Below are 114,257 nucleotides of genomic sequence, written 5' to 3' on the forward strand. Positions count from 1 at the left end.
GGCGCCCGAGTTGCGGACCAGGAAGCGTTCGCCGACCAGGCCGCGGACGAACATGGTGCCCTGCGTGGCGCCGTAGCCGAGCACGTTGCCGGCGATCACGTTGTGCTCGGCCGGGAAGGTGCTGTCCGGATGCGGCCGCAGCACGATCTCGCCGCCGGAGAGCCCCTTGCCGACGTAGTCGTTGCTGTCGCCGACGAGCGTGAGCGTGATGCCGGCGGGCAGGAACGCGCCGAGCGACTGGCCCGCCGACCCGGTGAGGCCGATGCTGATCGCACCGGAGGGCAGGCCGTGCTGGCCGTGCCGCATGGTCAGCTCGTGCCCGAGCATGGTGCCGACGGCGCGGTCGGTGTTGCGCACGGGCAGATCGATCCGGATCTCGCCGCCGTTCGCCAGCACCCCCGCGGCGCGGTGAATGAGCGCGTTGTCGAAGTGCTCGCCGAGCTTGTGGTCCTGCCCGACGCGGTTCACGCGCGGCTCGTCGTCGGCGAAGGTGGGTCCGACGAGGATCGGCGCCAGGTCGAGGCCGTCGGCCTTCCAGTGGTCGACCGCGGCGTCGACGTCGAGCAGCTCGCGTCGCCCGATGATCTCGTCCAGGCTGCGGTAGCCGAGGTCGGCCAGGTACTGGCGCACCTCCTGGGCGATGAACTCGAAGAAGTTGACGACGAACTCGGGCTTGCCGCTGAACCGGGCGCGCAGCTCGGGGTTCTGCGTCGCGACCCCGACCGGGCAGGTGTCCAGGTGGCAGACGCGCATCATGACGCAGCCGGAGACGACGAGCGGCGCGGTGGCGAAGCCGTACTCCTCCGCACCGAGCAGGGCCGCCACGATCACGTCGCGGCCGGTCTTCATCTGGCCGTCCACCTGCACGACCACCCGGTCGCGAAGCCCGTTCAGCATCAGCGTCTGCTGCGCCTCCGCCAGCCCCAGCTCCCACGGGGTGCCGGCGTGCTTCAGCGAATTGAGCGGGCTGGCGCCGGTGCCGCCGTCGTGGCCGGAGATGAGCACGACGTCGGCGTTCGCCTTGGTGACGCCCGCGGCGACCGCGCCGATACCCGACTGACTGACCAGCTTGACGTGGATGCGCGCCGACGGGTTGGCCCGCTTCAGGTCGTAGATCAGCTGCTTCAGGTCTTCGATGGAGTAGATGTCGTGGTGCGGCGGCGGGGAGATGAGGCCCACGCCGGCGGTGGAGTTGCGCGTGCGCGCGATCCACGGGTACATCTTCGCCGGCGGCAGTTGCCCGCCCTCGCCGGGCTTGGCGCCCTGCGCCATCTTGATCTGGATGTCCTCGGCGTGGCTCAGGTACATGCTGGTCACGCCGAAGCGGCCCGAGGCAACCTGCTTGATCTTGCTGCGTCGCTCGGGGTCGAGCAGGCGCTCCACATCCTCGCCGCCCTCGCCGGTGTTCGAGCGGCCGCCGAGGCGGTTCATCGCGATCGCCAGGGTCTCGTGCGCCTCCTTGGAGATGGAGCCGTACGACATCGCGCCCGTCTGGAACCGCTTGACGATGGTGGCGATGGGCTCCACCTCATCGAGTGGTACGGGCTGCCGGTGGTGAGCGCCGATGCTGAACAGGCCGCGCAGGGTCATCAGTGCACTGGACTGGTCGTCGACGAGCTTCGTGTACTCCCGGAAGATGTCGTACCGGCGGGCGCGGGTGGAGTGCTGCAGCCGGAAGATCGTGTCGGGGTTGAACAGGTGCGGCGGCCCGTCGCGGCGCCACTGGTACTCGCCGCCGGTCGCCAGGCGCTGGTGCGTGCCGGGCGCCTGCTCCTCGGGGAACGCCGCCAGGTGCCGGGCGGCGCTCTCGGCGGCGATGACGTCCATGCCGACGCCGCCGAGCTTGCTGACGGTACCCGTGAAGTAGTCGTCGACCAGCTCCTGCGACAGCCCGACCGCCTCGAACGTCTGCGCGGCAGCGTACGAGGACACCGTGGAGATGCCCATCTTGGACATGATCTTCAGCACGCCCTTGCCGAGGCCCTTGATCAGGTTGCGGACCGCCTGCTCGGGGGTGAGGCCGGTCAGCTGGCCGCTGCGGACCAGCTGCTCGGCGGACTCCATGGCCAGGTACGGGTTGACCGCGGAGGCGCCGTAGCCGATCAGCAGCGCGACGTGGTGCACCTCGCGCACGTCGCCGGCCTCGACGATCAGGCCCACCTTCATGCGGTTCTCATTGCGGATCAGGTGGTGATGGATCGCCGAGACCATCAGCAGGCTGGGCACCGGGGCGAGGTCGCGGTTGGAGTCGCGGTCGGAGAGCACGATGAACTCGGCGCCGTTGGCGATCGCCTCGTCGACCTCCTGCCGCATGGCGGTGATGCGGTCCTCGAGGGCCCGCTCGCCGTCGTCGACCCGGTACAGGCCGCGCACCGCGACGGTGGTCGCTCCAGCGCCGGAGTCGATGTGCTGCAGCTTGGCGAGCTCGTCGTTGTCGATCACCGGGAAGTCGAGCACCACCTGCCGCGCATGCTCGGGGGTCGCGGACAGCAGGTTGCGCTCTGGACCGACGCCCAGCTTCAGCGAGGTGACGACCTCCTCGCGGATGGAGTCGAGCGGCGGGTTGGTGACCTGCGCGAAGGCCTGCGTGAAGTAGTCGAAGAGCAGCCTGGGCCGCGTGGACAGCACTGCGATGGGGGTGTCTGACCCCATCGCACCGAGCGGCTCGGCGCCCTTGGCCGCCATCGGCGCGAGGATGATGCGCACCTCCTCCTCCGTGTACCCGAAGGTGCGCTGGCGGCGGACCACCGAGGCGGGGGTGTGGACGACGTGCTCGCGCTCGGGCAGGTCGGCCAGGCGGATGCGGGCGGTATCGATGTACTCCCCCCACGGCTGCGAGGCGGCGAGTTGGGACTTGACCTCGTCGTCCTCGATCACTCGGCCGGCCTCGGTGTCCACGAGGAACATGCGCCCGGGCCGCAGCCGGCCCTTGGCGCTGATGCGCTCGGGCGCCAGGTCGAGCACGCCGATCTCACTGGCGAGCACCACCAGGCCGTCGGTCGTGGTGGCCCAGCGGCCGGGCCGCAGGCCGTTGCGGTCCAGGGTGGCGCCGACCAGGGTGCCGTCGGTGAAGACGATGGCCGCCGGTCCGTCCCACGGCTCCATGAGCCCCGCGTGGTACTCGTAGAAGGTGCGGAGGTCGGGGTCGAGCCCCGGCTGGTTCTCCCACGCCTCGGGCACCATCATCATGATCGCGTGCGGCAGGCTGCGCCCAGCCAGCGTCAGCAGCTCGACGACCTCGTCGAAGGAGGCGGAGTCACTGGCCCCGTCGGTGACGATGGGCAGCAGCGGGCGGATGTCGCCGATCGCGTCATTCGCCAGTTGCGACTGCCGCGCCCGCATCCAGTTGCGGTTGCCCTGAATCGTGTTGATCTCGCCGTTGTGCGCGATCATGCGGAACGGCTGCGCGAGCGGCCACGACGGGAACGTGTTGGTGGAGTACCGCGAGTGCACGAGCGCCAGGGTGGAGGCGAACCGCTCGTCGGACAGGTCGGGGTAGAACGGCTCGAGCTGCAGGGTGGTGACCATGCCCTTGTAGACGAGCGTGCGGGCCGACAGCGAGGCGAAGTACGCCCCGTGCTCCCGCTCGGCGCGCTTGCGCAGCCGCATCGCAAGCCGGTCGACGGCGATCCCGGTCAGCGGCGCGCCGTCCGCGGCCCTGCCGGTGGGGGTGACGAAGAGCTGCTCGATCACGGGCATGGCGCCGCGGGCCAAGTTGCCGATGGCGGTCGGGTCGACGGGGACAGCGCGCCAGCCGAGCACCTGCAGATATTCCTCGTCGGCGATCCGAGCCAGATCGGCCTTCAACTGGTTGCGCTCGCGGGCGTCGGTGGGCAGGAATGCGAGCCCGACGGCGTACTCGCCGGGGCCGGGCAGGGCGAAGTCGGTGACCTCGGACAGGAAGGCGTGCGGGACCTGCGTGATGATGCCGGCACCGTCGCCGGTACCCGCGTCGGATCCGACGGCGCCGCGGTGCTCCAGGTGGCGCAGGGCGGTGAGGGCCAGGTCGATGATGTCGTGACCGGCGGTGCCGCGCATGGTGGCGACCATGGCGAGGCCGCATGCGTCGCGCTCGTCGGCCGGGTCGTACAGTCCGGTGGCCGCCGGAGCGGTGGTGAATGGCACGCGCGGTGTCGGTCGTACGGTCATCGCAGGCCCCTCGCGGTGTCGGTCGATCGATTCGATTCGATGGTGGTGTGCTCGTGCGAACGGTGCGCCGTCGGCGGCCGATACAGGAGCACGGACGATGCTCGTAGCGGGCGGCGCAGCCCGCGAGCGGAGCGGCCTCAGCGCCGCGCCGGGCTCCCGCTTGTGGCGGTGACGACCCGATCGGCCCCGTCGGCCGCTGCCTGCCCCGCGGTTTCGGGAGCGAAGTCGGCCGCGGTGTAGACGGATCCTACCGTCCGATCCTTCGGCACCCATTGCCGACCGAGCCGATAGACGCTGGCTTCCAGCCCGACGTGGCGACGCAGTGACCACCCGAGCAGGACCACGCCCAGCAGGATGGTGACGAACGCCGTCCACACATTGATGCGCAGGCCCAGCACGACGGTGGTGGGGTCGAGCCGGATGGACTCGAACCAGGCTCGGCCGAGTCCGTACCAGATGAAATAGAGGGCGATCGCCCGCCCCCAGCGCAGCGGGATGCGCGTCGTCACCTGCACCTGGGGGCGTCCCTCCGCCGTGCGGCTGACGCGGACCCGGTGCTCGATGGTCAGGATGATGGCGGCGCCGACCGCATCCCAGATCAACTCGTAGAGGAACGTCGGTGAGAACAGGGTGCCCGCCGGCAGCCCCTTGGGGTAGGCGGGATTGTCGGAGGGCACCTGCAGTCCCCACGGCAGGCTGGTGGGCATACCGTACAGCTCGGTGTTGAACCAGTTGCCGATGCGCCCGATGGCCTGCGCCAGCAGCAGGCCGGGTGCCAGGGCGTCGGCCAGCGACAGGAACTTGAGGCCCGTGAAGCGGCAGCCGAGCGCGACGCCCACCGCGCCGCCGATGAGCGAGCCGAAGATCGCGTTGCCACCCAGCCAGATCTCGAACACGTAGTACCAGGGATGAGCGCCCGTGAAGTAGTCGAGCGGGTGGGTGAGCACGTGGTACGCGCGGGCGCCGACCAGGCCCAGGATGATCGCCGGCACCGCGATGTCGAGCACGACGCCCGGTTCGGCGCCGCGCGCCGTGAGCCGGCGGGAGGTGACGATGACCGCCACGATGATGCCGAGCAGGATGCAGAGCGCGTAGGTGTGGATCGTGAAGATCCACACGGGGAACGCAGCCCACGAGGCGGGCGGGCTCGGGATGGAGGCGAGCACGCCGGTCAGGTTCGACACAGCAGGAGGCTAGTCGACCGGCCGGACGTCCTCCGCGCGGCAGAGCGTTCCGGCCGCGAGGGCGCCGGCGGTGTCGCGCAGCCGCTCCACGCCGCCGTCGAGTGCCGCCACCAGGGCCGACCCGACGATGGCCCCGTCGGCGTAGTCGAGGATCCCGGTCACCTGCTGCGGGGTGGAGACGCCGATGCCGACGCAGACCGGTTCGGTGGCGTGCTGCCGCAGCCGCCCGACCAGGGTGCGCGCGGCGGAGTCGACGTCGGCGCGGGCGCCGGTGATGCCCATCGTCGAGACGGCGTAGACGAAGCCGCGGCTGCTGCGCGCGGCGGTGCGCAGCCGCCCTTCGGAGGAGGTCGGCGCGGCCAGGAACACGCGCTCCAGCCCGGTCGCGTCGGAGGCGGCGAGCCACTCCCCGGCCTCGTCGGGGATCAGGTCGGGGGTGATCAGGCCGGCGCCGCCGGCCGCGGCGAGGTCCGCAGCGAAGCGGTCGGCGCCGTACTGCAGCACCGGATTCCAATACGTCATCAGCAGCACCGGCATGTCGGCCGCCGCGGTGACTTCCCTGACGGCCGTGAAGGCGTCCCGCAGCCGGAAGCCGCCCGCCAGCGCCCGCTGCGTGGCCGCCTGGATGACGGGGCCGTCCATCACCGGATCGGAGTACGGCAGTCCGAACTCCAGCACGTCCACCCCGGCCGCCGCGAGGGCGAGCGCCGCCTCGATGCTGCCGGCGAGGTCGGGGAAGCCGACGGGCAGGTAGCCGACCAGCGCGCCGCGGCGGTCGCGGCCGGCGGCGCGGATCCGCTCCGCCACGGCATGGGTGGCGGTCGGGGTCGTCGCTGTCGGGATGGCCGTCATCGCACTGTGTTCAGGAACGCTGTGTTCAGGAATGCCGTGTTCACGGACGCAGCATTCATGGGCGCTGTGATCATCGTTGCTCGGCGTCGCGGTCGATCAGGTCGAACCACTCCCCCGCGGTGGTCATGTCCTTGTCGCCGCGGCCGGACAAGTTGATCAGCACGGTGGAGCCGGCGGGCAGCTCGGGGCCGAGTTGCAGCACGCCCGCCAGCGCGTGCGCGGACTCGATGGCGGGGATGATGCCCTCGCTGCGGCTGAGCAGCCGCAGGGCGTCCATCGCGGCGGTGTCGGTGACGGGCCGGTACACGGCGCGGCCGGAGTCGGCGAGGAACGCATGCTCGGGACCGACCCCTGGGTAGTCGAGGCCCGCGGATATGGAGTGCGACTCGCGGGTCTGGCCGTCCTCGTCCTGCAGCAGGTAGCTGCGCGCCCCGTGCAGCACGCCGGGGCGGCCGCTCGTGATCGTCGCCGCGGTTCGGGGGGTGTCGGCGCCGTCGCCGCCGGCCTCGAAGCCGTAGAGGGCGACGTCCGGATCGTCGAGGAATGCGGTGAAGATGCCCATCGCGTTCGACCCGCCGCCCACGCACGCGGCGACGGCATCCGGCAGCGTTCCGACGCGCTCGAGCATCTGGACGCGCGCCTCGTCGCCGATGATGCGCTGCAGGTCACGGACCATGGCGGGGAACGGATGCGGGCCGGCGACGGTGCCGAACAGGTAGTTGGTGGTCGCGACGTTGGTCACCCAGTCGCGCATCGCCTCGTTGATCGCGTCCTTCAGGGTGCGGGAGCCGGAGGTGACCGGGATGACCTCGGCGCCGAGCAGCCGCATGCGGGCGACGTTCAGCGCCTGCCGCTCGGTGTCCACCTCGCCCATGTAGACGGTGCAGTCCAGGCCGAACAGCGCTGCCGCGGTGGCGGTGGCGACGCCGTGCTGGCCCGCACCCGTCTCGGCGATGACGCGCCGCTTGCCGATGCGGCGGGTCAGCAGCGCCTGGCCGAGCACGTTGTTGATCTTGTGCGAGCCGGTGTGATTCAGATCCTCGCGCTTCAGGAACACGCGGATGTCGCCGGCGTGCGCGGCGAAGCGCGGCACCTCGGTCAGCAGGGAGGGCCGACCGGTATAGGTGCGGTGCAGTTCGGTGAGCTCGGCGCCGAAGGAGGGATCTGCGCGGGCGGCGGTCCAGGCGGCATCGAGCTCGTCGAGGGCGGCGACGAGCGACTCGGGTACGAACCGGCCGCCATAGGCGCCGAAGTAGGGCCCGGGTGAGATCGCGGTGGTCGGCAGGCCCTCCAGGTCGCGCGCGGGCATCGCCTCGATCGTCATGCGCGGGCCTCCGAGCGTGCTGTCTCCACAGGTGCTGACTCCGAACGTGCCGATTCCGAACCTGCTGACCCCAAGAAGTGCTGCAGGGTGCGTTCGGGGTCGCCGGTGACCAGCGCCTCGCCGACGAGCACGGCGTCGGCGCCGTCGCGGCGGTAGCGGGCCACGTCGTCGGCGGTGCGCACGGCGGACTCGGCGACCCGGATCACGCTGTCGGTGATGCGGTCGGCGAGCCGGCCGAACAGTGCCGAATCGAGGGTGAAGGTGCGCAGGTCCCGGGCGTTGACGCCGACCACCCGCGCGCCGACGGCGAGGGCTCGGTCGACCTCGTCCGCGTCGTGCGCCTCGACCAGGGCGGTCATGCCCGTCTCGGTCACGAGGCGATGCAGTCGGGCGAGCGCTGCGTCGTCGAGTCCGGCGACGATCAGCAGCACCAGGTCGGCGCCGGCGGCGCGCGCCTCCAGAACCTGGTACTCGGTGGAGACGAAGTCCTTGCGCAGCACCGGCAGGTGGACCGCGGCGCGGACGGCGGTCAGGTCGGCGAGCGAGCCGCCGAACCGGCGGCCCTCGGTCAGGACGCTGATCACGGCGGCGCCGCCGCGCTCGTAGGCGGCGGCGAGGGCGGCGGGGTCGGGGATGGCGGCCAGGTCGCCGCGGGACGGACTGCGCCGCTTGACCTCGGCGATGATGCGGATACCGGCGTGCGACCGGCCGAGGGCGGTGAGTGCATCGCGGACGGGCGGCGCGGCCAGGGCGGCGCGCTCGACCGCGGCCAGGTCGACGGTGCGCCGCCGATCAGCGGCATCGGCGGCGGCTCCGGCCATCAACTCGTCGAGGAGGGAGCTTGCGGAGACCGTCGTCGCCGTCGCGGTCGTCGTGCCGGTCACGATCAGGACCGCGCGCCCTGGGACGGAGCGGTGCGGCCACGGTTGCCGTGGGCGCCGAAGCCGAGCCTGGCGAGCACCGCGCCGACGATCAGCCCGATGGGCACGATCGCGGCGCCGATGAAGACGGCGGGCAGCACGTCGAGGAACAGGGCGAGGGTGCCGATGAAGACGCCCACGAGCATGATGACCACCGCGATCCAGGCGGCGGGCGAGGATCCCTCGCCGAGTTCCTCCGACTCGTTCGACATGCCGCCATCCTATCCGGGGGGCGCGGCCGGGCCCGTGGGGTCGGCGCCGCGGGTGAGCAGGTCCCAGTCGTCCACGGGATCGCCGGTGGTGCGCACGGCCCGCGCCGGCCGGTAGCGGCGTCCTCCCACCGGCCAGCGCCGGGTACGGGCGAGCACCGCGACGCCCAGGGCCGCGAGCAGCGGGCCGCAGGCTGCGGCGACGAACGGCCAGATGGTCGACACGGCCGACCGGATCACCTGCCGGACGGTGTCGGCGCCGGTGAGCGCGGTCTTGGCGGTGATCGCGGTGGTCGCCGCCCGGGCGGGGTCGAGGCCCGCGGGCAGCGCGAGCGCAACGACCGCGACGCCGATCAGCAGCAGCAGCACACCGAGCACCACCCGGGCCGCGCGACCGGCGATCGACAGGGCGGCGGCGAGGGCCAGCAGCGCGAGGCTGAGGGCGCTGAGCGCCGGCGCGGCGGCGGGCCCGGTCACGACCACCGAGCCGGGCGGCACGTCGAGCGCGACGGTCGCCCAGGTGGCCGTACCGGCGATCAGCAGCAGTACGCCGAGCGCGGCCAGTAGGACGACCGCGACCAAGCGCTCATATCCCGCCCTTCGGGCGGCGAGGTCGCGGCCCGCCGTCCGGACGGCGGGTTGTTCGCGGCCCGCCACCGGACCATCGCTCATCGCCCGACGGGCCGCATCCGCTCGGCGATCGCGATCGCCGTCAGCGGTGCCGCGGCCTTGTTCTGCGACTCGACGTACTCCGCCTCGGCGACCGAGTCGGCCACGAGGCCGCCGCCCGCCTGCACGCGGGCGACCCCGTCGGCGATGAGGGCCGTGCGGATGGCGATGGCCAGGTCGGCGTCGCCGGCGAAGTCGAAGTAGCCGACCACGCCGCCGTAGACGCCGCGGCGGGCCGGCTCAAGCGCGTCGATGATCTCGAGCGCCCGCGGCTTAGGCGCGCCCGAGAGGGTGCCGGCGGGGAACGTGGCCCGCAGCACGTCGATCGGGCCGACTCCGTGCTCCAGGTCGCCCTCGACGCTGGAGGTGATGTGCATGATGTGGCTGAACCGCTCGACGCGCATGAACTCGGTCACCTCGACCGTGCCGGGCACGCACACCTTGGCCAGGTCGTTGCGGGCCAGGTCGACGAGCATCAGGTGCTCGGCCCGCTCCTTCGCGTCGACGGCCAGCTCGGCCGCGAACGCCTCGTCCGCCTCCGGAGTCGCCCCGCGCGGCCGGGAGCCGGCGATCGGATGGCTGAAGGCGCGCCCCTGCGCCACCTTCACGAGCGCCTCCGGGGAGGAGCCCACGACGGCGAAGGGCGAGCCGTCGGCACGCTCCAGGCCGAGCAGGTACATGTACGGCGAGGGATTCAGCTGCCGCAGCACGCGGTAGACGTCGAGCGGATCGACGTCGGTCGTCAGGTCGAAGCGCTGCGCCAGCACCACCTGGAACACGTCGCCGGCGCGGATGTGGCCCTTCGCCGTCTCGACGGCGGCGAGGTAGTCCGCCCGGGCGGTGCGCGCGACGGGACGGGGGACGGCGTCGAAGTCGACACTCGCAAGCTGCGCCTCGGTGGGGGCCGCGAGCCGCGTCTGCAGCAGATCGAGTCGGCGCTGCGCATCCGCCCACGATGCCTCGGCGCTCTGCGTGCCGTCGTTCAGCAGGGTCGCGATCAGCGAGACGGTGCCGGTGCGATGGTCGAGCGCCGCGAGCTCGGACGAGAAGACCATCGCGAGCTCGGGCACGTCGAAGTCGGCCGGGGGCGGATGGGGAAGCCGCTCGAGCAGGCGCACGGCGTCCCAGCCGATGTAGCCGACCAGCCCGCCGGTGAGCGGCGGTGTACCGGGGATCGGCGGCGACTGCCACCGGCGGTGCAGTTCCTCGAGCGCGACCAGGTAGTCGGCGGGGACGGCGGCGTCGAACGCACGGTCCGCCGAGACGCCCCAGTCGAGCCACGCGGCGCGCCCGTCACGCTCGACGACGGCGCCGAACGCGGCGACGCCGATGAAGGAGTACCGGCTCCAGAGGCCGCCCGGCTCGGCGGACTCGAGCAGAAACGAGCCCGGCCGCATGCTGCCGTCGCGGCGCAGCGCCAGCTTGCGGAAGATGCCGAGCGGCGTCTCGCTGTCCGCGAACAGCCGTCGGACGACCGGGACGACGAGGCGGCCGTCCAGCTGCTCGTCGAACGCCTCGCGGGTCGTCGTCCCCGCCATCCCGGCGTCGGTCGTGCCGGGCTCGGTCATGCGGGGCCTTCGGGCAGCACGACCGCTTGGAGCGGCTCCACGTCGAAGCACGCGTGCGCGCCGGTGTGGCAGGCCGGGCCGACCTGCTCCACGGTGACGAGCAGCGCATCCGCATCGCAGTCGAACGCCGCCGCGCGCACCAGCTGGATGTTGCCGGAGGTGTCGCCCTTGCGCCAGTACTCGGCGCGGGACCGGGACCAGAAGGTGACCCGGCCCTCTGTCAACGTGCGGCGCAGCGCCTCCGCGTCCATGTAGCCGAGCATCAGCACCGTCCCGGTGCCCTGCTGCTGGATGACGGCCGGCAGCAGACCGTCCGCGCCGAAGCGCGCCTTCTCGATCGCCTGCTGCGCGTTCGTCGTCACGGCGACCATTCGACCACGGCGGCTGCGGTCGGCGTGCCCGCCGGGGTGACCGAGCCGGCGGAGCGCGAGGCGGTCACCGGACGACGACGCCGGCCTCGGCGAGGACCGCCTTCACCTGCGCGATGGTGAACGTGCCGCGGTGGAAGACGGAGGCGGCGAGCACCGCGTCGGCACCGGCTTCGACCGCCGGCGCGAAGTGCGTCAGCGCGCCGGCTCCGCCGGACGCGATGACGGGAACGCTGCTGACGGCTCGCACGGCGGCGACCAGGCCGATGTCGTAGCCCTCGCGGGTGCCGTCGGCGTCGATGGAGTTGACCAGCAGCTCGCCCGCACCCGCGTCGATCGCGGTGCGGGTCCACTCCAGCGCATCCAGCTCGGTGACGGTGCGGCCGCCGTGGGTGGTGACCGCGAAGCCGGAGGGGCGGCGGTCGTCCCGCAGCACGTCGAGGCTGACGACGCACACCTGGGCGCCGAAGTGCTGCGCGATCTCGGTGATCAGCTGCGGTCGCGCGATCGCGGCGGAGTTGACACCGATCTTGTCGGCGCCCGCGGCGAGCAGCGCGTCGACGTCGGCGACGGAGCGCACGCCGCCACCGACGGTCAGCGGGATGAAGACCTGCTCCGCGGTGCGGCGGACGGTCTGCAGCATCGTGCCGCGGGCCTCGACCGTGGCGGTCACGTCGAGGAAGGTCAGCTCGTCGGCGCCCTGCTCGGCGTACCGGGCCGCGAGCTCGACCGGATCGCCGGCGTCGGCGAGGCCGGCGAAGCGCACCCCCTTCACCACGCGGCCGGCGGCGACGTCGAGGCACGGGATGACGCGGGTGGCGAGGCTCATCGGCTCCCCCTCCTTCGATTCAGAGGCGGGCGGCGTGGATCGCGGTGACCAGGATGGCGCGCGCGCCCAGGTCGTAGAGGCCGTCCATCACGACGTTCATGTCGTCGCGCGGCACCATGACGCGCACGGCCGCCCAGGCGGGATCGTGCAGCGGCGACACGGTCGGCGATTCGATCCCGGGCGCGAGCAGCGCCGCCGCGTCCAGCAGCTCGCGCCGGATGTCGTAGTCGACCAGGACGTACCGGCGCGCGACGAACACGCCGTGCAGGCGGCGCTGCAGCACCTCCAGGCCCGGGGGCCGAGCGGCGCCGGCGATCAGCACTGCGGTGGACTCCAGGATGGGCGGCCCGAAGATCGCAAGGCCCTGCGCGCGCAGGGTCGCGCCGGTCTCGACCACGTCGGCGACGGCGTCCGCGACCCCCAGCCGCACGGCGGTCTCCACGGCGCCGTCGAGGTGCACCAGGGTGGCGTCGACGCCCGCCCGCTGCAGGAAGCCGCCGACGAGGCCGGTGTAGCTGCTGGCGATGCGCCGGCCGGCGAGCTGCTGCACGTCGCTGAACACGCCGACCGGGCCGGCGAACCGGAACGTGGACCCCGCGAAGCCGAGCGCGGACACCTCCGTCGCGCTGGAGCCGGAGTCGATCAGCAGGTCGCGGCCGGTGATGCCCGCCTCCAGGGCACCCGAGCCGACGTAGGTGGCGATGTCCCGAGGGCGCAGGTAGAAGAACTCGACCGCGTTGCGGGCGTCGGTGAGGGTCAGCTCCTTCGGGTCGCGACGTGTGGCGTAGCCCGCCTCGCGCAGCATCTCGGCCGCCGTCTCGGCCAGCGACCCCTTGTTCGGCACGGCGACCCGGAGGATCGGCGACGGCTCAGCGGAGGGCTTGTCTGCGGGCATCAGAGATACCTGTAGAGGTCGGCGGGGGTGAGACCGCGGGCCAGCAGCAGCACCTGCAGGTGATAGAGCAGTTGCGAGGATTCCTCGGCGAGGCGCTCGTCGCTCTCCCACTCCGCGGCCGTCCAGACCTCGGCCGCCTCCTCGACGATCTTCTTGCCGATGGCGTGGATACCGGCGTCCAGCTCCGCGACCGTGCGGGAACCCGCCGGGCGATCCACGGCCTTGCCGGCGAGCTCGGCGAACAGGCCGTCGAAATCCTTCACCCGACCAGGGTACCGGGCGGCCATTCCATCCACGGATCAGGTGAAACGGCCCGAGTCCGACCCGACAACGGGAGAGCGCGACAGCAGGACAATGTCCCGACAGCAGGCTGCTGGTCGACGGTGAACCTGCTGTCAGGACCCTGTCCTGCTGAAGTGCTCTCGCGCGGGCGGGTGAGGAGGGTCTGCAGGAGGGGCGGAGGGGGCGGGGTCAGGAGGGGGCGGTGCCGGCGGCGAGGGCGCGGAGGGCCGTGATCGCGGCGTCCGGGTCGTCGGCGCCGAAGACCGCCGAGCCTGCGACGAAGACGTCGGCGCCTGCCTCGGCCGCGATCCGGATGGTGGATTCGCCGATGCCGCCGTCGACCTGGATCCACACGTCCCGGCCGGCGACGGCGCGGCGCACCTCCGCGACCTTCACCATCATCTCGCGCATGAACTGCTGACCGCCGAAGCCCGGCTCCACGGTCATCACGAGGATCTGGTCGAACTCCTCGATCGCAGCGAGGTAGGGCGCGGCGCCCGTACCCGGCTTCAGGGCGATACCGGCACGCGCGCCGGCCTGCCGGATCGAGCGCGCAGTCGCGATCGGCTCGCGCGCCGCCTCCGCGTGGAAGGTCACCGTCTGGGCGCCCGCCTCCGCGTACCCGGGCGCCCAACGGTCCGGATCGTCGATCATCAGGTGCACGTCGAGCGGCAGCGCGCTGACCTGCGCGAGCCGCTGCACCATCGGCAGCCCGAACGTGAGGTTCGGCACGAAGTGGTTGTCCATCACGTCGCAGTGCACGGCGTCAGCGGAGGGGATCCGCGCGATCGCCGCGGCGAAGGCGCTGAAATCGGCGGACAGGATGCTTGGCTCGATTCTGACCACCACGCCTCCGACCTTATTCGGCACCGCCCAGGGGTCGGTGGACGCCCTCCCCCTGGACCGGAGGGTGCGCTGGTTCTCCGCGGTCGCGGACGTGGGGCTCGCCGCTCGGGGTGGCGGGACGGATCAGGAGGCGTCGTGCTGCGCCAGGAACGCGCCGATGAGGTCGCGGAACGCCTCCGGCTGCTCGAGGTGGCTGCAGTGGCTGACGCCGGGGACGACGTGCGAGCAGACGTCGGGGATGCGCCGGGCGAACGGCGCCCACGTCTCGGGGGTGGCCTCGTCGAACTCGCCCGCGACGACGAGCGTGGGCGCGGTGATGGCGTCGAGGCGATCAACGAGCGGCAAGGCGCCCTCGATCGGGTCGCCGGCGTCGTGAGCTGCACCCACGTCTTCAGGTCGCGCAAGGGCACGGTTCGGGTCCGGGTGGACATGGATTTCAGCATGCTCCGGAGCGGTGTCGTGACGAGACCGTTCGAGCAGGATTTCGCATGGTCGAGAGGGCGCGGGTCAGTGCCGGGATCCGACCGGGAGGCCCCGCCGCCTGACCTCGGCGGTGAGCGGCACTCCCGGGCGGTAGGCGAGGTGCGCGGCGCTCGGCGCGTCGAGGACGTGGAGGTCCGCCGGGCCGCCGACGCGGATCGCGCCGACCGCATCGGGTCCGTCGTCGAGGCCGAGCACGCGGGCACCGCCGCGGGTCGCCGCCCACAGCGCCTCCGCCAGCGTGAGGCGCTGCTGCAGCACGGCCGTCGCGACGCAGAACGCCATCGACGTCGTGTAGCTCGAGCCGGGGTTGCAGTTGCTCGCGATCGCGATCGGCACCCCCGCGTCGGCGAGGCGCCGTGCGGGCGCAAGGGGCTCGCGGGTGCTGAGGTCGGCGGCGGGCAGGAGGACCGCGGTCACCGCCGCGTCGGCGAGGGCCGCGATGTCCGACGCGGAGACGTGGTTGACGTGGTCGACGCTCGCGGCGCCGAGCTCGGCTGCGAGCGCGACGCCTCCTGAGTCCCCGAGCTGGTTGCCGTGCACCCGGAGGCGGAGCCCGGCGGCGCGGCCGGCGAGCAGCACCTCCCGCGACTCCTCGACGTCGAAGGCGCCGGTCTCGCAGAAGACGTCGATCGCGTCGACGAACGGCAGGACCGCGTCGAGCATCGGACCGACGACGAGGTCGAGGTAGTCGCGGCGGTCGACTCCGGCGGGCAGGAGGTGGGCGCCGAGGTAGGTGACGGAGTCCGCGACCTCCCTCCCGATGCGAGCGAGGCGCGCCTCCGATGCGACATCGAGACCGTAGCCGGTCTTCGTCTCGAGCGTCGTGGTGCCGAGGCCGTACGCCTCGGCGCGGAGGCGGGTGGAGGAGGCACGCAGCGCGTCGTCGGTGGCGGCCCTGGTCGCGGCGACCGTGGTGGCGATGCCGCCCGCTTCGTATGCCCGTCCGGCCATCCGTGCCTCGAACTCGGCGGCGCGATCGCCGGCGAACACGAGGTGCGTGTGGCTGTCGACCCAGCCGGGCAGCACCGCGCGGCCGCCGAGGTCGGTGCGGATGTCCGCATCCGGGGCGGCGGCGGCGGGGCCGATCCAGGCGATCCGGCCGTCCTCGACGACGAGCGCCGCGTCGGTGAGCCGGGTCGACTCCGCAGGCGTCGGGGCGTCGTGGGTGGTCAGCTCCGCGATCCCGGTCAGCAGCTCACTGTTCACCGATCAGGCTCGTTTCCCGACACGCCGTTCGCCGGCGACGACCGTCGTGAGGACGTCGGAGCCGGTCGCGGTCAGGATCAGCTGCTCCGGGGCCGAGCCGCTGGTCCTCGGGGAGTCGAGCGCCAGCTCGACGAAGTCGGCCGGGTCGCCGGCCGCGAAGGCGTTCGGCGCGAGGCCGAGGCTCGCGGCTCCGCGCGTCGTTCCCGCCGCCAGCAGCTCCGCCGGGGTGAAGCGGCCCCGGCGGCCGGAAGAGAGCCGCTCCCCCGCCTCCAGGCCCCGGATCTCCAGCAGCGGGTCGATCACCGACTGGCCGTCTGAGCCGAGGGCGATCCGGGCGCCCGCGTCGGCGAGCGCCCGCGCAGGGCCGATGCCGTCGCCGAGGTCCGCCTCCGTCGTCGGGCAGAACGCGACCGTCGCGCCGGCAGCCCCGACCCGCGCCACATCGTCGGCCGACAGGTGCGTGCCGTGCACGAGCGTCGTCCGCGGCGAGAGCACGCCGAGCCGGTCGAGCGCCGCGACGGGGGTCTCGCGGTGGCGGGCGAAGAACGCGTCGGTCTCCCGGGGCTGCTCCGCCACGTGGAGGTGCAGGGGCACGTCTGCGGGCAGGCCCGCAACGATGCGCTCGATCGCCGGCAGCGGAACGGCGCGGACGGAGTGAATCGCGGCGCCGAGCGTGACGAGCGGGTCGTCGCCGAGCGCCTCCCGGAGCGCACGCCAGCGGGCGAGGTAGCCCTCCGCGTCGCCGTCGCCGAAGCGCCGCTGCTCGGGACCGAGCGGGCTGCCGTCGACATCGGCGCTGAGGTAGCAGGTGTCGAGGAGGACGAGCCGGATGCCGGCTTCGCGCGCGGCGTCGGCGAGGGCCAGCTCCATCGCGTGCGGCGGATCGTACGGGCGGCCGCCCCGGCGGTGGTGGACGTAGTGGAACTCGCCGACCGCGGTCCAGCCCGCCTGGACCATCTCCGTGAAGACATCGCGCGCCATCGCACCGTACGACTCCGGCGTCAGCGCGGCCGCGAGCCGGTACATCGCGTCCCGCCACCGCCAGAAGTCGCCGCCCTCGTCATGCGTGCGGCCGCGGAGGTCCCGGTGGAACGCGTGCGAGTGCGCGTTCACGAACCCCGGCACGACCAGCTGCAGGATGCGGTCGGCGTCCTCCGGCGCGGCGCAGTCATCGACGGCGGCGATCCGGCCGTGATCGACCGTGAAGCGCACGGCGGCACGCGTGCCGGCGGGGGTGACGACGACCTTCGCCCAGTACGGGGTCGGGGTGGTCTCGGGGCTCGCTTCGCTCGCACCTCGACCAGCGTGTTCGGCGGGGTGGGCGGGGGGTGCGGTCATGAGGCGAGGTCTCGGAGGATCTGCTCCAGGGCGTCGACGCCGGCGTTCAGGTCCGCCTCCGACGCGTCCTCCTCCGGGGCGTGGGAGACGCCGGTCGGGTTGCGGACGAAGAGCATCGCGGTCGGCAGGTGCGCCGCGAGGACGCCGGCGTCGTGGCCAGCACCCGTCGGCAGCGCGGGGACGCCCCCGAGCGCCGCATCGAGCTGCGACCGGAGGGTTGGGTCGAAGACGACCTCGTCGCTCCAGCTGCCCGCCTCGATCGCGAACCCGCAGCCGTTGCGGGCGGCGGCGAGCGCGGCGGACTCCGCGATCCGCGCGACGACGGCGCGGACCGTCCCGCCGTCCTCCGCGCGGACGTCGAGCGACAGTTCGACGCGGGAGGCGATGACGTTCGTGCCACCCGGTACGGCCTCGATCCGGCCGACCGTCGCGCGCGTGCCGGGGACCGCGAGCGCCGCCTCCTCGACCGCGAGGACGACGCGCGCCGCCGCCACCACCGGGTCGGTGCGGTCCGCCATGCGGGTCGAACCCGCGTGATCGCCCCTGCCCGTGATCGTGAGGCGCCAGCGGCCGTGCGCCAGGATGCCGGTGGCGAGGCCGACGGGCGCGTCCAGGTCGACGAGGCCGCGGCCCTGCTCGACGTGCAGCTCGACGAACCGGCCGATGCGGGACAGGGTCGCGTCATCGCGACCCGCGCGGTCCCGGTCGAGCCCGTCGAACCCCTCTGGGAGCACGGCGAGCGGATCGACCGCCCCGGTCAGCAGCCGCGAGCCGAGGCAGGCAATCCCGAACCGCGAGCCCTCCTCCTCCGCGAGCACGGCGACGGCGAGGGGCCGGATGGGAGCGAACCCGGAGGCACGAAGGCGCCCGACCGCGACGAGCGCCGACACGACGCCGAGCGGACCGTCGAGCCGGCCGCCCCCCGGCACGGAGTCGAGGTGGCTGCCGGTCACGACGGAGTCGGGACCGGGCGCTCCCCACCACGCCCAGAGGTTGCCGTTCCGGTCGGCGACGACGTCGAGGCCGATCCCGGTCGCGCACTCGACGAACCAGGCGCGCAACTGCAGGTCCGCCGGGCCGAACCCGGGGCGGGTCCAGCCGCCGCGCTCGTCGCGTCCGATGTCGTCGAGCTCACCCAGGAGACCGAGCACGGTCAGGTCCGCGACGACGCTCATGCGCGCGAGTTGAGCTCCGGCACCGACGGCACCCACAGCCCGCGCTCGGCCGCGACCTGGTGCGCCCGGTCGTAGCCGGCGTCGACGTGCCGCATCACCCCGGTGCCGGGATCGTTCGTCAGGACCCGCGCGATCTTCTCCGCCGCGAGGTCGGTGCCGTCCGCGACGATCACCTGCCCGGCATGGATCGAGCGGCCGATCCCGACGCCGCCGCCGTGGTGGATCGAGACCCAGGTGGCACCGGAGGCGGTGTTCAGCAGCGCGTTCAGCAGCGGCCAGTCGGCGATCGCGTCGGAGCCGTCGGCCATCGCCTCGGTCTCCCGATAGGGCGAGGCGACGGACCCGGAGTCGAGGTGGTCGCGGCCGATCACGATCGGCGCGGACAACTCGCCCGACGCGACCATCTCGTTGAACTTCAGCCCCGCCAGGTGCCGCTCCTTGTAGCCGAGCCAGCAGATCCGGGCGGGCAGGCCCTCGAACTCGATCTTCTCGCCGGCCGCCTCGATCCAGCGGCGCAGCCGGTCGTCGTCCGGGAACAGCTCGAGGATCGCGCGGTCGGTCGCCGCGATGTCCGCGGGGTCGCCGGACAACGCGACCCAGCGGAACGGGCCTTTGCCCTCCGCGAATAGCGGCCGGATGTAGGCGGGGACGAAGCCGGGGACCGCGAACGCGTGCTCGAAGCCGCCGAGCTGCGCCTCTGCGCGGAGGGAGTTGCCGTAGTCGAAGACCTCGGCGCCCGCCTCCTGGAAGCCGACCATCGCCGCTACGTGCGCGGCCATCGACGCACGAGCGGCGACGGTGAACCACGCGGGGTCCGCGTCGGCGCGCTCGTGCCACTCGGCGAACGGCACGCCGACCGGCAGGTAGTGCAGCGGGTCGTGGGCGCTCGTCTGGTCGGTGACGATGTCGACCGCCACGCCGCGGCGGAGCAGCTCGGGCAGCACCTCGGCCTGGTTGCCCTCGAGGCCGACCGAGAGCGCACGGCGTTCGGCCTTCGCAGCGAGGACGCGGGCGAGGGCGTCGTCGAGATCGTCCGCCACCTCGTCGAGGTACCGCTTGTCGCGGCGGCGCTCGAGCCGGCTGCGGTCGACGTCGACGACGAGCACCGCGCCGCCGTTCAGCGTGACCGCGAGCGGCTGCGCGCCGCCCATCCCTCCTGCGCCGGCCGTGACCGTCAGGGTGCCGGCGAGCGTGCCGTCGCCGCCCTTCGCCCGCAGCGTCTCGGCGACCGAGGCGAACGTCTCGTAGGTGCCCTGCAGGATGCCCTGCGTGCCGATGTAGATCCACGAACCGGCGGTCATCTGCCCGTACATGGTCAGCCCGAGCGCCTCCAGCCGCCGGAACTCCGGCCAGGTCGCCCAGTCCCCTACGAGGTTCGAGTTCGCGATCAGCACCCGCGGCGCCCACTCGTGGGTGCGGAAGACGCCGACCGGCTTGCCGGACTGCACGAGCAGGGTCTCGTCGAGCTCCAGCTCGCGCAGCGTGCGGACGATCGCGTCGAACGCCTCCCACGACCTGGCCGCCTTGCCGGTGCCGCCGTAGACGACGAGGTCCTCCGGGTGCTCGGCGACGTCGGGGTCGAGGTTGTTCATCAGCATCCGCAGCGGTGCCTCGGTCTGCCAGCTCTTCGCGGTCAGCTCGGTGCCGCGCGCGGCGCGGACTGCGGGAACGGTCGACTGCTCCATGGGGCTCCTTCGTTCTTTGGCTGCCAGTGCACACCACTGCCCGGCCGACGGGATCGGATACGGTCGTCTCCCGTCTCGGATCCGAGACGCGAAACATCGTGGTCACAGGACGAGGGCGGTGGAGGTGGCGGCGGTCGACGACGCGCAGGTGCCCGCGGCGGAGGCGACGCTGCGGATCCTCACGTTCCTCGCCGGGCAGCGCGGTCCCGTCGCGGCGGCGACGATCGCGGCCGCGATCGGCGCGCCCCGGTCGACCACCTACCACCTGCTCGCGGCGCTGGACCGGCACGGATTCGTGCTGCATCTGCGCGAGTCGAGACGGTACGGGCTCGGGATCGCCGCCTTCGAGCTGAGTTCCGGGTACTCCCGCCAGGAGCCGCTGACCCGGCTCGGCGTGCCCGTCATCGCGGCGCTCGCCGACCGGCTCGGCGAGAGCGCCCACCTCGCCGTGCTGCACGGCCGCGATGTGGTGTACCTGGTCGAGGAGCGCGCCCGTCATCGACGGGTGCTGGTGACCGATGTCGGTGTGCGCCTTCCCGCGCACCTCACGGCGAGCGGACGGGCGATGCTCGCGGCGCTGCCCGCCGCGCAGCTGCGCGCGCTGTACCCGGACGCGGCGGCGTTCGTGACCCGGAACGCGGCGGGACCGGCGGGCCCGGCCGACCTGCGCCGCCTGCTCGCGACCGCGGCGCAGGACGGGTTCGCGACGGAGGAGGGCAGCGTGACCGCGGGCCTGACCTCGATCGCCGCGGTCGTGCTCGGCCCGAACGACTGGCCGGTCGCCAGCGTCGCGGTGACGTTCGAGACACAGGGGACGGCCGACCGTGCCCGCATCCTCCAGCAGGTCCGGCGCGCCGCGGCCACCCTCTCCCGCCGCGTCGGAGGCTCGATCGGCGACCCGCCGAACCGTCCCGCGCCCACCCAGAAGCGTGCCACCCAGTAGCAAGGATTTGTCACCAGACGGAAACATTCGCTGCCATCCGCGGAAACGTGGCGTCGCTACGGTGACGGCATGACAGCGGAGCCGGCCACCGGCCAGGGCATGCGCACCATCGATCGGGCGCTCTCGCTGCTCAGCCTCGTGTGCACCGCGGGCGAGATCTCGCTCGCCGAGGTCGCCAGGGGCGCCGACCTCTCCCCGAGCACCGCGCTGCGCCTGCTTCGAGCGCTCGAGGCCCGCGAGTTCGTGCGGCGCGGCGCGGAAGGTCTGTTCACCGCCGGGCCATACCTGGTCCAGCTCGGTGCTGCGGCGCTGTCCAACGATTCGCTCATCACGCTGGCCCGCCCCGCGATGCAGCGGGTCGCCGCGATCACGACCGAGTCCTGCTACCTCAGCGTCTTCGGGGCGGGGCACACCGCGATGCACCTCGCGATCGTGGAGGGCACCCAGTCGGTGCGCCACGTCGGCTGGGCCGGCCGCAGCATCCCGCTGGACGGCACGGCGGTGGGTCGCGTGCTGCTCGGTGAGGCCGGTCCGGACGGGTACGTCGTCGTCGCGGAGGGCGCCGAGAAGGACGTCACCGCGGTCTCCGCGCCCATCCGGGTCGCGTCCCGCGTCGCCGGCGCCCTCTCCTGCCTCGTCCCCAGCTACCGCGTCGTCGATCCGCGGGACCTCGTCCGGATCGGCGACTGCCTGGTCGCGGAGGCCGAGACGGTGCTGGCCGGCCGCATCGCGGCGGCGGGAGCCACCCGATGATCACCTTCGAGCACGTCGAGAAGCGCTACCCGGACGGCACCGTCGCGATCGGCGATCTCAGCTTCACGGCCGCGACCGGTCAGCTGACGACGCTGGTCGGCCCCTCCGGATGCGGCAAGACCACCTCCCTCCGGATGATCAACCGCCTCATCCAGCCGACCGGCGGCCGGATCCTGCTCGACGGCGAGCCGACGCTCGACATGGATCTGATCACCCTGCGGCGGCGGATCGGCTACGTCATCCAGCACGTCGGCCTCTTCCCGCACCGCACGGTCGCCGACAACGTCGCGACCACCGCGCGGCTCGCCGGCATCGGCAAGCGGGCGGCGCGGACCCGGGCGACCGAGCTGCTGGAGCGCGTGGGGCTGGCTCCCGAACTCGCAGCCCGGTACCCGTGGCAGCTCTCCGGAGGCCAGCAGCAGCGCGTGGGCGTCGCGCGTGCGCTCGCCGCCGACCCCGACGTGCTGCTGATGGACGAACCGTTCAGCGCCGTCGATCCGGTCGTCCGCGCTCAGCTGCAGCAGCAGTTCCTGCAGCTGCAGCGCGAGCTCGGCAAGACCATCGTCATGGTCACCCACGACATCGACGAGGCCCTCACCATGGGTGACCGCATCGCCGTGTTCCGCACGGGCGGCGACCTGGTGCGCTTCGCCCCGCCGGAGGAGTTGCTGCGCGAGCCCGGCGACCGGTTCGTCGCGGACTTCGTCGGCGGGGACCGCGGCTACCGCGGGTTGGGCTTCGTGCACGCGCGCTCGCTCACGATCGACGACGAGGAGGCGCTGGTGGTCGGCGCCGAACGGGCAGCGGGCGAAGCCGGCTGGCGGCCGGTCGTCGACGCCGCGGGTATCCCGCTCGGCTGGTCCGGCCCCGGCGAGGCCGGCCCGGTGCTGGCCGAGCAGATCACCGTCACGAGCACGCCCGCCCGGCGGGACGACTCCCTCCGGCGCCTGCTGAACGCGGGGCTCAGCGCCCCGGACGGGCGCGGGATCGTCGTCGACGGCGACGGCCGGTACGCCGGCACGGTCGCGCTCGCGGAGATCACCGGTGCGCTCGTCCGCGAGCGCGGGGCGGCCGAGCCCGCATGATCGATTTCTCCTGGATCGCCGTGTCCGCACCCGCGATCGTGGGGCTGCTGGTGGCTCACCTGGTGCTGAGCGTCGTGCCGGTCCTGATCGGGTTGGCGCTCGCGATCCCGGTCGGCTGGTTCGCGTACGGCGTCCCGGTGCTGCGGACCCTGATCCTCGGCGTGTCCGGCGTGCTCTACACGGTTCCGTCGCTCGCACTGTTCGTGCTGCTGCCGAGGATCATCGGTACCAGGATCCTCGATCCGATGAACGTGGTGGTGGCGCTCGCGGTCTACGCGTTCGCGCTGCTCGTGAGGACGGTCGTCGACGGCCTCGGCTCGGTGTCGCCGGAAGCGCGGCAGGCCGCCGAGGCGATGGGCTACCGCCGCCTGGGCCGGTTCCTCACGATCGAGCTGCCGATCGCGACTCCGGTCGTGCTGGCCGGGCTGCGCGTCGCGACGGCGTCCGCCGTCAGCATCGTGTCGGTCGCGTCGCTCATCGGCATCGACCAGCTCGGCTCGCTCTTCACGCAGGGCATGCAGCTGCAGTTCGTCACGCCGATCGTGGTCGGCATCGTGCTGTGCCTGCTGCTGGCGGTGTGCCTGGACGGCCTGATCCTGCTCGCCGACCGGCTGCTCACGCCGTGGCGTCGCCGGAGCGGAGCGACCGCATGACCGACTACCTCTTCGTACCCGCGCACTGGGTCGGCCAGGAGGGGATCCTCACGCTCCTCGGACAGCACATCGCCTACAGCGGCGCGTCCCTGCTCCTCGCCCTGGCGATCGGACTGCCGATCGGCATCCGGGTGGGACAGACCGGTCGCGGGACCGCCGTGATCGCGGGTGTGGCGAACTCCCTCCGCGCACTGCCCTCCCTCGGGCTGCTCGTCCTGCTCGTCGTCCTGCTCAGCCCTGCGTTCGCCTCCGATCTCGCGTTCCTCGTGCCGAGCCTCATCGTGCTCATCGTGCTGGCCGTGCCGCCGGTGATGACCGGCGCCTACGCCGGCATCGCGGCGGTCGACCCCGCCGTGGTCGATGCGGCGCGGGGTATGGGGATGACCGACCGCGCGATCCTGTTCGGCGTGCAGCTGCCGTGCGCGCTGCCGCTGATCCTCTCCGGCGTCCGCGGCGGCGTCCTGCAGATCGTGTCGACCGCGACGATCGCCGCCTCGGTCTCGCTCGGCGGGCTCGGCCGCCTGATCATCGACGGACTGGCCGCGAACGACTACGGCCAGATGGTCGCCGGGGCCGTGATGGTCGCGCTGCTCGTGGTCGTGCTCGACCTGCTGTTCGTCCTGCTGGGCCGCTTCGTCGTGTCGCCCGGCCTGACCCGGGCCGTCCGCGCTCGCCGCCCGATCCCCTCCCCCGCCGCCATCTCCGGCTGATCACCGACCGCACATCCCTGCAGCACCATCCCCCAGCACCATCACTTCCGAAGGAACGAGACCGCCATGCACCTGCGCACCCGAATCGCCGCCATCGCCGTGATCGCGGCGATGCCGATCTCCCTCACCGCCTGCTCCTCCGGTGATCCGCTCGCGGCCGCTCCGGCGAAGAGCAGCAGCGACAGCAGCGGCAGCAGCGGCAGCACGGGGACCACGTCGATCGTCGTCGGATCGGCGAACTTCCCCGAGAGCGAGCTGCTCGCCACGATCTACGCGAAGGCGCTGACCGGCGTCGGCGTGAAGGCGACGACGAAGCTGAGCATCGGGAGCCGTGAGGTCTACTTCCCGGCGCTGAAGGACGGCTCCATCGACCTGCTGCCCGAGTACACGGGCGCGACGCTCAGCTATCTCGACCCGAAGGCGGAGGCCAGCTCGCCCGACGACGTCGCCGCCGCGCTGAAGACCGCCCTGCCGTCCGGGGTCGAGATGCTGACGCCCTCCGACGCCGCGGACGCGGACACGCTCACCGTGACGAAGGCGACGGCCGCGAAGTACTCGCTCACCACGATCTCCGACCTGAAGCCCTACGCGTCGAAGCTCGTCGTCGGCGGGCCGCCGGAGTGGAAGACCCGCAAGGAGGGGGCCGTCGGCCTCAAGACGCTCTACGGGCTGAACTTCAAGCAGTTCCGGGCACTCGACGCGGGCGGACCGCTGACCATCGCAGCGCTGAAGAACGGGCAGATCGATGCCGGCGACGTCTTCTCGACGGACCCCAACATCGCGGCACTGTTCCCGCTGAAGGACGACAAGAACCTGTTCCCCGCGCAGAACATCGTGCCGCTGATCGCCTCCGCCAAGAAGTCCGACACGGTCGACGCGGTGCTGGACAAGGTCTCGGCGGCGCTCACCACCGACGACCTGGTCGAGATGAACGCGAAGCTGACGGACAAGCAGCCGATCGACACCGTCGCCGCCGACTGGGTGCAGGCGCACGACCTCGGCTGAGCACCCGTCCGCGGGGTCGGCGGCGCGTGCCGCCGACCCCGCGGATGGCAGGATCTCGGCGTGACCGCCATCGTCCCGCTCGGGACTCGACCGCTCACCACCGCCGACGTGGCGGCGGTCGCCGACGGCGCTCCGATCGCCGTCTCCTCCTCCGTCCTGCACGCGGTGGAGGCGGGGCACGGCGCTCTGCTCGACCTGGCGGCGACGGGGACACCGATCTACGGGCTGACGACCGGGGTCGGCGACCGCGTGGGCGACCCGATCGGCCCGGCGGATGCGGCGCGGCGCCAGTTGGTGCTGCTCGCGAGTCACGCGAGCGGGGTCGGCGAGCCGTGGGAACCGCGCGTCGTCCGCGCGATCACGGTCGCGGTCGCGCAGGCCCTCGCGCACGAGCGCAGCGGCGTCCGGGCGACGCTCGTTGCACGCCTCGTGTCGATGCTGAACGCGGGCGTCGTGCCGTGCGCCCCGCGCGGCGGATCGGTTGGCTACCTGATCGCGACCGCGCACATCGGGCTGGTCGCGTTCGGCCGAGGACGCGCCCGCTTCGGCGGGGAGCTGCTGAGCGGCGCCGAGGCGATGCGCCGCGCCGGCATCCCGACCGACGGTCCGGGGCCGCGCGAGGGGCTTGCCCTGATCAGCGGCGTCCACGAGATCAGCGGACTCGGCGCGCTCGCCGTGACGAGCGTCGACCGGGTCCTCCGGAGCGCGGATGTCGCGGCGGCGATGTCGCTCGAGGCCCTGCGCGGCACCTCCTCCGGCTCCGACGCCCGCGCCCAGGCGGTCCGGCCGCACCCCGGTCAGGCCGCGACCGCGGACCGGCTGCGCGCCCTCGTCGACGGCAGCGGAATCCTCGCCGCGAGCCGGGAGCGGCGCCTGCAGGACGCGCTCAGCCTCCGCGCCGTGCCGCAGGTCCACGGCGCTGCGCGGGACATGCTCGCCTATGCGACGAGGGTGATCGAGACCGACCTGAACAGCGTGACCGACAACCCCGCCTTCGTCGACGACGGCGGCGGGCTGATCGCCCTGCCGAACGCGAACGGGCACGGGGCGCCCGGCGCGCTCGCGCTCGACGCGCTCGCGATCGCGGTGTCCCAGTTCACGAGCATGTCGCAGGCGCGGACCGACCGGCTCACCACCGCGAGGCTGAGCGGCCTTCCACCGTTCCTGGTCGACGCGGGCGGCGACGATCCCGGGCTGATGATCCCGGCCTACGCGGCGGCGGCGCTCTCGGGCGAGGTGCGGCACCTCGCATCGCCCGCGAGCGTGCACAGCGTCTCCACCTCCGCCGGGCAGGAGGACCACATCAGTCAGGGGGTCACCGCCGCCGACCAGGCCGTGCGCGCCGCGGACCTCGCCGCCGGCGTCATCGCGATCGAGCTGCTCTGCGCGGCGCAGGGGCTGGAGTTCGCGACGGAGCAGCCGGGTCGCGGCACGGCCGCCGCCCGCGCACTGATCCGGAGCGTCGTGCCCGCCTACGCCGCCGGCCGCGAGCCCTCCCTCGACATCGCGGCGATCCGCGCGCTCGTGGTGAGCGGGGAGCTCGCGGCCGTCGCCGAAGCGGCGGCGGGTCTGCGCTGAGGGCTCAGCCGAGCGGTCCGGTGATCGACTCGGCAGCGGCGCGGATCGCGCCCGATGCGACGAGGCCGAACGCCGACCGCGCGGCGTTCGCGCGGCGCGGCGAGGGCGGCTGGCCGGCGGCGGCGCTCACGGTCACGCTGCAGCGCGTCGCGCTTGCGCCGAACCTCCGTCCTACAGAACGGAGAGCGGTGCGACCGATCAACCTCGAGGAGCGCGTCCGCGCGTGGCGTGCCGAGCCCACCGGCGGGACTCTCACCGCAGGGTCAGCAGCTGGACGAACATCGCGTCGGTGGCGTGGCGGTGCGGCCACAGCTGCACCGCGGTGCCGCGCGCGGTGGCCGGAGCGGGCGGGCCGCCCAGGGCGTCGAGAGCGTCGGCGGTCGGTACTGCGGTCAGTTCCGGATGGCGCGCCAGGGCGGCGGCGATCTGCACGTCGGTCTCGGCGGGGACCGGGGAGCAGGTGACGTAGGCGAGCAGGCCGCCCGGCGCGAGCGACGCGACGGCCGCGTCCAGCAGCCGGGCCTGCAACCGGACGAGTCCGGGCAGATCGGTGGGTTGCTTGCGCCAGCGCGCCTCCGGCCGTCGCCGCAGCGCGCCGAGCCCGCTGCACGGGGCGTCGAGCAGCACCCGGTCGAAGCGTTCGCCGCCGTGCGGGAAGGCGGTACCGTCGCCGACGACGACCGGATGGTCGCCCGGGACGGCGGCCAGCGCCTGCTCGACGAGGGCCGCACGGGCGGGGGCGAGTTCGTTCGCGATCACCCTGACGCCGTGCGGAGCAGCCTCCGCGGCGAGGACGGCGGCCTTGCCGCCCGGGCCCGCACAGAGGTCGAGCCACCGCTCGCCGGGCCGGATCGGCCGTGCCCGCGTGAGCAGCAGGGCGCTCACCTGCGAACCGGCGTCCTGCACCCGGGCGGCGCCAGCTGCGACCGAGGGCACGATCGCCGGATCGCCGCCGGCGAGCACGGCGCCGATCGGGGAGGCGGGATGCAGTGCACCGGGCAGATCGGCGCGATCGGCGAGCCCCGGTAGGGCGGCCAGGGTGACCGGCGGCGGCACGTTGTCGGCGGCGAGCGCCGCGGGCAGCTCCTCCGGCGTCCCGACGGCGGTGAGCGCCTCGCGGAACATCGTCACGATCCAGGTGGGGTGAGCGGCCGTGATCCCGGCCCGCTCGTCGTCGTCGGTGGCCGTCAGCAGCAGCCGGGCGGTCCAGCCGTCGTCGCCGTCTGCGCCGACCTTGCGCAGCACCGCATTGGCGAAGCCGGCGGCGCCGCGGGAGATGTCGCGCGCCTGCTCGACCGCCTGGTGCACGGCGGCGTGCGGCGGGGTGCGCATGCCGAGCAGCTGGTGGGCCGCCAGGCGCAGCACGTCGAGCAGCGGCGGGTCGATCGCCTGCACGGTGCGCCCGGACGCCAGCGCGAGCACCGCGTCGTAGTGCCCGAGTCGGCGCAGGGTGCCATAGGTGAGCTCGGTCGCGAAGGCGGCATCCGCCGTCGTGAGGCGAGCACGGCCGAGCAGGGCGGGCAGCAGCAGGTTCGCGTAGGCGTCCCTGGTGCGGACGGCGGTCAGCACCTCCAGTGCGACCCGACGGGCCGGACTCGCGGCCGAGACGTGGTGCGAGGACCGCGCGGGTCGAGCGCCGCTCATCGAAGAACCGGCACGGCCGCCAGGCCCCGCAGCCACGCCGCTGCAGGCATACCGGTACGCCCGGCGGGCTGCACCGTGAGCAGCTCGATCGGATTGCTGCCCGTACCGGCGAGCACGCGCCCGGCGCGCAGCAGAACGGCACCGGGAGCGAGCGGCGCTCCATCGGAGGGAGCCTCGGAGGCGATGGAGGAGGTACCCGGGGCGGCGGAGGCGGGTACCGGTGCGGCGCGCAGGACTTTCAGCCGCACGCCGGCCCCGCCTGCGACGACAGCGGCGGGGACGACGGCGTCGGTGACGGCGCCGGGCTCGGGAGTCGCACCGCGGATCCGAGCGAGGACGGCGTCGGCGGGCAGGGTCCAGTCGATGCGGCCGTCGGCGGCCGTCAGCTTGGGCGCGAGGGTGGGCGCGCCTCGCTGCGGGGTCAGGATCGCGGTACCGGCCGCCAGGGCGTCGACCGCGTCGCGGAGCACCTCGGCGCCGATGTCGGCGAGCCGGTCCAGCAGCTCGCCCGCGGTCTCCGCCTCGCCGATCGGGACGGCCCGGGTCGCCACGAGCGGACCTGTGTCGAGCCCCTGCTCCAGCCGAAAGACGCTGACGCCGCTCTCGGTGTCCCCGGCGAGCACGGCGCGCTGCACCGGGGCTGCGCCGCGCCACCGCGGCAGCAGGGAGAAGTGCAGGTTGAGCCAGCCGAGCCGGGGTGCGGTGAGCAGCGGCGTCCGCACCAGGGCGCCGTAGGCGACGACGACCCCGAGGTCCGCCTGCAGCGCGGTCAGGCGCTCCGTCGCTTCCGCGCCGAGGCGAGCCGTCGTCAGCACCGGCAGTGCCGCTTGCTGCGCGGCACGCTGCACCGGCGACGGGGTGAGCGTGCGACGCCGACCAGCCGGTGCGGGCGGCCGGGTGACCACCTGCACAACGTCATGCGGACCGTCGATCAGCGCCTGCAGCGACGGCACGGCCGCTGACGGCGTGCCGGCGAAGATCAGCCGCACCGCGCGCACCCGACCTTCCGCTTGAATCCGACCAGCCCGCGCGCACCGCCCGGCCGCCGCCCCGGCGAACCGCCCGACCGCGCCGCCCGCCGCGACGCCCGCGCCTTCACGACGGCAGCGGCTCGTGCACGTCGAACCGCACCCGGAGTGTACGCGCGGGCCGGCGGCCGCTCCCCGGCGGGGGCCGGCGAACCGCGGCCGCCCGGACGACCGCAGCCTTGGCGACTGCCGCGACCGCGGGGCCCGCCCCGTAGTCGAATCGCATGACCACCCGCGGCCCGCCGTCCGCGTCGTCCTCGCGGATCAGCGCGTCAGCCCCGGCGGATCGCAGCTCGGCGACCAGCTCCTCCACGATCGGCCGGGAACCGGTGAGCAGCGCGAGTCGGGTCACCGGCGGGAAGCGAAGCGATCGACGATCGGCGAGCTGCGCGGCCGCGAAGTCCGGCGAGCGCCATGTCGCGAGAGCCAGCGCCACGTCGCCCTGCACGCCCACCAGGTGGACCGGCGCATCCGGAGCGGCGAGGGCCGCGGCGTTCGACCACCAGCGCAGGCAGTCCTCGGCCACCCAGAGCGACTCCCTGGCCAGCATCCGCCGCCCGTCGAGCAGCAGCACGGCACGGTAGCCGGCGGCCGTGCGGGGTTCGGCGCCGCGGGTGGCGACGACGATCGCGGGCTCGTGCGGCACCGTCGGATGCGGATGGTCGCCGTCCGCGACGACGACCGGAACCCCCGGAAACGCGCGACCGAGGTCGTGCGCCGTACGGCCGGCATCCACCGGTGGAACGACGAGAGCGGCGGCCCCGGCCGGGTGGTCCTGCCTCTCGGACGGCGGTGCGTGCTCCTGCTGCTGCAGGGCGCGGAGGGCTGCGTCGCCGGGGCGGGCCACCTGCACGAGCACGGGTCCGTTCGTCAGGGCACGGGCCACATCGCGCCAGGCGGCCGACGGGATACGGCTCGCCCGCTCATCGTCGGGCGTTAGCACCACCCGCGGGGCGGTGGCCGGCGAGGGCGACCCCGCGACCCAGCCGACCTGCACAAGCCGCTCCACGGTGGTGGAGCGGGCGTGCGCCAGCAGGAGCAGTCCGGCGCCGGACTGCTCCTGCCGCAGCAGCGCGACATCGCGGGTGCCGGCGTAGGGGGCGAGCGGCTCGCGGTGGAAGGGGTCCGCCTCCTCCCACACGAGGATCGCGCCCAGGTCGGGCGCCGGTGCGTAGACGGCGGACCGATTGCCGAGCAGGATGCGTGGTCCGGGACGGAGCGCCGTCAGGTGGGCCCGGTAGCGGGCCGCCGAGGACTGCGCGGCATCGACGCGGACGACGTGGGCGGCAGCCGATCCCGCGGCGAGCGCCGCGGCGACCTGGTCGAGGTCGCGCTGGTCGGGGACGGCGACGATGGCCGTCCGCCCGCCGGCGATGACGCCCGCGGCCACCCGCGCGAGTTCGACCGCCCACGCGCCGACCGGTCCGGACGGCAGGTCGGCCGGCCGTGGCGTGGCCTCGGCCGCGATGCGCTGCCCCTGCAGCAGGCGCGCGACCACCGGCGGAGCATCCACCCGAGCGGATGGACGGATCGGCGCATCCACCTCGGCCGGCGGATCGGCCGGCGCATCCACCTCGGCCGGCGCGCCCGCGGCTTCGCCCGCTGCGAGCCAGGCCCGCTCGACTCGCACCTGCCGCTTCGGTACGGCGATGCGCAGCACGTCGCTCGCGACCCCGGCGGCACGATCGGCGACAGCACGGGCGAGCCGCCAGACGTCGTCGGTCAGCACCGGCACGGGCGAGACGACGGCGTCGAGCGCGCTGAGCCGGCCCGGCGCCGCGCTCTCGTCGGTGAGTGCGACCAGGTAGCCGTCGGCGATCCGCCCGGCCATCCGAAGGGGAACCCGCACCCGCACGCCCGGCCGCGCCTCGCCGGTGAGGTGCGGTGGCACGGCGTAGTCGAAGAGGTGGTCCAGCTGCGGCAGCGGCGAGTCGACGACCACCCGGGCGATCGAGCCGGCGGCCGCAGCGATCATGGCCGGCCGGGTCACGGCCGGCAGAGTCATGGCCGGCGGCGCGCCAGGGCGATCACAGTCCGGCGGCGCGCCGGAGATCGTCGACGCGGTCCAGGCGCTCCCAGGTGAAGTCCGGCAGTTCACGACCGAAGTGGCCGTAGGCCGCCGTCTGGGCGTAGATGGGGCGCAGCAGGTCGAGCGACTCGATGATCGCCTGGGGCCGCAGATCGAACACCGAGCGGATCGCCGTCACGATGCGATCCTGCGGCACTGCCTCGGTGCCGAAGGTCTCCGCGTAGAGGCCGACCGGCTCGGCGGCGCCGATGGCGTAGGCCACCTGCAGCTCCAGCCGATCGGCGAGCCCCGCCGCGACCGCGTTCTTGGCAACCCAGCGCATGGCGTACGCGCCGGAGCGGTCCACCTTGCTGGGGTCCTTGCCGCTGAACGCGCCACCACCGTGCCGGCTGGCGCCGCCGTAGGTGTCGACGATGATCTTGCGCCCGGTCAGCCCCGCGTCGGACTTGGGGCCGCCCACCTCGAAGCGGCCGGAGGGGTTCACGAGCACCCGCACCCCGTCGATGTCGAGTCCGCTCGTCTCGATGATCGGGTCGATCACGAAGCGGCGCACGTCGTCGCGCAGGGGCTCGGTCTCGACGTGCGGCGCGTGCTGCGTCGACACCACCACGGTCTGCACCGACACGGGGCGCGTGCCGTCGTACCCCACCGTCACCTGCGTCTTGCCGTCGGGCCGCAGGTAGTCGACCACGCCCTCGCGGCGCACCCGCACCAGTCGCTCGGCCAGGCGGTGGGCGAGCGAGATGGGGATCGGCATCAGCTCGGGCGTCTCGCGCACGGCGTACCCGAACATGATGCCCTGGTCGCCGGCACCCAACTGGTCGAGCCGTTCGGTGCTGCCCTCCCGCGACTCCAGCGCCCGGCCGACCCCGGCCGCGATGTCGGGCGACTGGGCGCCGATCGACACGGACACGCCGCAGGTGCTGCCGTCGAAGCTCTGGTCGGAGGAGTCGTAGCCGATGTGCCGGATGCGGTCGCGGACGATGCCGGGGATGTCGGCGTAGCCGCTGGTGGTCACCTCGCCGGCGACGTGCACGAGTCCGGTGGTCACGAGTGTCTCCACGGCCACGCGGGCGTGCACGTCCTGCGCGATCAGCGCGTCGAGAACGCTGTCGGAGATCTGGTCGCAGATCTTGTCGGGGTGGCCCTCGGTGACGGATTCGGAGGTGAACAGGCGAAGCGCGGGCACGGGGCTCCTCGGGTCGGGCGCGGTCGGGCGTTCGCTCTGTCGGGCGTTCGCGCGGTCAGGCGGGGGCGATCAGCCCCAGGATGCGTGAGGCGACCTGGGGCTTGCCGCCACGAGCGTCGCCCACTGTATTGCCGTCGGAGTCGAGCACGGTGACCGCGGTGTCGCCGCCACCGAACCCGGCCGCCCAGCCCACCCTGTTGAGGACCAGGTAGTCGCAGCCCTTGGCGGCGACCTTCTCGCGGCCGAGGGCGAGCAGACGGTCCTCGTCCGGCTCCGTCTCCGCGGCGAAGCCGACGATCGTCTGCGCGAACGGGCCGGCGTCGTCGCGCTGCCGCACCAGGTCGATCAGCACGTCGGGGTTCTGCACGAGTTCGAGGGTGAGCACGGCGCCGATATCGCGCTTCTTCACCTTGGCGTCGGCGACGGAGGCGGGGCGGTAGTCGGCGACGGCGGCGGCCATGATGACGACGTCCGCGGTGCGTGCCGCCTGCAGGACGGCGGTGCGCAGCTCCTCGGTCGTGCCGACATCGATCGTCTCGACTCCGACGGGGACGGGCACCTCCAGGTGCGCGGCGATGAGCACGACCGTCGCGCCGCGATCGCGGGCGGCTTCGGCCAGCGCGACGCCTTGGAATCCGGTCGACCGGTTGCCCACGAAGCGCACCGGGTCGAGCGGCTCGCGCGTTCCGCCGGCGGTGACGACCACGCGCAGCCCCGCGAGGGCGTCGACGGCGGGGTGGCCGGTCTGCTGAAACGCGTGCGACGGCGAGGAGTGCGGAGCCTCGTGCGGCGCGTGCTGCGGCGCCTGCTGCACGCCCATGGTCACCGGGGCACGGTCCAGGTCGGGACGGGCCCGGACGGCGGCCTCGAGCGCTGCGGCGACGATGTCGGCTGGCTCGGCCATCCGGCCGGCGCCGCTGTCGGACCCCGTCAGCTGCCCCTCCGCGGGGCCGACGACAGTCACGCCCCGAGCCTCCAACACCCCCACGTTCGCGCGGGTCGCCGGGTGCTCCCACATGCCGGTGTGCATGGCGGGTGCCACGACGAGCGGCGCGGTGCTGGCGAGCACGGTGGTGCCGAGCAGGTCGTCGGCCAGTCCGGCGGCGAGCGTGGCGAGCGTGTTCGCCGTCGCGGGCGCGATAACGATGAGGTCCGCCGACTGCCCGAGCGCGACGTGCCGCACCTCAGCGACGCCCTCGTAGAGGTCGGTCTCGACCGGGTTGCGGCTGATCGCCTCGAGCGTCGGACGGCCGACGAAGCGCAGCGCGGCGGCGGTGGGAACGACGTGGACGTCATGGCCGGCGAGCACCAGCGAGCGGACCACACCGACGGCTTTGTAGGCGGCGATCCCGCCCGACATTCCGACGACGATCTTCATCGCGGTCGCCGCTCGATGCTGCTACTCCGCGGGAGTGATGCGGAGCTTGTCCTCGTTGATCTCGCGCAGTGCGACGGAGATGGGCTTGTCGTCGATGGACGACTCGACGAGGGGGCCGACGTTGTCGAACAGGCTGCCCTCGTGCAGGTCGGCGTAGTAGTCGTTGATCTGGCGGGCCCGCTTGGAGGCGAAGATCACGAGGCCGTACTTGGAGTCGATGCGGGTGAGCAGCTCGTCGATCGGCGGGTCGATGATCCCCTTGGTGCTGGTCGCCATGTGCTGCTCCTCGTACTCGGACGTCACGCGCCGGCGGACGCGACCGCCCAGCATACCCGCCCCTCGCTCCGCGCCGCGTCCGCCGCCGGCCGCGCGAGGAATTCAGGAGATCCCGAGGTATTCAGGACGACACGCCGCCGATCCGGCCGCATTCCTCGATTTCTCCTGAATTCCTCGGGCGGAGGGGGCGGTGCGAGCGGCTCAGACCGCCATCAGGCCGACGACCTCGCGGGCCGCGATCTCGACGTCGGTGTTGACGACGGTGTGGTCGAACTCCTCCTGGGCGGCGAGTTCGGTGCGGGCGGTCTGCAGGCGGCGTTCGCGTTCCTGCTCGTCCTCGGTGCCGCGACCGACCAGGCGGCGGACGAGTTCCTCCCAGGTGGGCGGCAGCAGGAAGACGAGTTCGGCCTCCGGGAACGCCTCGCGCACCTGCCGCGCGCCCTGCAGGTCGATCTCCAGCAGCACGCTGCGACCGTCGGAGAGGGCGCGCTCGATCGGGCCGCGCGGCGTGCCGTACCGGTAGGCGTTGTGCACGGTCGCCCACTCGAGGAACTCGTCGGCGGCCACCATGCGGTCGAACTCCGCGTCGTCGACGAAGTAATAGGTGATGCCGTCGGTCTCACCGGCGCGGGGCGGGCGGGTGGTGGCGCTGACCGACAGCAGCACCTCGGGATGGTGGTCGCGGATGTAGCCGGCGACGGTGCCCTTGCCGACGGCGGTGGGTCCGGCGAGCACGACGAGGCGGCTGCGATGGCCGGTGCCGTCGCCGGCACGCGGCGCCTGGCGGCGGACGAGGAACTCGTGCAGCCGCTGGTACTGGTGCACACCCAGTCCCCCGAGGCGTTTGGAGGGCGAGATGCGCAGGTCCTGCATGATGCGGGCGGTGCGGGTGGGGCCGAGCCACGGGATGCTGCCGATCAGCTCGGTGACGCGCAGCGACGCCTCCGGCACCGTCGCGTCGCGCGACGCGGTGGAGAGCACCTCGCTGGCGCTGCGCTCGCCGCGGGAGACCTGCTTCTTGACCTCGGCGCGCGCGCGGCGGGCGGCGACGGCGGCGCGGGAGCCGGCCAGCCGGTCGACCTCGGGCGGTTTCATGCGTATGCCTCCCTGACCAGGGCGACCTGGCGGTCGATGGCGCCCGGCAGAGCCGCGGGCCCGGACGCCAGGATGCTGCGCGACGCCGTGACCACGGTGGTGGCCGCCGCCGGGCCGAACAGGCGCTTGACGTCGCCGAACTGGGCGCCCTGATAGCCGAATCCGGGAGCGAGGATCGGCGCCGCGGGCCCCTGGGCGAGCGCGAGCAGGTCGATGCCGACCTCGCTGAAGTCGACCGTCGCGCCGAGCACCACTCCGATGGGGCCGATGGGGCCGGTGAAGTGGGAGCGGTTCCAGTTGATGACGCGCGCCGCGATGCCGCCCGCGACGGTGCGCCCGACCTGCGTCTCGCGCTGGATGATCGCGGTCTGCACGGCGATCGCCTCGGGATTGGAGGTGGCGGCCAGCACGAACAGGCCCTTGCCGTAGCGGGCGGCGGTCTCGAGCGGCGAGCGCAGCGCGCCGAAGCCCTGGTAGGCGCTGATCGTCATCGCGTCGGCCTCCAGCGGCGAACCCGGGGTGAGCCACGCCTGCCCGTACGCCTCGATGGTGGAGCCCAGGTCGCCGCGCTTCACGTCGGCGATCACGACCAGGCCGGCGTTCCGCGCCTCCTTCAGCACGTCCTCCAGCACTCGGTAGCCGTTGGAGCCGAACCGCTCGTAGAAGGCGACCTGCGGCTTGACGATGCCCACCCGGCCGGCGCACGCCTCCACGACCCGCAGCCCGAACTCGTGCGCGCCGACCGCGGACAGCGGCAGGCCCCACTCCGCCAGCAGGTACTCGTGCGGATCGATGCCCACGCAGAGGTGGCCGCGCTCGCCGAACGCCGCGCCCAGCCGTTCGGCGAAACCTCGGTCGGTCATCGTGCGGCCTTCCTGCCGGTGCTGCTCTCCCGCTGCCGGGCGTAGGCCTGGAGCGGGGTCACACCGAATCCTGCCCGAATCACGTCGAGCGACGCCACCGCCGCCGTCAACTGAGCGATGGTCGTGAACAGGGGTTTGTCGGCTGCGACGGCCGCGGCGCGGATCTCGTAGCCGTCGGCGCGCGCCGACCGGCCCGACGGGGTGTTGATCACCAGGTCGACCTCGTCGCGGCCGATCAGGTCGACGATCGAGTCCGTATCCGAAGCCGCGTCGCTCACCTTGGCGACGACGACCGCCTCGATGCCGTTGCGGTGCAGGATCTCGGCGGTGCCGGAGGTGGCGAGCAGCCGAAAGCCGAGCTGGGCCAGGCGCAGGGCGGGCAGGACGATGGAGCGCTTGTCGCGATCGGCGACGGAGACGAAGACGGTGCCGGACAGCGGCAGCCCGCCGTACGCCGCGGCCTGGCTCTTGGCGAAGGCCCGCGGAAAGTCCACGTCGATGCCCATCACCTCGCCGGTGGAGCGCATCTCGGGCCCGAGCAGGGAGTCGACGACCGCGCCGGACCGGGTGCGGAAGCGCCGGAACGGCAGCACCGCCTCCTTGACCGCGACCGGGGAGTCGGCGGGCACGTCGGACCCGTCACGCTCCGGCAGCATGCCCTTCTCGACCAGCTCGGGGATCGGTACGCCCAGCATCACGAGCGCCGCGGCCTTGGCCAACTGCACGCCGAGCGCTTTGGAGACGAACGGGACGGTGCGGGAGGCCCGCGGATTCGCCTCCAGCACGTAGAGCACGCCGGCGGCCACCGCGAACTGCACGTTCAGCAGCCCGCGCACCCCGACGCCCCGGGCGATCGCGAGCGTGGCGGTGCGCACCACGTCGAGCACGCCGCGGCCCAGGGTGACGGGAGGCAGGGTGCAGCTGGAGTCGCCGGAGTGGATGCCGGCCTCCTCGATGTGCTCCATGATGCCGCCGATGTGCAGCGTGGTGCCGTCGAAGAGGGCGTCGACGTCGATCTCGATCGCGTCGTCCAGGAACCGGTCGACGAGCAGCGGATGGCCGGGCCCGACGATGCCGGCGGACGCGATGCGGTCGAAGTAGCCGGTGAGCGACTCGGGGTCGTAGACGATCTCCATGCCGCGCCCGCCGAGGACGAAGGAGGGGCGCACGAGCACCGGATAGCCGATGCCCCGGGCCACAGCCAGGGCGCCGGGAGCGTCGATCGCGGTCCCGTTGCGCGGGGCGGTGAGACCCGCGGCGTCGAGGATGCCCGCGAACAGGCCCCGCTCCTCCGCCAGGTCGATCGCCGCCGGCGAGGTACCGAGGATGGGGACGCCCGCCTGCTCCAGGCCCTTCGCGAGTCCGAGCGCGGTCTGCCCGCCGAGCTGCACGATGACGCCGACCAGGGTGCCGCTGGCGGACTCGGCATGCACGACCTCGAGCACGTCCTCGAGCGTCAGCGGCTCGAAGTAGAGCCGGTCGGAGGTGTCGTAGTCGGTGGAGACGGTCTCGGGGTTGCAGTTGACCATCACGGTCTCGTACCCGGCGTCGTGCAGGGCGAACGCGGCGTGCACGCAGGAGTAGTCGAACTCGATCCCCTGCCCGATGCGGTTCGGGCCGCTGCCGAGGATGATCACCTTGTCGGCGGCGCTCGGCACCACCTCGGTCTCGTCGTCGTAGGTGGAGTAGTGGTACGGAGTAAGCGCCGGGAACTCGCCGGCGCAGGTGTCGACGGTCTTGTAGACCGGACGGATGCCCGCCTGGTGCCGCTGGCGCCGCACCCGCTCCTCCGGAACGCCCTGCAACTCCGCCAGCTGCGCGTCGGAGAAGCCCTCGCGCTTCGCCTGACGCAGCAGGGCCGGCGACAGCGGCGCCGCGTCGGCGATCTGCGCGGCCAGCTCGTTGAGGGCCGCGATCTGGTCGAGGAACCACGGGTCGATGCCGGTCGCCTGCGCCACCTGCGCCACAGTCGCTCCGGCCCACAGAGCGCGCTGCACGGTGACGATGCGGCCGTCCAGGGGCTCGGCCGCGGCGGCGGTCAGCGCCTCGGCGTCGCCGCGCTCGCCGGCCCAGGTGAACGAGGATCCGCGCTTCTCCAGCGACCGGAGCGCCTTCTGCAGCGCGGCGCCGAAGGTGCGGCCGATGGCCATCGCCTCCCCCACCGACTTCATGGTGGTGGTGAGCGTCGCGTCGGCGGCCGGGAACTTCTCGAACGCGAACCGCGGCACCTTGACCACGACGTAGTCGAGGGTCGGCTCGAAGCTGGCCGGCGTGACCCGGGTGATGTCGTTCGGGATCTCGTCCAGCCGGTAGCCGATGGCCAGCTTGGCGGCGATCTTGGCGATCGGGAAGCCGGTCGCCTTGGACGCGAGCGCGCTGGAGCGGGAGACGCGCGGGTTCATCTCGATCACGATGATGCGCCCGTCGGTCGGGTCGACGGCGAACTGGATGTTGCAGCCGCCGGTGTCGACGCCGACCGCGCGGATGATGTCGATGCCGATGTCTCGCAGCCGCTGGTACTCGCGGTCGGTCAGGGTCATGGCGGGCGCGACGGTGATGGAGTCGCCGGTGTGCACGCCGACCGGATCGACGTTCTCGATGGAGCAGACGACGACGGTGTTGTCGGCGGTGTCGCGCATCAGCTCCAGCTCGTACTCCTTCCAGCCGGTGATCGACTCCTCCAGCAGCACCTCGCCCACCGTGCTGCTGTGCAGGCCGTCGCGGACGATGCGGGTCAGTTCGACCGTGTCGTGGGCGAAGCCGGAGCCGAGGCCACCCATGGTGAACGACGGCCGCACGACCACGGGGTAGCCGAGGTCGTCGGCGAATCGCACCGCCTCGTCGATCGTGGTGGCGATGCGGGACCGGGCCACCTCGGCGCCCGCCTCGATCACCAGGTCCTTGAACAGCTGGCGGTCCTCGCCGCGGCGGATCGCCTCGACCTTCGCGCCGATCAATTCGACGCCGTGCCGCTGCAGCACGCCCGCCTCGTGCAGTGCCATCGCGGCGTTCAGGGCCGTCTGCCCGCCGAGCGTGGGCAGGATCGCGTCGGGGCGCTCGGCGATGATGATCGACTCGAGCACGGCCGTGGTGATCGGCTCGATGTAGGTGGCGTCGGCGAAGTCGGGGTCGGTCATGATCGTGGCCGGGTTGCTGTTGACCAGCACCACGCGGATGCCCTCCTCGCGCAGCACGCGGCAGGCCTGGGTGCCGGAGTAGTCGAACTCGGCCGCCTGCCCGATCACGATCGGGCCGGAGCCGATCACGAGCACGCTCTGAATGTCGGAGCGTTTGGGCATCAGCTGTTTCCTCTTTTCGGAGCGGTCGATCCGCGACCGGCTTCGCCGGCCCCGTCTCGACGCGCTGCTCCGCCGCCGACGCGGCTCCACGTTTCGCCGGCATGAGCCGGCGCGGGCGCTCCGCGCCCGATGCCCGAGGATCGCCACCCGCCCGGCCGCGGGCTCTTCACGACGCACCCGACGTGGGGGCCGACTCCACCGCGATCGCGGCCTGCATGCCGTCCGACTCGGCCGCCAGCACCATGTCGCGGAAGCGGTCGAAGAGGTCGTTCGCGTCGTGCGGGCCGGCGGCCGCCTCCGGGTGGTACTGCACCGAGAAGGCGGGGATGTCGAGGCAGGCGATGCCCTCCACCACGTCGTCGTTCAGCCCGACGTGGGTCACCTCGGCGCGGCCGAAGCCGGCGGGGGTCTGCACGGGGCCGCCCCGGGGCGCGTCGACGGCGAAGCCGTGGTTGTGCGCGGTGATGCCGACGCGGCCGCTGCGCACGTCGAGCACCGGCTGGTTGATGCCGCGGTGCCCGAACGGCAGCTTGTAGGTGCCGAAGCCGAGCGCGCGGCCGAGCAGCTGGTTGCCGAAGCAGATGCCGAAGAACGGGGTGCGGCGGTGCAGCACTTCGCGCAGCAGCTCCACGTGGTGCTCCGACGCCTCCGGATCCCCCGGACCGTTCGAGTAGAAGACCGCGGAGGGCTGCAGCGCATAGAGCTGCTCGGCCGTGACCGACTCCGGCACGACGTGCACGTCGAAGCCCCGCTGCGCCAGCGCCGCGATGGTGGCCGCCTTGATGCCGAGGTCGACGATCACCACCGACCCGATGCGCTCGCCCTGCGCCCCTCTGCTGTAGGTCGTCGTCGTGGACACGCCCGCGGAGAGGTTCTGTCCGGCCATCGAGGGGCGCTCCCGCACCAGCGCCAGCTGCTCGGCGGGGTCGAGCGCGGCGTCGGCGGCGGAGAAGATGCCCGCCCGCATGGCGCCGGCGCTGCGCAGGTGGCGGGTGACCGCGCGGGTGTCGAGGCCGGCGATGCCGACCACGCCGTCGCGGGCCAGGTCGTCGGGCAGGGCGCGGGTGGCGCGCTGGTTCGACACGATGCGGCTGGGCGCGTAGGCGGCGTAGCCGGCGACCCACACGCGGGCGGACTCCTCGTCGTCGTCGTTCGTGCCGGTGTTGCCGATGTGCGGCGCGGTCTGCACCACGATCTGCCCGGCGTAGGAGGGGTCGGTGAGGGTCTCCTGGTAGCCGGTCATGCCGGTGGTGAAGACGGCTTCGCCGAAGGTGCGGCCGCGGGCGCCCCAGGCGCTGCCGGCGAAACGGCGGCCGTCCTCGAGCACCAGGACCGCCGACTCCGGACCGACGGCGCCCGTGTGGGTGGGCGGGGTGTGTGAGGTGGGTGAGGCGGGTGGAGCAGGTGAAGTGGGCGGGCTGGGCTCTGCGGACTCAATCGACATCGGCACCGTGCTCCTCCGTCCTGGCGCCGGTCGCCTGCACGAGCGAGCGGACCGCCGCGATGAGGTCGGCGCGCGGTTCGAGGTCGATGCGGAACGCGGACTCCACCTCATCGGCGCCGCCGTCGGTACGGTCGAGCCGCCAGGCGATGACGGTGAGGCCGTTCTTCTCCACGGCGCGGTCGATGGTCCAGGTGGCGACGCCGGCACCGACGAGCCGCGACGCGGCGAGGAAGAACGGCTCCGCGCCGTCGCGCTCGATGCGCGCCCCGTGCGCCGTCACGGTGATCGTGGCGCGCGAACGGAAGCCGAGGCCGCCGACGACCACGCGGTCGAGCGGCCGGCCGGCGAAGGTCGTCGCAAGGTACAGACCCTCGATCGCGAGGCCGGGCAGACCGCTGTCGCCGGCGGCTCCCGGGGCCAGATACCCGCGCTGCCGTCCCGAACGACGACGCCACGACACGACCATCGCGACGAGCACCGCGAGCAGCAGCGCGATGGTGACGATCACGGGCAGCGGATCGATCACGTCGGCAGAGGTGGCGAAGACGACGGTCATGCCGGTTCCCCCTCCGGCAGCTGCTGCACGACGCCGTCGAGCACGGTGGGGACGCCGTGGAAGAAGGTCGCGATGATGCGCCCCGGCAGCGTGCGGCCGAGGAACGGCGAGTTCGTGCTGCGCCCGGCGAGGTCGTGGACGCCGAAGACGCGGGAGGCGGCCGGATCGACGAGCACGATATCCGCGGGAGCGCCGACCGCGAGCGTGCCGCCGGCGGTACCGCCGATGCTGGCCGGTGTCCTCGACATCACGCGCTCCACATCCGCCCAGTCCGTGAGGCCGGTGTCGACCATCGCCGCCTGCACCACCGACAGCGCGGACTCCAGGCCGACCATGCCGTTCGCGGCGGCGCCCCACTCCGCCCGCTTCGCATCCGCCGGGTGCGGCGCGTGATCGGTGGCGACGACGTCGATCGTACCGTCGGCCAGCGCGGCCCGAAGAGCCAGCACGTCCTCGTCCGTGCGGAGCGGCGGGTTCACCTTGAACCGAGGGTCGTAGCCGCGCGCGGCGTCGTCGGTGAGCAGCAGGTGGTGCGGCGTCACCTCGGCGGTGACCCGCACGCCGCGGGCCTTCGCCCAGCGCAGCAGCTCGGTGCTGCCGGCGGTGGAGACGTGGCAGACGTGCAGCCGCGCGTCCAGCTCGCCGGCGAGCAGCACGTCGCGGGCGATGATCGCCTCCTCCGCCACCGCGGGCCAGCCGGCGAGGCCCAGTTCGGCGGACACCGCACCCTCGTGCAGTTGCGCGCCGACCGTCAGCCGCGGCTCCTGCGCGTGCTGCGCGATCACGCCTCCGGTGACGCCGACATACTCCAGCGCGCGCCGCATCAGCAGTGGATCGGCGACGCAGTTGCCGTCGTCGCTGAAGAGACGCACCCGTGCGCGTGAGCGGGCCATGGTCGCGAGCTCCGCCAGCTGCTGGCCGGCCAGGCCCTTCGTCACCGCACCGATCGGCCGCACGTCGACGTAGCCGGCGGCCCGGCCGAGCGCCGCGACCTGCTCGACGACGCCCGCGGTGTCGGCGACGGGGTCGGTGTTCGGCATGGCGTGGACGGTCGTGTAGCCGCCCGCGGCCGCGGCCCGGGAGCCGGAGCGCACGGTCTCGGCGCCCTCGCCGCCCGGCTGCCGCAGGTGGGTGTGCAGGTCGATCAGCCCGGCCAGCACCAGCAGGCCGTCGGCGTCGATGCGGGTCGCTCGACCCGCGTCGACGGCCGGGCCGATCGCCCGCACGACGCCGCCGTCGATGAGCAGCTCGGCGCCCGTGCCGTCGGCCAGGTGGCCACCCGCGATGACGTACGCGCTCATGCGGACGCTCCCGCCCCCGTGACAGCGCCCGATGCCGGGTCGTCGGAGCCGGTGAGCACCCGGTACAGCACGGCCATCCGCACCGCGATGCCGTGCTCGACCTGCTCCAGCACCGCGCTCCGCGCCGAGTCGGCGACGGCGCCCGCGATCTCCAGGCCCCGGTTCATCGGGCCCGGATGCATGATCACGGTGCGCTCCGGCAGCGCCGCAGCCCGCGCCTCCGACAGCCCGTAGAGCGCCGCGTACTCGCGCACGCTGGGAAAGAAGGCGTCCGCCATCCGCTCGCGCTGCACGCGCAGCATCATCACGACGTCGGGGCGGGCGCCGAGGGCCGTATCGAAGTCGGTCGCGACGGTCGCCGGCCAGCGGCCGATACCGGTCGGCAGCAGGGTCGGCGGAGCGACGAAGCCGACCTCGGCGCCGAGCGCGGTCAGCAGCCACAGGTTGGAGCGGGCGACCCGCGAGTGCAGGATGTCGCCGACGATCAGCACCCGCACGCCGGCCAGGTCGTGCCCGCGGGCGGCCTCGCCGTGCAGCCTGCGGCGGATCGTGAAGGCGTCCAGCAGCGCCTGAGTGGGGTGCTCGTGCGTGCCGTCGCCCGCGTTCACGACCCCGGCGTGCGTCCATCCGCTGGCGGCGAGCACCGCCGCGGCGCCGGAGGCGGGATGCCGCAGCACGATGCCGTCCGCGCCCATCGCCTGCAGCGTCTGCGCGGTGTCCTGCAACCCCTCCCCCTTGGAGACGCTCGAGCCGCGGGCGGTGAACGTGACGACGTCGGCGGAGAGGCGCTTGGCGGCCAGCTCGAACGAGATGCGGGTGCGGGTGGAGTCCTCGAAGAAGCAGTTGACCACCGTGCGGCCGCGCAGGGTCGGCAGCTTCTTGACCGAGCGGCGCTGGGTGGACGACATGTCCTCGGCGGTGTCGAGCAGCGCGATGGCCTCGTCGCGGCCGAGGTCGCGGGTGCTCAGCAGATGACCGGTCATTCGATCGTCACCTCGTCGCGGCCGTCGGTCTCGGTGAAGCGCACCCGAACCCGTTCGCTTGCCGCGGTCGGCAGGTTGCGGCCGACCGTGTCGGGCCGGATGGGCAACTCGCGGTGGCCGCGATCGACCAGCACCGCCAGCCGCACGGCCGCGGGCCGGCCATGGTCGGTGAGCGCGTCGAGGGCCGCCCGCACGGTGCGGCCGGAGTAGAGCACGTCGTCGACGAGCACGACGGTCGCCCCGTCGATGCCGCGGCCGGGGATGCGGGTCTCACCGGTGGCCCGGGTGGGCTGCGCGGCCAGATCGTCGCGGTAGAGGGTCGTGTCGAGCACGCCCGTGGCGGGCACCTCACCCGTGATCGACGCGATCGCGTCCTGCAGCCGGCGGGCGAGCACCGCCCCGCGGGTGGGGATGCCGAGCAGCACCAGATCGCCGGCGCCGCGATCCGCCTCGACCAGCTCGTGCGCCATGCGCATGGTGATGCGGGCCACATCGGAGGCGGTCAGCAGGGTGCGCGCGGCCATCCGACCTCCTTCCCCGCCTCTCGGGACGGAACTTAAAGGTGATCGCCGACGACCCTAGCGGAGGGCGCGGACGCGACGCCCGGCGAGGTCGTGACCGAGCGCGCGCACCACCCCCACTACGGAGATTCCCGGCGACACGCCGAGGTCGCGGCCGGATGCTCCGTAGTCGAGGGGGTCGCTCCGTAGTTGGGAGGGATCTCCGTAGTTGGGAGGGACCTCCGTAGTTGGGAAGCACCTCCGTAGTTGGGAGGGTCGGCCGGAGTTGAGAGGGTCAGCCGGGTAGGGCGCCGTCGCGCCGCAGCAGGGCCGGGACGTCGGCGACCGAGGGCAGCAGGTGGGTGTGCCGCGCCGCGCCCAGCTCGACGGCGGTGTGCGCGCCCGTCAGCACGCCGATCGCGTAGCGGGCGCCGGCGTTCGAGCCGGCCAGCACGTCGTTCGCGGTGTCGCCGGCGGTCAGCACCTCGGCGACGTCGCGCACGCCGGTCGCCTCCATCGTGCGGAACACGAGGTAGGGCGCCGGTCGGGAGGCCGGCACGTCGTCGGCGGTCACCAGCGCGTCGATGTGCTCGCCCACCCGCCAGCCGACACCGTCGAGCAGCGGCTCCGCGACCGCCCGGCGGTACCCGGTCTGCAGGGCCACGAGCACGCCCGCCGCGCGCAGGGCGGCGATCGCGTCGGCGACGCCCGGCAGCACGGTGGCGGGCGACGCGGCGTAGGAGGCGTCGAGTGCCGCTGCGAAGTCCGGGAAGATCCCGTCCGCGCGCGCCGGATCCTCGCCGAGCCCTGTCAGGATGCCGACCATCGCCTCGCGCTTGTCGGTACCGCTCCACGCCGAGAGCAGCTCGTCGGACACGGTCGTCCCCGTCGCCTGCTCGATCGCGTCCCGCAGGATCGCGTAGACCCGTCCACCTTCATCCAGAGTCGTCCCGGCGATGTCGAGCGAGGCCAGCCGAACGGGCACGGACGCCCCTCTCCGAAGCGGTGGGGAACAGGATGTGCGGCAGCCGGTTCGGCCACCACGCGGGATTCGATCCTGTCGTGCGAGGCGTCCGCGAGGAGGCCGTCCGGCCCCGACCGGGCTGCTCGTTCACCAGAAATTCGTCTGGCAACGGGCCCGTGTCCGCTCCATGAACAGCGGGTGACCAGCTCCACTTTCGATCGCGGCGGGGTCGTGCGTTCCTGCACGCTGACCGTCGTGAGCGAAGGGACGAGCGCAGCCGGGGGCTCCGCTGGCCTGCTGGGCAGCGCCGATGTCGTCGTCGTCGGAGGCGGCTTGGTCGGCCTGGCGAACGCCTGGCACGCGATCCGCTCCGGTCGCTCGGTCGTGCTGCTGGAGCGGGACGAGTACGCCGTCGGCTCGAGCATCCGCAACTTCGGGCACATCGGCACGACCGTGCAGGCGGGCGCCGTGCTGCGGGTCGCCCGCCGGGCGCGCGAGCTGTGGCTGACCCTGGCCCGCGACGCCGGCTTTCCCGTCGTGCAGGCCGGCACCGTCGTCGTCGCCCGGCACGAGACCGAGCAGGCCGTGCTGGAGGAGTTCGCCGCCGCCCGGCCCGGGGACGCGCAGCTGCTGACGCGAGAGGCCGCCGAGTCCCGGCTCGGCCTGCGGATCCCCGGGCTACTCGCCGCCGCGCACCTGCCCGCCGACCTGCGGATCGACCCGCCCGCGGTCATCCCGGCGATCACCGCGCACCTGCAGCGCCTGGGCGTCACCATCCACACCCGCACCGCGGTGCAGCGGGTGGAACCCGGGCTCGTCCGCACCACCCGCGGCGACGTCCGCGCCGGGCAGGTGATCCTGGCGGTCAACTTCGACGTGGACCGCTTCTTCCCCGACCTGGCCGACGGCATCGGCCTGCTCCGCTGCCGGCTGCGCATGCTGGAGGCCGCCACCCCCGGCGGCGCCGTCATGGCCCCCGCCCTGCTGACCGGACTCTCGCTGCTGCGCTACGACGGATTCAACGAGCAGCCCTCCGCCGCCCGGGTGCGCGAGCGCATCGCCGCGGAGTCGCCGGAGTTGCTCGATCACGTGGTCAACCTGATGTGCACCCAGCGTCCCGACGGCAGCCTGATCCTGGGCGACACCCACCACTACGGGATCACCGAGCCGCCGTTCGAGGACGAGGCGTCCGACGAGCTGCTGCTGGAGCAGTTCCGGCGGCTGCTCGGCGTGCGGCACCTGGCAGTGCGGCGCCGCTGGCGGGGCGTCTACGCGTCCAGCCCCGTCACACCCTTCCTCGTCGCGGACCCCCTGCCGGGCGTTCGGGTCGTCTCCGTCACCAGCGGCATCGGCATGACGACAGCCCTGGGCCTCGCCGAAGGCGCCCTCGCCGGCACCATCGGCCCGCTCCCCGCCGCCGACGGCAGCGCACCCGCCGGCGACCGCTCCGCCCGACCGGCCGGCCCCGCCCGGCCCGCCCCCGACCTTCTCCCCACGAGCTGACCGGCACCTCCGCCTGCGGCTCACGAAGCACCGTCCCCCGAAAGGATCAGCAATGCACCCGTCCACAGCATGGACATCGCGAGCATGGACATCGCGCACCTCGAGCCGCAGGAGCGTGCTCGCCGGAATCGGCCTGCTCGCCGCGGTCACGGTCGGCCTCACCGGCTGCGCCGGCTCCGGCGGCTCAGCCCCCGCGGCATCCGGCGGCATCTCGGAGGCGAAAGCCAAGACGGCCACGAGCGCGGCCGACTTCGGCGGTATGAAGGGCCTCGTCGCCTCCGCGAACGCCGAAGGGCACCTGAACGTGATCACCCTGCCGCCGACCTGGGCGAACTACGCCAAGATCATCGCCGGCTTCAAGAAGAAGTACCCCAAGATCGCCATCACCTCCGCCAACCCGAACGGGTCGAGCGCCGACGAGGTGGCCGCGGCCAAGTCGCTGAAGGGCCAGAGCACCGCGCCCGACGTGTTCGACATCGGCACCGCGGTGCTGAACCAGAACCTCGGCCTGTTCGCGCCGTACAAGGTGTCGAATTGGGCGGACATCCCGGCCGACTTCAAGGACCCGGCGGGCAAGTGGTACTACGACTACACCGGCCTGATGTCGATCGGCTACGACTCGTCCAAGGTGTCCACGCCGCCGACGTCGTTCGCCGACCTGCTGGGCCCGTCGTACAAGGGCAAGGTCGCGATCAAGGGCGACCCCACTCAGGCCAACGAGGCGGCCAGCGCCGTCTACCTGGCCGCGCTGCAGAGCGGCGGCTCCGCCGACAACATCCAGCCGGGCATCGATTTCTTCAGCAAGCTGAAGAAGGCGGGCAACTTCCTGTCGGTGCTGCCCACCCAGGCGACCGTCAACTCCGGCCAGACCCCCGTCGTGCTGCAGTGGAGCTACAACAACCTCGCGTTCGGCGCGGCCGGCGGCTCCGCTGGCAACCCCAACTGGAAGACGGTGATCCTGCCCGGCAGCGCGCTCGGCAGCTACTACAACCAGGCCATCAACGTGGACGCACCCCACCCCGCAGCCGCGCGGCTGTGGCAGGAGTACATCTACACGCCGGAGGTGCAGAACCTGTACCTGGCCGCCGGCGCCTACCCGGCCACGCTGGCCGCGATGCAGAAGAACAAGACGGTGAACGAGGCGACGCTGAAGACGGTCGGTGAGCCGCCGGCCAACTTCGTGCAGCTGACGGCGGATCAGGCGACCAAGGCCGGCACGCTGCTGTCGGCCAAGTGGCGCGCGGCGATCGCGGGCTGATCCACCGATGACCGCCACCGCCACCGCGGGTGCGACGGCCATCACCTCGCGCGGCGCCGGGACCCCCTCCCGGCGCCGCGGGATGGGGTGGCTGGGGCTCGCACCGTTCGTCGTGTACATCCTGCTGTTCCTCGCCGTCCCGGCCGTGCTCGCGCTGGCGAGCGGCTTCTTCACGGCCGACGGGGCGCCCACGCTCGGCAACCTGAAGGCGCTGACGGATCCGCAGATCCTGCTCGACTTCGCCGGCTCGTTCGGCGTCTCCGCGCTCTCCGCGGGGATCAGCGCGATCGTCGGCGGCCTGATCTGCTGGGCGCTGCTCGCGCTGAAGCCGGACGGCCTCATCCGCACGTTCGTCGACTCGGCGAGCAGCGTGTTCGCGCAGTTCGGCGGCGTGATGCTGGCGTTCGCCTGGATCTCCACGATCGGGCAGGGCGGGCTGGTCACGAACCTGCTGAAGACCGGCGGTCTCGACATCAACGCCAACGGGCCGATCCTCTTCTCCGTGGTCGGACTCGTGTTCCCCTACACGTACTTCGGCATCCCGCTGATGGTGCTGTCGTTCATGCCCGCGATGCAGGGGCTGAAGTCGCAGTGGGGCGAGGCCGCGGCGACGCTCGGCGCGACCCGCGGCGTGTACTGGGTGCGCATCGCCGCTCCCGTGCTCGCTCCGGCGTTCTTCGGCAGCCTGATCCTGCTGTTCGCCAACGCCTTCTCGTCGTACGCGACGGCCGCCGCACTGATCGACCAGGGCGGCATCGTGCCGCTCGCGATCAAGCAGCAGCTGACCAGCGAGACGGTCGTCGGCGTCGCGAACACCGCCGGCGTGCTCGCGCTCGGCATGGTGATCGTAATGGCGGTGCTGATGACCGCGAACAGCCTGCTGGAGCGCCGCACCAGAGCGTGGCAGCGATGAGCGGCGCAGTCGGTGCCGCCGCCTCCCCCACCGGAGCGATCGAGGGCACGCGTCCGCCCCGACGCAGCCTGACCGGAGCCACCCCCTCCAGGACCACCGGGACGATCGTCCTCGCGGTCATCTCGGTCGTGTTCCTGATCCCGATCGTCGCGATGCTGGTGTTCACCTTCCGGACGGCCAGCAACACCGGGTACACCCTCTCCCACTGGGTCGGGCTCGTCGTGCCGCCTGCGGGGACGGACTACTCCGACCTCTTCGCCGGCATCACGAACTCGCTGGTGATCTGCGTGATCACCGTCGCGATCGTGCTGCTGGTGCTGCTGCCGACCATGCTGCTCGCGGAGCTGCGCTACCCGCGACTGCGCCGCATCGTGGAGTTCGTCTGCATCCTGCCGATCAGCGTGCCGACCGTGGTGCTGGTGGTCGGCTTCGTGCCGGTCTACCAGGTGGTCGCGGGAGTGTTCGGCAGCGTCTCGTGGACGCTCGCGTTCGCCATCGGCATCATCGTGCTGCCGTACGCCTACCGGCCGATCCAGTCGAACATCGGCACCGTCGACACGATCACGCTCTCCGAGGCCGCCCGGTCGCTCGGCGCCTCGTGGGGGCAGGTGGTCTGGCGGGTGCTGCTGCCCAACCTGCGCCGCGGCATCCTGACGGCGTGCTTCCTGACCATCGCGGTGGTGCTCGGCGAGTTCACCATCGCCAACTTCCTCAGCCAGAACACGTTCCAGACAGCGCTGCTGCTGCTGCAGCAGACCGACCCGTACGTCGCGACGATCTTCGCGCTCGCGGCCCTGCTGTTCGCATTCGTCCTGCTCACCGTGATCGGCCGCCTGGGCACCGCCACTCGCAAGGAGAAACCATGACCGTCACCACCGAATCCGTAGCGAGCACCGCTGCCGCCGCGCTCGCCGTCACCGGCACCACCGTCGAGCTGCTCGACGTGGTCAAGGAGTACTCCGGGTCCCGCGCGCTCGACGGCGTCACGCTGCGCATGGACCCGGGCGAGTTCGTCGCGCTGCTCGGCCCCTCCGGCTGCGGCAAGACCACGGCGCTCCGCTGCCTGGCCGGGCTGGAGCAGATCGACGGCGGCCGCGTGCGGATCGCGAACAGCGACGTGGCTGCGGTGCCGGTGCACCGCCGCGACATCGGGATGGTGTTCCAGTCGTACTCGCTGTTCCCGCACATGACCGTGGTGCAGAACGTGGAGTTCGGCCTCGAGATGCGCAAGATCGCCAAGTCGGAGCGGCGCAGCCGGTCGGTCGAGGCGCTGGAGCTGGTGGGCCTCGGCCACCTGACCGGGCGCTACGCCCACCAGCTGTCCGGCGGCCAGCAGCAACGGGTCGCGCTCGCCCGGGCGCTCGTCACCCGCCCCCGCGTATTGCTGCTCGACGAGCCGCTGTCGGCGCTCGACGCCAAGGTGCGGGTGCAGTTGCGCGAGGAGATCCGGCGCATCCAGAAAGAGCTGGGCATCACCACGGTGTTCGTGACGCACGACCAGGAGGAGGCCCTCGCGGTCGCCGACCGGGTCGCCGTCATGAACGCGGGGCGCATCGAGCAGATCGGTACGCCCGAGGACCTCTACCTGCGCCCCGCGTCGCCGTTCGTGGCGGACTTCGTCGGCCTCAGCAACCGCCTGGACGGCGAGCTGGACCACGGGATCGTGACCGTGCGCGGCGAGCGCCTGCAGACCGTCGGCGCCCAGGTGCGCGACGGCGCGGTGACCGCGTACGTGCGGCCGGAGGATCTGGTACTCGGCGGATCGGGGCTGCCGGCGGTGGTCGCCTCCACCAGCTTCCTCGGCTCGCTGCGGCGCACCGTGGTCCGGCTGGAGGACGGCGTGCTGCTGGCCGTGCAGCACGACGTGTCCGCCCGACTGGAGGAGGGTGACCAGGTGCACCTCGGCTTCCTGGGCCGCCCCGTCGCCGTGGCGGCACGCGAACCAGCGGCGGGGTGACCGCCGGCCCCCACGACGCGGGCGGGCCGGCGGACGACGAGCCGCCGGACACCAGCACCGATGCGCTGAGTCACCTCGATGCGCTCCGGCGTGCCGTCTACGCGCCGGAGGCGTCGGCGGCCGACCTGGCCGCGTATCTGCAGGCGGTCGAGGCTCGGCGAATTGCCCGCTCGTCTCCGCCGGGCGGGCACGACAGCGCCACAGACGTCGCTCCGGTCCCGCCGGGGCGACGAGCCGCGACTCCACGCCGGCCGGCCGCGCGACGTCGGCGGGTCGCACTGCTCGCGGGGGCCGGGATCCTGGTCGCGGTCGCAGTGGTGGGTATCGCCGCGGAGCTGCTCCAGCCCGCGCCGCCAGCCGCGCCGCCGGCCGTCACGCCGGTCGCACTGCCGGGCGGTCCTTCGACCACGCCGACATCGTCGCTCGACCCCACCGATCGCTCGGCGAGGTTCCGCGAGGGCAGCGGCGGTGCGGCCGCCCTCCGTGTCCCCACCGTCGCCGGGCTGCTCCTCGTGGTCAGGTCCGACTCCGGAGCGACTCCGCCCGATGGGACCGTCGACGGGTTCGGCGAGCGACTGGAGTTCGCCATCACCTGCGAAGGGGCAGGCACGGTGACCCTGCGACTCCAGGGCGAGGCGACACGACCGGTCGCGTGCCGGCCCGACCGTCCGACCCAGGTCTCCACCACCGCGGCGCCGGTGCAGTCCGTGCGGTACTCGCTCTCGGTGCGGGGGCGAGCGCGGTGGGTGCTGGCGGTGGGCAGGACGCCGCAGTCGAGCAGTTCGTCCGCCGGTCCCACCGGTTGACCCGCCCTGCCAGGCTGGGCACATGAGCACGACCGCCGCGGTCCGCACGATCGGCATCCTTCTGTTCGACCAGTTCGAGGAACTCGACGCCGTCGGGCCCTGGGAGGTGCTGTCGTACTGGACGCGGACGTATCCGCAGGACGGGTACGCCGTGACCATGATGAGCGCCGATGGGCAGCAGGTCACCGCCGCGAAGGGACTGACCGTGGGCGTGCACACCTCGGTCGCCGACGCGCCGCCGCTCACGGTGCTGCTCCACCCCGGCGGGCAGGGCACCCGGCCGCTGCTGCGGGATCCGCAGCATCTGGAGTGGGTGCGAGGACAGCGCGCGGCAGTCCCCCTGATGACGAGCGTCTGCACCGGATCCCTCGTGTACGCCGCCGCGGGCCTGCTGCACGACCGGCCGGCGACGACCCACTGGGGCTCCCTCGACCTGCTGGCCGAGCTGGACCCGACGATCGACGTCCGCCCCGACGCCCGGTACGTGGACGACGGCGACGTCGTCACCAGCGCGGGCGTCAGCGCCGGCATCGACATGGCGCTCCACCTGGTCGACCGGCTCGCCGGCACCGAACGCGCCAGAGCGGTGCGTCGCGGCATCCAGTACGACCCGCAGCCGCCGGTCTGACCAGCTGAACCAACAGCAGGACAGGGTCCCGACAGCAGGTCGCTGGTCGACCAGGCGCCTGCTCTCGGGACCTGGTCCTGCTGTCGGGACGCGTCGGCAGCGTCGTCGGGCAGCGCGAGTCAGGCGCTGAGCGCGCGCGTCACGCCGTCGAGCACGCCGTTGACGAAGCGGGGGCTGTCGTCGGTGGACAGCTCCTTGGCGTGCTGCACCGCCTCGTCGATCGCGACGGGGGTCGGCACCTCGTCGTTGTAGGTGATCTCCCACACCGCGATGCGCAGGATCGCGCGGTCCACCGCCGGCATGCGGTCGAGCGGCCAGCCCGTGGAGCTGCGCGCGATCAGGTCGTCGATCTCGGCACGGTGGTCCAGCACTCCCTGCACGATCTCGCGCGCGTACGGCCAACTGGACGACCGCTGGGGCGCGTCGAGCGCACGAGCACCCTCCGCCGCGAGCGCCGCCTCGATGGAGTCGCCCCGCACATCCGCCGCGAACAGCACGTCGAGCGCACGCTTGCGCGCCTTGCTGCGCGCCGACATCAGCTGACGCGGCCGAGGTAGTCGCCCGTGCGGGTGTCCACCTTGACCTTCGTCCCCGTCTCCAGGAACAGCGGCACCTGGATCTGGTAGCCGGTCTCGACCGTCGCGGGCTTGGTGCCGCCGGTCGACCGGTCGCCCTGCAGGCCGGGCTCGGTGTAAGTGATCTCGAGCACCACGGAGGCGGGCAGCTCGACGTAGAGCGGGATGTCGTTGTTCATCGCGACGGTCGCCGTCTGGTTCTCCAGCAGGAAGTTGGCGGCGTCGCCGACCACCGTCGCCGTGACCGGCACCTGGTCGTAGGTGCTGGCGTCCATGAAGACGAAGTCCTCACCGTCGCGGTACAGGTATTGGAAGTCGCGCCGGTCGACGTTCTCGACCTCGATCTTCGCGCCTGCGTTGTACGTGCGGTCCACGACCTTGCCGGTGACGACGTTCTTCAGCTTGGTGCGGACGAAGGCACCGCCCTTGCCGGGCTTGACGTGCTGGAACTCCACGACGTTCCAGAGTGCGCCGTCGAGGTTCAGGACGACGCCGTTGCGGATGTCGGCGGTGGAGGCCATGGGTCGCCTTTCAAGATGCGGGATCCGGCTGCGGCGAGGTGCCCGAGCCGACCCGCGAGTCTACTCGCGGGGCTGCCCGAGGGCGCCCGGTCGAGAGCGCCCGGCCGACGCCGCCCGTGGACTCCGCCTGTCAGGCAGGCGGGCGAGTCAGGTGCGCCAGGGCCAGCAGGTAGCCGTTGGTGCCGAGGCCCGCGATCGTGCCGGTGACCACGCCGCTCAGCACGCTCGTGTGCCGGAACTCCTCCCGCGCCTGCGGATTCGAGATGTGCACCTCGATCACCGGCACTTCCGCCCCGACCACGATCGCGGCCGCGTCCCGCACGGCGTAGGAGTAGTGGGTGAAGGCCGCCGGGTTGAGGATGACCGCAGAACCCGTGTCGGCCGCCTCGTGCAGCCAGCCGATCAGCGTGGCCTCGTCGTCGGTCTGCCGCAGGTCGATCCGCACGCCGTCCGGCGCGGCGGCGACGAGCGCCTCCCGCACGTCGTCCAGGGTCTCGCTGCCGTAGATGTCGGGCTCGCGGGTGCCGAGGCGCTGCAGGTTCGGGCCGTTCAGCACCAGGACGGTCGTCACCCTGGCACCCTACTCAGGTGGCGATCTCCTGGAACGCCGTGAACAGCAGGTGGTCCTCCGGGCCGTTCAGGATGCTGGTGTGACCGATGCCGTCCAGCAGCACGAAGCGCAGCATGCCGCCGCGCGACTTCTTGTCGCGCCGCATGGCGGACAGCAGCGTCGGCCAGCGGTTCGCCGGGTAGCCGAGCGGCAGGGTGAGGCTGGCCAGGATCGCCCGGTGCCGGTCCACCTCCGCATCGGAGACGCGACCGACGAGCCGGCCCAACTCCGCGGCGAAGACCATGCCCACCGAGACCGCGGAGCCGTGCCGCCACTGGTAGCGCTCCGCGTACTCGACCGCGTGGCCCAGGGTGTGGCCGTAGTTTAACGATTCCCGACGCCCCTGCTCGGTGAAGTCGTCGCTCACGACGGCCGCCTTGACGCGGATCGCGGCGGTGACGACCTCGGCGAAGGCCGCCGACGCCGGATCCGTGGCAGCCGCCAGGTCGCGCTCGACGGTGTCCAGGATCGACGGCTCGGCGATGAAGCCGGCCTTCACGACCTCGGCGAAGCCGGCCAGCAACTCGTTGCGGGGCAGCGTGTCGAGCGTCGTCAGATCGGCCAGCACGGCGATCGGCGCGTGGAACGCCCCCACCAGGTTCTTGCCCTCGGTGGTGTTGATGCCGGTCTTGCCCCCGACCGCCGCGTCGACCATGCCGAGCACCGTGGTCGGCAGCTGCAGCAGGCGCACGCCGCGCAGCCAGGTCGCGGCGACGAAGCCGGCCAGGTCGGTGACCGCGCCGCCGCCCAGGCCGATGACCGCGTCGGAGCGGGTGAAGTCGGCCTGACCCAGCACCCCCCAGCAGAACGAGGCGACCTCGATGCGCTTGGCCTCCTCGGCGTCCGGCACCTCCGCCAGCAGCACCTCCAGGTCGCCCTTCAGGCGCTGCCGCAGCACCTCCGCTCGGCGACCTTGCGCGGGCTGATGCACGATCAGCACCTTGCGCACGCCGTCGCCGAGCGCCTCCGGGATCAGCTCGGTCAGGTCGCGGCCGACGACCACGTCGTACCGGCCGCCGCCGCTGACCGGGATGCGGACGGGTGTATCGCTCATCGGATGGCGGCCGGCACGGCGCCTCGCGCCTGCAGGGCCGCGGCGAGTTCCTCGACGATGCCGCTGACCGGACGGTGCGACGTGTCGACGGTGAGGTCGGCGAGCGCAGCGTAGACCGGTGCGCGTTCGGCGGCGATGCGACGCCACGACGCGAGCCGGTCCGTCGGCGGCCCGTCGGTCACCAGGGGCCCCGTCAGCAGGGGACGGCGCGAGCCGGCGAGCCGGTCGGCGACAGCGGTCTCGGCGACAGTCAGCAGCACGATCGTGCAGTTCGTCAGGTCGTCGCGGGTCGCCGGGTCGAGGACCGCGCCGCCGCCCAGGGCGACCACGCCACCGCTCGCGAGCGCCTGCTGCACGGCCGCCCGTTCCAGGCGGCGGAACTCGGGCTCGCCGCGGTCGCGGAACAGGGCGTCGATCGGCCCGTGCTCGCGGACCACCGCGGCGTCGGTGTCGGCGAACGGCAGGTCGAGCCGTCGCGCGAGCTTGCGGCCGATCGAGGTCTTGCCGGCACCCATCGGGCCGATCACCGCGATCGTCGGCGGCTGCACCCCGACGCCGCCCGTCGGCGGAGCGCCTGCGCCGCGGTTCACGAGTGCACGGCGGAGGCGGTCCGAAGCGAGCCCGGGATCGCGTCGAGGAACGCCCGCACGTTGCGCTGCACCTCCGCCAGCGAGTCGCCGCCGAACTTCTCGGTGACGGCGTCGGCGAGCACGAGCGCGACCATGGCCTCGGCGACGATGCCGGCCGCCGGCACCGCACAGACGTCGGAGCGCTGATGATGGGCGGTCGCCGCCTCGCCGGTGGCGACGTCGACGGTGCGCAGACTGCGCGGCACCGTCGAGATCGGCTTCATCGCCGCCCGCACCCGCAGGCCCCCACCGGTCGACATACCGCCCTCGATGCCGCCGGCGCGGTCCGACACACGCTCGATGCCGTCCTCGCCCAGCACCAACTCGTCGTGCGCGACGGAGCCACGCCGGGTCGCCGTGACGAAGCCGTCGCCCACCTCCACCGCCTTCATCGCCTGGATGCCCATCAGAGCGGCGGCGAGCCGGGCGTCCAGCCGGCGGTCCCAGTGCACGTACGAGCCGAGCCCCGGAGGCAGCCCCGCGACGACCACCTCGACGACGCCGCCGAGGGTGTCCCCGGCGCGATGCGCGTCATCGATCTCAGCCACCATCAGCGCACTCGTGGCGGCATCGGCGCAGCGGACCGGGTCGGCATCCACGCGGTCTCGGTCACCCGGGTCGGGAGCGCTCGAGTCCTGCGGCACGGCCACCGGTCCGATCGCCACGACGTGGCTGACCAGCTGCACACCGAGCTCCGCCAGAAAGCGGCGGGCGATCGCGCCGAGCGCTACGCGCGCGGCGGTCTCCCGGGCACTCGCGCGCTCCAGCACCGGCCGGGCCTCGTCGAAGCCGTACTTCTGCATGCCGGTCAGGTCGGCGTGACCGGGCCGCGGCCGGGTGAGCGGAGCGCTGCGGCCCCGCGACGCCTCGGTCAGCGGCACGTCGTCGGCCGCCATGACCTCCCGCCACTTGGGCCACTCCGTATTGCCGATGCGCAGAGCGATCGGGCTGCCGATCGTGCGGCCGTGCACGATGCCCGCGGCGACATCGAGCGCGTCCTGCTCGAACTTCTGCCGCGAGCCGCGCCCGTAGCCCAGGCGCCGGCGGGCCAGGTCGACCTGCACGTCGGCGGATGTCACGGGCACGCCGGCGGGCATGCCCTCCAGGATCGCGACCAGCTCGGGCCCGTGGGACTCCCCCGCGGTCAGCCAGCGCATCATGCTCCCGATCTTCCCACGGCGGCCGCCATCGCCCGGCGGACGGCCTGCTCGGCAGGCAGCGGCACCGCCGGATCGCCTTCAACGAATGCCCGCACCTGCAGCACGGCCTGCTCGATCAGCAGGTCGAGCCCGTGCAGCAGCGTCCCTTCGGCAGCGATCCAGTGCGCCCCGAGGGCGGTCGGCCAGGGGTCGTAGGCGACGTCCAGCAGGGGCGTGCCGCCGAGTGCCGGCAGGTCGACGGCGACCTGTGCACTGCCGGGCAGGGTCGAGATCACGACGTCGGCGCCGGCCAGTGCATCGCCGACGGCCGCCATCCTGATCGCGGAGCGGGTGCCCGCGAGCCGGGCGGCGGCGTCCACGTCGCGCGCGGCGACGGTGGCGTCGGTCACGCCCAGACGGTCGAGCGCGGTCAGCGCACTGGCGGCGGTCGCTCCCGCGCCGAGGACGACGGCGGTCCGCGCGCCCGCGACGCCGCCGCGCTGCAGCACGCGGACCATCCCATCGACGTCGGTGTTGAACAGCGCGGCCCGATCGCCGAACACCACCGTGTTCGCGAGCCCGAGTTCGTCCACGAGCGGATCGTGGCCGCCGACGAGCGGCAGGACCGCGCGCTTCAGCGGCATCGTCAGCGACAGCCCCCGCCACTCCGGTCCCAGGTCCGACAGGAACGCCGGCAGGGTGTCGGCGGTCACCTCGGCCCGCCCGTACGTCCAATCCAGCCCGAGCACGTCATACGCCGCCGCGTGCAGCTGCGGCGATCGCGAGTGGTGGATGGGGCTGCCCAGCACCGCGAGGCGCACGGCCACCTAGTTGTTGTACGAGGGGTGCTTGGCGAGCCAGGCGCGGAACTGGGCGGCGGCCTTCTCGTGCTGAGCCCCGGTGGTGCTGAACACCGTCTCCCCGGTCGCCAGGTTCACGGTGACGAAGTAGAGCCACTTTCCGGCGGCCGGATGCAGTGCCGCCTTGATGGCCACGTCGCCGGGGTTGGAGATGGGGCCGATCGGCAGCCCCGCCTTGCGGTAGGTGTTGTAGCCGTTCTTCTGGGCGTACTCCCGCTCGGTGGGCAGCACGGTGGTCCCCCCGGCGCCGTAGCTGACCGTGGCGTCGGATTGCAACGGGATCTTCTTCGCGATGCGGTTCAGGAACACCCGGGCGACCTTGGCGTCGTCGGTGCCGTTGCCCTCCTTCTGCACGAGGCCGGCCAGGGTGAGCACACGCAAGCGGTCGGCCGGCGCGACGTGCTGCGCGTCGAGCGACTGCCGCATGCGCTTGGTCATCGCCGCGAGCATGCGGGGCGCCGTCGTTCCCGGCTGGAAGTCGTAGGTCGCCGGGAACAGCCAGCCCTCCAGGTTCGGCGCCGCCTTCGGGACGCCGAGCGCCGTCCGGTCGCGGGCCGCCGCCTTCAGATCGGCCAGCGGCACTCCGGTGTTCTCGGAGGTGAGCTGCAGGATCTGCGCGACCGTGCTGCCCTCGGGGATGGCGACGGAGGCGATGATCCGATTCTTCGGGTCCTCCAGCTGCGCCAGGGCGTGGGCGGCGCTCTGGTGACCGGCCAGCCGGTAGGTGCCCGGCATCAGCTTGGGCTCCGGCCTGGTCCGCAGCAGCAGACCGAAGAACGCCTGCCGGGTCTTCGTGACGCCCGCCGCCGCCAGCGTGTCGGCGACATCGCCGCCCACCTGCCCCGGCCGGATCACGATTCTGACGCTCCCGGAGCCCGCGCCCGCGTAATCGTCCTTCCAGCCGAACGCGGTCTTCACCTGGTCGGGATACGCCTGATAGGCGAGGCCGAGCAGCCCGCCCCCGGCGACGACGAACACCATCAGCGGCAGCACGACCGCGAGGACCGCACGGCCGACCCACGGACGATGCGCACGACTGTGCCGCCAGCCCTGCCGCCGACTTCTACCCGCGCGGCGCTCGCCCCGCCGGCGACCACCCCTGCGGCGCTCATCCCTGCGGCGCCCGTCATCATCAACGCCGAGGAGCGAACTCCAGGCCGGTTCGGCTGTCTGCGGCCGGTCCCAGCCGAATCGGGACGAGGGCCGCTCCTGCGGATCAGGCCGCTCGACGGTCACGCTGGAGCGTCCCACAGTGACGCCGGATCCTCGACCCCAGCCATCCGGCGGGTCGAGGCGAGAGTGCTGATCGGCCACGTTCACTCTCGGATAGGTTCGACGAGCGACCCCGGGGCCGACCCCGAACTGCGCTCCGCATCGAGTGCGTGCTGCAAAAGTATCACCGCCGCCACCTGGTCGATCACGCTCCGCGACCGCCGCGTGTCGCGTCCCGCGGCGTGCAGGGCGGCCTGCGCGCTGACCGTCGTCAGGCGCTCGTCGACCAGCCGGACCGGGACCGGCCCCGACGCGAGTCGCGCCGCGACCGCACGGGAGTCGGCGGTGGAGGCGGTGTCCGCGCCGCTCAGCGACAGGGGCAGGCCGACCACGATCTCCACGGCATCGACCTGCTCCGCCAGCGACAGGATCGCCCGCACGACGGTGCCGGTACCCGTGCGCCGTTGCAGGGTCTCGACGGGGACGACCACGGTCGCGTCCGGATCGGAGCGGGCGACGCCGACCCTGGCCCGGCCGACATCGACCCCGATGCGGGCGCCCGGTCGCATCGGTCAGCCGACGGTCGCGGCGATCGCCTGCAGCGCGGCGCTCAGCATCGCCGGATCGGTGCCGCCGCCCTGGGCCAGATCGTCGCGGCCGCCGCCACCGCCGCCCAGTTGCGCCGCCGCCGCCTTCGCGAGCGGGCCGGCCTTGACCCCGGCACTGCGGGCCGCCGCATTCGTGGCGACGATCACGACGGGCTTCGACCCGACGGTGGCGCCCAGGCCGACGAGGGAGGGATCGGCGCCCAGCCGGTCGCGCACCGCGGTGGCGAGCGCGCGCAGCTCGTCGCCGGAGGACAACTCCCCCACCTGCTCCAGGACCGCCGTCACGCTGCCGAGCGGCTTCGCGTTCTGCGCGATCGCCGGCACGCGAGCCGAGAGCGCCGCGGACTCGAACTGCGCGATGCGCTTCTCCGCCGCCTTCAGGGATGCCGACAGCTCGGCGATGCGGGTGCTCAGCTGCTCGCGAGGCACGCTGAGGCCCTGTGACAGCTCGGCGACGATGGCCCGCTCGACCGCGAAGTCGGCGAACGCCTGCGGGCCGACGAACGATTCGATGCGGCGCGCGGTCGCGCCGACCGACGACTCCCCCACCACGTTGATCAACCCGATCTCGGAGGAGTGCACCACGTGGGTGCCGGCGCACAGCTCGCGCGACCACGGCCCGCCGATGTCGACCATCCGCACGGTGTCGCCGTACTTCTCGCTGAACAGGGCCATCGCGCCCAGCGCCTTCGCCTCGTCGATGGGCAGGATGCGGGTGATCACGGGCACGTCCTCGGTGATTGCCCGATTGGCGCGGTCCTCCACCTCGGACTGCGTCGCCGGCGACAGCGCCGCGTTCCAGTTGAAGTCGAGCCGCAGGTAGCCGGCACGGTTCAGCGAGCCGGCCTGATGCGCGTCGGGGCCGAGTGTCTCGCGCAGGGCGGCGTGGATCAGGTGGGTGGCCGAGTGGGCCTGCGTGGCCCCGCGACGGTAGTCCGGGTCGACGAGGGTCGTGACCGGGTCGCCGACGGCGACCTCACCGCGGACGACCTGCGCGCGATGGCTGATCAGGCCGGCGACCGGCCGCTGCACGTCGATGATCTCCAGCGCGAAGCCGGACCCGACGATCGTGCCCTGGTCCGCCTCCTGACCGCCCGACTCCGGGTACAGGGTGGTCGCAGCCAGGATCACCTCGACGATGTCGCCCGCCTCGGCGCTCGTCACGCTCTCCCCGGCGCGGATCAGCCCGAGCACGGAACTGGCGGTCTGCAACTCGTCGTAGCCGAGGAACGCGGTCGCGCCGCCCGCGCGGAACTCCCGGTAGACGGACAGGTCGGCGAGCGCCTGCTTCTTGCTGCGGGCATCCGCCTTGGCGCGGTTCCGCTGCTCGGTCATCAGGCGGTCGAACGCGTCGCGGTCCACGGTGAGGCCCGCATCCTCCGCGACCTCGAGCGTCAGGTCGATGGGGAAGCCGTACGTGTCGTGCAGCAGGAACGCGGTGTCGCCGGCCAGTCGCTCCGCCCCTCGCGCCTTGGTGTCCGAGACGGCCAGGTCGAGGATGGTCGTGCCGCCCGCCAGGGTGCGCAGAAAGCTCTCCTCCTCCGCCACCGCCAGGCGGCCGATGCGACCGAAGTCGGCCACCACCTCCGGGTACGCCGGACCCATCGCGTCACGGCTGACGGGGAACAGTTCGCCGAAGGTGGGCTCCTGCACGCCGAGCAGCCGCATCGCGCGGACGGAGCGGCGCAGCAGACGGCGCAGGATGTAGCCGCGGCCCTCGTTCGACGGGGTCACTCCGTCGGCCATCAGCATCAGCGACGACCGCACGTGGTCCGCGACGACCCGCATGCGCACATCGGCGTCGTGGTCGGCGCCGTAACGACGACCGGACAGCTGCGCGGCGCGGTCGAGCACGGGGCGCACCTGGTCGATCTCGTACATGTTCTCCACGCCCTGCTTCAGGAACGCGACGCGCTCCAACCCCATGCCGGTGTCGATGTTCTGCTGCGGCAGGTCGCCGAGGATCGGGAAGTCGTACCCCGCGCCCTCGCCGCGCAGGTACTGCATGAAGACCAGGTTCCAGATCTCCAGGTATCGGTCGCCGCCGGTGGCCGGGCCGCCATCCGGACCGTAGGCGGGTCCGCGGTCGAAGAAGATCTCGGAGTCCGGGCCGGCGGGGCCGGGCTGGCCCGTGGACCAGTAGTTCTCGTCCTTGCCGAGCCGCTGGATGCGCTCCGGCGGCAGGCCCGCGATCCGGCGCCACAGGTCGAACGAGACGTCGTCCTCCTCGTACACGGTCACCCACAGGTCGCGCGGCTCGAAGCCGTAGCCGCCGTCGGCCTCGGCGCTCGTCAGCAGCTCCCAGGCGTAGCCGATGGCGCCTTCCTTGAAGTAGTCGCCGAAGCTGAAGTTGCCGTTCATCTGGAAGAACGTGCCGTGGCGGGCGGTCTTGCCGACCTCCTCGATGTCCAGGGTGCGGATGCACTTCTGCACACTCGTCGCCCGCGGGTAGGGCGCGGGAACGATGCCGGTCAGGTACGGGACGAACGGCACCATGCCGGCGACCGTGAACAGCAGCGTCGGGTCGTCCGACACGAGCGACGCGCTCGGCACGACGGTGTGGCCGCGGTCGCCGAAGAAGGTGAGCCAGCGACGGCGGATCTCAGCGGTCTCCATGCGTCAGCCGACGCCCGACTCCGCCAGTCGGGCACGGTAGCTGTCGGACACGGTCTGCACGAACTCGTTGAGGGAGCCGGTTGCGGCGTCGAGCACGGCCCGACCGCCGCTGGTCCGCGCCGCCACGAGCCCGATCGCGATCCCGACCAGCAGCATGAGCACCTTCATGAGCGTCCGCCTCCTCGATCAGCGACGACGAGCCTACCGGCGCGCCCGGACACCCCACCGGTCGCGCGGTACGGCGCATCACGCGGTACTTCTGGCCTGGCGCGGTACGCATGCAAACCGCGCGAGCGCCGAAGTACCGCGCGAGAGCGGATGTGGGCTCAAGCTGTGCTTATACCGGGACCGCGGCCCGAGACGGGCCGCGGCGCTGGCGTCGCGGCGAAGGCCCGAATCCCCGGCCCGGCAGGGGCCGTGGGCCCAGGCCTTCGCTTCTAGCTCCAGCGCGCGCTCAGCGCGCGGCGTAGTACTCCACGACCAGCTGCACGTCGGCCTGGATCGGGACCTCGGCGCGCTTGGGGCGGCGGGTCAGCGTCGCGTGCAGGCGGTCGATCTCGACGTCCAGATAGCCGGGAACCTTGGCCAGCACGTCGGCGTGGCCGCCTGCGGCCGCGACCTGGAACGGCTCCAGCTGCTCGCTCTTCTCCTTGACGTGGATCAGCTGGCCCGGCTTCACCCGGAAGCTGGGCCGGTCGACCAGCTTGCCGTCGACCAGGATGTGGCGGTGCACGACCAGCTGGCGGGCCTGCGCGGTCGTGCGGGCGAAGCCGGCGCGCAGCACCAGGGCGTCCAGGCGCTGCTCGAGCAGCTCGACCAGGTTCTCACCGGTCAAGCCGCCGGTGCGGCGGGCCTCGTTGAAGACGATGCGCAGCTGCTTCTCGCGTAGACCGTACTGGGCGCGCAGACGCTGCTTCTCGCGCAGCCGGACGGCGTAGTCGCTGTCGGTCTTGCGCTTGGAGCGGCCGTGCTCGCCCGGCGCGTAAGGACGCTTCTCCAGGTAGCGGGCGGCCTTCGGCGTCAGGGCGATGCCCAGCGCGCGCGAGAGCCGCGTCTTGCTGTGGGTGCGGGACTTGGTTGACACGGAGAGAATGACCTTCCAGGACGAATCGGAATCGGATGCGGTCGCGGCGCGCGCAGACCGAACGTGTGCGGAGGGATCGGCGTCCACGGACCGGCCGGCTACAGGCTGCGGTCCACTCGCGGTTCCCGTGGCGCAGCCGCTCGCCCGCGGGACCCACTCCAGGCCGTCGAAGAGCCTACCAGGTCGGCCTCCCGCGCGATGCTGCGGGAGAGCGCCGCTGCGCTACGTCGGGCCCGGCTGCTCGACGGCGGACTCCGGCCCAGCATCTGCCTCGGGCTCCGGCGCGGCAGCAGGATCGGAATCGGCGTGGCTCGCCGGTGAATCGGCGTGGGTCTCCGGCGGCAGGCCGCGCACCACGCGGCGCAGGCGCTGCACCCGGGTGGCGGTCTCGCGTTCGAACCCGATGCCGGTGGGGCGGTAGTAGTCGGTGCCGACCAGCTCGTCGGGCGGGTACTGCTGCGTCACCACGCCGTGCTCGCCGTCGTGCGCGTAGCGGTAGCCGGCTCCGTGCCCCAGACGTTTCGCGCCGGCATAGTGGGCGTCGCGCAGATGCGGCGGCACGCGTCCGATGCCTCCTCCGCGCACGTCGGCGATCGCAGCGTCGAGCGCCAGGTACGACGCGTTGGACTTGGGCGCGAGCGACAGATAGGTGACCGCCTGCGCGAGCGGGATGCGCCCCTCCGGCATCCCCAGGAACTGCACGGCGTCCGCCGCCGCGACGGCCATGCCGAGCGCTTGAGGGTCGGCCATACCGATGTCCTCGGACGCGAGCACGATGATGCGCCGGGCGATGAACCGCGGGTCCTCGCCGGCCTCGACCATGCGCGCCAGGTAGTGCAGCGCCGCGTCCACGTCGCTGCCGCGCACCGACTTGATGAATGCGCTGATCACGTCGTAGTGCTCGTCGCCGGCGCGGTCGTACCGGAGCAGCGCACGGTCGACCGCGGAGGCGACCAGCGCCTCGGTGACGCGCGGCCCCTCGCCATCACCCGCGTCGACCGCCAGGGTCGCGGCCGCCTCCAGTGCCGTCAGCGCGCGGCGGGCGTCGCCGGACGCCAGCCGGATCAGCGCGGCCCGCGCCTCGTCGTCGAGCGCGACGCGGCCGTCGAATCCGCGCGGGTCGCCCACCGCCCGGTCGATCAGCAGTCCCAGGTCGTCGTCGGACAGCTCGTCCAACGTCAGCAGCAGCGAGCGCGAGAGCAGCGGCGCGATCACCGAGAACGAGGGGTTCTCGGTGGTGGCGGCGACCAGGGTGACCCAGCCGTTCTCGACGCCGGGCAGCAGGCCGTCCTGCTGCGCCTTGGAGAAGCGGTGGATCTCGTCGAGGAACAGCACGGTGGAGGTGCCGTACAGGTCTGCGGCGCTCCGCGCCTCATCCATCACCTGGCGCACGTCTTTGACACCGGCCGTCACGGCCGACAGTTGCACGAAGCGGCGACCCGAGCTGGCGGCGATCGCCTGCGCGAGGGTCGTCTTGCCGGTTCCCGGAGGCCCCCACAGGATCACCGACACCGCACTGCTGGCGCCGTCGTCGGAGGCGAGCCGCCGGATCGGCGATCCCGGCCGCAGCAGGTGCTGCTGCCCGGCCACTTCGTCGAGCGACCGCGGCCGCATGCGGACCGCCAGGGGCACCGGCCCCTGGCGCAGTCCGGGTTGCAGCGTCATGCGGCCAGGCTAGGCGCCCCCAGCGACACCCCCTCCGACCCCCCACCGACTCCCCCTCCGGCCCCCGAAATCAGCACGACAGCAGGACCAGGTTCCGATCGCAGGCTGCTGGTCGACCAGTGACCTGCTGACGGGACCCTGTCCTGCTGTCGTGCTGTGGGCTTGCGGGCTCCCCGGGCGCGGAATCGAGTGCGGCGGGCGCGCTCCCCTACCATGGCAGCCGCCCACGAGGATCGACGCCGAAGGGATCGACGACGTGCCAGCACGGTCCGCGCGCGAACGCGCCGAGCGGGAGGAGCGGAGGCGCGCACGCGTCTATACCGCCCGGCGAGCGGTCGTCGAGCAGCAGCGCGACCGGCGCCGCCGGGACAACGTCGCGGCGGTGATCGGCATCGTCGTCGTGGCCGCACTCGCGACCTTCGCGCAGATCGAGTACTACACCGGCGGCCCCGGCACCCCGAAGCCGGTGGCGACGAAGACCGCTCCTCCCTCTCCGGCACCGTCCACCGCCCCGTCGCCGGGAGGCGCGACCTCCTCCGCGCCGTCGACATCGCCGTCGTCCGCACCCTCCTCTTCGCCGTCACCCTCGCCCGCGACGACGTCCCCGACGCCCGCCGCGACCCAGACGTCGTCCGGCAGCCCGTCGCCGTCAACAGGCTGACCGACCCGCACCCCACCGCAACCGGACCCGATCCGGACCTCGACGTCGAGCGGCCACCTCGGCAGCCCAGGTGGCCCACTCCCGGAGCCCGTCACACGCGTGGCTTACAGTGGACGACCGAGGTGAGCACCGTGACGACCCCCGACCATGCGCCGTCCCCGGCGACCATCGCGCCGCGAGCGCGTGGTCCGGTGCACGTCGATGCGCAGCCGTGGGGCCGCGTCGACGAGCAGGGCGTGGTGTTCGTGCGCGACGGCGACACCGAGCGGCAGGTCGGCGAATACCCGGACGCTCCGGCGGCGGAGGCGCTCGCCTACTACGAGCGCAAGTACACCGATCTCGCGGCCCAGGTCGGGCTGCTGGAGCAGCGCGCCCGCGGTGGCGCACCGACCGCCGACATCGCGCGCGCAGTCGCCCGACTGCACGAGGCGCTGCAGAGTCCCGCAGCGGTCGGCGACCTGGACGCGCTCCGCGCGCGGGTGACCGCGCTCGGCGGCACCGTCGAGCAGCTGACGGCGCAGCAGAGCGAGGCGCACAAGGCCGAGGTCGAGGCGGCGCGAGCCGAGCGCGAGGCGATCGTGGTGGAGGCCGAGACGATGGCCGCCCGCGACCCGGCGACGGTGCAGTGGAAAGCGACCACGACTGCGATGGACGCCCTGTTCGCGCGCTGGCAGCAGTCCCAGCGCAGCACCGCTCGCATTCCGAAGGGTGAGGCGAACGATCTGTGGAAGCGGTTCCGCGCCGCGAGATCGACGGTCGACGGTCAGCGGCGCGCCTTCTTCTCCGAGCTGGATTCGACTCAGAAGGATGCCCGCGGGGTCAAGGAGCGGCTCGTCGAGCGCGCCGAAGCGCTGGTGGGCTCACCGGACGATCCGATCGGCGTCTACCGGCAGCTGCTGGAGGAGTGGAAGCAGGCCGGCCGAGCAGGACGCAAGGCGGACGACGCGCTCTGGGCGCGGTTCCGTGCCGCCGGCGACGCCCTCTACGCCGCCAAGTCCGCGGCGCAGAGCATGCAGGACGCGGAATACGGCGACAACCTGGCAGCCAAGCAGGCCCTGCTGACGGAGGCGGAGGTACTGCTCACCTCCACTGACGCCCCCGCGGCACGATCCACGTTGGCGGACGTCCAGCGCCGGTGGGACGCGGCGGGTCGGGTTCCGCGAGAGCAGATCCGCAGCATCGAGGACCGGCTGCGCCGGGTGGAGCAGTACGTGAAGAACCTCGAGCAGGAGCACTGGCGTCGCTCCAACCCCGAGACGAAGGCACGCTCGGAGGGGCTCGCCGCGCAGTTGACCGCCGCAATCGAGCGGCTCGAAGCCGACCTGGCTGCGGCCCACGCCGCGGGCGATCGTAAGGCGATCAAGGAGGCGGAAGACGCCCTGGCCGCCCGCCGCATCTGGCTGGACGCCCTGGGCGGGTAAGGCTCCCTCCACAGGCAGCCGACCGGGTCGCGTTGTCCACAGGTACCGCCGCAGCGATCGACACCGATCGTCGTCGTGGCACCGTGCCGGCATGCGCCTGCCACCCGTCATCGACCCTGCGGAGTTCGCTCCGGCCGAGCTCAGCGCGCTGCAGCTCGACGGAGACTGCTTCAGCCTGGGCGACTGCCTGGTGGCCGTCGATCAGCCCGTCGATGCGGCGACGCGCGCGGCGACGATCGCCGTGACCGTCCGTCCCGGGCTGGTCGCCGAACGGCGCACCGCGGCCTGGGTTCACGGCGCGACGTGGCTGCTCCAACGGCCGCTGCAGTGCAGCATCGACCGGTCGCAGGGCAGGCGGACGGTCCCCGCGGGCAGGGACGTGCGCGAGGTCCGGTTCGCACCGCAGGACGTGCAGGTAATCGGCGGCGTGACCGTGACGACGCCGCTGCGCACGGCCATCGACCTGGCCCGCCTGGAGCCCGACCACCCCGACATCGACCGCATGATCCGCACGCTGCTGCGCATGGCGGGTGTGGCCGGCGGCGAGGCGTCGGCGCTCCTGCACGAGCGGGGCCCGATGCCCCACAAGCGCCGCGGCGTCGACCGCCTGGCTTCCCTTGCGCTCGACCCGAACCGGCCGGCGCTCTTCTAGCCGGCGGAGACCCGGTACACGTCGTAGACCGCCTCGACCCGACGGACCGCGTTGAGCACCCGGTCGAGGTGGGTGGTGTCGCCCATCTCGAACACGAACCGGCTGAGCGCCAGGCGGTTGCTGGAGGTCGACACCGTCGCGGAGAGGATGTTGACGTGATGCTCGGACAGCACCCGCGTGACGTCCGACAGCAGGCCCCCGCGGTCGAGCGCCTCCACCTGGATCTGCACCAGGAAGACGCTGCGCGAGGTGGGCGCCCACTCGACCTCGATCATGCGCTCCGGCTCCGTCAGCAGCGAGGACACGTTGGTGCAGTCGGTGCGGTGCACCGAGACCCCGGAGCCACGGGTGACGAACCCGACGATCTCGTCGCCCGGCACCGGCGTGCAGCATTTGGCGAGCTTGATCAGGATGTCCGGTGCACCACGCACGAGCACACCGGAGTCGCTCGACCGCAGCGCGCGCGGGCGCACGGTCGTCGACTCGAACTCGGGCTCGTCCGCCTCCTGGGTGCCCTGCACCGCGGCGAGCACCCGCTCGATCACGGACTGCGTGGACACGTGCCCCTCGCCGAGCGCGGCGTACAGTGCGGAGACGTCCTCATACCGCATCCCCGTGGCGATGCCGACCAGCACGTCCTGCGTCATCAGCTTCTGCAGCGGCAGGTTCTGCTTGCGCATCGCTCGAGCGATGGCGTCCTTGCCCTGCTCGATCGCCTCGTCGCGGCGCTCCTTGGTGAACCACTGCCGGATCTTCGTCCGCGCCCGCGGACTCTGCACGAACTGCAGCCAGTCCTTGCTCGGCCCCGAGTCCGGATTCTTCGAGGTGAAGACCTCCACGACATCGCCGGAGGTGAGCGCGCTCTCCAGCGGCACGAGCCGCCCGTTGACCTTGGCGCCCATGGTGCGGTGCCCGACGTCGGTGTGCACGGCGTACGCGAAGTCCACCGGCGTGGCACCGGAGGGCAGCCCGATCACCTTGCCCTTGGGCGTGAAGACGTAGACCTCCTTCGCGCCGATCTCGAAGCGCAGGCTGTCCAGGAACTCGCCGGGGTCGGCGGTCTCGGACTCCCAGTCGGAGAGGTGCGCCAGCCACGCCATCTCGGCGTCGTCGACCGGATCGGTGGAGCCGGAGGCGCCCGCCTGCTCCTTGTACTTCCAGTGCGCGGCGACTCCGAATTCGGCACGCTGGTGCATCTCGGTGGTACGGATCTGGATCTCGACCGGCCGCCCCTCCGGCCCTAGCACGGTCGTGTGCAGCGACTGGTAGAGGTTGAACTTGGGGGTCGCGATGTAGTCCTTGAAGCGGCCCGGCACCGGGGTCCAGCGGGCGTGGATCGCCCCGAGTACGGCGTAGCAGTCGCGCAGGGAGTCCATCAGCACCCGGATGCCGACCAGGTCGTAGATCTCGTCGAACTCGCGGCCGCGCACGACCATCTTCTGGTAGATCGAGTAGTACTGCTTCGGCCGGCCGACCACCCGACCGCGCAGCTTCGCGGCCTTCAGGTCGTCGGTGATCGCGCTCGTCACCTCTTGGACGATCTCCTCGCGCTTCGGCGTCCGGCGGCGGACCAGCGACTCGATCTCCAGGTAGAGCTTGGGGTAGAGCACGGCGAACGAGAGGTCCTCCAGCTCCAGCTTGATGGTCTGGATGCCGAGCCGGTGGGCCAGTGGCGCGTAGATCTCGAGGGTCTCCTTGGCCTTGCGCTGCGCGCTCTCGGCCGGCATGAAGCCCCAGGTGCGCGCGTTGTGCAGGCGGTCGGCCAGCTTGATGATGAGCACGCGCACGTCCTTCGACATGGCGATGACCATCTTGCGCACGGTCTCCGCCTGCGCGGAATCGCCGTACTTCAGCTTGTCCAGCTTGGTGACGCCGTCGACCAGCATCGCCACCTCGTCGCCGAAGTCGGCGCGCAGCTGGTCGAGCGTGTAGTCGGTGTCCTCGACGGTGTCGTGCAGCAGTGCCGCCGCGATGCCGCGTGGCCCGATCCCCAGGTCGGCGAGGATCTGCGAGACGGCCAGCGGATGGGTGATGTACGGCTCGCCGCTGCGGCGCACCTGCCCGGTGTGGGCGATGTCGGCGGCGATGTGCGCCCGCTCGATGACGGACAGGTCGGCCTTCGGATGGTGCGTCCGCACGGTGCGGATCAGGGTCTCCAGCGCACCGACCGGCTGTGCCCGGGAGAACAGTCGCGGCACCCGGCGGCGCAACGACGCGGTGGTCGGGGTCTGCGTCTCGCTCACCGGTCTCCTTCTTCGGGTTGCTCAACCACGAGCAGCCGCGGAATCTTCCACGGCACGGGGCGGGCGCACAGGCGATCGATCGGCTCAGCCTTCGGTCAGTGCGCGGTCCCGGGTGCGCGCGTCCAGTGTGCGCCGGGTCTCGATGCGGATGCGCGGCTCGGTGCTGCGCAGGTCCGCGTAGAGCGGGGCGGCCAGGAAGATGGTGGAGTACGTCCCTACCACGATGCCGATGAACAGCGCCAGCGAGATGTCGCGCAGTGTGCCGGCACCCAGCAGCAGCGCGCCGATGAACAGGATGGCGGCGATCGGCAGCAGGGCGACGATGGAGGTGTTGATCGACCGCACGAGCGTCTGGTTGACCGCCAGGTTCACGGTCTCGCTGAAGGTCCGCGACCCGCCCGGCCGCCAGCCGTTCGTGTTCTCGCGGATCTTGTCGAACACGACGACGGTGTCATACAGGGAGTAGCCGAGGATCGTCAGGAAGCCGATCACGGCCGCCGGGGTCACCTCGAAACCGACGATCCCGTAGATGCCGGCGGTCAGGATCAGGTCGTGAAAGAGCGCGACGATCGCGGCGACCGACATCTTCCAGGTGCGGAAGTACGCGGCCATCACCAGTGCGACGAGCACCAGGAACACGACCAGGCCGCGCAGCGCGGTCGCGCTGATGTCCGCGCCCCACGTCGCTCCGATGAAGCTCTTGGCGACCGAGCCGACCGGCACGTCGTACGCCTTGGCCAGCGCCTCCTGCACCTGGTCGACCTGCCCGGAGCTCGCCAGCTGGGCCGTCTGGACCTGCAGCGAACTGGTGCCCAGCTGCGCGACGCGCGTCTTGACCACCGGCCCTACCACGGACCGCACCGCGTCGGTCGCCGGATTCTGGTTGAGCGAAGCGGGATTGCGGATCGTGTACTGCGAGCCGCCGGTGAACTCGATGCCGAAGGTGTAGCCACCCCGCAGGACGGGGCCCAGGATGGAGATCAGGATCGCGACGGCCGCGATCAGGTACCACCGCCGGCGCCGACCGACGAAGTCGATCGTTCGCGCGCCGGTGTACAGGTCGTTGCCGAACCGGGTGAAGTCCGCCATCAGTCGCCGCTCCGCTCGATCGAGTCCCGGGCCTTGGGTGGCGGAAGCTGACCTTCGGCCGCCTTGCGTTCGGCGATGGTCTGCCGCCGCTGCGCCTCGCCGCGGCTGCGGGCGACAGCGCCGCCGGCCAGAACCGGGGACCGGAACTGGCCGCGCCCGCGGTAGACGGCGCCGAGCGCCGCGGGGTCCAGGCCGCTCAGCCGGTGGCCGCCCGCGAAGAACGGCACACGGGTCAACAGCTGCAGCACGGGATGGGTGAAGAGGCCGACCACGACGACGTCGATCAGGGTCGTGATGCCGAGCGTGAGCGCGAAGCCACGGACGTCGCTGACCGACAGGATGAACAGCGTCGAGGCCGCCAGAAAGTTGACCGCGTCCGAGGCCAGCACGGTGCGGATCGCGCGACGCCAGCCGTTCTCGACGGCCGAGGACAGCGCGCGACCCTCGCGCAACTCGTCCCGGATGCGTTCGAAGTAGACGATGAAGGAGTCGGCCGTGATGCCGATCGAGACGATCAACCCGGCGACGCCGGCCAGCGACAGGCGATAGCCCTCGCGCCAGGAGAGGAAGTCGATCACCAGGTAGGTCAGCACCGACGACATCAGCAGCGAGCCGATCGTGACGAGCCCGAGCAGCCGGTACTGGAACAGCGAGTAGCCGACCACGAGTAGCAGACCGATCAGGCCGGCGATCAGGCCGCTGAGCAGCTGTGCCGAACCGAGCGTCGCCGAGATGGTGTTGATGCTCTGCACCCGGAAGCTGATGGGCAGCGAGCCGAACTGCAGCTGGTTCGCGAGGGCCTTCGACGAATCGGCGGTGAAGTTGCCGCTGATCTCGGCCTGCCCGTTCTCGATCGCCGAATTGGTCTGCGGGGCCGATACGACCTTGCCGTCCAGCAGGATCGCGAACTGGTTCTGCGGCGACTGCAGCGCGACGAGCCGGCTGGTGACCTTGCCGAACTCGGTCGTGCCGGTCGGGTCGAACGCCAGGTTCACCACGTATTCGCCGGTGCTCACTCCCTGACTGGTGGTCGAGACACCACTGGTGGCGGTCTTGATGTGGCTGCCCTGCACCTCGACCGGACCCAGCAGGTACTTGGCGGTGCCCTCCGTGTTGCAGGTGACCAAGGGCTTCGCGGCAGGCTCCGCCGCCGCGCCGACGTCCTGCTTGCAGTTGTAGTTCGTATACAGCGCCTGCAGGTACGGCGTCACCTGGGCCAGGTCGCTGCCGTTGGTCGGTTTGACGCTCGGCGTGGTGGCGAGCGAAGCCGGCGGCGTATACGCCGCCGATCCCTTCGTCCCCGCGCTGGCGGTGGGTGCCTCGCCGGCCACGAGGACGGGACGGAAGTCCATGCGCGCGCTGGACTCGATGTTGTTGCGCGTCTCGTTGCTGAGCGGACCGGGAATCGAGACCACGACGTTGTTGCCCAAGGGTGCGATCTGCGCCTCACCGATGCCGGCGGCATTGACGCGCTGCCGGATGATCGCGACCGACTGGGTCAACTGATCCGAGGTCGGGTTCTTCCCGCCCTGCGGCACCGGCTGCAGGATCACCTCGGTGCCGCCCTGCAGGTCGAGCCCCAACTTCGGTACCAGGCTGACGGCCTTCGTGGCGAACGACGATCCCGGTGCGAGCAGCACGCCGAGCAGGTTCAGCAGAACCAGGACCAGCACGATCGCGCCCAGCCCGACCAGGCCGCGCCTCGCCCTGACCCGTGGGGCCGCCGGTTTCGCCACAGACGCCTTCCTCAGGTTCGCGGGGATCCGCGCCCTGCAGGCGGGACCGCCCGCGGGTCGGGCCGCCTCGCGGGATCGACGCTCGGGCCGGATCGGCCGCGAGCGTCAGCCAGCGTACCTATTCGCCGGACGACCGCTTGGATGCTCGGGCGGGGCGACGCCGTGGCGCCGCGGCGGGCTCCGCCTGCTCGGGGGTGGGCGTGGCCTCGGCGCCACGCTCGCCGACCGTGTGATCGCCGACGGTGCGCTCGCCATACTCGGGAGCGGTGGTGGAGGAGCCCAGCGTGGACGACTCCGTCACGATCGGCTCGCCGTTCAGCTGAGCCGTCCCCGTCGAGCTGCCGACGTGGACATCATGGGAGGAGTTCGCGTCCTGGTCGTCGGCGACCGGGGTGACCACGCGGCCCACGGCCTGCCGGTGGATGGTGAGCTGCGAGGTGGGGCCGGTCTTCAGGACGATCCGGTTCTCCTCCTCGTCAATCGACTCGATGGTGCCGAAGATGCCGCCGGAGGTCATGATCTCGGCACCCGGCTTGAGCGTGCTCGTCAGGGTCGCCTGGTCCCGCTGGCGCTTGCGGCCGTTACGGAACATGAACAGCAGCAGGACCGCCAGGACGACGACGATCAGAATGGTCTGGGTCGGCATGCGCGTGAGCCTTTCAGCCGATGGGGCTTCTCAGCCGGGGGGCCGATCGAACACGGGGTATCCCGGTCGATCGGATCAAATTTCTACGATACCTCGTCGTCGAACAGCGGCGGCGCGACAGCGGTACCGCCGGGCTCCAGGCCAGCGTGGCGCCAGGCCGCCGGCGTCGCGCGGCGGCCCTTCGGTGTGCGGGCGATGAAGCCGTTGCGCACCAGGAACGGCTCGACCACGAACTCGATCGTCTCGGGCTCCTCCCCCACCGTCGCCGCGAGCGTGCCGAGCCCGACCGGACCGCCGCCGAACCGCGTCAGGATCGTCGTGAGCACCGCGCGGTCCAATCGGTCGAGCCCCAGCGGGTCGACGTCGTACAGCTGCAGCGTGGCGCGCACCGCCGCCTCGTCCACCCGCGTGCCGTGCACCGTGGACCAGTCGCGCACCCGTCGCAGCAGCCGATTGGCGATGCGCGGCGTGCCGCGGCTGCGGCCCGCCAGCTCGGCCACGGCCGCGCGGTCGGCGTCGAGTCCGAGCAGCCCGGCCGCCCGCATCAGCACCTGCTCCAACTCGGCGGAGTCGTAGAACTCCAGGTGGAAGGTCTGCCCGAACCGGTCGCGCAACGGCCCGGGCAGCAGACCGGAGCGGGTCGTGGCGGCGACCAAAGTGAACGGCGACAGGTCGAGCGGGATGGAGGTGGCGCCCGCGCCCTTGCCCACCATGATGTCGATGCGGAAGTCCTCCATCGCCAGGTACAGCATCTCTTCGGCGCTACGGGCCATGCGGTGGATCTCGTCGATGAACAGCACCTCGCCCGGCACCAGGGAGGACAGCACGGCGGCCAGGTCGCCGGCGTGCTGAATGGCGGGACCGCTCGCCATGCGCAGCGGCCGGCCCGCCTCTTCGGCGACGATCATCGCCAGCGTCGTCTTGCCGAGACCGGGCGGCCCGGCCAGCAGCATGTGATCGGGTGTGCGGTTCTGCATGCGCGCCGCCTGGAGCATCACCTGCAGCTGGGCCCGCACGGTGGTCTGGCCGACGAACTCCGACAGGCGCTTGGGCCGCAGGGCACCCTCGACGGCCAGCTCGGTCTCGGACTCCACCTGCGGCCGCACGACGGAGTCGGTCACCGCGTCGCCGCGGACGGAGTCGGTCATCGCGTGGCCGCGGCCTGGGGCCCGAGCTCGGCCAGGGCGGCGCGCAGCAGCACGGCGGTGGCCGCCTCGTCCGGCCGGTCGGCCAGCACCGCATCGAGCGCCGCCTGAGCCGCGCGCTCGGGGTAGCCGAGGCCGACCAGGGCGGCCAGCACGTCCGCGCCCCGGGCCGCCGTCGCCGTGCGGGGCAGCGCCGCCTGGACGGCCGTCAGCTTGCCGGCGAGCGACAGGACGATGAGCTTGGCGGTCTTGGGGCCGATGCCGGAGACCCGCCGGAAGACCGCATCCTGCTCGGCCGCGACCGCCCCGGCGATCTCGGCCGGCTGCAGGGCGGCCAGCACGCCCAGCGCCGACTTGGGACCGACTCCGGTCACTCCGCGCAGCAGGTCGAAGACGGCCAACTGCTCCGGTGTCTCGAAGCCGAACAGCGACAGGTCGTCCTCGCGCACCACGAGTGCCGTGTGCACGAGCACCGTGTCGCCGTGGCGCACCCGCAGGGCGTGGTCGGGCGTGACCGCCACCGCGTAGCCGACACCGTTGACCTCGAGCACGAGCGTGCCTGCGATCGCCTGCAGCACGGTTCCACGGAGCGAAGCGATCACGACCAGAAGGCTAGGCGGCGGCGGCGACAGCGGGAGGGCGGGAGCCGGCGGGTCGCAGGTCCGTTCGAAGAAATGAGGGGCCGGACCTGCGGGCGATCAGACGAGCGGCCAGCGGGTCCCTACGCTGCGCCGCACCTGCAGCTCGACGATCTCCGCCTGGGTCCAGGCCGCCTCGGCCGCCGCCGCCGCGATCGTGCGCGCGGTCGCGTCGTCGCCCGCGGTGAAGCGCACGGTCGCGGTCGGTCGGCCCTTCGCGAGCCCGACCGACGAGGCCTCGACGGTGGTCCGCGCGGACACGGCTGCCGCCGCCGTCGGCAGCAGGGCCTGTGCGTCGCCGCCGGGATGCACGCGTCCGACGGTCAGCACGGCGCGGTAGGACGGCATCAGCGACTCCGCGCGGCGCGCTCGGCCTGGCGCCACACCCGCTGGGCCGGGGTCTCGGGCCCGTCGGCGGACGGGACGGTCATCGCGGACCGCCACGCGTGGCAGATCGCGATCGCGAGCGCGTCGGCCGCGTCCGCGGGGCGGGGCGCCTCGGTCAGGCCCAGCACGCGGGTCACCATGGCGGTCACCTGCCGCTTGTCGGCGGCGCCGTAGCCGGTGATGGCCGCCTTCACCTCGCTGGGCGTATGCAGGCCCACCGACAGGCCGCGCTCGGCCGCCAGGTGGAGCGCGATCCCGCTGATCTGCGCGATCCCCATCACCGTGTGCAGGTTGTGCTGGGCGAACACGCGCTCGATCGCGAAGGCTGCGGGGACGTGCTCGTCGAGCACCGCCGCGAGCCCGCGGCCGAGCGCGAGCAGGCGCTGCTCCAGGGGCTGCTCCGGCGAGGTGCGCAGCACCGCCACATGCACCAGCCGAGCGGAGCGGTCGGCGGCGACGTCCACCACGCCGATGCCGCAGCGGGTCAGGCCGGGATCGATGCCGACGACCCGCATCAGTCCTCGTCGAGGGCGGAGGCCACCTCGTCGGTCAGGTCGAAGTTGGCGAAGACGTTCTGCACGTCGTCCAGGTCCTCCAGCGCGTCGACCAGGCGCACGAGCTTGCGGGCGGTCTCGACGTCGGGGATCTCGACACTGAGGCCCGGCACGAACTCCGCGTCCGCCGACTCGTAGTCGATGCCCGCGGCCTGCAGCGCCGTGCGGGCCGCGACCAGCTCCGCCGCCTCGGTGACGACCTCGAACTCCTCGCCGTGGTCCGCGACGTCCTCGACTCCGGAGTCGAGCACCGCGATCAGCACGTCGTCCTCCGAGAGGCCGTCCACCTTCGCGACCCGGATGACGCCCTTGCGGCTGAAGTTGTACTGGACCGATCCCGGGTCGGCCATCGTGCCGCCGTTGCGGGTCATCGCCGTCCGCACGTCGGCCGCGGCGCGGTTGCGGTTGTCGGTGAGGCACTCGATCAGCAGGGCCACGCCGTGCGGGCCGTACCCCTCGTACATGATCGTGTCGTAGTTGATCGTCTCGCCGGTCAGGCCGGCACCGCGCTTGACCGCCCGGTCGATGTTCTCGTTCGGCACCGAGGTCTTCTTGGCCCGCTGCACCGCGTCGACCAGGGTCGGGTTGCCCGAGAGGTCGGCGCCGCCCATCTTGGCCGCCACCTCGATGTTCTTGATCAGCTTGGCGAACGACTTGGCGCGACGGCCGTCGACGACCGCCTTCTTGTGCTTGGTGGTCGCCCACTTGGAATGCCCGGACATGCGCGCCCCCTTCCCGTACTCGTTTCCGTGGTCGTGGAAATCCGCAGCGATTCTAAGACTGGGGTCGGACGGCTCCCGGCACCCGGTCGGTCAGCTTGATACCGGAGGCGCGCAGCTCGAGCGCGGCGAGGCGCTGGATCACCTCGATGTCGCCGCGACGCCACGCCGTGACGGCGTTCGGGTCGACCCGCGCGACGGCAGCGGCCGGCTGATTCGCCAGCGCCCGGAAGGCGAGCAGGTCGAGGTCGGGCGAGCGCCGCGCCAGTCGGGCGAGGATGCCGCGCTTGATCGCACCGACCAGACGCGGACGCACCCAGCCCACCAGCACCAGGAGCAGCACCAGCAGGGCCACGGTCCACCCGACGAGCGTCGCCAACCGCTCGATGCCCTCCTGCCAGTTCGATCCGGCCTGGGCGAGCGTCGTCCCGGCGTTCCCGGCCGCATCGAACGGCGCCTTGATCCCACTGCCGATCAGGGGGACGCCACCCAATTGCCGACCGATGTCGCCCATGGTCTTGGAGAAGTCCGAACCGGACGACTCCACGTTGGCGCCGACCTGCTTCAGGGCGTCGATTGCGTTGTGCAGCGTGACGCCGAGCACGATGCCGACCACCACGACGAGGATCGCGACGACGTCCCCGACGATCTGGTAGGTCCGCGACGCGCCGAAATCCGAGTACCACTTCATGCGGCCCCATCCTCCCCGCCCGCGCCTGCACGGCGGGGAACCGCGGCGCGATTCAGAGGCGGGCGGCGACCGTGTCGAGGAAGGCGCGGTGGAAGCGCAGTTCGCCCGTGATCTCGGGGTGGAACGAGGTGCCCAGCAGCGCGCCCTGCCGCACCGCGACGACCCGACCGTCCGTCAGGTGGGCGATCGGCGTCGCGGCCGGCCCGACGGAGTCGACGACGGGGGCGCGGATGAAGGCGGCGTGCACCGGCGGTCCCTCGAACCCGTCGACCAGGACGTCCGTCTCGAAGGAGTCGACCTGGCCGCCGAATGCATTGCGCCGCACGGACACGTCCAGGCCGCCGAAACTCTGCTGGCCTGGCCCGGCGTCGACTACGCGGTCAGCCAGCAGGATCAGGCCGGCGCAGGTGCCGTAGGCCGGCAGGCCGCCCGCGAGCTTGGCCTTGAGCGGCTCGGCCAATCCGAAGTTGCGTGCCAGCTTGTCGATGACCGTGGACTCGCCGCCCGGCAGGACGAGACCGTCGACCTGGTCGAGCTCCTGCTCACGCCGGACCGGGATAGCGACGGCGCCGAGCTCCGTCAGCACCGCCAGGTGCTCGCGGAAGTCGCCCTGCAGGGCGAGCACCCCGACGCGGGGAGCGCCTACCAACCGCGGTCGGCCAACCGGTGCGGTGCGGGGACGTCCGACACGTTGATGCCGACCATCGCCTCGCCGAGGCCACGGGATGCGGCCGCGATCGCGTCGGGGTCGTCGTAGAAGGTGGTCGCCTTGACGATGGCCTCGGCGCGGCGTGCGGGGTCGCCGGATTTGAAGATGCCGGAGCCGACGAAGACGCCGTCGGCGCCCAGCTGCATCATCATCGCCGCGTCGGCCGGCGTGGCCACGCCGCCGGCGGTGAACAGAACGACGGGAAGTGCACCGCGAGCGGCGACCTCGGCGACCAGCTCGTAGGGGGCCTGCAGCTCCTTCGCCGAGACGTACAGCTCGTCGGGCTTCTTGGCCGACAGGGCGGCGATCTCGCCGAGGATCGTGCGGATGTGCCGGGTCGCCTCGGAGACGTCGCCGGTGCCGGCCTCGCCCTTGGAGCGGATCATCGCGGCACCCTCGGTGATGCGCCGTAGCGCCTCGCCCAGGCTGGTCGCACCGCACACGAAGGGCACCGTGTAGCCCCACTTGTCGATGTGGTTGGCGTAGTCGGCAGGCGACAGCACCTCGGACTCGTCGATGTAGTCGACGCCCAGGGACTGCAGCACCTGCGCCTCGACGAAGTGACCGATGCGGGCCTTGGCCATCACCGGGATGGACACCGCGTCGACGATGCCGGCGATCAGGTCGGGATCGCTCATTCGGGCGACGCCGCCCTGGGCCCGGATGTCGGCGGGCACGCGCTCCAGTGCCATGACGGCGACCGCACCGGCCTGCTCCGCGATCTTGGCCTGCTCCACCGTGACCACGTCCATGATGACGCCGCCCTTGAGCATCTCGGCCAGCCCGCGCTTGACGCGGCCCGTCCCGGTGGTGGGCGTTGCAGGAGTCTGGATCGTGTCAGTCACGTGAGGTCCTCGTTCATCGGCTGCGATGCCGCACCCGGCGTCGCGCGGCGAACGCCCAAGTGTACGGCGCATCTGCGTGCCCCCCGGGTCCGATGCACCTGTCTCGCTCCTCTGCCCGGGTACGCGGTCAGGCGGGCCAGGCGGCGGCGAGAGAAGCGCGGGTGTCGCCCAGCAGCGTCGGCAGCGCCTTGGTGCCGGCGATGATTGGGAAGAAGTTGGCGTCGGCGTCCCAGCGCGGCACCACGTGCTGGTGCAGGTGGTCGGCCACTCCGGCGCCGGCGATGCGCCCCTGGTTCATGCCCAGGTTGAATCCGTCGCACCGCGAGTCGGCGCGCAGCACCCGCATCGCGGTCTGCGTGAGCAACGCGATCTCGGCCACCTCATCGGTGGTGGCGTCGTCGTACAGCGACACATGCCGATAGGGGCACACGAGCAGGTGACCGGAGTTGTAGGGAAACAGGTTCAGCAGCACGTAGGCGTGCGTACCCCGCGCGACGATCAGCGCGTCCTCGTCGCTGCGGGTCGGCGCGACGCAGAACGGGCAGGAGTCGTCCGGCTCCTGCAGGTGGTTCGTCTGGATGTACGCCATCCGATGCGGCACCCACAGGCGCTGGTAGGCGTCCGGCACGCCCGCGGCCCCGGACACGCCCGGCACGCCGTCGAACTCGTGCGGCGAGTAGGCCCCGCTCCCCTGCGTCACACCGCTCCGGCGTCTGGGGCCCCCGCGGCCGGTTCCGACGCGACGCGCAGCGACGTGGCGGCCGTGCCCGTGGGGACAGCGCCGGGCGTGCCTGCGAGCACCAGCTCGACGTCGGTGGTCACCTGTAGGCGGTCGCGGATCGACCCCGTGATCAGGGCGATGGCGTCGTCGATCGGCACGCCGTTGCGGGTTGAGCCGTCCCGGAACCGGAAGCTGACGGTCCCGCCGGCGCGATCGTCGGCGCCCGCGATCAGCGTGAACGGCACCTTCTGCACGTAGGCGGTGCGGATCTTCTTCTGCATCCGGTCGTCGGAGTCATCGACCTCGGCCCGCACATCCGCGGACCGCAGCGTGTCGACGATGCCGTGCAGGTACGACGAGAACTCGTCCGCCACCGGCACCGCGATCACCTGCACCGGCGCCAGCCAGACGGGGAAGGCGCCCGCGTAATGCTCCAGCAGCACCGCGAAGAACCGCTCGATGGAGCCGAACAGCGCCCGGTGGATCATCACCGGCCGCTGTTTCGATCCATCCGGACCGGTGTACTCCAGCTCGAAGCGCTGCGGCTGGTCGAAGTCCAGCTGGATGGTGGACATCTGCCAGGTACGCCCGATCGCGTCCCGCGCCTGCACCGAGATCTTCGGCCCGTAGAACGCCGCGCCGCCCGGGTCCGGGACCAGCTCGAGGCCCGACTCCTCCGCCACCTCGCGAAGCGTGGCCGTCGCGGTCTGCCAGATCTCGTCATTCCCGGCGAACTTCGGGCTGTCGTCGCGCGTGGAGAGCTCCAGGTAGAAGTCGTCCAGGCCGTAGTCGCGCAGCAGGGCGAAGACGAAGTTCAGCGTGCGGGTCAGTTCCACCTTCACCTGGTCGGGCGTCACGTAGATGTGGGCGTCGTCCTGGGTCATGCCGCGCACGCGGGTGAGCCCCGTGAGCGTTCCCGACTTCTCGTAGCGGTAGACCGAGCCGAACTCGAACAGGCGCAGGGGCAGCTCGCGGTAGCTGCGCCCTCGCGACCGGAAGATCAGGTTGTGGAACGGGCAGTTCATCGGCTTCAGGTAGTAGTCCTGGCCGGCCCGTGTCACGTGCCCGTCGGCGTCGGTCTCCTCGTCCAGGTGCATCGGCGGGAACATGCCGTCGGCGAACCACTGCAGGTGCCCGGAGGTCTGGAAGAGGTTGGCCTTGGTGATGTGCGGCGAGTTGACGAAGGAGTAGCCGGCCTCGGCGTGCCGCCGGCGCGAGTAGTTCTCCATCTCCTGCCGGACGATGCCGCCCTTCGGATGGAAGACCGCGAGCCCGGAGCCGATCTCGTCGGGGAAGCTGAACAGATCGAGTTCGGCGCCCAGCTTGCGGTGATCGCGCTTGGCCGCCTGCTCGACACGGTCCTGATAGGCACGCAGTTCGTCCTTGGTGGGCCAGGCGGTGCCGTAGATGCGCTGCAACTGCGGATTCTTCTCCGAGCCGCGCCAGTACGCGGCGGCCGTGCGGGTCAGTGCCCAGCCGCCCCGGATCGGGCCCAGGTTCGGCAGGTGGGGTCCGCGGCACAGGTCGCGCCAGACCACCTCGCCGGTCTTGGGGTCGACGTTCTCGTACACGGTCAACTCGGCCCCGCCGACCTCGACGGCCTCGTCGGCGCCGGCGCTTTGCAGCCGGTCGGCCGCGCCGCCCTTCAACCCGATCAGCTCCAGCTTGTACGGCTCGGCCGCGAAGAGCTCGCGCGCCTCGTCCTCGGCGACGACTCGGCGCACGAACCGCTGCCCGGCGCGCTGGATGCGCTCCATCTCCTTCGTGAAGACCTTCAGGTCGTCGGGCGTGAAGGGCTGCGCGACATCGAAGTCGAAGTAGAAGCCGTCGGTGATCGGCGGCCCGATGCCGAGTCGTGCCTGCGGGTCGACCCGCTGCACGGCCTGCGCCAGCAGGTGCGCGGTGGAGTGGCGCAGGATCGCGAGCCCGTCCGGCGACTCGATGGGCACCGGCTGCACCTGCGCACCGTCGGGCAGGGCGCGATCCAGGTCCCACAGCTCGCCGTCCACCCGCACGGCGATCACGGCGCGGTCCTCGCCGAACAGGGTGCGCCCCGTCGTCGCCTCCGGCCCCTCGCCGGCAGCGGCGGAGATGGTGGGAGAGACGGTCACGACAGCACTCCTGACGAGAGGATTCGGGCGGTCCTCACTGTATCGCCGCCCCTCCGACGGCCTCCCGGGCCTGCAAGGGCCGCGGGTGACGCGGAACCGCACCGAGGACACGCACCTGGAGGCCTTCCGCGTTTGCGCCTGTCAGCGGCCGGACCTACGGTGACAGCGACGTAGGGGTGATGCGCATGGCTGAAGGCAGCTCCGGTCGACTCCCGGTGCGCGTGGCGCTGGAACTGCCGGCCGAGCAGCAGGCCGGCGTGCACGCCGACTTCGCCCGGGTCTGGCATACACGCGAGACCGTCGTGCTCGACTTCGCGGCCGTCAAGCAGCCGGCGCGACCCACCGCGAACCCGGAGAACGGCGAGGTCGACCACGCCGTGCTCGAGTCGCGGGTGACTGCCCGCATCCGCCTGCCCGCCGAGCAGATCTTTCCGCTGATCCAGGCGCTGCGGGCGCAGAGCGACCAGTGGCTGGCCGAGACGGGACGCGTCGAGCCGCCCGAGAACTGGTTCCCAAACGGTCAGGATTCTCCGTCATAATCGGCCGTCGACCGGAGGGACCCCCATGCAGAAGACGATCGCCGACACCGTTGATCTCACCGTCCTCCCCGCCCCGTCGGAACTCGTGTACGACCTCTCCGATCCGCTCGGCCAGGTGTTCGAGTTCGATACCGACCTGATGGTGGCAGTGGCCTGAGCCGCAGGCGTCATCCCCCGAAGACGGGGGCGTGTCGCCCGGTCCTGCTCCCAGCGAGCGGCCCTCGCCGTACTCATACTCCAGGTCTGAGGACACTCCCGGGCAGGAGGAACGATGCAGTTCGAGGTACCTGGTGGCACAGCGCTCATGTTCAGCGGACCGGACGGCGAGTTGCTCGCCACCCCGATGACCGCGCCGATCCCCAGAGTCATCGGCGTGGAGTAAGCGGAGTTCAGCAGTCCGACGGCGACTCGGCATTGGCGCGGGCGAACGCCGCGGACGCAGCGCCGATCTTGCCGGTGGCCTGCGTGACGAGCGAGGCCGCCCGCCCGAAGTCGAAGCCGCCGGCGGCCGCGACCGCCTGCCGCAGGTCGTCGATCGCCTGACCGGCGTCGGCGAGTACCTCCGATTGATCGTCGCGCTGCTTCTGGAACTCGGCGATGCAGTGCTTGGCTTCCGCCAGCTGGGTCGCCTGCGACTGCACCTGCCGCTCCAGCGCGGCGATCCGCTGATTCGCTCCGCGCGCAGCCGCGCTCACCTGCGCGGCGCGGCCGAAGCCGACGACGGTAGCGATCGCGAGCACGACGACGGCGACCGCCAACACCAGGGCGAGCGTCCGCCAGAACTGCGACGGGCGACCCGAGGGACCTGGAAGCGGAATCGGCGCGGTGGTCACTCGGTCGTAGGTCACGCCCCCAGCCTGACCGGCGGGTCCCGCCCGGACAACCCAATCGGCACGGCCCGTCCTGCTCTGGCGACCCGACCGGCCTTCAGATCATTCCCGTCTGCCCGTACGTCGAAGTGGGACCACCGAAAGTCGGCATCGAGGGGGCAAGGTGCGTCGGTGGCGAGTAAAGACGATGTGACGCTGGAGCGGTGGCGCCACATTACGGAGTGGCCGCTCACCGCGCTGGCTGTGATCTTCCTGATCGCCTACGCCGTGACGGTCATCGAAAACCTGCCTGCCAGGGAGACCCTTCCCGACGACATCATGAACGCGATCTGGGCGTGCTTCGTCATCGACTACGTCGTCAGCTTGGTGCTCGCCCGACCACGGCGCCGATGGTTCCTGACCCATGTGCACGAGTTGATCATCGTCGCGCTTCCGGTGCTCCGGCCGCTGCGGCTTCTTCGTCTGATTTCCGTGGTTCGAGTGCTGCACCGGGGCAGCGTGCTCGCGTTCCGAGGACGCGTCGCCGTCTACGTCGTGATCACGACGGTTCTCCTCGTCCTCGTTGCGGGGCTCGCGGTTCTCGACGCCGAGCAGAATGCGCCCGGCTCGAATATCCGATCCTTCGGAGACGCGGTCTGGTGGGCGTTCACCACCGTGACGACAGTCGGATACGGCGACTACTACCCGGTGACGCTGATGGGGCGTCTGGTCGCCGTGGGCCTGATGGCGGCCGGCGTCGCGTTGCTCGGTACCGTGACCGCGCTGCTGGCCTCCTGGTTCGTGGAGCAGGTGCGATCCGCAAGCGAACTCGCGAACTCAGCCACGGGGGACGACGGAATGAACGAGCCATCGAGGTCGGATTCGAACCAGTAAGTCGTGCGACACCCCGCACTGTCAGGGATTACTCTCGGTGGGCGATACTGGGTTCGAACCAGTGACCTCTTCCGTGTCAGGGAAGCGCGCTACCACTGCGCCAATCGCCCGAGCCGGCCGGCGTCTTGCGACACGACCAGGTCGAGGTGGGGACGGGATTCGAACCCGCGTAAACGGCTTTGCAGGCCGGTGCCTCGCCTCTCGGCCACCCCACCGGACGCGCACGGATGCGCTCCGGGGAGAAACCGTAGCCGGACCGCCAGGGTCCAGCAGGTCCCACCGAGCGGATGACGAGATTCGAACTCGCGACCCTCACCTTGGCAAGGTGATGCGCTACCACTGCGCCACATCCGCATCGCCCTCGCGGGCATCCCCGACTGTAGCCGATGCGCGAGGAGGCTGTCGATGCGGTCGGAGGGCCGTGTGGCGCCTGTGGCATCATGGTCGCTCGACGGGCGATTGGCGCAGTTGGTAGCGCGCTTCCTTCACACGGAAGAGGTCATCAGTTCGAGTCTGGTATCGCCCACGTCGTCTGCGCTACGGTGCGGCGCCATCCCGCCCTGTCCCTCCGGGTCGCCCAGCGCACCGAAGCTGGGGCGGTTCGGGTACGGCGTCGAGTTCTGAGGTCGGGGCACCTGGGAGTCCAGTCGCAGCCGGCCGTCCGGGCCGAGGTTCGCGATGACCAGGCGCGGCAGGTACGACCTGGCTTCTCCGCCCGTACCGGGCTGCGGCAGGGCGTCTGCGGACCACACCAGCTCCACGCCGGAGGCGGCGGCAGTCGCCGCGGTCGCGCACGCGGCTCGATAGCCGGAACGGTCGGGGTCGGTCGCGACCAGGCAGGTGTTGCCGTGGATGTCCGTCGCGACCGACACCACGGCGCCGAACTCCGGCACGACGGTCAGACGGCGGACGGAGGCACGGACGAAGTCCGCTCCGGGCGGCGCGCCCACCAGGTCGGACGCGCGCTGTGCACGGTCGACCGAACCGGCGGAACGGATCACGGGCAGCACGTCGATCGCCCGGTCGGCGGCCGGAGCGCGCACCGCGTGGATGAGCCGCTCCCCCGCCACGACTGCCACGAGCAGCAGCACGACCAGTGCGGTCACCTGCAGGGCATGGTTGGTCGGCACAGCGCGCGCCCCCTGAGCCGGTTCACGGCCGCTCATGAGGCGACCCGCAGGGTGACGGAGCCGTCCGGACGCCAGATGGCGACTCGTCGGGGGCCTGCCGGGTCGGTGGTCCACTGCAGTGCCACACCGGACCGATGGAAGTCGCCCGGGGAGACGCAGGCCGCCGAGATGAAGGAGCGACCCGCAAGCAGGCAGACGTTCCCCAGCCGGTTCCTGGCCGCGAACAGCGCCGTCCCGTCCGCCCCGACGGCAGCCAGCCGGTGCACGCTGTCCTGAACGATCTGCGGGTTCAGGATCACCCCGGACGGAACCGCCGAGCCGGACGGCCGCTGCACGATCGAGGGGTCTGCCGTCGCGACCACCGGTGCCGCCACCGCGACGACCGCGCCGTCGCCGGCGCCGGGCTCGAGCAGCCCCACCACCGCTCCCACGCCCAGCCCCGCCGCGACGCAGGCCAATGCGGTCAGCCCCGTGCGCAGCAGGCGGCGGACCGAGCGCCCTCGGGCGGCATCGACATCCGGATCGACGTCGCGTGGGGCCACGTTCTCTGGCGGCGCGTCGACCGGCGGAGGCTCCGTCAGGGCGATGGAGAGCGCCCGCCGGGCCTCGATCCAGTCCCGGTCGTCCTGCGCCTGCAGGTCGCGCAGGCGACCGGCGGCGACCGGGGTGGAGTCGGGGCCGTAGACCTGCCGGCGCAGTGCGAGGGCGGCCGCGCCGGGAGGCGGGGCGCCCGAGGGTCCGGGCTGATCCGGGTGATCGAGCCAGAAGAGGGCGTCCGCAGGGTCATGAGGACCCCGGTAGGCGTCCCGAAAGCGCGTGAGCACCCGCGATCCGGCGGGCATCGCGCGGGGGTCGACCGGCGAGGTCTGCGCCGGTTCGACTGCCACCTGCTCAGTATCGGCCCGGGTTCCCCGGAACTGCTGTCCCGTCAGCAGGACCAGATCCCGACAGCAGGTCCACTGTCGACCAAGAACCTGCTGACGGGACCCTGTCCTGCTGTTGTGCTCAGGTCGCGGTCGGTCGAATCAGGCGCGGACGGCCGCTGGAGAGTCCTCCAGCGAGTAGCCGCCCTCGCCGTGCACCGAGAGGTCGACGCCGGCCAGCTCCTCTTCGTTCTTGATGCGGAAGCCCATCGTCTTCTCCAGGATGAACCCGAGCAGGGCGGTGCTGAAGAACGAGAACACCGTGACGCTCAGCGCACCCAGGAACTGCGAGCCCAGCTGGGAGAACGAGCCGGTGTCGAGCAGGCCGATGCCGGTGCCGAAGATGCCGATCCACAGGGTGCCGATCCAGCCCCCGACGAAGTGGACGCCGACCACGTCGAGCGAGTCGTCGAAGCCGAAGCGCCATTTCAGGTCGATGGCCAGGGCGCAGACACCGCCGGTGACGAAGCCGAGCGCCATGCCCCAGAACGGCGTGAGGATGTTGCAGGCCGGGGTGATGGCGACGAGCCCGGACACGGCCCCGGACGCGGCACCGATCGAGGTGGCCTTGCCGTCCTTCAGACGCTCCACGAGCAGCCAGCCGAGGGTGGCAGCAGCCGGCGCAGCCAGCGTGTTGATCCAGGCGAGCGCCGCGACACCGTCGACCGCGGCTTCCGATCCGGCGTTGAAGCCGAACCATCCGAACCACAGCAGCGACGCGCCGAGCAGGGTCAGCGGCACGTTGTGCGGCTTGTTGATGCCCTTCTGGAAGCCGATGCGCCGGCCGAGCACGATCGCGAGCGCCAGGCCCGCCGATCCGGCGTTGATGTGCACCGCGGTCCCGCCGGCGAAGTCGTTCACATGCAGCCCGTAGACGATCCAGCCGCCGTCGGTCAGCCCCTTCGCTCCGAGTGAGAAGTTGAACACCCAGCAGGCGACCGGGAAGTAGACGAGCGTCGCCCAGATTCCGGCGAACACCATCCACGTGCCGAAGCGGGCGCGGTCGGCGATCGCACCGGAGATCAGGGCGACGGTGATGATCGCGAACGTGGCCTGGAAGCCCGCGAAGGCGAGCGTGTTCAGGTCGCCGCCGTCCTTGAGCAGCGGGATCAGACCGGCGTTCGAGAACGGATTGCCGATGATGCCCTTGATGGCCCAGGATCCGCCGGTGCTGTCCGGGAAGGCCATCGAGAAGCCGTAGAGGACCCAGAGGACGGCGGTCAGAGCGATGGCGCCGAAGCTCATCATCATCATGCTGATGACGCTGCGGACCTTGACCATGCCGCCGTAGAAGAAGGCGACGCCGGGGGTCATGATGAGGACGAGTGCGGCGGCGACCATCAACCACAGGGAGTTGACGTTGGTGGTGATCGCGTCGGTCGTCGCGTCGAAGATCGGAGTTACGGCCATGAAGACAGACGGACCTCTCTGAGAGTGCGGATCGGTTCCCTTCAGCGGTGCCGCCGGTTCTCTGCTGTGCGCAGCGACTGGTCGCTCAGGGTCGCTGACAGTGTTCCGGCAGGAGGTTTCGCCGCCCGGCCCACCATGTTTCAGGCTGGTTACGGCTGGACCGCCCGCGTTAACATCCGGTTTCGTCGGCCGGTGAACCGGCACGGAGGCAGACCGGACTCGGGCGGCCCGGGCGAGCGGAGCGGTCGAGTGCGGTCAGGCGGACGGGGCCGTCATCGCGATCAATCGCGACGTGGCCCGCAGGTACTTCTTGCGGTAGCCGCCGGCCAGCATGTCGTCGCCGAAGACGCGGTCGAGCGGCAGGCCGCCGGCCACGATGTGCACCTGCGCGTCGTACAGCCGGTCGACCAGCGCCACGAAGCGCAGCGCCTCCGCCTGGCCCGGCAGGGGCGCGACATTGCGGATGCCGGCGACGCGGATGCCCTGCACCAGGCCCACGTAGCGCGCCGGGTGAACGGAGGCGAGGTGCGCGACGAGCGCCTCGAAGTCGTCGACGGTGGTCCCCGCCTCGGCCGGCAGTGCGTCGATCGCGGCGTCGCCCGCGACGAACGCCGCGCCCTCCACCGCCCGCCGCCGGTAGTCGAGCCCCTCGATGCGGATGGTGTGGAACCGGTCGGACAGCCCCTGGATCTCGCGCAGGAAGTCCGCGGCGGCGAAGCGGCCCTCGCCGAGCGCGCCGGGTGGCGTGTTGGAGGTGGCCGCGAATCGGGTGCCGCCCCGCACCAGGTCGCCGAGCAGGCGCGACATCAGCATCGTGTCGCCCGGGTCGTCCAACTCGAACTCGTCGATGGCGAGCAGGGTGGCCCCGGAGAGCAGCCGCACCGCCTCCGCATACCCGAGCGCACCGACCATGGCCGTGTACTCGATGAAGGTGCCGAAGTAGGTGCGCCCCGGAGCGAGCTGCCAGAGCGCGGCGAGCAGGTGCGTCTTGCCGACACCGAAGCCGCCGTCCAAGTAGAGCCCCGGACGCTGCGGCGGCTTCGGGCCGCGCTTGAACAGGCCGCCGGGCTTGGCCGTCCAGTCGGCGGTGAAGGCGCGCACCGCCTCGACCGCCTCGGCCTGCGAGGCGTAGTCCGGGTCGGGCCGGTAGTTGTCGAGCGTCGCCTCGGTGAACTGACGCGGCGGGACGAGGGACGCGGCGATCTGCCGGCCGTCGATCTCGGGCATGCGCCCCGCGATCGTGGCGGGTGCGACCGGGCCGGCGGATCGAACCGTGTCCATCTATGACGCCTCGCGATCGTCCGTCGGATGAGGTGCGTAGGGTCGATGACGTGCAGCCCCATCGGCGCCGGCAAGCCTAACCGGCGCCCGGACCGGCAGAAGAGCCGTCACTGCACCGTGAGGAGCGGCCGGCGCGGACGCGTCGCCGCCGAGAGGAGAGCACCGCCATGCCGGCATCCCGCGACGAATCCGAACGGTTCACCGCCTTCGCCCACCCCGAACGCCTGGTCTCCACCGGGTGGTTGGCGCAGCACCTGGACGACGACGCGCTCGTGATCGTGGAGTCCGACGAAGACGTGCTGCTGTACGAGACGGGCCACATCCCGGGCGCGGTCGACATCGACTGGCACCGCGACCTGAACGATCCGGTGACCCGCGACTACGTGGACGGGGCGGCGTTCGCCTCGCTCGTCGGCGGCCTGGGGATCGGCCGCGACACCACGGTGGTCATCTATGGCGACAAGAACAACTGGTGGGCCGCGTACGCCCTGTGGGTCTTCACGCTGTTCGGACACCCGGACGTGCGCCTGCTCGACGGCGGTCGCGCCAAGTGGCTGGCCGAGGAGCGGCCCGTGACCACCGACCGGCCCTCCCCCTCCGCCGTCGAGTACCCGGTGGTCGAGCGCGACGACGTCACGGTGCGCGCGTTCAAGGACGACGTGCTGGCCCACTTCGGCAAGCCCCTGATCGACGTGCGCAGTGCGCTCGAGTACAGCGGCGAGCGGACCACCGCGCCGGACTACCCGGACGAGTCGGCGCTGCGCGCGGGGCACATCCCCTCCGCGCAGAACGTGCCGTGGGCCAAGGCGGCGGCCGAGGACGGCACCTTCCGCACCCGCGACGAGTTGGAACGCATCTACCAGGACGGCGCTGGGCTGGCGCCGGGGAACGACGTGATCGCCTACTGCCGTATCGGCGAGCGGTCCAGCCACACGTGGTTCGTGCTGACCCACCTGCTCGGGTACGAGAACGTGCGCAACTACGACGGATCCTGGACCGAGTGGGGCAGCGCGGTGCGCGTGCCGATCGCCCGGGGCGCCGAACCGGGCGCGGCACCCGTCGCGGTCGGTTCCGCGAGCTGACCCGGCCACGCCAGGGGCACTGAATCGGTGGGAGACTGACGGACCGATGCCCGAGACTGCCGCGCTGCCCGAGGCGCTCGCCGAGATCCGCGACGAGTTCCTCGCGCTCGGTGAGCGCGACCGCCTGCTGCTGCTGCTGGAGTACGCGGGCGAGTTGCCGCCGCTGCCGGAACGCCTCCAGGACCACCCGGACCTGCTGGAGCGAGTCGAGGAGTGCCAGGCGCCGGTGTTCGTGTTCGCCGAGGTCGAGGACGGACTCGCGCGGCTGAGCGCCCAGGTGCCGATGGAGGCCCCGACGACCCGCGGATTCGCGTCCATGCTCGTGCAGGGGCTGAGTGGGCTGCCGGTGGCGCAGGTGCTGGCTGTGCCCGACGACTTCCCGCAGATGCTGGGGCTCGGGCAGGCGATCTCGCCGCTGCGCCTGCGCGGCATGAGTGCGCTCATCGGCCGGATCAAGCGCCGGCTGCGCACCGCCGCCTGACATGCGGATCGTCCGCGCCGCCCCGGCGCCACTGCTCGAGGTCGACCTGACCGGCGATGAGCTGCTCGCGTGGTTGCGGACGCAGTACGAGCTGCCGGGAAGCACGTGGCTGCGGCTGAACCTGATCTCCGCGATCGGCGGTCAGATCACCGGCCCCTCCGGCGGTTCGGACGAGCTGGCCGACGGCGTGGACCGTCCGCTGCTGCGCCTGCTGCGCGAGTCCGCGGACGTGGTGCTGGTGGGGGCCGCGTCGCTGCGGGCGGGCGGCTACCCGCTGCCGGCCCGTGCTCCGCTGGCCGTGCTGACCGCGAGCGGCGACCTCGGCGGCCACCGCCTGCGCGCCGACCTGGATCCCGCCCGGCTGCTCGTGCTGTGCCCGCCGTCCGCCGTCGACCGGGTGCGGGACACCCTCGGCGTGCCCGGGACGATCGTCCCGATCGCCGGCGACCCGATGGCCGACCCCGGGGCCGCACTGGCCGCCCTGCACGACCGGGGGCTCGGCCGAGTGCTCTGCGAGGGCGGCGGCGGCATCGCCAGCCGCCTGCTCGCGGCAGGCCTCGTGACCGAGTTCTGCCACTCGTCGGCGCCGCTGGTCACCGCTCCCGGCGCGCCCCTGATCACGGGCGACGTCCCCCTGACCACGGCCCGTCTCGACCTGCTGCTGCTGGATGAGACCGACCGCACCTACGCGCGATGGCGCTTCGCGGACCCCGCCTGATCAGCGGATCCCCCCTGATCCGACAGCCCCTGAGCAGACGGCCGCTTCAACGACCTCCCGCGGACGGCGCCTCCTGAACCGGCGCTGGCGTTCCGCCGCCCGGGCCGGCGAGGAAGCTGCGGATGGCGCCCTCCCAGCGCACGGGGTCGGCGTTCCAGAGCCTCGTGTGGTGGGCGAGCCGGAACAGCTCCAGGCGGACCAGGTCGGGGCGTTCGGCCGCGAGTCGACGGGAGCCCGAGACCGGCGCCCAGTCGTCGTCGTCGCTGTGCAGCACCAGGATCGGCAGGGTCAGCTCCCCCGCCCGGGCCACGAAGTCGAGCCGCCCCAAGTCGATCGGCTCGTCCTGGCCGGTCAGCAGCCCGCCCCAGCGTGACGAGATGAGCGCCAGCACACCGCGCTTGACCGGACCGGGCAGGCTCATCGACTCGCCGCGGCGCAGCAGGGTCTCGGTCCAGTCGATGACCGGCGACTCCAGGATCACGCCGGTCAGCACCGACGCGATGCGCGATCGGGTCGACGCCTGCAGCGCGATCGCCCCGCCCATCGACCAGCCCATCAGCACGATCTGCTGCGCGCCCCGGTCGAGTGCCGCGAGCATCGCCGACTCCACGTCGAGCCACTCGGTGTCGCCGAGCGCGTAGCGGCGGTCGGCGGACTGCGGCGCCTCGCCGTCGTTGCGGTAGGAGATCAGCAGGCAGGAGTAGCCGGCCGACCGCAGCACCGGCACAGCGCGCAGCACCTCCTGCCGCACCGTCGCCCGGCCGTGCACCAGGACGGCCCACCGGTGGCTGTCGTGCTCAGGGGCGCCGTGCTCGGGGGTCTCGGCGGGGATCACCCAGGCGGGAGCGGCGCCGAGCGTGGTCTGGATGCGCACCTCCTCGAACGGCACGCCGAGGTCGGCGGGCGAGCGATACACCCACCCGTTGAACCGGCCGAGCCGCGCCTCGGCGATGTCGCCGGAGTCGACCTGCAGCAGCTCGCGCACCACGCCGCCGCTCGTGCGCTCCAGCACCTCGCCGATGCGCGCATGCCCTGCTCCGCCGTCGAACCAGAAGCTGTAACGGCCCGGCAGCACGGAGTCGGCGGTGATCGCGAACCGGATGCGGTGGACGGCCGGCTGCACCTGCAGCACCGCGGTGTCCTCCCGCCGGCGCTTCGGCGGCATCACCACCCGACGGGCGACGGAGGTGGTGACCGCGCCGGCGAAGACGGCTCCGGCGATCACGACGCCGCCCGCCGCGATCGCACTGGCCGCCGCGGTCCGCACGGCGGCGGTGCTGAGCCGGACCACGATCGCGGGACCCCCCTCGCGCGACGCACGCGTCTGAGCGACTAAGCGAGTTCGTCGGCGTCCTGCGGCCGCACAGCAGGAGCGGCGCGGCGCTGCTCGACGGTAGCAGAGGGCCGTAGGCTCGTCGGCGTGTCGAGCGGTCACGTGCGCCCGGTCTCGGCCCCGTTCGAGGCCGCGAAGACCTCCATCCGCGGCGCGACGCTGCGCTCCGACTTGACGGTGAGCGAGATCGCGGCGCCCACCGAGGTCGCCCCCTACTCCGTGGCCCTGGCCGCCGACGTGCGCGAGCGGGTGCACGGCGAGGATTCCGAACTCGGCACGGGGCGCTTCATCCTGCTGCACGACCCCGCCGGACAGGTGGCGTGGGGCGGCACGTTCCGGGTCGTCTGCTTCGCCCAGGCGCCGCTCGAGACCGACATCGGTACCGACCCGTTCCTGGCGGAGGTGACGTGGTCGTGGCTGAGCGATGCGCTCGACGCGCGAGGCGCCGACTACACCGCCGCCTCCGGCACGGCGACCACGGTCGTCTCGACCGGCTTCGGCGAACTCGCCGACGAGGGCACCGGTGCCAAGGTCGAACTGCGCGCCTCCTGGACGCCCGGCGACGCAGACCTGGCGGCGCACGTTGAGGGCTGGGGCGAGCTGCTCTGCATGCTGGCCGGTCTGCCGCCCGCCGGTGAGGGCGTCGCGCTGCTGCGCCCGGCGGGCAGGGCGTGACCGATTCGGCGGCGGCGGTGGCCGTCGAGGCGGCACCCCTGCCGGACGCGATCCCGGCCGAGCCGCCACGGGTGCTGACGACCCGGGCCGAGTTCGACGACGCCGTCGCCCGGCTCGCCGCCGGACACGGGCCGGTCGCCGTCGACGCCGAGCGGGCATCGGGCTTCCGGTATTCCCAGCGGGCCTACCTGATCCAGCTGCATCGACGGGGAACGGGCACGATACTGCTCGATCCGCCGGCGATCGGCGACTTCTCCGCACTGCAGGCCGCCATCGGCGGGGAGGAGTGGATCCTGCACGCCGCCAGTCAGGATCTGCCCTGCCTGCGCGAGGTGGGGCTGGAGCCCGCGCGCCTGTTCGACACCGAGCTCGGCGCCCGCCTGCTCGGGCTGGAGCGGGTCGGGCTCGGCGCGGTGATCGAACAGCTGCTCGGGCTGCACCTGGCCAAGGAGCACTCGGCCGCCGACTGGTCCACCCGGCCGCTGCCCGCCTCCTGGCTCGTGTATGCCGCGCTGGACGTGGAGCTGCTGGTGGATGCCCGCGACCGCATGCAGGACCTGCTGGTCGAGGCCGGCAAGACGGCGATCGCCGAGCAGGAGTTCGACGCCGTGCTGCACCGCCAGGCGCCGGCGCCGCGCGTCGACCCGTGGCGGCGGCTGTCGGGCCTGCATGTCGTGCGCGGCGGCCGCAACCTGGCGGTCGCCCGCGAGCTGTGGCTGGCCCGCGACGAGTACGCGCGCAGCGTCGATCAGGCTCCTGGGCGCCTGGTGCCGGATGCGTCCCTGGTGGCGGTGGCCCGCACGCCGCCGAGCACCAAGCGGGAACTCGCCGCGATGCGCACCTTCAGCGGACGCGCCAGCCGCACCGAGATCGACCGATGGTGGCATGCGGTCGAGACGGGCCGGTCCACGGATCAGCTGCCGCCCGCCCACGTGCACTCCGACGCTCCTCCGCCGCCCCGCGCCTGGCCGGATCGCAACCCCGACGCCGATCGTCGCCTGCGGGCCGCCCGGGTGGTGCTGTCCGACGTCGCCGAGGGGTTGCACATGCCCTCGGAGAACCTGCTGACGCCCGACACCGTGCGGCGCGTCGCCTGGCATCCGCCGGAGCCGCTGACCGAGCAGAGCCTCGCCGACCTCCTGCGCATGCTGGACGCCCGACCGTGGCAGATCGAGGCGACCACGGGACCGCTCGTCGCGAGCTTCGTGCGGGCCGCTGTGCCCGAGGAGCCGACGACCGAGCCGACGACCGAGCCGCCGCCCGTCCCTCCACAGGACGCCGAGTTGTAGCTCTGCCCCCACGGATTTGGTCCGCCGCCGGGGAGCGCGCAGGATCGATTCCGGTGTGCGCGAGGGCGCGCGGAAGCACGGAGCAGTTCCATGACCGAACGGTCTGAAGTGGTGTTCGTCGACGGGGTCCGCACTCCGTTCGGGCGCGCGGGCGAGAAGGGGATGTACTGGGGGACGCGAGCGGACGACCTGGTCGTGAAGGCCATGGTCGGCCTGCTGGAGCGCAACCCGCAGCTGCCGAAGGACCGCGTCGACGACGTGGCGATCGCGGCGACGACGCAGCAGGGCGACCAGGGGCTGACCCTCGGGCGCACCGCGGCACTGCTTGCGGGGCTGCCGAGGAGCGTCCCCGGATATGCCATCGACCGCATGTGCGCCGGCGCGATGACGAGCGTCACCACGGTCGCCGGAGCGATCGGCTTCGGCGCCTACGACGTCGCGATCGCCGGCGGGGTGGAGCACATGGGCCACCACCCGATGGGCTTCGACGCCGACCCGAACCCGCGGTTCGTCAGCGAGAAGCTGGTGAGCAGCGAGGCGCTCGTGATGGGTGCGACGGCCGAGCGCATCCACGACCGGTTCCCCGCGCTGACGAAGGAGCGCTCCGACCGGTACGCGATGCGCTCGCAGGTGAAGGCGCAGGCCGCCTACGACGCCGGCAAGATCCAGCCCGACCTGATCCCCGTCGCGACCCGCACCGATCACGGTTGGGGGCTCGCCGTGAAGGACGAGGTGATGCGACCCGGAACGACGATGGAAGGGCTCGCGGAGCTGCGCACGCCGTTCCGGCCGCACGGCCGCATCACGGCCGGCAACGCGGCGGGCCTGAACGACGGCGCGACCGCGTCGATCATCGCCAGCGAGACCGCCGCCCAGGACCTCGGCCTGCCGGTCAAGATGCGCCTCGTCAGCTTCGCGTTCGCGGGCGTCGAGCCGGAGGTGATGGGCATCGGTCCCGTCCCCTCCACCGAGAAGGCATTGAAGAAGGCGGGCCTGTCGATCGAGGACATCGGCCTGTTCGAGTTGAACGAGGCGTTCGCCGTGCAGGTGCTGAGCCTGCTCGACCACTTCGGCATCGACGACGACGATCCGCGGGTCAACCCCTGGGGCGGCGCGATCGCATACGGCCATCCGCTCGCCTCCTCCGGCGTGCGGCTGATGGTGCAGCTGGCCAGGCAGTTCGAGGAGCACCCCGAGGTGCGGTACGGCCTGACCGCGATGTGCATCGGGCTCGGCCAAGGCGGCAGCGTCATCTGGGAGAACCCGCACTTCACCAAGAAGGCGGCCCGTACGGCCGACAAGCAGGCGCGCTCATGACCGCCACCGGCACCGGCACCTTCGCCGCCGACGCCTCCGCCGGCACCTCCTCCGCACTGGCCGACCTGTCGAGCGACGAGGTCGTCACCAAGGCGTACAGCACCGATCTGACGCTGCCGAGCGGCGGCACCCTGGTGCTGGTCACGCTGGACAACGGTCGCGACCACCGGCGGCCGAACACGCTCGGGCCGCGCAGTCTGCTCGCGCTGGAGGCCGCGCTGCTCGCTGCGAAGGCCCGTGCCGCGACCGGGGAGATCGCCGCGCTCGCGATCACCGGCAAGCCGTTCATCCTGGCGGCGGGAGCCGACCTCAGCCAGGTCGGTTCCATCCCCGACCGGGCGACCGCCAAGCAGCTCGCGCAGCTCGGCCACCGCGTCTTCTCCCTGCTGCACGACTTCGGCGTGCCGACCTTCGTCTTCATCAACGGACTGGCGCTCGGCGGCGGCCTGGAGGTGGCGCTGAACGCCGACTACCGCACCATCGACGCCGCCGTGTCGGCGATCGCGCTCCCCGAGGTGTCGCTCGGCATCATCCCCGGCTGGGGCGGCTCCACGCTGCTGCCGAACCTGATCGGCATCGAGCAGGCGCTCACCGTGATCATCGAGAACCCCCTGCGGCAGCGGACCCTCGACGCGGTGACCGCCCACCGCCTGGGTATCGCGGATGCGCTGCTGCCGTCGGCCACGTTCCTCGAGTCGTCCGTCCGCTGGGCGGACGACGTCGTGACGGGACGCACGACCGTGACGCGGCCGAACGTGCCCGGTCGGCTGGAGCGGCTGGCCAAGTGGGATGCGGCCATCGGCATCGCCCGCAAGCGCCTGGAGTCGCGGATCGGCACCGTGCCGCAGGCGCCCTACCGCGCGCTCGACCTGCTGAAGGGTGCCAAGAAGGCGACGGACGCGGCGGGCATCGCCGCCGGGTTCGCCGCCGAGGACGAGGCGCTCGCCGACCTGATCGCCGGCGACCAGTTCGCCGCCAGCATCTACGCGTTCGACCTGACCCAGAAGCGGGCCCGCAAACCCGCCGGAGCCCCCGACCCGGCGCTGTCGAGGCCGGTCGGCAAGGTGGGAGTGATCGGCGCCGGCCTGATGGCGGCGCAGTTGGCCCTGCTGTTCGCCCGCCGCCTGCGGGTCCCGGTGGTCATCACCGATCTGGACCAGGAACGGGTCGACAAGGGTCTCGGGTATGTCCGTGGCGAGGTCGCGAAGCTGCTCGCGAAGGGCCGCATCTCCCCCGACGAGTCGAACCGGCTGACCGCCTCCGTCACCGGCACCGTGGCGATCGCCGACTTCGCCGACTGCGACTGGGTGATCGAGGCGGTGTTCGAAGAGCTCGGCGTCAAGCAGACGGTTTTCGCGAGCGTCGAACCGCACCTCGCCCCCGAGGCCGTGCTGGCCACGAACACCTCCTCGCTGTCCGTGGAGCAGATCGGCGCGAAGCTCGCGCACCCGGAACGGCTGGTCGGTTTCCACTTCTTCAACCCGGTCGCCGTGCTGCCGCTGGTCGAGGTGGTGCATGCGCCCGCGACCGACGAGCAGACCCTGTCCACCGCGATGGTGGTCGCCCAGAAGCTGAAGAAGAACGCCGTGATCGTGCAGGACGCGCCGGGGTTCGTCGTCAACCGCATCCTGGCCAAGGTGCTGGGCGAGGCGATGCACGCCGTCGACACCGGCACGCCGTTCCCGGTCGTCGACCACGCCCTCGACCCCTTCGGCCTGCCGATGAGCCCGTTCGAGCTGCTCGACCTCGTCGGCCTGCGGGTGGGTGCGCACGTGCTCGACACCCACCACGCCGCCTTCCCCGACCGGTTCTTCGACTCCGCGAACCTGCACGCGCTGGCGGAGCGGGGCACGCTGCTGACGAAGGACTCCGACGGCCGGGCGACCGGCTTCGACAAGGGCGCCGTCGCGCTCGTTGCAAAGTCCGTGCCGAAGGGGGCGACGGCGCTGACCGGCGAGCAGATCCTGGAGCGGGTGCAGACCGGCCTGGCCGACGAGATCCACCGGATGCTCGAGGACAAGGTCGTGTCGGCACCGGAGGACGTCGACCTGTGCCTGATCCTGGGCGCCGGCTACCCGTTCCAGGCCGGCGGCATCACGCCCTACCTGGACCGGGTCGGGGCCTCGCAGCGGGCGTTCGGCGACACCTTCCACCAGCCGCCGATCGAGGGCGTCGGAGACCGCTGACCCGTCTGCCCAGATCCGCGACATCTGCCGCTGAGCGCGCATCCGCAGATGACGCGAATCTCGTCAGAAGGTGACGAGGCGGAACGCGGATGAGTAGTCGGCGATCGTGACGCGCGGGCGCTCGGGTGTCACGCCGATGCGCGCGAGGATGGGGCACAGCTGCACCGTGCTGCCGGACTCGCGGTACCCCCACCGGGCGAGCAGTGGCACCTGGAGACGGACGCGGTCCTCCCGCCACTTCTCCGCGATCACCGCGTCGGCCGCCCCGGAGGACGCCATTGCGGCATCACGGTACTTCTTCTCCCCGTCGACCTCCCCACCGGCGGGCACCCACGGGAATCCGAAGTCGAGGCGGCCCGCGAGGCCGCGACGGTCGGCGACCCGCCACTGCAGCACCGGCGGTCGGATGCCGATCCGCAGCATCGTGACGCGAGCCCTGGACTCGGCGGCGGATTCCGCCTCGGCCCGGGCGAACGCGACGACCTGCTGAGCGCGCCGCCAGCCCCGCCGACCTGCCGCACCCGCGGCGCCCTCCTGCAGCGCTGCCTCGGGACATCCGGCATGCAGTGAGCCGTCCGCGATGACGACCCCGGCCTCGAAGGGCGAGGCGAGCGCGACATCGACGACCGTGCGGGGTACCGCGGTCGCCCGGAGCGTGCCGACGACGATCGTCTCCCCGACGTCCAGTGGCGCAACGTGACTGCCGACGCCCACGCTCCCTCGTCGAGCGGGATCCTGCACCGTCACGTGCACCCGGTCGAGGTGCTGCCCGAGCGTGGGCAGACCGTGGAGCACTGCCGCCGACCAGTGCGAGAACTGCGGAGGCTCCGGAGCCACGGCTGCGAGGGCGCGCATGGCGACGACGTGGCTCCCCTCGACTGTCAGCGCCTTGTACCCTTCACGCTCCACGTACACGCCGGGACGCACGCGATGAAGCAGGCCGCGCACGCAGTCGCGAGCGAGCGAGCGGCGCTCCAGATCGAGCGCCTGCTCACGGACGACGAGCAGTTCCAGGCTCCAGGGGTTCATGGCGGGACATCCTGACCCGGTCGCTCCATCCCGGGAGGACCTGCGTCCCTGATGTGGACAACTCCGGCTTGTGGAGGAGCGGATCGCGAACCCGGACGGGAGCACGCCTGCCCAGATTCTGGTCGTCTGCCCCTGCGCGCGCTCCCGCAGATGACGCAAATCGGGGCAGACGCGGTCAGTGGGGGGTGCGCGTGTCCACCGGGCGTGCGGCCGGCAGCTTGGCGCCGGCCAGTTGGTCGAGGATGTCCGCGGCGATCTGGCTGGCCTCCAGGCCCGCGTCGGCGAGCAGTTCGCCTCGTTCACCGTGCGGGAGGAACGCGTCGGGTAGGCCCACCTCGTTCAGGGCGGTATCGACGCCGGCCGCGCGCAGGTCCTGTCGCAGCCGTGTGCCGATGCCGCCGACTCGCACCCCGTCCTCGATCGTCACCACCAGTCGGTGCAGCGCCGCGCACTCGATGAGGCTGCCCGGGATCGGGACGACCCAGCGGGGGTCGAGCACGGTCGTGCCGACGTCCCGCTCCGCAAGCAGGTCGGCGACGTCGAGGGCGACCTGCGCCATGACTCCGACGGCGACGAGCAGCACGTCGGTGCGCTTGGCCCGACGCAGCACGTCGACTCCGTCGTCGAACCGCTCCAACGCCGGGATGTCGGCCGGGACGCTGCCCTTCGGCAGGCGGAGCACGGTCGGCGCGTCCTGCACCGCGACCGCCTCGGCGAGCTCCTCATCGAGCGTCGCGCCGTCGCGCGGGGACGCCAGGCGGATACCGGGGATGATCTGCAGCATCGCGAGGTCCCACATACCGTGGTGGCTGGCCCCGTCCGGGCCGGTGATGCCCGCGCGGTGCAGCACGAAGGTGACGCCGGCGCGATGCAGGGCCACATCCATCAGCACCTGGTCGAACGCGCGACCCAGGAACGTCGCGTACACGGCGATCACCGGATGCAGGCCGCCGAACGCCAGCCCTGCGGCGCTGGTGGTGGCGTGCTGCTCGGCGATGCCGACATCGATGACCCGCTCCGGGAAACGGGCGGCGAGCTTGGCGAAGCCGACCGGACGCAGCATCGCCGCGGTGATGCCGACGATCCGCCGGTCCGCCTCCGCCAGCTGGAGCAGCCGGTCGCCGAACGCGTCGGCCCAGTCGATCTTGCCGGCGCGCGTGCCGAGCGGCGATCCGGTCTCGGGATCGATGACGCCGACGCCGTGGAAGTGGTCGGCGTCGTCGGCGATCGCCGGGGCGTACCCGCGGCCCTTCTCGGTGATGACGTGCACCAGAACCGGCAGCTCGTACTGCTTCGCCTGCCGCAGCACGTTCTCGACCGCGGCCTCGTCGTGCCCGTCGACGGGGCCCAGGTACTTGATATCGAGGTTGGAGTACATGCGCTCGTTGCCGACGAAGCGGGCCAGGAAGCCGTGCAGGGCGCCTCGGGTACCGCGCCAGATCGCCCGGCCCGGCCGGCCGAGCCGGTCGAACAGCACCTTGGAGCCCTGGTACATGTCGCGGTAGGTACGGCGGGTGCGCAGCTCGTTCAGGTAGCGGGCGAGTCCACCGATCGTCGGCGCGTAGGAGCGTCCGTTGTCGTTGACGACGATCACCAGCCGGCGGTTGTTGTCGTCGCTGATGTTGTTCAGCGCCTCCCACGTCATCCCACCCGTCAGCGCACCGTCGCCGACCACGGCCACGACGTGCCGGTCGGTCTGCCCGGTCACCTGGTAGGCGCGCGAGATGCCGTCCGCCCAGGACAGGGACGACGACGCGTGCGAGCTCTCCACGATGTCGTGGATGCTCTCGCTGCGGCTGGGGTAACCCGACAGCCCGCCGGACTGGCGCAGGTGAGAGAAGTCCTGACGGCCCGTGAGCAGCTTGTGCACATACGACTGATGGCCCGTGTCGAAGACGATCGAGTCGTTCGGCGAGTGGAACACGCGGTGGATCGCGATGGTCAGCTCCACGACGCCCAGGTTCGGGCCGAGGTGCCCGCCGGTCTTCGCGACCTCGCGGATCAGGAACTGCCGGATCTCGCGGGCGAGTCGTTTCAGCTGCGGCTGGCTCAAGCCGTCCAGGTCGCGAGGACCGCGGATCGACTCCAGGACTCCCATCACGCCGATGGTACCGGGCGGGCGCGGCCCGGGCACGAGGCACTGACCGGAGCCGGACGCGGACTCCAGGCGGTGAGCCGCGTCACGCCACGAGGGACCGGAGGACGAACTGCAGGATGCCCCCGTTGCGGTAGTAGTCCGCCTCACCGGGCGTGTCGATGCGCACGACGGCATCGAACTCGACCGCACTCGTGCCGCTGCCGGACTGCGTCGTCGGCGTTGCGACCACGTGCACCGTCTTCGGTGTGCTGCCCTCGTTCAGCGCGATGACGCCGCTGACGGCGAACTCTTCGGTGCCGGTCAGCCCGAGCGAGTCGGCGCTCTGGCCGGCCGGGAACTGCAGGGGCAGCACGCCCATGCCGATCAGGTTCGAGCGGTGGATGCGCTCGAAGCTCTCGGCGATCACGACGCGGACGCCCAGCAGGTTGGTGCCCTTGGCGGCCCAGTCGCGGGAGGAGCCGGAGCCGTACTCCTTGCCCGCCAGGATCACGAGCGGCACCCCGGCCTCGCGGTAGTGCTCGGCCGCGTCGTAGATGAAGGCCTGCGGCCCGTCCACGAGGGTGAAGTCGCGGGTGTAGCCGCCCTCCACTCCGCTGCCCCCGTTGAACTGCGCGAGCAACTGGTTGCGCAGCCGGATGTTGGCGAACGTACCGCGGATCATCACCTCGTGGTTGCCCCGGCGCGACCCGTACGAGTTGAAGTCGCCGCGCTCCACCCCGTGCTCGGTCAGGTAGCGGCCCGCCGGGCTGTCGAGCTTGATGGAGCCGGCCGGGCTGATGTGGTCGGTCGTGACCGAGTCGCCCAGCTTCGCCAGCACCCGCGCGCCGGCGACATCGGTCACCGGTGTGGTGTCGAGCGTCATCCCGTCGAAGTACGGCGGCTTGCGCACGTAGGTGGACTGCGGGTCCCACTCGAAGGTGGCGCCGGTGGGCGTGGGCAACGTGCGCCAGCGCTCGTCGCCGTCGAAGACGCCCGCGTACTCGTGCTCGAACATCTCGGTGGAGATGGAGGAGTCGATGGTGGCCTGCACCTCGTCGGCGTCCGGCCAGATGTCGCGCAGGTACACGTCGTTGCCGTCCCGGTCGCGGCCGAGCGCGTCGACCTCGAAGTCGAAGTTCATCGACCCGGCCAGCGCGTATGCGATGACGAGCGGCGGCGAGGCCAGGTAGTTCATCTTGACGTCGGGGTTGATGCGGCCCTCGAAGTTGCGGTTGCCCGAGAGCACCGCGGTGACGGCCAGGTCGTTCTGCTGCACCGCGTCGCTGATAGCGGGCTCCAGCGGGCCGGAGTTGCCGATGCAGGTGGTGCAGCCGTAGCCGACCAGGTAGAAGCCCAGATCCTCCAACGCGCCGGTGAGTCCGGCTTTGGCGTAGTAGTCGGTCACGACCTTGGAGCCGGGAGCCAGCGTGGTCTTGACCCACGGCTTGGCCTTCAGGCCCTTGGCGCTGGCGTTCCTGGCGAGCAGGCCCGCCGCGAGCATGACGGAGGGGTTGGAGGTGTTGGTGCAGGAGGTGATGGCCGCGATCGCGACCGCGCCGTGGTCGATCGTGAAGTCGCCCGCCGCTCCGGCCACCTTCGTCGGGTGCGATACGGACGGCGCATGGCTGATCGCCGCGGTTCGGCTCTGGCCCGGGAAGCTGGTCTCAGGCGCCGCCTGCTCGTCGCCGCGGTGCTCGTCCTGATCGGTGAGCGCGACGGGGTCGGAGGCGGGGAACGTGCCCTCGACGGCGACGTCGACCTTGGTGGTGCCCCCGATCGCGTAGTCGGCCAGGTCGTGCTCGAACTGGCCCTTGGCCACGGACAACTCGATGCGGTCCTGGGGGCGGCGCGGACCGGCGATGGAGGGGACCACAGTCGACAGGTCGAGCTCGAGGTACTCGCTGTAGTCGCTCTCGCGCGACGGGTCGTGCCACAGCGACTGGCGCTTGGCGTACGCCTCGACCAGAGCGACCTGGTGCGGCTCGCGGCCGGTCAGCCGCAGGTAGTCCAGGGTGACGTCGTCGATGGGGAAGATCGCCGCCGTCGAGCCGAACTCCGGGCTCATGTTGCCGATGGTGGCGCGGTTGGCCAGCGGAACGGCGCCGACGCCGTCGCCGTAGAACTCCACGAACTTGCCGACCACGCCGTGCTTGCGCAGCATCTGGGTGATCGTGAGCACCACGTCGGTCGCGGTGACGCCCGTGGGGATCGCGCCGGACAGCTTGAAGCCGACCACCTTGGGGATGAGCATCGACACCGGCTGGCCCAGCATCGCGGCCTCGGCCTCGATGCCGCCGACGCCCCAGCCGAGCACGCCCAGTCCGTTGACCATCGTCGTGTGCGAGTCGGTACCGACCAGGGTGTCCGGGTACGCCTGCAACGCTCCCTCGACCGTGCGCGTGTAGGTGACGCGCGCGAGGTGCTCGATGTTCACCTGGTGGACGATGCCGGTGCCCGGCGGCACCACCTTGAAGTCGTCGAAGGCGGTCTGCCCCCAGCGCAGGAACTGATACCGCTCACCGTTGCGCTCGTACTCGATCTCGACGTTGCGCTCGAACGCGTCGGGGGTGCCGAACAGATCGGCGATGACGGAGTGGTCGATCACGAGCTCGGCGGGCGCAAGCGGATTGATGCGGGTCGGGTCGCCACCGAGCGTGCCGACCGCCTCGCGCATGGTGGCCAGATCGACGATGCAGGGCACGCCGGTGAAGTCCTGCATGACGACGCGGGCTGGCGTGAACTGGATCTCCGTGTCGGGCTCCGCCGACGGCACCCACGACCCCAGCGCACGGATCTGCGCCTGGGTGACGTTCTTGCCGTCCTCGGTGCGCAGCAGGTTCTCCAGCAGCACCTTGAGGCTGAACGGCAGCCGCTCCGAGCCGGGAACCGACTCGATGAGGAAGACCTCGTACTCGGTGTCCTCGACGCCGAGCACCGCCTTCGCCCCGAAGCTGTTGACCGCCGCCATCACGACCTCCGTTTCGACCCCGGTGGCCCTCCGCTCTTGGTAGCCGTGTGGATGACACGGGTACGGCGAGGGCGTGGCCGAGGCGCGTTCACGATACATCCGGGGCCGGACGGCGCCGGTACACGGACTGCACCGCCAGCAGCGTGACGACGAGCACCGGGGCGTAGAGCGGCACGCCGAGGACCAGGCGCACCCAGGCCAGCCGAACGGTCGTGGCCTCGCCGAGTGCCAGGTAGAGCGGCACCTCCACCAGCAGGCGGACGGCGAACAAGCCGAGCCAGAGGATGGTCAGCCAGGTGAACAGCCGGCGTTTGACGGGGTCCGCACGCCAGGCCGATCCCTCCCGCAGCAGCGCGCCGACGAGCACGCCGATCAGCGGCCAGCCGACCAGCAGGCTGATCAGCATGGCCACGCCGTAGCCGCCGTTCAGCAGGATGCCGGGCAGGAACGCGGCGCTCGCGCGGCCGGTGACGAGCGCCAGCACGGCCGAGACGACGAGGGCGAACAGGCCGCCGACAGCGGAGCTCGGCTGCTGGTGGCGAATGAGGCGGTAGGCGAGGAACAGCAGGCCCAGCACCACGGGGACGACGACGGCGGGCGCGATCTGGCGGGTCAGGGTGAAGAGGACCAGGAACGCGAGCGAGGGGACGATGCCCTCCACGATCCCGAGCGGTCCGCCGATGCCGGCCAGCAGCCCGCCGAGGCGCAGCTGCTCTCCTGCGGCGGCGGCTCGCAGGGCGGCCCCGGCGCCGTCCGAGTCCCGATCGGGCTGAGGGTCACGGCCGGGCTGGGCGTCCCGGCCGGGCTGGGGATCCTCCGCCGGACCGGTCACGCCTCGAGCGTGCGGTAGGCGTTGTCGGGGGCCGGACCGGTCGCCTCCGCCGTCGCGTCCGGCGGCATGCGCAGCGGGATCAGATCGCGGGGCGGCATGGGGGCGGTGCCGCGCACGACGACGACGCTGCGGAAGAGCTCCTCGATCTGCTGCGCCGCCGCCGCGTCGACGGCGCCGTCGCCGGAGATGACGCCGCGCAGGAACCAGCGCGGGCCGTCCACGCCGACGAACCGGGCGATGCGGGACACCGGCGGCCCGCCGCGCTCGGCCTGCGCCGGCACCTGCGCGATCAGCTCGGGGCCGAACGGACCGTCGACCAGCCTGGTCGTGCCGCCCTGCCGCAGGATCTGCTCGTTGATCTGCTCCCGGATCTCATGCCAGATGCCGCTGGAGCGCGGCGCGGCGAAGGGCTGCACCTGCAGGCTGGAGCCCTCGATGTCGAGGCCGACGGCGACGACCCGGCCGGTGCCCTCCTCCACCTCCAGGCGCAGGTGCAGACCGTCGCGCGGGACGATCTTCACGCCCCCGAGGTCGACGTAGGGGCGCACCTGGTTCGCTTCGTCGTCGTCGAGTGGACCGTTCACCGCCCGGTCCGGCGGTGCGGACTTGGGGTGCTCGGTCGGCATGTCGGTCACAGCGGAGGCTCCTCACGGACGACGGATGCGACGCCGGTGGAGCCGAAGCCGCCGGTGCCGCGATGACTACCCGGCAGTGCGGCGACCGGGACGAGCCGGACCGGCGGCAGCGGCAGGACGATCAGCTGGGCGATGCGATCCCCGACGGACACGTGGAACGCGCTGTCAAGATCGGTGTTCAGCAGGGTGACTCGGATCTCGCCGCGGTAGCCCGCATCGATGGTCCCGGGCGCGTTGACGATCGTGACCCCGTGCCGCGCCGCGAGGCCGCTGCGCGGCACCACGAGACCCACCGTGCCGGCCGGCAGCGCGATCCGCACCCCGGTGCCGATCGTCGCCCGCCCACCCGGAAGTAGGTGCACGGGTTCCGCGGCCGACAGGTCGATGCCGGCGTCGCCCGGGTGGGCCGGCGGCGGCAGGACCGCCCCCTGCACGAGCACCTCGATCATCGCCCCGAGGCTAACGGACCGTGCCGCGTGCGAGCCGGACCCGCGCACCAGCCCGCGCGCGTCTGTTCTGGTCCCGGATCTGTTCTGATTGGGGGGTGCCGACCTTCCGCGAACGCCTCGTGCCGGGTGTCGGCACGCTGCTCGCGGTCTGTCTGCTCGCGCCGGCGACGCTGCTGGTCTTCCTGCCGATCTCGCTGCCGATCGGCATCGTCGCCGCGATCGTGCTGACCGCCGGCGCGATCGCGGGGCTCGTGTTCTCCGCCCCGGTGATCCTCATCGAGCAGGGGGTACTGCACGCCGGCCGCGCCCGTATCGAGGTCGCATTCACGGGGACTCCGGAAGCGTTCCGCGGCGCGGACGCGGTGCGGGCACGGGGTGTGGAACTCGATGCGCGGGCCTGGACCCTGCTGCGCGGCTGGGTGGATCCGGTCCTGCGGATCCCGATCCAGGACGCCGACGATCCGGTGCCCTACTGGGTGGTGTCGACGAGGCGCCCGGCGGCACTCAGCGCGGCCCTCGCCGCCGCCCACACCGCGACCCCCTAGCCCGACGACTCCGTCCACTGGTCCCGACAGCAGGACCAAGCCCCGTGAGCAGGCTGCTGGTCGACCCACGACCTGCCCAAGGGACATTGTCCTGCTGTCGCGCTGGTGGGATAGGGCCGTGAGGGCCGCCTGGGAGGGCCGCTGCAGCAGGTGGGGTCAGGCCTCGCACTCGGCGCAGATGGGGCCGAGTTTGGTCTCGTGGTCGAGCTGTGAGCGGTGCTTCACCAGGAAGCAGCTGACACAGGTGAACTCGTCGGCCTGCGGCGGCAGCACCACCACGTCCAGGTCGAGGTCGGAGAGATCCGCGCCCGGCAGCTCGAAACCGCCGGGGTTGTCGGCGTCGTCCACGTCGACGACACCGGACATCTTGTCCGGCACGCGCTCCTTGAGGGCCTCGATGGAATCGGAGTCGTCCTCGGTCTTGCGCGGGGCGTCGTAGTCGGTCGCCATTGCCATTCCTGTCCGTTGCTATCGCGTCGTGCCGAACGCCCGTGACACGGCCGCCGTCCGCGAGGCGGCGACAGTTTGCACGAACTCCCCCCGCAGCGCAAACGCCTTCACGGGGTCAATTTCGGGTGACGGTCAGGGAACTTCCCACACGCCCCGGCTATTCCATCGGCGGGAGCCGGAGGCGTGCCATCCTGACCCGCGCGGACGGGCGGATTCGGGCCCGGATCAAGGGGGCAGGCGATGCTGACGCTCAGCGTGATCGGCGTCGAGGACGGTGTGCTCATCGCCGCGTCCGAGAGCGGCGACCGCTTCCGCATCCCCGTCGACCTGGACGTGGAGGCACGCCTCCGCGACGGCCGCAGTGTCGTCGACGGCCCGCGCATCACGCCGCGCGAGATCCAGGCCCACGTGCGTGCCGGCCTGTCTGCGCTGCAGGTCGCGGCACTGACCGGCACCCCGATCGCCTATGTCGAGCGGTTCAGCGGACCGGTGCTCGCCGAGCTGGCCTACGTCGTCGACACGGCGCTGGCGGTGCGGGTGCAGCCGGAGGATCCGGATGCGGTGCCGCGCACCTTCCGCGCGGTGATGAGCGAGCGGCTCGCCGCCCTGGACGCCACGGTGATCGTCTGGTCCAGCTGCCGGGAGGTGGCCGGGGGCTGGGTGATCGTGCTCGACTTCGTCGCCGACGAGATCCAGCACGAGGCGCGCTGGCGGTTCGAACCCAAACGGCAATTGCTGACACCGGACAACGTGGAGGCGACCACGCTGTCGCAGGCTGGGACACCGGTCGCCCTCACCCCGCGGCTGCGGGCGCTGGAACAGACCGGACCGATATCGCTGCCGGTCCAGCCCGCCGGTGCGCCGGAGTCCGAGGATGACGCGCCCGTGGCACCCGGCGCCGACAGCGACATCGGCCCCGTCGAGTCGCCGTCGGCACCCGTGCGCTCGCTGCACGACCGACGCGAGCCGGCATCCGCTCCGACCCCGACTTCGACGCCGACGAAGGCAGCAGCCGCGCCCACGCGGTTCGACAGTGCCGCATTCCGCTTCCCGTCGCTCACGCCGGATCAGGAGCAGCTGTCCGGGCCGGACGACGCGAGCGATGGCGTGCCTGGGAACGAGGCCGACGCAGCTGCACGGACGTCGAGTCCCACGACCGACCTGCTGACGGCGCTCGCCCAGAAGCGAGGCCGGCGCGAGGGCGGCGAGCCGTCGAGCTCGCTCGGCGACGGTACCGGCGAGGAAGAGGACGACGACGAGGACCCGTTCCGCACGCCGCCACGCCCCGACCGCGACGTGCCGGCGCAGATCACGCGCGGTCGCTTCCCGGAGGCGCTGCCGCCGGCCGAGCCCAAGCCCGCGCCGCAGCCGTTGAAGCGGCCTCGCACCCGCGTGGGCCGGCGTGGCGCGGCGGCGAGCACCCTGACGGCCGCCGAGACGGCGAAGCGTCCGGCATCGTCTCGCGCTGCGCCGACTCAGCACGCGCCGGCCGGCGAGGCGCCTGCCCCTGAGGGGGCGAGCCCCGAAGCGGCAGGCACAGAGGCGGCAGGCACCGAGGCGCCACCGAACCGTCCGGTCGCCGTGCCGCCGCCACCACCGGCCCCGGTCGTCCGACCTCGACGGGGTCGCACCACGATGCCGAGCTGGGACGAGATCGTCTACGGCAAAGACGAAGACTGAGGCTCCCCTCAGGACGCGGCCGCGCCGAAGCGCAGCAGCGGCACGATCCGCTCCGCGGAGGTCCACGATCCGTGCTGGCCGATCATCCCGTGTCCCTTCGGGCGGCGGGAGTCGAGCAGTACCCAGCGTCCCGTCGCCGCGACCAGCACATCCCCGATCCGCGGCTCCACGTGCGGATCCACCGTGCCGAACCACTGCTCGCCGATCGCCTGCGCACGCGTGAGCGCCCGCACGGCACCGCCGAACGCCTCGTTCCAATCGGCGGCCACGGCCACCGGGTCGGCGCCGGCCCGCAAATGCAGCTGCCGGCAGCGCGGCTCGCCGGCTATCGCCGCGACGTCGTCGAGCAGTCCGGGCACGATGTCGTAGAACAGGTGCCGATCGGGCGAGGTGTCCAGGATGCCGTGATCGGCGGTCAGCACCAGGCCGGCGCCGGCCGGCAGCCCGGCGATGCAGTCCGCGACGGCGGCGTCGACCGCCTCCAGGTGCTCGGTCCAGCGCGGCGACCGCCAGCCCGCCGCGTGCGCGGCCACATCCAGCTCTGGCACGTACAGATACGCGATCGACGGGCCGGGACCGGCGATGACCTGCTGCCACGCCTCGAACCGGGCCGCGATGGTCCTGGCGCCCAGGTACTCGGCCCCGCGCAGGACCGACCGAGTGAACCCGGTGGTCGCGTAGTGCCGCGGGCCGATCGCGACGGCCCTGACCCCCTCGCGCGCCGCCTGCTCGAAGACGGTCGGGCAGCGCTGCCACGCATCTGGCAGCGACCCGTCGTCGAAGCCGTGCAGCTGGTTCACCACGACTCCGGTCGCCGGATCGAGGGCGGAGTAGCCGACCAGCCCGTGCTGTCCCGGATCGGTGCCGGTGGTCAGGCTCGCGAGCGCGGCGGCCGTCGTGGTCGGGAATCCGCTGACCATGCGGGCCCGCTTGCCGGACGCCGCCGCGAGCGTGCGCGCGTGCCCCGACCGAGCCGCGAGCGCCTCCGCGCCCAGCCCGTCGACCAGGACCACCGCCGCATGCCGCATCGGCGGCAGCCGCAGCGGATTCGGGCGCCCGAGCACGGCGGCAAGGCAACTGGTGAACACGTCGCGCAGCCCACCGGGAGCGACGGGCCCGGCCGGTATGGTGTGGGCCACGACGGACCAGTCTGCCGCAGGCGCTGACTCCCGGCCCTCCCGTACCGGATCGAGCCGATGACCCCCACCCCGCCCGAGCCGCCCGGCGAGCGCATCCAGGACATCGACGTCTCGGCCGAGATGCAGGGCTCGTTCTTGGAGTACGCCTACTCCGTCATCTACTCCCGGGCCTTGCCCGATGCCCGCGACGGCCTGAAGCCGGTCCAGCGCCGCATCCTGTATCAGATGGCCGACATGGGGCTGCGGCCCGACCGTGGGCACGTGAAGTCCGCCCGCGTGGTCGGCGACGTGATGGGCAAGCTGCACCCCCATGGCGACACCGCCATCTACGACGCCCTGGTGCGCATGGCGCAGCCGTTCACGATGCGGCTGCCGCTGATCGACGGGCACGGCAACTTCGGCTCGCTCGACGACGGGCCGGCCGCGCAGCGCTATACCGAGGCGCGGCTCGCGGCTGCGGCGATGGCGATGGTCGCGGATCTGGACGAAGACGTCGTGGACTTCGGACCGAACTACGACAACACGCTCGACGAGCCGCAGGTGCTGCCGGCCAACTTCCCGAACCTGCTCGTCAACGGCGCAAGCGGCATCGCGGTCGGGATGGCCACGAACATGGCGCCCCACAACCTGGTGGAGGTCGTGGCCGGCGCCCGCCATCTGATTCGGCATCCGGATGCGACGCTCGACGACGTGATGCGGTTCATCCCGGGGCCGGACCTGCCGAGCGGCGGCACGATCGTGGGACTGGCGGGCATCCGCGACGCGTACGCCACCGGGCGCGGCGCGTTCCGCACCCGAGCGAAGGTCGCGGTCGAGCCGGTCACGGCGCGCAAAGCGGGACTCGTCATCACCGAGCTGCCGTACCTGGTGGGGCCGGAGCGGGTGATCGAGAAGATCGCCGACGGCGTGAAGACCAAGAAGCTGTCCGGCATCGCCGACGTCAACGACTACACCGACGACGAGCACGGCCTGCGCCTGATCGTGGAGATCAAGACCGGCTTCGACCCGCTCGCGGTGCTCGAGCAGCTGTACCGGTACACGCCGCTGGAGGAGTCGTTCAACATCAACGCGGTCGCCCTGGTCGGCGGCGGGCCGCGCACCCTGGGGCTGCTCGAGCTGCTGCACGTGTACATCGGCCACCGCATCCAGGTGGTCACGCGACGCACGGCCTACCGGCTCGCCCGCCGCGAGGAGCGGCTGCACCTGGTCGAGGGCCTGCTGATCGCGATCCTCGACATCGACCGGGTGATCGCCATCATCCGCGGCAGCGACGACACCGCAGCCGCCCGGGCTGGGCTGATCGAGGCGTTCGCGCTGACCGAGCTGCAGGCGGACTACATCCTGGAGCTGCGGCTGCGCCGCCTGACCCGCTTCTCGACCGTTGAGCTGACGACCGAGGCGCAGCAGCTGCGCGACGAGATCGCGACGCTGCGGGCGCTGCTGGCGGACCCGGAGCGATTGCGTCGTACGGTCGCCGACGAGCTGGACCAGGCGGCGCAGCTGTTCGGCACCCCGCGCCGTACTTGGCTCACCGAGGCGACGGCGCTCCCGCCGGTCAAGCGCGGGCAGCCGGTGCTGGAGATCCAGGACGTGCCGTGCCGCGTGTACCTCTCGACGTCGGGCCGCATCGCCCGGGTGGACGGAGCGTCGGAGCCGGTGAGCGCCGCTCGTGGTCGTGCCGGCCATGACGCGATCCGTTCCCAGGTGACGACGACCAGCCGCGGAACGGCGGGCGCCGTGACGAACCGGGGCCGGTTGCTTCGCTTCTCCCCCGTCGACCTGCCGGTGATGCCGGCCGCGTCGGTGCAACTCGGCGCGGGGACGCCCGTCGACGCCTACCTCGGCGGCCTGCCGAAGGGCGAGCACGTGCTGGCGCTGGTCCCGGTGGACGAGGCGACCGTCGTCGCGGTCGGCACCGCGGGCGGCGTGGTGAAGCGGGTCGCGCCGGGCGGCTGGCCGAACCGGCCGGCCTTCGACCTGATCGCGCTGAAGCCGGGCGACGAGCTGGTCGGCGCCGGGGCGGCCGACGACGCCGCGGAACTCGTCTTCGTCACGGCCGATGCGCAGCTGCTGCACTTCGGCGCCGCGCTCGTGCGGCCCCAGGGCGTGACCGCCGGCGGCGTCGCGGGGATCTCCCTCGGTGCGAAGGCCCGGGTGATCGCCTTCTGCGCCATCGATCCGGACGAGGCGGTCGTCGCCACCGTGTCCGTGGATGCGGGCGGACTGGACGGTGTAGCGAGCGGCCGCGGCAAGCTGTCGTCGCTGACCGACTTCCCGGCGAAGGGCCGCGGTACCTCCGGGGTGCGAGCGCACACCCTGCTGCGCGGCGAGACCGGCCTGGCGGTGGCGTGGGTCGGCCCGGCGCCGGCCCTGGCGGTCGGCGTAGACGGCACCGTGCGCGCCTTCCCCGACGCCCTCGCCAAGCGCGACGCCTCCGGCACGCCCCTGGCAGCCCCGATCGCCGCCTTCGGCACCGCCGCCCGCTGACGCGAACGAGCAGCTCGCGGACGACGGTCAGACGTCGATGCGGTCGCGGTCCAGGCCGTCGGCGCCGTCGATGATGAACTCCTTGCGCGGCGCGACCTCGTTGCCCATCAGCAGTTCGAACATCGCCTCGTCGGCGGCCGCGTCCGCGATCCGCACCCGGCGCAGCGTGCGGTACCGGCGGTCCATGGTCGTCGCCTTCAACTGGTCGGCGTCCATCTCGCCGAGGCCCTTGTAGCGCTGGATCGGGTCCTGGTAGTGCTTCTTCTCGCGCTGCAACTGGGCGAGCACGCCGTGCAACTCCTGCTCGCTGTAGGTGTAGATCGGCTCGGTGCGCTTGCCGCCCTGCACCACCACCCGGTGCAGCGGCGGCACGGCGGCGAACACCCGCCCCTGCTCGATCATCGGTCGCATGTACCGGAAGAAGAGCGTGAGCAGCAGGGTGCGGATGTGGGCTCCGTCGACGTCGGCGTCGCTCATCAGGATCACCTTGCCGTAGCGGGCCGCCGACAGGTCGAAGCTGCGGCCGGAGCCGCCGCCGATCGCCTGGATGATCGCGGCGCATTCGGCGTTGCCCAGCATGTCGCCGATGGACGCCTTCTGGACGTTCAGGATCTTGCCCCGGATCGGCATCACGGCTTGATACTCGCTGTCGCGCGCGAGCTTGGCGGTACCGAGTGCGGAGTCGCCCTCCACGATGAAGAGCTCGGTGTTGGCGACGTTCGTGGAGCGGCAGTCCTTCAGCTTCACCGGCAGCTGCGACGACTCCAGCGCGTTCTTGCGGCGCTGGGTCTCCTTGTGGGCGCGGGCGGAGATGCGCGCCTTCATCTCGGCGACGACCTTGTCGAGCAGCAGCGCGGTCTGCGCCTTGTCGTCCCGCTTGGGCGAGGTGAACCGGGCATTCAGCGCAGTGCCGACGACGTTGGCCACGATGGCCCGGACCGCGGGCGTGCCGAGCACCTCCTTGGTCTGGCCCTCGAACTGCGGCTCGGGCAGCCGCACGGTGAGGACCGCCGTCAGGCCCGCCAGCACGTCGTCCTTCTCGAGCTTCTCGGTGGCGGTCACCTTCAGGCGTCGCGCCGCCGACTCGACCTGCGCCTTCAGCACCTTCATCAGCCCGGCCTCGAAGCCCTGGCTGTGCGTGCCGCCCTTGGGCGTGGCGATGATGTTCGCGAAGCTCTTCATCGTCGTCTCGTACCCGACACCCCACCGCAGGGCCACGTCGACCTCGCACTCCCGCTGCACGACGGTGGGCTCCATGTGGCCGTTGGCCTGCAGCACGGGCACCGTCTCGGTGAAGCCGCCGGAGCCGGTCAGGCGCCAGGTGTCGGTGATGCCGGCGTCCTTCGCCAGGAAGTCGGCGAAGGCGGCGATGCCGCCCTCGTAGTGGAACCGCTGGCTGACCGGCTGCTCGCCGCGCTCGTCGTCGATGACGATCGCGAGGCCGGGAACGAGGAATGCGGTCTGCTGCGCCCGAGCGGTCAACTCCTCGAGCGAGAAGGTCGCGCCGCGGGTGAAGATCTGCCGGTCGGCCCAGTAGCGCACCCGCGTGCCGGTGCGGCCCCGCGGCACCTTGCCGGCCACTCGCAGAATGCTGCCCGACACGAACGGCTCGAAGGGCGCATCCGGCGAGGCCGCGCCGCGGTCCGCGAACGTGCCCGGCTCGCCGCGATGGAACGACATCGCCCAGGTCTTGCCGTCGCGGTCCACCTCCACGTCCAGCCGCTCGGAGAGGGCGTTGACGACGGAGGCGCCCACGCCGTGCAGACCGCCGGAGGCCGCGTAGGAACCGGAGCCGAACTTGCCGCCGGCATGTAGCTTCGTGAACACGACCTCGACCCCGGTCAGCCCCGTCTTCGGCTCCAGATCGACCGGGATGCCCCGCGCGGTGTCGCGCACCTCGACGCTGGAGTCGCGGTGCAGCACCACGTGGATCTCGGAGCCGTGACCGCCGAGCGCCTCGTCCACCGAGTTGTCGATGATCTCCCACAGGCAGTGCATCAGCCCGCGGGAATCGGTCGAGCCGATGTACATGCCG

105 protein-coding genes and 4 tRNA genes (2 of these 109 cut by a window edge) are annotated in these 114,257 nt (G+C 72.2%); 30 read left to right on the top strand and 79 right to left on the bottom strand.

Translation table 11 applies throughout. From position 1 onward, the window contains the following. The 18 genes from gltB to hutU all read right to left on the bottom strand — a co-directional run. Positions 1-4,149, bottom strand: partial view of a glutamate synthase large subunit gene (gltB, locus tag ACFE7H_RS05515; protein ID WP_375400220.1) — the 5' portion only. Its footprint begins 429 nt before the window's first position; only the first 4,149 of its 4,578 coding nucleotides appear in the window; its start codon is at positions 4,147-4,149; its stop codon lies off the left edge, out of view. A gap of 137 nt (positions 4,150-4,286) precedes the next feature. Then, positions 4,287-5,333 (bottom strand): prolipoprotein diacylglyceryl transferase, encoded by a 1,047-nt coding sequence (gene lgt, locus ACFE7H_RS05520; RefSeq protein WP_375400221.1) that lies wholly within the window; start codon positions 5,331-5,333, stop codon positions 4,287-4,289. Between the two features lie 9 nt (positions 5,334-5,342). Then, positions 5,343-6,185, bottom strand: coding sequence for a tryptophan synthase subunit alpha (gene trpA / locus ACFE7H_RS05525; protein WP_375400222.1), 843 nt, complete (start codon positions 6,183-6,185; stop codon positions 5,343-5,345). A gap of 70 nt (positions 6,186-6,255) precedes the next feature. Beyond that, the gene (gene trpB, locus ACFE7H_RS05530) at positions 6,256-7,494 is read right to left on the bottom strand and encodes a tryptophan synthase subunit beta (RefSeq protein ID WP_375400368.1); all 1,239 of its coding nucleotides are present in this window, start codon (positions 7,492-7,494) and stop codon (positions 6,256-6,258) included. Positions 7,495-7,505: 11 nt separating this feature from the next. Beyond that, complete coding sequence (gene trpC / locus ACFE7H_RS05535) at positions 7,506-8,330, bottom strand: indole-3-glycerol phosphate synthase TrpC (protein ID WP_375400369.1); 825 nt, start codon at positions 8,328-8,330, stop codon at positions 7,506-7,508. 65 nt (positions 8,331-8,395) lie between these two features. After that, entirely contained in the window at positions 8,396-8,641 is a 246-nt protein-coding gene (locus ACFE7H_RS05540; protein WP_375400223.1) for an HGxxPAAW family protein, read from the bottom strand. A 9-nt stretch (positions 8,642-8,650) separates the two neighbouring features. Continuing rightward, on the bottom strand, positions 8,651-9,310 hold the full coding sequence (locus tag ACFE7H_RS05545) for a Trp biosynthesis-associated membrane protein (protein ID WP_375400224.1): 660 nt from the start codon (positions 9,308-9,310) through the stop codon (positions 8,651-8,653). Then, entirely contained in the window at positions 9,307-10,875 is a 1,569-nt protein-coding gene (locus tag ACFE7H_RS05550; protein WP_375400225.1) for an anthranilate synthase component I, read from the bottom strand. The genes ACFE7H_RS05545 and ACFE7H_RS05550 overlap by 4 nt, the downstream gene beginning before the upstream one ends. Then, positions 10,872-11,246, bottom strand: a complete 375-nt coding sequence (hisI, locus tag ACFE7H_RS05555; RefSeq protein ID WP_375400226.1) for a phosphoribosyl-AMP cyclohydrolase — start codon at positions 11,244-11,246, stop codon at positions 10,872-10,874. The genes ACFE7H_RS05550 and hisI overlap by 4 nt, the downstream gene beginning before the upstream one ends. Before the next feature lie 64 nt (positions 11,247-11,310). After that, positions 11,311-12,072, bottom strand: a complete 762-nt coding sequence (hisF, locus tag ACFE7H_RS05560) for an imidazole glycerol phosphate synthase subunit HisF (protein WP_375400227.1) — start codon at positions 12,070-12,072, stop codon at positions 11,311-11,313. Between the two features lie 19 nt (positions 12,073-12,091). Next, positions 12,092-12,931 carry an ATP phosphoribosyltransferase gene (hisG, locus tag ACFE7H_RS05565; RefSeq protein ID WP_375400370.1) on the bottom strand — a complete coding sequence of 280 codons (840 nt, stop codon included), beginning with the start codon at positions 12,929-12,931 and terminating at the stop codon, positions 12,092-12,094. A gap of 35 nt (positions 12,932-12,966) precedes the next feature. Beyond that, the gene (locus tag ACFE7H_RS05570) at positions 12,967-13,230 is read right to left on the bottom strand and encodes a phosphoribosyl-ATP diphosphatase (protein WP_375400228.1); all 264 of its coding nucleotides are present in this window, start codon (positions 13,228-13,230) and stop codon (positions 12,967-12,969) included. Between the two features lie 208 nt (positions 13,231-13,438). Continuing rightward, the gene (rpe, locus tag ACFE7H_RS05575) at positions 13,439-14,098 is read right to left on the bottom strand and encodes a ribulose-phosphate 3-epimerase (protein ID WP_375400229.1); all 660 of its coding nucleotides are present in this window, start codon (positions 14,096-14,098) and stop codon (positions 13,439-13,441) included. A 120-nt stretch (positions 14,099-14,218) separates the two neighbouring features. After that, the gene (locus ACFE7H_RS05580) at positions 14,219-14,578 is read right to left on the bottom strand and encodes an alpha/beta fold hydrolase (RefSeq protein ID WP_375400371.1); all 360 of its coding nucleotides are present in this window, start codon (positions 14,576-14,578) and stop codon (positions 14,219-14,221) included. Between the two features lie 24 nt (positions 14,579-14,602). Continuing rightward, positions 14,603-15,784, bottom strand: coding sequence for an imidazolonepropionase (gene hutI / locus ACFE7H_RS05585; protein WP_375400230.1), 1,182 nt, complete (start codon positions 15,782-15,784; stop codon positions 14,603-14,605). A 3-nt stretch (positions 15,785-15,787) separates the two neighbouring features. Beyond that, on the bottom strand, positions 15,788-17,122 hold the full coding sequence (locus ACFE7H_RS05590) for a formimidoylglutamate deiminase (RefSeq protein WP_375400231.1): 1,335 nt from the start codon (positions 17,120-17,122) through the stop codon (positions 15,788-15,790). Beyond that, positions 17,119-18,297, bottom strand: a complete 1,179-nt coding sequence (locus tag ACFE7H_RS05595; RefSeq protein ID WP_375400232.1) for an allantoate amidohydrolase — start codon at positions 18,295-18,297, stop codon at positions 17,119-17,121. Before ACFE7H_RS05595 ends, ACFE7H_RS05590 begins: the two co-directional genes overlap by 4 nt. Then, positions 18,294-19,982 carry a urocanate hydratase gene (gene hutU / locus ACFE7H_RS05600; RefSeq protein ID WP_375400233.1) on the bottom strand — a complete coding sequence of 563 codons (1,689 nt, stop codon included), beginning with the start codon at positions 19,980-19,982 and terminating at the stop codon, positions 18,294-18,296. The genes ACFE7H_RS05595 and hutU overlap by 4 nt, the downstream gene beginning before the upstream one ends. A 124-nt stretch (positions 19,983-20,106) precedes the next feature. On the opposite strand from hutU, the gene ACFE7H_RS05605 reads away from it, so the two are divergent. The 7 genes from ACFE7H_RS05605 to hutH all read left to right on the top strand — a co-directional run bounded on the left by ACFE7H_RS05605 (position 20,107) and on the right by hutH (position 26,709). Further along, a complete protein-coding gene (locus ACFE7H_RS05605; RefSeq protein WP_375400234.1) occupies positions 20,107-20,925 on the top strand; it encodes an IclR family transcriptional regulator in 819 nt (272 codons plus the stop codon). A gap of 69 nt (positions 20,926-20,994) precedes the next feature. Then, complete coding sequence (locus tag ACFE7H_RS05610) at positions 20,995-21,678, top strand: IclR family transcriptional regulator (RefSeq protein ID WP_375400235.1); 684 nt, start codon at positions 20,995-20,997, stop codon at positions 21,676-21,678. Beyond that, complete coding sequence (locus ACFE7H_RS05615) at positions 21,675-22,763, top strand: ABC transporter ATP-binding protein (protein ID WP_375400236.1); 1,089 nt, start codon at positions 21,675-21,677, stop codon at positions 22,761-22,763. Before ACFE7H_RS05610 ends, ACFE7H_RS05615 begins: the two co-directional genes overlap by 4 nt. Further along, positions 22,760-23,416, top strand: coding sequence for an ABC transporter permease (locus ACFE7H_RS05620; protein WP_375400237.1), 657 nt, complete (start codon positions 22,760-22,762; stop codon positions 23,414-23,416). The genes ACFE7H_RS05615 and ACFE7H_RS05620 overlap by 4 nt, the downstream gene beginning before the upstream one ends. Then, positions 23,413-24,126, top strand: coding sequence for an ABC transporter permease (locus tag ACFE7H_RS05625; RefSeq protein WP_375400238.1), 714 nt, complete (start codon positions 23,413-23,415; stop codon positions 24,124-24,126). The genes ACFE7H_RS05620 and ACFE7H_RS05625 overlap by 4 nt, the downstream gene beginning before the upstream one ends. A 66-nt stretch (positions 24,127-24,192) precedes the next feature. After that, complete coding sequence (locus ACFE7H_RS05630) at positions 24,193-25,131, top strand: ABC transporter substrate-binding protein (RefSeq protein ID WP_375400239.1); 939 nt, start codon at positions 24,193-24,195, stop codon at positions 25,129-25,131. Between the two features lie 60 nt (positions 25,132-25,191). Continuing rightward, positions 25,192-26,709: a histidine ammonia-lyase gene (gene hutH, locus ACFE7H_RS05635; RefSeq protein ID WP_375400240.1), complete on the top strand. Its 1,518-nt coding sequence runs from the start codon at positions 25,192-25,194 to the stop codon at positions 26,707-26,709. A 4-nt stretch (positions 26,710-26,713) separates the two neighbouring features. On the opposite strand, the gene ACFE7H_RS05640 is transcribed toward hutH, so the two are convergent. From ACFE7H_RS05640 to ACFE7H_RS05715, 16 genes are all read right to left on the bottom strand, one after another. Then, a complete protein-coding gene (locus ACFE7H_RS05640) occupies positions 26,714-26,845 on the bottom strand; it encodes a hypothetical protein (protein ID WP_375400241.1) in 132 nt (43 codons plus the stop codon). 116 nt (positions 26,846-26,961) lie between these two features. Beyond that, a complete protein-coding gene (locus ACFE7H_RS05645) occupies positions 26,962-28,353 on the bottom strand; it encodes an RsmB/NOP family class I SAM-dependent RNA methyltransferase (RefSeq protein ID WP_375400242.1) in 1,392 nt (463 codons plus the stop codon). After that, positions 28,350-29,342, bottom strand: a complete 993-nt coding sequence (fmt, locus tag ACFE7H_RS05650; RefSeq protein ID WP_375400372.1) for a methionyl-tRNA formyltransferase — start codon at positions 29,340-29,342, stop codon at positions 28,350-28,352. The genes ACFE7H_RS05645 and fmt overlap by 4 nt, the downstream gene beginning before the upstream one ends. Positions 29,343-29,448: 106 nt before the next feature. Further along, positions 29,449-31,371: a primosomal protein N' gene (locus ACFE7H_RS05655; protein ID WP_375400243.1), complete on the bottom strand. Its 1,923-nt coding sequence runs from the start codon at positions 31,369-31,371 to the stop codon at positions 29,449-29,451. A gap of 37 nt (positions 31,372-31,408) precedes the next feature. Continuing rightward, positions 31,409-32,599 carry a methionine adenosyltransferase gene (metK, locus tag ACFE7H_RS05660; protein WP_375400244.1) on the bottom strand — a complete coding sequence of 397 codons (1,191 nt, stop codon included), beginning with the start codon at positions 32,597-32,599 and terminating at the stop codon, positions 31,409-31,411. A gap of 55 nt (positions 32,600-32,654) precedes the next feature. Beyond that, entirely contained in the window at positions 32,655-33,977 is a 1,323-nt protein-coding gene (locus tag ACFE7H_RS05665) for a bifunctional phosphopantothenoylcysteine decarboxylase/phosphopantothenate synthase (protein WP_375400245.1), read from the bottom strand. A 21-nt stretch (positions 33,978-33,998) separates the two neighbouring features. Next, positions 33,999-34,253 carry a DNA-directed RNA polymerase subunit omega gene (gene rpoZ / locus ACFE7H_RS05670; protein WP_375400246.1) on the bottom strand — a complete coding sequence of 85 codons (255 nt, stop codon included), beginning with the start codon at positions 34,251-34,253 and terminating at the stop codon, positions 33,999-34,001. Positions 34,254-34,454: 201 nt separating this feature from the next. After that, positions 34,455-35,348, bottom strand: a complete 894-nt coding sequence (gene gmk / locus ACFE7H_RS05675; protein ID WP_375400247.1) for a guanylate kinase — start codon at positions 35,346-35,348, stop codon at positions 34,455-34,457. Next, the gene (pyrF, locus tag ACFE7H_RS05680; protein WP_375400248.1) at positions 35,345-36,211 is read right to left on the bottom strand and encodes an orotidine-5'-phosphate decarboxylase; all 867 of its coding nucleotides are present in this window, start codon (positions 36,209-36,211) and stop codon (positions 35,345-35,347) included. Before pyrF ends, gmk begins: the two co-directional genes overlap by 4 nt. After that, on the bottom strand, positions 36,208-39,510 hold the full coding sequence (gene carB / locus ACFE7H_RS05685; protein WP_375400249.1) for a carbamoyl-phosphate synthase large subunit: 3,303 nt from the start codon (positions 39,508-39,510) through the stop codon (positions 36,208-36,210). Before carB ends, pyrF begins: the two co-directional genes overlap by 4 nt. Positions 39,511-39,676: 166 nt before the next feature. Then, on the bottom strand, positions 39,677-40,954 hold the full coding sequence (gene carA / locus ACFE7H_RS05690; protein ID WP_375400250.1) for a glutamine-hydrolyzing carbamoyl-phosphate synthase small subunit: 1,278 nt from the start codon (positions 40,952-40,954) through the stop codon (positions 39,677-39,679). Next, complete coding sequence (locus ACFE7H_RS05695) at positions 40,944-41,510, bottom strand: hypothetical protein (protein ID WP_375400251.1); 567 nt, start codon at positions 41,508-41,510, stop codon at positions 40,944-40,946. Before ACFE7H_RS05695 ends, carA begins: the two co-directional genes overlap by 11 nt. After that, complete coding sequence (locus ACFE7H_RS05700; protein WP_375400252.1) at positions 41,507-42,811, bottom strand: dihydroorotase; 1,305 nt, start codon at positions 42,809-42,811, stop codon at positions 41,507-41,509. Before ACFE7H_RS05700 ends, ACFE7H_RS05695 begins: the two co-directional genes overlap by 4 nt. Beyond that, entirely contained in the window at positions 42,808-43,794 is a 987-nt protein-coding gene (locus tag ACFE7H_RS05705; protein WP_375400253.1) for an aspartate carbamoyltransferase catalytic subunit, read from the bottom strand. The genes ACFE7H_RS05700 and ACFE7H_RS05705 overlap by 4 nt, the downstream gene beginning before the upstream one ends. Continuing rightward, positions 43,791-44,318, bottom strand: a complete 528-nt coding sequence (pyrR, locus tag ACFE7H_RS05710) for a bifunctional pyr operon transcriptional regulator/uracil phosphoribosyltransferase PyrR (protein WP_375400254.1) — start codon at positions 44,316-44,318, stop codon at positions 43,791-43,793. The genes ACFE7H_RS05705 and pyrR overlap by 4 nt, the downstream gene beginning before the upstream one ends. A 271-nt stretch (positions 44,319-44,589) precedes the next feature. Continuing rightward, positions 44,590-45,279: a phosphonatase-like hydrolase gene (locus ACFE7H_RS05715; protein WP_375400255.1), complete on the bottom strand. Its 690-nt coding sequence runs from the start codon at positions 45,277-45,279 to the stop codon at positions 44,590-44,592. A 234-nt stretch (positions 45,280-45,513) separates the two neighbouring features. Between ACFE7H_RS05715 and ACFE7H_RS05720 the strand changes: the two genes are divergently transcribed. The 7 genes from ACFE7H_RS05720 to ACFE7H_RS05750 all read left to right on the top strand — a co-directional run bounded on the left by ACFE7H_RS05720 (position 45,514) and on the right by ACFE7H_RS05750 (position 52,323). After that, positions 45,514-46,761, top strand: coding sequence for a TIGR03364 family FAD-dependent oxidoreductase (locus tag ACFE7H_RS05720; RefSeq protein ID WP_375400256.1), 1,248 nt, complete (start codon positions 45,514-45,516; stop codon positions 46,759-46,761). Positions 46,762-46,876: 115 nt separating this feature from the next. Further along, on the top strand, positions 46,877-48,019 hold the full coding sequence (locus ACFE7H_RS05725) for an ABC transporter substrate-binding protein (protein ID WP_375400257.1): 1,143 nt from the start codon (positions 46,877-46,879) through the stop codon (positions 48,017-48,019). Between the two features lie 7 nt (positions 48,020-48,026). Next, positions 48,027-48,932, top strand: coding sequence for an ABC transporter permease (locus ACFE7H_RS05730; protein ID WP_375400258.1), 906 nt, complete (start codon positions 48,027-48,029; stop codon positions 48,930-48,932). Further along, positions 48,929-49,798 carry an ABC transporter permease gene (locus tag ACFE7H_RS05735; protein WP_375400259.1) on the top strand — a complete coding sequence of 290 codons (870 nt, stop codon included), beginning with the start codon at positions 48,929-48,931 and terminating at the stop codon, positions 49,796-49,798. Before ACFE7H_RS05730 ends, ACFE7H_RS05735 begins: the two co-directional genes overlap by 4 nt. After that, positions 49,795-50,889, top strand: coding sequence for an ABC transporter ATP-binding protein (locus ACFE7H_RS05740; RefSeq protein ID WP_375400260.1), 1,095 nt, complete (start codon positions 49,795-49,797; stop codon positions 50,887-50,889). Before ACFE7H_RS05735 ends, ACFE7H_RS05740 begins: the two co-directional genes overlap by 4 nt. Beyond that, positions 50,886-51,695: a hypothetical protein gene (locus ACFE7H_RS05745; protein ID WP_375400261.1), complete on the top strand. Its 810-nt coding sequence runs from the start codon at positions 50,886-50,888 to the stop codon at positions 51,693-51,695. The genes ACFE7H_RS05740 and ACFE7H_RS05745 overlap by 4 nt, the downstream gene beginning before the upstream one ends. A gap of 22 nt (positions 51,696-51,717) precedes the next feature. Next, complete coding sequence (locus ACFE7H_RS05750) at positions 51,718-52,323, top strand: DJ-1/PfpI family protein (RefSeq protein WP_375400262.1); 606 nt, start codon at positions 51,718-51,720, stop codon at positions 52,321-52,323. A gap of 119 nt (positions 52,324-52,442) precedes the next feature. Here the strand turns inward: ACFE7H_RS05750 and nusB are convergent, their stop codons facing one another. The 14 genes from nusB to ACFE7H_RS05820 all read right to left on the bottom strand — a co-directional run bounded on the left by nusB (position 52,443) and on the right by ACFE7H_RS05820 (position 65,568). Beyond that, positions 52,443-52,859 (bottom strand): transcription antitermination factor NusB, encoded by a 417-nt coding sequence (gene nusB / locus ACFE7H_RS05755; protein WP_375400263.1) that lies wholly within the window; start codon positions 52,857-52,859, stop codon positions 52,443-52,445. Further along, positions 52,859-53,419, bottom strand: a complete 561-nt coding sequence (gene efp, locus ACFE7H_RS05760) for an elongation factor P (protein WP_375400264.1) — start codon at positions 53,417-53,419, stop codon at positions 52,859-52,861. Before efp ends, nusB begins: the two co-directional genes overlap by 1 nt. Before the next feature lie 130 nt (positions 53,420-53,549). After that, positions 53,550-53,990 (bottom strand): type II 3-dehydroquinate dehydratase, encoded by a 441-nt coding sequence (locus ACFE7H_RS05765; RefSeq protein WP_375400265.1) that lies wholly within the window; start codon positions 53,988-53,990, stop codon positions 53,550-53,552. Between the two features lie 13 nt (positions 53,991-54,003). Then, the gene (gene aroB, locus ACFE7H_RS05770; RefSeq protein WP_375400266.1) at positions 54,004-55,083 is read right to left on the bottom strand and encodes a 3-dehydroquinate synthase; all 1,080 of its coding nucleotides are present in this window, start codon (positions 55,081-55,083) and stop codon (positions 54,004-54,006) included. After that, on the bottom strand, positions 55,080-55,598 hold the full coding sequence (locus ACFE7H_RS05775) for a shikimate kinase (RefSeq protein WP_375400373.1): 519 nt from the start codon (positions 55,596-55,598) through the stop codon (positions 55,080-55,082). The genes aroB and ACFE7H_RS05775 overlap by 4 nt, the downstream gene beginning before the upstream one ends. 71 nt (positions 55,599-55,669) lie before the next feature. After that, positions 55,670-56,872 carry a chorismate synthase gene (gene aroC, locus ACFE7H_RS05780; RefSeq protein ID WP_375400267.1) on the bottom strand — a complete coding sequence of 401 codons (1,203 nt, stop codon included), beginning with the start codon at positions 56,870-56,872 and terminating at the stop codon, positions 55,670-55,672. Continuing rightward, positions 56,869-57,678, bottom strand: a complete 810-nt coding sequence (locus ACFE7H_RS05785; protein WP_375400268.1) for a shikimate dehydrogenase family protein — start codon at positions 57,676-57,678, stop codon at positions 56,869-56,871. The genes aroC and ACFE7H_RS05785 overlap by 4 nt, the downstream gene beginning before the upstream one ends. After that, on the bottom strand, positions 57,679-58,704 hold the full coding sequence (mltG, locus tag ACFE7H_RS05790; RefSeq protein WP_375400269.1) for an endolytic transglycosylase MltG: 1,026 nt from the start codon (positions 58,702-58,704) through the stop codon (positions 57,679-57,681). A 323-nt stretch (positions 58,705-59,027) separates the two neighbouring features. Continuing rightward, the gene (gene ruvX / locus ACFE7H_RS05795; protein ID WP_375400270.1) at positions 59,028-59,492 is read right to left on the bottom strand and encodes a Holliday junction resolvase RuvX; all 465 of its coding nucleotides are present in this window, start codon (positions 59,490-59,492) and stop codon (positions 59,028-59,030) included. A gap of 3 nt (positions 59,493-59,495) precedes the next feature. Beyond that, on the bottom strand, positions 59,496-62,147 hold the full coding sequence (alaS, locus tag ACFE7H_RS05800; protein ID WP_375400271.1) for an alanine--tRNA ligase: 2,652 nt from the start codon (positions 62,145-62,147) through the stop codon (positions 59,496-59,498). A 3-nt stretch (positions 62,148-62,150) separates the two neighbouring features. Next, on the bottom strand, positions 62,151-62,315 hold the full coding sequence (locus ACFE7H_RS05805; RefSeq protein WP_375400272.1) for a hypothetical protein: 165 nt from the start codon (positions 62,313-62,315) through the stop codon (positions 62,151-62,153). Between the two features lie 286 nt (positions 62,316-62,601). Next, positions 62,602-63,231: a 30S ribosomal protein S4 gene (rpsD, locus tag ACFE7H_RS05810; protein WP_375400273.1), complete on the bottom strand. Its 630-nt coding sequence runs from the start codon at positions 63,229-63,231 to the stop codon at positions 62,602-62,604. A gap of 222 nt (positions 63,232-63,453) precedes the next feature. After that, positions 63,454-64,896 carry a replication-associated recombination protein A gene (locus tag ACFE7H_RS05815; protein WP_375400274.1) on the bottom strand — a complete coding sequence of 481 codons (1,443 nt, stop codon included), beginning with the start codon at positions 64,894-64,896 and terminating at the stop codon, positions 63,454-63,456. 435 nt (positions 64,897-65,331) lie between these two features. Beyond that, positions 65,332-65,568 carry a hypothetical protein gene (locus ACFE7H_RS05820; RefSeq protein WP_375400275.1) on the bottom strand — a complete coding sequence of 79 codons (237 nt, stop codon included), beginning with the start codon at positions 65,566-65,568 and terminating at the stop codon, positions 65,332-65,334. 228 nt (positions 65,569-65,796) lie between these two features. On the opposite strand from ACFE7H_RS05820, the gene ACFE7H_RS05825 reads away from it, so the two are divergent. Next, on the top strand, positions 65,797-66,978 hold the full coding sequence (locus ACFE7H_RS05825) for a DUF349 domain-containing protein (RefSeq protein WP_375400374.1): 1,182 nt from the start codon (positions 65,797-65,799) through the stop codon (positions 66,976-66,978). Between the two features lie 91 nt (positions 66,979-67,069). Beyond that, positions 67,070-67,630, top strand: a complete 561-nt coding sequence (locus tag ACFE7H_RS05830; protein ID WP_375400276.1) for a hypothetical protein — start codon at positions 67,070-67,072, stop codon at positions 67,628-67,630. Here ACFE7H_RS05830 and ACFE7H_RS05835 read toward each other — a convergent pair. From ACFE7H_RS05835 to thrS, 14 genes are all read right to left on the bottom strand, one after another. After that, positions 67,627-69,873, bottom strand: a complete 2,247-nt coding sequence (locus ACFE7H_RS05835; protein WP_375400277.1) for a RelA/SpoT family protein — start codon at positions 69,871-69,873, stop codon at positions 67,627-67,629. The two genes, ACFE7H_RS05830 and ACFE7H_RS05835, sit on opposite strands and share 4 nt — an antisense overlap. A gap of 84 nt (positions 69,874-69,957) precedes the next feature. Beyond that, a complete protein-coding gene (secF, locus tag ACFE7H_RS05840) occupies positions 69,958-70,962 on the bottom strand; it encodes a protein translocase subunit SecF (RefSeq protein ID WP_375400278.1) in 1,005 nt (334 codons plus the stop codon). Further along, positions 70,962-72,698, bottom strand: a complete 1,737-nt coding sequence (secD, locus tag ACFE7H_RS05845) for a protein translocase subunit SecD (RefSeq protein ID WP_375400279.1) — start codon at positions 72,696-72,698, stop codon at positions 70,962-70,964. Before secD ends, secF begins: the two co-directional genes overlap by 1 nt. 118 nt (positions 72,699-72,816) lie before the next feature. Then, a complete protein-coding gene (yajC, locus tag ACFE7H_RS05850) occupies positions 72,817-73,344 on the bottom strand; it encodes a preprotein translocase subunit YajC (protein WP_375400280.1) in 528 nt (175 codons plus the stop codon). Positions 73,345-73,427: 83 nt separating this feature from the next. Then, a complete protein-coding gene (ruvB, locus tag ACFE7H_RS05855) occupies positions 73,428-74,492 on the bottom strand; it encodes a Holliday junction branch migration DNA helicase RuvB (protein WP_375400281.1) in 1,065 nt (354 codons plus the stop codon). Then, positions 74,489-75,091 (bottom strand): Holliday junction branch migration protein RuvA, encoded by a 603-nt coding sequence (gene ruvA / locus ACFE7H_RS05860; RefSeq protein WP_375400282.1) that lies wholly within the window; start codon positions 75,089-75,091, stop codon positions 74,489-74,491. The genes ruvB and ruvA overlap by 4 nt, the downstream gene beginning before the upstream one ends. A gap of 96 nt (positions 75,092-75,187) precedes the next feature. Then, positions 75,188-75,475 (bottom strand): hypothetical protein, encoded by a 288-nt coding sequence (locus ACFE7H_RS05865; RefSeq protein WP_375400283.1) that lies wholly within the window; start codon positions 75,473-75,475, stop codon positions 75,188-75,190. Then, the gene (ruvC, locus tag ACFE7H_RS05870) at positions 75,475-76,029 is read right to left on the bottom strand and encodes a crossover junction endodeoxyribonuclease RuvC (RefSeq protein ID WP_375400284.1); all 555 of its coding nucleotides are present in this window, start codon (positions 76,027-76,029) and stop codon (positions 75,475-75,477) included. The genes ACFE7H_RS05865 and ruvC overlap by 1 nt, the downstream gene beginning before the upstream one ends. Further along, complete coding sequence (locus ACFE7H_RS05875) at positions 76,029-76,790, bottom strand: YebC/PmpR family DNA-binding transcriptional regulator (protein ID WP_375400285.1); 762 nt, start codon at positions 76,788-76,790, stop codon at positions 76,029-76,031. The genes ruvC and ACFE7H_RS05875 overlap by 1 nt, the downstream gene beginning before the upstream one ends. 52 nt (positions 76,791-76,842) lie before the next feature. Continuing rightward, on the bottom strand, positions 76,843-77,478 hold the full coding sequence (locus ACFE7H_RS05880; protein WP_375400286.1) for a hypothetical protein: 636 nt from the start codon (positions 77,476-77,478) through the stop codon (positions 76,843-76,845). Positions 77,479-77,530: 52 nt separating this feature from the next. Then, positions 77,531-78,127: a pyridoxal 5'-phosphate synthase glutaminase subunit PdxT gene (gene pdxT, locus ACFE7H_RS05885; RefSeq protein WP_375400287.1), complete on the bottom strand. Its 597-nt coding sequence runs from the start codon at positions 78,125-78,127 to the stop codon at positions 77,531-77,533. Continuing rightward, complete coding sequence (pdxS, locus tag ACFE7H_RS05890; protein WP_375400375.1) at positions 78,121-79,020, bottom strand: pyridoxal 5'-phosphate synthase lyase subunit PdxS; 900 nt, start codon at positions 79,018-79,020, stop codon at positions 78,121-78,123. Before pdxS ends, pdxT begins: the two co-directional genes overlap by 7 nt. 139 nt (positions 79,021-79,159) lie before the next feature. Beyond that, complete coding sequence (locus ACFE7H_RS05895; RefSeq protein ID WP_375400376.1) at positions 79,160-79,687, bottom strand: HIT domain-containing protein; 528 nt, start codon at positions 79,685-79,687, stop codon at positions 79,160-79,162. A gap of 41 nt (positions 79,688-79,728) precedes the next feature. Beyond that, positions 79,729-81,846, bottom strand: a complete 2,118-nt coding sequence (thrS, locus tag ACFE7H_RS05900) for a threonine--tRNA ligase (RefSeq protein WP_375400377.1) — start codon at positions 81,844-81,846, stop codon at positions 79,729-79,731. 203 nt (positions 81,847-82,049) lie between these two features. Between thrS and ACFE7H_RS05905 the strand changes: the two genes are divergently transcribed. After that, positions 82,050-82,403: a DUF3467 domain-containing protein gene (locus tag ACFE7H_RS05905; protein ID WP_375400288.1), complete on the top strand. Its 354-nt coding sequence runs from the start codon at positions 82,050-82,052 to the stop codon at positions 82,401-82,403. Between the two features lie 25 nt (positions 82,404-82,428). After that, positions 82,429-82,560, top strand: coding sequence for a hypothetical protein (locus ACFE7H_RS05910; RefSeq protein ID WP_375400289.1), 132 nt, complete (start codon positions 82,429-82,431; stop codon positions 82,558-82,560). Between the two features lie 232 nt (positions 82,561-82,792). On the opposite strand, the gene ACFE7H_RS05915 is transcribed toward ACFE7H_RS05910, so the two are convergent. Further along, positions 82,793-83,251: a hypothetical protein gene (locus ACFE7H_RS05915; RefSeq protein WP_375400290.1), complete on the bottom strand. Its 459-nt coding sequence runs from the start codon at positions 83,249-83,251 to the stop codon at positions 82,793-82,795. A gap of 153 nt (positions 83,252-83,404) precedes the next feature. Here ACFE7H_RS05915 and ACFE7H_RS05920 point away from each other — a divergent pair, with 153 nt between their 5' ends. Then, entirely contained in the window at positions 83,405-84,106 is a 702-nt protein-coding gene (locus tag ACFE7H_RS05920; protein WP_375400291.1) for a potassium channel family protein, read from the top strand. Between the two features lie 38 nt (positions 84,107-84,144). Here ACFE7H_RS05920 and ACFE7H_RS05925 read toward each other — a convergent pair. From ACFE7H_RS05925 to ACFE7H_RS05935, 3 genes are all read right to left on the bottom strand, one after another. Further along, a tRNA-Val gene (locus tag ACFE7H_RS05925) sits at positions 84,145-84,216 on the bottom strand. Between the two features lie 34 nt (positions 84,217-84,250). Continuing rightward, positions 84,251-84,321 (bottom strand) — tRNA-Cys (locus ACFE7H_RS05930). Between the two features lie 67 nt (positions 84,322-84,388). Continuing rightward, positions 84,389-84,460, bottom strand: a tRNA-Gly gene (locus tag ACFE7H_RS05935). A gap of 99 nt (positions 84,461-84,559) precedes the next feature. Between ACFE7H_RS05935 and ACFE7H_RS05940 the strand changes: the two genes are divergently transcribed. Next, positions 84,560-84,632: transfer RNA gene (locus tag ACFE7H_RS05940), tRNA-Val, on the top strand. 636 nt (positions 84,633-85,268) lie between these two features. Here the strand turns inward: ACFE7H_RS05940 and ACFE7H_RS05945 are convergent. The 3 genes from ACFE7H_RS05945 to zapE all read right to left on the bottom strand — a co-directional run bounded on the left by ACFE7H_RS05945 (position 85,269) and on the right by zapE (position 88,850). Continuing rightward, a complete protein-coding gene (locus tag ACFE7H_RS05945; RefSeq protein WP_375400292.1) occupies positions 85,269-86,123 on the bottom strand; it encodes a hypothetical protein in 855 nt (284 codons plus the stop codon). Positions 86,124-86,261: 138 nt separating this feature from the next. Continuing rightward, a complete protein-coding gene (locus ACFE7H_RS05950; protein WP_375400293.1) occupies positions 86,262-87,569 on the bottom strand; it encodes an ammonium transporter in 1,308 nt (435 codons plus the stop codon). Positions 87,570-87,824: 255 nt separating this feature from the next. After that, positions 87,825-88,850, bottom strand: a complete 1,026-nt coding sequence (gene zapE, locus ACFE7H_RS05955; protein WP_375400294.1) for a cell division protein ZapE — start codon at positions 88,848-88,850, stop codon at positions 87,825-87,827. Between the two features lie 167 nt (positions 88,851-89,017). Between zapE and ACFE7H_RS05960 the strand changes: the two genes are divergently transcribed. From ACFE7H_RS05960 to ACFE7H_RS05970, 3 genes are read left to right on the top strand one after another with little or no spacing between them, the layout of a single operon-like run. Then, positions 89,018-89,932, top strand: coding sequence for a sulfurtransferase (locus tag ACFE7H_RS05960; RefSeq protein WP_375400295.1), 915 nt, complete (start codon positions 89,018-89,020; stop codon positions 89,930-89,932). A 46-nt stretch (positions 89,933-89,978) separates the two neighbouring features. Beyond that, positions 89,979-90,413 carry a SufE family protein gene (locus ACFE7H_RS05965; protein ID WP_375400296.1) on the top strand — a complete coding sequence of 145 codons (435 nt, stop codon included), beginning with the start codon at positions 89,979-89,981 and terminating at the stop codon, positions 90,411-90,413. Between the two features lies 1 nt (position 90,414). Next, on the top strand, positions 90,415-91,131 hold the full coding sequence (locus ACFE7H_RS05970; protein WP_375400297.1) for a dihydrofolate reductase family protein: 717 nt from the start codon (positions 90,415-90,417) through the stop codon (positions 91,129-91,131). Between the two features lie 46 nt (positions 91,132-91,177). On the opposite strand, the gene ACFE7H_RS05975 is transcribed toward ACFE7H_RS05970, so the two are convergent. After that, complete coding sequence (locus tag ACFE7H_RS05975) at positions 91,178-92,422, bottom strand: alpha/beta hydrolase (protein ID WP_375400298.1); 1,245 nt, start codon at positions 92,420-92,422, stop codon at positions 91,178-91,180. A 129-nt stretch (positions 92,423-92,551) separates the two neighbouring features. On the opposite strand from ACFE7H_RS05975, the gene ACFE7H_RS05980 reads away from it, so the two are divergent. The 4 genes from ACFE7H_RS05980 to ACFE7H_RS05995 all read left to right on the top strand — a co-directional run bounded on the left by ACFE7H_RS05980 (position 92,552) and on the right by ACFE7H_RS05995 (position 97,931). Further along, on the top strand, positions 92,552-93,139 hold the full coding sequence (locus ACFE7H_RS05980) for a DUF3000 domain-containing protein (protein ID WP_375400299.1): 588 nt from the start codon (positions 92,552-92,554) through the stop codon (positions 93,137-93,139). Between the two features lie 50 nt (positions 93,140-93,189). After that, the gene (locus ACFE7H_RS05985; protein ID WP_375400378.1) at positions 93,190-94,428 is read left to right on the top strand and encodes an HRDC domain-containing protein; all 1,239 of its coding nucleotides are present in this window, start codon (positions 93,190-93,192) and stop codon (positions 94,426-94,428) included. Positions 94,429-94,518: 90 nt separating this feature from the next. Beyond that, positions 94,519-95,745 carry a thiolase family protein gene (locus ACFE7H_RS05990; protein ID WP_375400300.1) on the top strand — a complete coding sequence of 409 codons (1,227 nt, stop codon included), beginning with the start codon at positions 94,519-94,521 and terminating at the stop codon, positions 95,743-95,745. After that, positions 95,742-97,931 carry a 3-hydroxyacyl-CoA dehydrogenase NAD-binding domain-containing protein gene (locus ACFE7H_RS05995; protein ID WP_375400301.1) on the top strand — a complete coding sequence of 730 codons (2,190 nt, stop codon included), beginning with the start codon at positions 95,742-95,744 and terminating at the stop codon, positions 97,929-97,931. Before ACFE7H_RS05990 ends, ACFE7H_RS05995 begins: the two co-directional genes overlap by 4 nt. A gap of 63 nt (positions 97,932-97,994) precedes the next feature. Here the strand turns inward: ACFE7H_RS05995 and ACFE7H_RS06000 are convergent, their stop codons facing one another. From ACFE7H_RS06000 to dut, 6 genes are all read right to left on the bottom strand, one after another. After that, positions 97,995-98,960: a hypothetical protein gene (locus ACFE7H_RS06000; RefSeq protein ID WP_375400302.1), complete on the bottom strand. Its 966-nt coding sequence runs from the start codon at positions 98,958-98,960 to the stop codon at positions 97,995-97,997. Positions 98,961-99,135: 175 nt separating this feature from the next. Further along, complete coding sequence (gene dxs, locus ACFE7H_RS06005) at positions 99,136-101,058, bottom strand: 1-deoxy-D-xylulose-5-phosphate synthase (protein WP_375400303.1); 1,923 nt, start codon at positions 101,056-101,058, stop codon at positions 99,136-99,138. Between the two features lie 82 nt (positions 101,059-101,140). Next, positions 101,141-104,005 (bottom strand): aconitate hydratase AcnA, encoded by a 2,865-nt coding sequence (acnA, locus tag ACFE7H_RS06010; RefSeq protein ID WP_375400304.1) that lies wholly within the window; start codon positions 104,003-104,005, stop codon positions 101,141-101,143. Between the two features lie 88 nt (positions 104,006-104,093). Continuing rightward, positions 104,094-104,837: a DUF3159 domain-containing protein gene (locus ACFE7H_RS06015; protein WP_375400305.1), complete on the bottom strand. Its 744-nt coding sequence runs from the start codon at positions 104,835-104,837 to the stop codon at positions 104,094-104,096. Continuing rightward, positions 104,834-105,463 carry a DUF3710 domain-containing protein gene (locus ACFE7H_RS06020; RefSeq protein ID WP_375400379.1) on the bottom strand — a complete coding sequence of 210 codons (630 nt, stop codon included), beginning with the start codon at positions 105,461-105,463 and terminating at the stop codon, positions 104,834-104,836. Before ACFE7H_RS06020 ends, ACFE7H_RS06015 begins: the two co-directional genes overlap by 4 nt. 5 nt (positions 105,464-105,468) lie before the next feature. Beyond that, the gene (gene dut, locus ACFE7H_RS06025) at positions 105,469-105,921 is read right to left on the bottom strand and encodes a dUTP diphosphatase (protein WP_375400306.1); all 453 of its coding nucleotides are present in this window, start codon (positions 105,919-105,921) and stop codon (positions 105,469-105,471) included. A gap of 95 nt (positions 105,922-106,016) precedes the next feature. Here dut and ACFE7H_RS06030 point away from each other — a divergent pair, with 95 nt between their 5' ends. Further along, positions 106,017-106,466, top strand: a complete 450-nt coding sequence (locus tag ACFE7H_RS06030; protein ID WP_375400307.1) for a DUF3093 domain-containing protein — start codon at positions 106,017-106,019, stop codon at positions 106,464-106,466. A gap of 156 nt (positions 106,467-106,622) precedes the next feature. On the opposite strand, the gene ACFE7H_RS06035 is transcribed toward ACFE7H_RS06030, so the two are convergent. Then, positions 106,623-106,916, bottom strand: coding sequence for a DUF4193 domain-containing protein (locus ACFE7H_RS06035; protein ID WP_375400308.1), 294 nt, complete (start codon positions 106,914-106,916; stop codon positions 106,623-106,625). A 240-nt stretch (positions 106,917-107,156) separates the two neighbouring features. Between ACFE7H_RS06035 and sepH the strand changes: the two genes are divergently transcribed. Then, positions 107,157-108,596 carry a septation protein SepH gene (gene sepH / locus ACFE7H_RS06040; RefSeq protein ID WP_375400309.1) on the top strand — a complete coding sequence of 480 codons (1,440 nt, stop codon included), beginning with the start codon at positions 107,157-107,159 and terminating at the stop codon, positions 108,594-108,596. A gap of 8 nt (positions 108,597-108,604) precedes the next feature. Here the strand turns inward: sepH and ACFE7H_RS06045 are convergent, their stop codons facing one another. Continuing rightward, positions 108,605-109,735 carry an alkaline phosphatase family protein gene (locus ACFE7H_RS06045; protein WP_375400310.1) on the bottom strand — a complete coding sequence of 377 codons (1,131 nt, stop codon included), beginning with the start codon at positions 109,733-109,735 and terminating at the stop codon, positions 108,605-108,607. A 57-nt stretch (positions 109,736-109,792) separates the two neighbouring features. Between ACFE7H_RS06045 and ACFE7H_RS06050 the strand changes: the two genes are divergently transcribed. Then, positions 109,793-112,222, top strand: coding sequence for a DNA topoisomerase (ATP-hydrolyzing) subunit A (locus ACFE7H_RS06050; protein ID WP_375400311.1), 2,430 nt, complete (start codon positions 109,793-109,795; stop codon positions 112,220-112,222). Positions 112,223-112,249: 27 nt separating this feature from the next. On the opposite strand, the gene ACFE7H_RS06055 is transcribed toward ACFE7H_RS06050, so the two are convergent. Further along, positions 112,250-114,257: the 3' portion of a type IIA DNA topoisomerase subunit B gene (locus ACFE7H_RS06055; RefSeq protein ID WP_375400312.1), read on the bottom strand. It continues 71 nt past the right edge of the window; the window shows 2,008 of its 2,079 coding nt (coding positions 72-2,079); its start codon lies off the right edge, out of view — the gene reads right to left on this strand; its stop codon occupies positions 112,250-112,252.

Source organism: uncultured Amnibacterium sp., from assembly GCF_964250715.1.
Lineage (GTDB): Bacteria > Actinomycetota > Actinomycetes > Actinomycetales > Microbacteriaceae > Amnibacterium.

Bases quoted from the DNA above. Each gene is read 5' to 3' on its own strand.
- trpA (WP_375400222.1), bottom strand. From the start codon at position 6,185: ATGACGGCCATCCCGACAGCGACGACCCCGACCGCCACCCATGCCGTG.
- trpB (WP_375400368.1), bottom strand. From the start codon at position 7,494: ATGCCCGCGCGCGACCTGGAGGGCCTGCCGACCACCGCGATCTCACCC.
- trpC (WP_375400369.1), bottom strand. From the start codon at position 8,330: ATGGCCGGAGCCGCCGCCGATGCCGCTGATCGGCGGCGCACCGTCGAC.
- ACFE7H_RS05540 (WP_375400223.1), bottom strand. From the start codon at position 8,641: ATGTCGAACGAGTCGGAGGAACTCGGCGAGGGATCCTCGCCCGCCGCC.
- ACFE7H_RS05545 (WP_375400224.1), bottom strand. From the start codon at position 9,310: ATGAGCGATGGTCCGGTGGCGGGCCGCGAACAACCCGCCGTCCGGACG.
- ACFE7H_RS05550 (WP_375400225.1), bottom strand. From the start codon at position 10,875: ATGACCGAGCCCGGCACGACCGACGCCGGGATGGCGGGGACGACGACC.
- hisI (WP_375400226.1), bottom strand. From the start codon at position 11,246: ATGGTCGCCGTGACGACGAACGCGCAGCAGGCGATCGAGAAGGCGCGC.
- hisF (WP_375400227.1), bottom strand. From the start codon at position 12,072: ATGAGCCTCGCCACCCGCGTCATCCCGTGCCTCGACGTCGCCGCCGGC.
- ACFE7H_RS05590 (WP_375400231.1), bottom strand. From the start codon at position 17,122: ATGACCGCACCCCCCGCCCACCCCGCCGAACACGCTGGTCGAGGTGCG.
- ACFE7H_RS05595 (WP_375400232.1), bottom strand. From the start codon at position 18,297: ATGAGCGTCGTCGCGGACCTGACCGTGCTCGGTCTCCTGGGTGAGCTC.
- hutU (WP_375400233.1), bottom strand. From the start codon at position 19,982: ATGGAGCAGTCGACCGTTCCCGCAGTCCGCGCCGCGCGCGGCACCGAG.
- ACFE7H_RS05610 (WP_375400235.1), top strand. From the start codon at position 20,995: ATGACAGCGGAGCCGGCCACCGGCCAGGGCATGCGCACCATCGATCGG.
- ACFE7H_RS05615 (WP_375400236.1), top strand. From the start codon at position 21,675: ATGATCACCTTCGAGCACGTCGAGAAGCGCTACCCGGACGGCACCGTC.
- ACFE7H_RS05620 (WP_375400237.1), top strand. From the start codon at position 22,760: ATGATCGATTTCTCCTGGATCGCCGTGTCCGCACCCGCGATCGTGGGG.
- ACFE7H_RS05625 (WP_375400238.1), top strand. From the start codon at position 23,413: ATGACCGACTACCTCTTCGTACCCGCGCACTGGGTCGGCCAGGAGGGG.
- ACFE7H_RS05630 (WP_375400239.1), top strand. From the start codon at position 24,193: ATGCACCTGCGCACCCGAATCGCCGCCATCGCCGTGATCGCGGCGATG.
- ACFE7H_RS05645 (WP_375400242.1), bottom strand. From the start codon at position 28,353: ATGAGCGGCGCTCGACCCGCGCGGTCCTCGCACCACGTCTCGGCCGCG.
- ACFE7H_RS05665 (WP_375400245.1), bottom strand. From the start codon at position 33,977: ATGAAGATCGTCGTCGGAATGTCGGGCGGGATCGCCGCCTACAAAGCC.
- rpoZ (WP_375400246.1), bottom strand. From the start codon at position 34,253: ATGGCGACCAGCACCAAGGGGATCATCGACCCGCCGATCGACGAGCTG.
- gmk (WP_375400247.1), bottom strand. From the start codon at position 35,348: ATGAAACCGCCCGAGGTCGACCGGCTGGCCGGCTCCCGCGCCGCCGTC.
- pyrF (WP_375400248.1), bottom strand. From the start codon at position 36,211: ATGACCGACCGAGGTTTCGCCGAACGGCTGGGCGCGGCGTTCGGCGAG.
- carB (WP_375400249.1), bottom strand. From the start codon at position 39,510: ATGCCCAAACGCTCCGACATTCAGAGCGTGCTCGTGATCGGCTCCGGC.
- carA (WP_375400250.1), bottom strand. From the start codon at position 40,954: ATGTCGATTGAGTCCGCAGAGCCCAGCCCGCCCACTTCACCTGCTCCA.
- ACFE7H_RS05695 (WP_375400251.1), bottom strand. From the start codon at position 41,510: ATGACCGTCGTCTTCGCCACCTCTGCCGACGTGATCGATCCGCTGCCC.
- ACFE7H_RS05700 (WP_375400252.1), bottom strand. From the start codon at position 42,811: ATGAGCGCGTACGTCATCGCGGGTGGCCACCTGGCCGACGGCACGGGC.
- ACFE7H_RS05705 (WP_375400253.1), bottom strand. From the start codon at position 43,794: ATGACCGGTCATCTGCTGAGCACCCGCGACCTCGGCCGCGACGAGGCC.
- pyrR (WP_375400254.1), bottom strand. From the start codon at position 44,318: ATGGCCGCGCGCACCCTGCTGACCGCCTCCGATGTGGCCCGCATCACC.
- ACFE7H_RS05730 (WP_375400258.1), top strand. From the start codon at position 48,027: ATGACCGCCACCGCCACCGCGGGTGCGACGGCCATCACCTCGCGCGGC.
- ACFE7H_RS05735 (WP_375400259.1), top strand. From the start codon at position 48,929: ATGAGCGGCGCAGTCGGTGCCGCCGCCTCCCCCACCGGAGCGATCGAG.
- ACFE7H_RS05740 (WP_375400260.1), top strand. From the start codon at position 49,795: ATGACCGTCACCACCGAATCCGTAGCGAGCACCGCTGCCGCCGCGCTC.
- ACFE7H_RS05750 (WP_375400262.1), top strand. From the start codon at position 51,718: ATGAGCACGACCGCCGCGGTCCGCACGATCGGCATCCTTCTGTTCGAC.
- nusB (WP_375400263.1), bottom strand. From the start codon at position 52,859: ATGTCGGCGCGCAGCAAGGCGCGCAAGCGTGCGCTCGACGTGCTGTTC.
- efp (WP_375400264.1), bottom strand. From the start codon at position 53,419: ATGGCCTCCACCGCCGACATCCGCAACGGCGTCGTCCTGAACCTCGAC.
- aroB (WP_375400266.1), bottom strand. From the start codon at position 55,083: ATGAGCGATACACCCGTCCGCATCCCGGTCAGCGGCGGCGGCCGGTAC.
- ACFE7H_RS05775 (WP_375400373.1), bottom strand. From the start codon at position 55,598: ATGGGTGCCGGCAAGACCTCGATCGGCCGCAAGCTCGCGCGACGGCTC.
- aroC (WP_375400267.1), bottom strand. From the start codon at position 56,872: ATGATGCGCTGGCTGACCGCGGGGGAGTCCCACGGGCCCGAGCTGGTC.
- ruvX (WP_375400270.1), bottom strand. From the start codon at position 59,492: ATGCGACCGGGCGCCCGCATCGGGGTCGATGTCGGCCGGGCCAGGGTC.
- alaS (WP_375400271.1), bottom strand. From the start codon at position 62,147: ATGGAGACCGCTGAGATCCGCCGTCGCTGGCTCACCTTCTTCGGCGAC.
- ACFE7H_RS05805 (WP_375400272.1), bottom strand. From the start codon at position 62,315: ATGAAGGTGCTCATGCTGCTGGTCGGGATCGCGATCGGGCTCGTGGCG.
- ACFE7H_RS05815 (WP_375400274.1), bottom strand. From the start codon at position 64,896: ATGACGCTGCAACCCGGACTGCGCCAGGGGCCGGTGCCCCTGGCGGTC.
- ACFE7H_RS05830 (WP_375400276.1), top strand. From the start codon at position 67,070: ATGCGCCTGCCACCCGTCATCGACCCTGCGGAGTTCGCTCCGGCCGAG.
- secF (WP_375400278.1), bottom strand. From the start codon at position 70,962: ATGGCGGACTTCACCCGGTTCGGCAACGACCTGTACACCGGCGCGCGA.
- yajC (WP_375400280.1), bottom strand. From the start codon at position 73,344: ATGCCGACCCAGACCATTCTGATCGTCGTCGTCCTGGCGGTCCTGCTG.
- ruvB (WP_375400281.1), bottom strand. From the start codon at position 74,492: ATGACCGACTCCGTCCGCGGCGACGCGGTGACCGACTCCGTCGTGCGG.
- ACFE7H_RS05865 (WP_375400283.1), bottom strand. From the start codon at position 75,475: ATGCCGTCCTACCGCGCCGTGCTGACCGTCGGACGCGTGCATCCCGGC.
- ruvC (WP_375400284.1), bottom strand. From the start codon at position 76,029: ATGCGGGTCGTCGGCATCGATCCCGGCCTGACCCGCTGCGGCATCGGC.
- ACFE7H_RS05875 (WP_375400285.1), bottom strand. From the start codon at position 76,790: ATGTCCGGGCATTCCAAGTGGGCGACCACCAAGCACAAGAAGGCGGTC.
- ACFE7H_RS05880 (WP_375400286.1), bottom strand. From the start codon at position 77,478: ATGAAGTGGTACTCGGATTTCGGCGCGTCGCGGACCTACCAGATCGTC.
- ACFE7H_RS05905 (WP_375400288.1), top strand. From the start codon at position 82,050: ATGGCTGAAGGCAGCTCCGGTCGACTCCCGGTGCGCGTGGCGCTGGAA.
- ACFE7H_RS05910 (WP_375400289.1), top strand. From the start codon at position 82,429: ATGCAGAAGACGATCGCCGACACCGTTGATCTCACCGTCCTCCCCGCC.
- ACFE7H_RS05950 (WP_375400293.1), bottom strand. From the start codon at position 87,569: ATGGCCGTAACTCCGATCTTCGACGCGACGACCGACGCGATCACCACC.
- zapE (WP_375400294.1), bottom strand. From the start codon at position 88,850: ATGGACACGGTTCGATCCGCCGGCCCGGTCGCACCCGCCACGATCGCG.
- ACFE7H_RS05960 (WP_375400295.1), top strand. From the start codon at position 89,018: ATGCCGGCATCCCGCGACGAATCCGAACGGTTCACCGCCTTCGCCCAC.
- ACFE7H_RS05965 (WP_375400296.1), top strand. From the start codon at position 89,979: ATGCCCGAGACTGCCGCGCTGCCCGAGGCGCTCGCCGAGATCCGCGAC.
- ACFE7H_RS05970 (WP_375400297.1), top strand. From the start codon at position 90,415: ATGCGGATCGTCCGCGCCGCCCCGGCGCCACTGCTCGAGGTCGACCTG.
- ACFE7H_RS05990 (WP_375400300.1), top strand. From the start codon at position 94,519: ATGACCGAACGGTCTGAAGTGGTGTTCGTCGACGGGGTCCGCACTCCG.
- ACFE7H_RS05995 (WP_375400301.1), top strand. From the start codon at position 95,742: ATGACCGCCACCGGCACCGGCACCTTCGCCGCCGACGCCTCCGCCGGC.
- ACFE7H_RS06000 (WP_375400302.1), bottom strand. From the start codon at position 98,960: ATGAACCCCTGGAGCCTGGAACTGCTCGTCGTCCGTGAGCAGGCGCTC.
- dxs (WP_375400303.1), bottom strand. From the start codon at position 101,058: ATGGGAGTCCTGGAGTCGATCCGCGGTCCTCGCGACCTGGACGGCTTG.
- acnA (WP_375400304.1), bottom strand. From the start codon at position 104,005: ATGGCGGCGGTCAACAGCTTCGGGGCGAAGGCGGTGCTCGGCGTCGAG.
- ACFE7H_RS06020 (WP_375400379.1), bottom strand. From the start codon at position 105,463: ATGCCGACCGAGCACCCCAAGTCCGCACCGCCGGACCGGGCGGTGAAC.
- dut (WP_375400306.1), bottom strand. From the start codon at position 105,921: ATGATCGAGGTGCTCGTGCAGGGGGCGGTCCTGCCGCCGCCGGCCCAC.
- ACFE7H_RS06035 (WP_375400308.1), bottom strand. From the start codon at position 106,916: ATGGCGACCGACTACGACGCCCCGCGCAAGACCGAGGACGACTCCGAT.
- sepH (WP_375400309.1), top strand. From the start codon at position 107,157: ATGCTGACGCTCAGCGTGATCGGCGTCGAGGACGGTGTGCTCATCGCC.
- ACFE7H_RS06050 (WP_375400311.1), top strand. From the start codon at position 109,793: ATGACCCCCACCCCGCCCGAGCCGCCCGGCGAGCGCATCCAGGACATC.